Source organism: Pseudomonas sp. RHF3.3-3 (assembly GCF_048069595.1).
Taxonomy (GTDB): domain Bacteria; phylum Pseudomonadota; class Gammaproteobacteria; order Pseudomonadales; family Pseudomonadaceae; genus Aquipseudomonas; species Aquipseudomonas fuscovaginae_B.
The window spans coordinates 6,785,106-6,897,877 of record NZ_CP182250.1 but is presented as its reverse complement, the minus strand read 5'-3'; the positions used below and the strand labels follow the sequence as shown (position 1 = coordinate 6,897,877).

The 112,772-nt window shown below is 64.7% G+C and carries 97 protein-coding genes, 1 other RNA gene and 1 pseudogene (2 of these 99 cut by a window edge); 58 read left to right on the top strand and 41 right to left on the bottom strand.

The annotated features are described in order from the left end of the window. The 3 genes from rho to ACMGT0_RS30425 form a co-directional block, all read left to right on the top strand. On the top strand, positions 1-582 hold the 3' portion of the coding sequence (gene rho / locus ACMGT0_RS30435; RefSeq protein ID WP_054058497.1) for a transcription termination factor Rho. It extends 678 nt beyond the left edge of the window; the window shows 582 of its 1,260 coding nt (coding positions 679-1,260); its start codon lies beyond the left edge, outside the window; its stop codon occupies positions 580-582. Between the two features lie 151 nt (positions 583-733). Next, a complete protein-coding gene (gene ubiD, locus ACMGT0_RS30430) occupies positions 734-2,200 on the top strand; it encodes a 4-hydroxy-3-polyprenylbenzoate decarboxylase (protein ID WP_054063603.1) in 1,467 nt (488 codons plus the stop codon). Next, entirely contained in the window at positions 2,200-3,168 is a 969-nt protein-coding gene (locus ACMGT0_RS30425) for a CDP-6-deoxy-delta-3,4-glucoseen reductase (protein WP_273825860.1), read from the top strand. The genes ubiD and ACMGT0_RS30425 overlap by 1 nt, the downstream gene beginning before the upstream one ends. Before the next feature lie 131 nt (positions 3,169-3,299). On the opposite strand, the gene ACMGT0_RS30420 is transcribed toward ACMGT0_RS30425, so the two are convergent. After that, positions 3,300-3,782, bottom strand: a complete 483-nt coding sequence (locus tag ACMGT0_RS30420) for a hypothetical protein (RefSeq protein ID WP_054058500.1) — start codon at positions 3,780-3,782, stop codon at positions 3,300-3,302. A 302-nt stretch (positions 3,783-4,084) separates the two neighbouring features. Between ACMGT0_RS30420 and ACMGT0_RS30415 the strand changes: the two genes are divergently transcribed. Both ACMGT0_RS30415 and ACMGT0_RS30410 read left to right on the top strand, forming a co-directional pair. Beyond that, on the top strand, positions 4,085-6,487 hold the full coding sequence (locus ACMGT0_RS30415; RefSeq protein WP_416770940.1) for a TonB-dependent receptor plug domain-containing protein: 2,403 nt from the start codon (positions 4,085-4,087) through the stop codon (positions 6,485-6,487). Positions 6,488-6,514: 27 nt separating this feature from the next. Beyond that, complete coding sequence (locus ACMGT0_RS30410; protein ID WP_054058502.1) at positions 6,515-7,162, top strand: gamma-glutamylcyclotransferase; 648 nt, start codon at positions 6,515-6,517, stop codon at positions 7,160-7,162. A gap of 150 nt (positions 7,163-7,312) precedes the next feature. On the opposite strand, the gene glpT is transcribed toward ACMGT0_RS30410, so the two are convergent. From glpT to ACMGT0_RS30395, 3 genes are all read right to left on the bottom strand, one after another. After that, the gene (glpT, locus tag ACMGT0_RS30405) at positions 7,313-8,662 is read right to left on the bottom strand and encodes a glycerol-3-phosphate transporter (RefSeq protein WP_054063599.1); all 1,350 of its coding nucleotides are present in this window, start codon (positions 8,660-8,662) and stop codon (positions 7,313-7,315) included. 154 nt (positions 8,663-8,816) lie between these two features. Further along, positions 8,817-9,437: a flagellar basal body-associated protein FliL gene (locus ACMGT0_RS30400; RefSeq protein WP_054058504.1), complete on the bottom strand. Its 621-nt coding sequence runs from the start codon at positions 9,435-9,437 to the stop codon at positions 8,817-8,819. A 102-nt stretch (positions 9,438-9,539) separates the two neighbouring features. Beyond that, on the bottom strand, positions 9,540-10,517 hold the full coding sequence (locus tag ACMGT0_RS30395) for an NADPH:quinone oxidoreductase family protein (RefSeq protein ID WP_416770937.1): 978 nt from the start codon (positions 10,515-10,517) through the stop codon (positions 9,540-9,542). A gap of 158 nt (positions 10,518-10,675) precedes the next feature. Here ACMGT0_RS30395 and ACMGT0_RS30390 point away from each other — a divergent pair, with 158 nt between their 5' ends. Continuing rightward, a complete protein-coding gene (locus ACMGT0_RS30390) occupies positions 10,676-11,089 on the top strand; it encodes a flagellar basal body-associated protein FliL (protein WP_054058506.1) in 414 nt (137 codons plus the stop codon). Positions 11,090-11,197: 108 nt separating this feature from the next. On the opposite strand, the gene ACMGT0_RS30385 is transcribed toward ACMGT0_RS30390, so the two are convergent. Beyond that, the gene (locus tag ACMGT0_RS30385) at positions 11,198-11,647 is read right to left on the bottom strand and encodes an EVE domain-containing protein (protein WP_054058507.1); all 450 of its coding nucleotides are present in this window, start codon (positions 11,645-11,647) and stop codon (positions 11,198-11,200) included. A gap of 110 nt (positions 11,648-11,757) precedes the next feature. Here ACMGT0_RS30385 and ACMGT0_RS30380 point away from each other — a divergent pair, with 110 nt between their 5' ends. Next, the gene (locus ACMGT0_RS30380) at positions 11,758-11,988 is read left to right on the top strand and encodes a hypothetical protein (RefSeq protein WP_017902648.1); all 231 of its coding nucleotides are present in this window, start codon (positions 11,758-11,760) and stop codon (positions 11,986-11,988) included. 51 nt (positions 11,989-12,039) lie between these two features. On the opposite strand, the gene ACMGT0_RS30375 is transcribed toward ACMGT0_RS30380, so the two are convergent. The 4 genes from ACMGT0_RS30375 to ACMGT0_RS30360 form a co-directional block, all read right to left on the bottom strand. After that, the gene (locus ACMGT0_RS30375; protein ID WP_416770935.1) at positions 12,040-12,645 is read right to left on the bottom strand and encodes a 5-formyltetrahydrofolate cyclo-ligase; all 606 of its coding nucleotides are present in this window, start codon (positions 12,643-12,645) and stop codon (positions 12,040-12,042) included. A gap of 85 nt (positions 12,646-12,730) precedes the next feature. Then, a non-coding RNA gene (ssrS, locus tag ACMGT0_RS30370) (6S RNA) lies at positions 12,731-12,909 on the bottom strand. Positions 12,910-12,939: 30 nt separating this feature from the next. Next, positions 12,940-13,257: a cell division protein ZapA gene (locus ACMGT0_RS30365; protein WP_054058508.1), complete on the bottom strand. Its 318-nt coding sequence runs from the start codon at positions 13,255-13,257 to the stop codon at positions 12,940-12,942. Next, positions 13,254-13,463, bottom strand: coding sequence for a TIGR02449 family protein (locus tag ACMGT0_RS30360; RefSeq protein WP_054058509.1), 210 nt, complete (start codon positions 13,461-13,463; stop codon positions 13,254-13,256). The genes ACMGT0_RS30365 and ACMGT0_RS30360 overlap by 4 nt, the downstream gene beginning before the upstream one ends. Positions 13,464-13,687: 224 nt before the next feature. Here ACMGT0_RS30360 and ACMGT0_RS30355 point away from each other — a divergent pair, with 224 nt between their 5' ends. From ACMGT0_RS30355 to gcvH, 8 genes are all read left to right on the top strand, one after another. Then, positions 13,688-14,242, top strand: coding sequence for a YecA family protein (locus ACMGT0_RS30355; RefSeq protein ID WP_054058510.1), 555 nt, complete (start codon positions 13,688-13,690; stop codon positions 14,240-14,242). 25 nt (positions 14,243-14,267) lie between these two features. Continuing rightward, positions 14,268-15,602 (top strand): Xaa-Pro aminopeptidase, encoded by a 1,335-nt coding sequence (gene pepP, locus ACMGT0_RS30350; RefSeq protein ID WP_054058511.1) that lies wholly within the window; start codon positions 14,268-14,270, stop codon positions 15,600-15,602. Then, positions 15,599-16,786 (top strand): 2-octaprenyl-6-methoxyphenyl hydroxylase, encoded by a 1,188-nt coding sequence (gene ubiH / locus ACMGT0_RS30345; RefSeq protein ID WP_416770931.1) that lies wholly within the window; start codon positions 15,599-15,601, stop codon positions 16,784-16,786. The genes pepP and ubiH overlap by 4 nt, the downstream gene beginning before the upstream one ends. A 134-nt stretch (positions 16,787-16,920) precedes the next feature. Then, positions 16,921-18,141, top strand: a complete 1,221-nt coding sequence (locus ACMGT0_RS30340) for a 2-octaprenyl-3-methyl-6-methoxy-1,4-benzoquinol hydroxylase (RefSeq protein WP_416773583.1) — start codon at positions 16,921-16,923, stop codon at positions 18,139-18,141. A 230-nt stretch (positions 18,142-18,371) separates the two neighbouring features. Continuing rightward, positions 18,372-19,379, top strand: coding sequence for an extracellular solute-binding protein (locus ACMGT0_RS30335; RefSeq protein ID WP_416770929.1), 1,008 nt, complete (start codon positions 18,372-18,374; stop codon positions 19,377-19,379). A gap of 143 nt (positions 19,380-19,522) precedes the next feature. Continuing rightward, entirely contained in the window at positions 19,523-21,139 is a 1,617-nt protein-coding gene (locus tag ACMGT0_RS30330; RefSeq protein ID WP_416770928.1) for an ABC transporter permease, read from the top strand. A gap of 156 nt (positions 21,140-21,295) precedes the next feature. After that, positions 21,296-22,378 carry a glycine cleavage system aminomethyltransferase GcvT gene (gene gcvT / locus ACMGT0_RS30325; protein ID WP_054061164.1) on the top strand — a complete coding sequence of 361 codons (1,083 nt, stop codon included), beginning with the start codon at positions 21,296-21,298 and terminating at the stop codon, positions 22,376-22,378. A gap of 59 nt (positions 22,379-22,437) precedes the next feature. Continuing rightward, complete coding sequence (gene gcvH / locus ACMGT0_RS30320) at positions 22,438-22,821, top strand: glycine cleavage system protein GcvH (protein ID WP_054061165.1); 384 nt, start codon at positions 22,438-22,440, stop codon at positions 22,819-22,821. Positions 22,822-22,955: 134 nt separating this feature from the next. Here the strand turns inward: gcvH and ACMGT0_RS30315 are convergent, their stop codons facing one another. Further along, a complete protein-coding gene (locus tag ACMGT0_RS30315; protein ID WP_054061166.1) occupies positions 22,956-24,095 on the bottom strand; it encodes a DegT/DnrJ/EryC1/StrS family aminotransferase in 1,140 nt (379 codons plus the stop codon). A 244-nt stretch (positions 24,096-24,339) separates the two neighbouring features. On the opposite strand from ACMGT0_RS30315, the gene gcvP reads away from it, so the two are divergent. Next, on the top strand, positions 24,340-27,213 hold the full coding sequence (gene gcvP / locus ACMGT0_RS30310) for an aminomethyl-transferring glycine dehydrogenase (protein WP_416770925.1): 2,874 nt from the start codon (positions 24,340-24,342) through the stop codon (positions 27,211-27,213). A gap of 71 nt (positions 27,214-27,284) precedes the next feature. Here gcvP and ACMGT0_RS30305 read toward each other — a convergent pair whose 3' ends face one another. The 3 genes from ACMGT0_RS30305 to ACMGT0_RS30295 all read right to left on the bottom strand — a co-directional run bounded on the left by ACMGT0_RS30305 (position 27,285) and on the right by ACMGT0_RS30295 (position 29,051). Continuing rightward, complete coding sequence (locus tag ACMGT0_RS30305) at positions 27,285-27,602, bottom strand: DUF2388 domain-containing protein (RefSeq protein ID WP_054061175.1); 318 nt, start codon at positions 27,600-27,602, stop codon at positions 27,285-27,287. 68 nt (positions 27,603-27,670) lie between these two features. Beyond that, the gene (locus ACMGT0_RS30300; RefSeq protein WP_054061168.1) at positions 27,671-28,120 is read right to left on the bottom strand and encodes an NfeD family protein; all 450 of its coding nucleotides are present in this window, start codon (positions 28,118-28,120) and stop codon (positions 27,671-27,673) included. Between the two features lie 10 nt (positions 28,121-28,130). Next, positions 28,131-29,051, bottom strand: coding sequence for an SPFH domain-containing protein (locus ACMGT0_RS30295; protein WP_054061169.1), 921 nt, complete (start codon positions 29,049-29,051; stop codon positions 28,131-28,133). A 156-nt stretch (positions 29,052-29,207) separates the two neighbouring features. Between ACMGT0_RS30295 and ACMGT0_RS30290 the strand changes: the two genes are divergently transcribed. Continuing rightward, positions 29,208-30,236 carry a hypothetical protein gene (locus tag ACMGT0_RS30290; protein ID WP_416770922.1) on the top strand — a complete coding sequence of 343 codons (1,029 nt, stop codon included), beginning with the start codon at positions 29,208-29,210 and terminating at the stop codon, positions 30,234-30,236. Positions 30,237-30,248: 12 nt separating this feature from the next. On the opposite strand, the gene ACMGT0_RS30285 is transcribed toward ACMGT0_RS30290, so the two are convergent. Both ACMGT0_RS30285 and ACMGT0_RS30280 read right to left on the bottom strand, forming a co-directional pair. Further along, entirely contained in the window at positions 30,249-32,030 is a 1,782-nt protein-coding gene (locus ACMGT0_RS30285) for a GspE/PulE family protein (protein WP_054061171.1), read from the bottom strand. Between the two features lie 122 nt (positions 32,031-32,152). Beyond that, on the bottom strand, positions 32,153-32,485 hold the full coding sequence (locus tag ACMGT0_RS30280) for a hypothetical protein (RefSeq protein ID WP_416770920.1): 333 nt from the start codon (positions 32,483-32,485) through the stop codon (positions 32,153-32,155). 127 nt (positions 32,486-32,612) lie between these two features. Between ACMGT0_RS30280 and ACMGT0_RS30275 the strand changes: the two genes are divergently transcribed. Next, positions 32,613-33,086 (top strand): Lrp/AsnC family transcriptional regulator, encoded by a 474-nt coding sequence (locus ACMGT0_RS30275; protein WP_054061173.1) that lies wholly within the window; start codon positions 32,613-32,615, stop codon positions 33,084-33,086. A gap of 4 nt (positions 33,087-33,090) precedes the next feature. Here ACMGT0_RS30275 and ACMGT0_RS30270 read toward each other — a convergent pair whose 3' ends face one another. From ACMGT0_RS30270 to ACMGT0_RS30245, 6 genes and pseudogenes are all read right to left on the bottom strand, one after another. Next, a complete protein-coding gene (locus ACMGT0_RS30270; RefSeq protein ID WP_054061174.1) occupies positions 33,091-33,744 on the bottom strand; it encodes an SGNH/GDSL hydrolase family protein in 654 nt (217 codons plus the stop codon). Positions 33,745-33,762: 18 nt separating this feature from the next. Beyond that, complete coding sequence (locus ACMGT0_RS30265) at positions 33,763-37,668, bottom strand: cellulose synthase subunit BcsC-related outer membrane protein (RefSeq protein ID WP_416770917.1); 3,906 nt, start codon at positions 37,666-37,668, stop codon at positions 33,763-33,765. Next, a pseudogene (bcsB, locus tag ACMGT0_RS30260) lies at positions 37,665-39,953 on the bottom strand (cellulose biosynthesis cyclic di-GMP-binding regulatory protein BcsB). The gene ACMGT0_RS30265 and the pseudogene bcsB overlap by 4 nt, the downstream one beginning before the upstream one ends. After that, the gene (bcsA, locus tag ACMGT0_RS30255) at positions 39,950-42,145 is read right to left on the bottom strand and encodes a UDP-forming cellulose synthase catalytic subunit (protein WP_416770915.1); all 2,196 of its coding nucleotides are present in this window, start codon (positions 42,143-42,145) and stop codon (positions 39,950-39,952) included. The pseudogene bcsB and the gene bcsA overlap by 4 nt, the downstream one beginning before the upstream one ends. Continuing rightward, complete coding sequence (bcsQ, locus tag ACMGT0_RS30250; RefSeq protein ID WP_416770913.1) at positions 42,142-43,197, bottom strand: cellulose biosynthesis protein BcsQ; 1,056 nt, start codon at positions 43,195-43,197, stop codon at positions 42,142-42,144. The genes bcsA and bcsQ overlap by 4 nt, the downstream gene beginning before the upstream one ends. Positions 43,198-43,514: 317 nt before the next feature. Next, on the bottom strand, positions 43,515-44,882 hold the full coding sequence (locus tag ACMGT0_RS30245; RefSeq protein WP_054058621.1) for an inorganic triphosphatase: 1,368 nt from the start codon (positions 44,880-44,882) through the stop codon (positions 43,515-43,517). 160 nt (positions 44,883-45,042) lie between these two features. Between ACMGT0_RS30245 and argE the strand changes: the two genes are divergently transcribed. Together argE and argA are read left to right on the top strand one after the other, a co-directional pair. Beyond that, positions 45,043-46,203, top strand: a complete 1,161-nt coding sequence (argE, locus tag ACMGT0_RS30240; protein WP_416770911.1) for an acetylornithine deacetylase — start codon at positions 45,043-45,045, stop codon at positions 46,201-46,203. A gap of 139 nt (positions 46,204-46,342) precedes the next feature. Further along, on the top strand, positions 46,343-47,641 hold the full coding sequence (argA, locus tag ACMGT0_RS30235) for an amino-acid N-acetyltransferase (protein ID WP_054058623.1): 1,299 nt from the start codon (positions 46,343-46,345) through the stop codon (positions 47,639-47,641). A 79-nt stretch (positions 47,642-47,720) separates the two neighbouring features. Here the strand turns inward: argA and gshA are convergent, their stop codons facing one another. From gshA to ACMGT0_RS30220, 3 genes are all read right to left on the bottom strand, one after another. Further along, positions 47,721-49,304, bottom strand: coding sequence for a glutamate--cysteine ligase (gshA, locus tag ACMGT0_RS30230; RefSeq protein WP_416770908.1), 1,584 nt, complete (start codon positions 49,302-49,304; stop codon positions 47,721-47,723). Positions 49,305-49,504: 200 nt separating this feature from the next. Then, on the bottom strand, positions 49,505-49,888 hold the full coding sequence (locus tag ACMGT0_RS30225) for a PaaI family thioesterase (protein ID WP_054058625.1): 384 nt from the start codon (positions 49,886-49,888) through the stop codon (positions 49,505-49,507). Beyond that, positions 49,888-52,206 carry a Tex family protein gene (locus tag ACMGT0_RS30220; protein ID WP_416770906.1) on the bottom strand — a complete coding sequence of 773 codons (2,319 nt, stop codon included), beginning with the start codon at positions 52,204-52,206 and terminating at the stop codon, positions 49,888-49,890. Before ACMGT0_RS30220 ends, ACMGT0_RS30225 begins: the two co-directional genes overlap by 1 nt. A 336-nt stretch (positions 52,207-52,542) precedes the next feature. Here ACMGT0_RS30220 and ompR point away from each other — a divergent pair, with 336 nt between their 5' ends. Together ompR and ACMGT0_RS30210 are read left to right on the top strand one after the other, a co-directional pair. Continuing rightward, positions 52,543-53,283: a two-component system response regulator OmpR gene (ompR, locus tag ACMGT0_RS30215; RefSeq protein ID WP_054058627.1), complete on the top strand. Its 741-nt coding sequence runs from the start codon at positions 52,543-52,545 to the stop codon at positions 53,281-53,283. 116 nt (positions 53,284-53,399) lie between these two features. After that, positions 53,400-54,713, top strand: coding sequence for an ATP-binding protein (locus ACMGT0_RS30210; protein ID WP_054058628.1), 1,314 nt, complete (start codon positions 53,400-53,402; stop codon positions 54,711-54,713). Positions 54,714-54,738: 25 nt separating this feature from the next. Here ACMGT0_RS30210 and rimK read toward each other — a convergent pair whose 3' ends face one another. Continuing rightward, entirely contained in the window at positions 54,739-55,644 is a 906-nt protein-coding gene (gene rimK, locus ACMGT0_RS30205) for a 30S ribosomal protein S6--L-glutamate ligase (RefSeq protein ID WP_017903280.1), read from the bottom strand. Continuing rightward, the gene (locus tag ACMGT0_RS30200) at positions 55,641-56,123 is read right to left on the bottom strand and encodes an ATP-dependent zinc protease (protein WP_054058629.1); all 483 of its coding nucleotides are present in this window, start codon (positions 56,121-56,123) and stop codon (positions 55,641-55,643) included. The genes rimK and ACMGT0_RS30200 overlap by 4 nt, the downstream gene beginning before the upstream one ends. A 216-nt stretch (positions 56,124-56,339) precedes the next feature. Between ACMGT0_RS30200 and ACMGT0_RS30195 the strand changes: the two genes are divergently transcribed. The 4 genes from ACMGT0_RS30195 to ACMGT0_RS30180 all read left to right on the top strand — a co-directional run bounded on the left by ACMGT0_RS30195 (position 56,340) and on the right by ACMGT0_RS30180 (position 61,004). Next, a complete protein-coding gene (locus tag ACMGT0_RS30195; protein ID WP_054058630.1) occupies positions 56,340-56,744 on the top strand; it encodes an RNA-binding S4 domain-containing protein in 405 nt (134 codons plus the stop codon). Between the two features lie 125 nt (positions 56,745-56,869). Continuing rightward, the gene (hslO, locus tag ACMGT0_RS30190; protein ID WP_054058631.1) at positions 56,870-57,772 is read left to right on the top strand and encodes an Hsp33 family molecular chaperone HslO; all 903 of its coding nucleotides are present in this window, start codon (positions 56,870-56,872) and stop codon (positions 57,770-57,772) included. Between the two features lie 179 nt (positions 57,773-57,951). After that, entirely contained in the window at positions 57,952-59,499 is a 1,548-nt protein-coding gene (locus ACMGT0_RS30185) for a phosphoenolpyruvate carboxykinase (protein ID WP_054058632.1), read from the top strand. 329 nt (positions 59,500-59,828) lie between these two features. Continuing rightward, a complete protein-coding gene (locus ACMGT0_RS30180; protein ID WP_416770901.1) occupies positions 59,829-61,004 on the top strand; it encodes a tetratricopeptide repeat protein in 1,176 nt (391 codons plus the stop codon). 108 nt (positions 61,005-61,112) lie between these two features. Here ACMGT0_RS30180 and ACMGT0_RS30175 read toward each other — a convergent pair whose 3' ends face one another. Together ACMGT0_RS30175 and ACMGT0_RS30170 are read right to left on the bottom strand one after the other, a co-directional pair. Next, complete coding sequence (locus tag ACMGT0_RS30175; RefSeq protein ID WP_273823290.1) at positions 61,113-61,607, bottom strand: GNAT family N-acetyltransferase; 495 nt, start codon at positions 61,605-61,607, stop codon at positions 61,113-61,115. A gap of 102 nt (positions 61,608-61,709) precedes the next feature. After that, the gene (locus tag ACMGT0_RS30170; protein ID WP_054058635.1) at positions 61,710-62,468 is read right to left on the bottom strand and encodes a DUF2059 domain-containing protein; all 759 of its coding nucleotides are present in this window, start codon (positions 62,466-62,468) and stop codon (positions 61,710-61,712) included. Positions 62,469-62,576: 108 nt separating this feature from the next. On the opposite strand from ACMGT0_RS30170, the gene ACMGT0_RS30165 reads away from it, so the two are divergent. Together ACMGT0_RS30165 and ACMGT0_RS30160 are read left to right on the top strand one after the other, a co-directional pair. Next, on the top strand, positions 62,577-63,209 hold the full coding sequence (locus ACMGT0_RS30165) for a 2OG-Fe(II) oxygenase (protein ID WP_054063577.1): 633 nt from the start codon (positions 62,577-62,579) through the stop codon (positions 63,207-63,209). Continuing rightward, complete coding sequence (locus ACMGT0_RS30160; protein ID WP_054058637.1) at positions 63,209-63,703, top strand: DUF523 domain-containing protein; 495 nt, start codon at positions 63,209-63,211, stop codon at positions 63,701-63,703. The genes ACMGT0_RS30165 and ACMGT0_RS30160 overlap by 1 nt, the downstream gene beginning before the upstream one ends. A gap of 9 nt (positions 63,704-63,712) precedes the next feature. Here the strand turns inward: ACMGT0_RS30160 and ACMGT0_RS30155 are convergent, their stop codons facing one another. Further along, positions 63,713-64,486, bottom strand: a complete 774-nt coding sequence (locus ACMGT0_RS30155; RefSeq protein WP_054058638.1) for a transporter substrate-binding domain-containing protein — start codon at positions 64,484-64,486, stop codon at positions 63,713-63,715. Between the two features lie 139 nt (positions 64,487-64,625). Here ACMGT0_RS30155 and ACMGT0_RS30150 point away from each other — a divergent pair, with 139 nt between their 5' ends. Further along, positions 64,626-65,066 carry a DUF4399 domain-containing protein gene (locus ACMGT0_RS30150; protein ID WP_054063574.1) on the top strand — a complete coding sequence of 147 codons (441 nt, stop codon included), beginning with the start codon at positions 64,626-64,628 and terminating at the stop codon, positions 65,064-65,066. A 64-nt stretch (positions 65,067-65,130) separates the two neighbouring features. Here ACMGT0_RS30150 and serA read toward each other — a convergent pair whose 3' ends face one another. Further along, positions 65,131-66,360: a phosphoglycerate dehydrogenase gene (gene serA, locus ACMGT0_RS30145; protein WP_017903268.1), complete on the bottom strand. Its 1,230-nt coding sequence runs from the start codon at positions 66,358-66,360 to the stop codon at positions 65,131-65,133. Between the two features lie 202 nt (positions 66,361-66,562). Between serA and ACMGT0_RS30140 the strand changes: the two genes are divergently transcribed. From ACMGT0_RS30140 to ACMGT0_RS30125, 4 genes are all read left to right on the top strand, one after another. Next, positions 66,563-67,957, top strand: a complete 1,395-nt coding sequence (locus ACMGT0_RS30140) for an FAD-binding oxidoreductase (RefSeq protein ID WP_054063573.1) — start codon at positions 66,563-66,565, stop codon at positions 67,955-67,957. A 39-nt stretch (positions 67,958-67,996) separates the two neighbouring features. After that, the gene (locus ACMGT0_RS30135) at positions 67,997-68,662 is read left to right on the top strand and encodes a fumarylacetoacetate hydrolase family protein (protein WP_054058641.1); all 666 of its coding nucleotides are present in this window, start codon (positions 67,997-67,999) and stop codon (positions 68,660-68,662) included. A gap of 188 nt (positions 68,663-68,850) precedes the next feature. Next, positions 68,851-69,777: an SdiA-regulated domain-containing protein gene (locus ACMGT0_RS30130; RefSeq protein WP_054063572.1), complete on the top strand. Its 927-nt coding sequence runs from the start codon at positions 68,851-68,853 to the stop codon at positions 69,775-69,777. Positions 69,778-69,884: 107 nt separating this feature from the next. Further along, on the top strand, positions 69,885-70,796 hold the full coding sequence (locus ACMGT0_RS30125) for an SdiA-regulated domain-containing protein (protein WP_273823297.1): 912 nt from the start codon (positions 69,885-69,887) through the stop codon (positions 70,794-70,796). Between the two features lie 64 nt (positions 70,797-70,860). Here ACMGT0_RS30125 and rpiA read toward each other — a convergent pair whose 3' ends face one another. Then, positions 70,861-71,532, bottom strand: coding sequence for a ribose-5-phosphate isomerase RpiA (rpiA, locus tag ACMGT0_RS30120; protein ID WP_416770900.1), 672 nt, complete (start codon positions 71,530-71,532; stop codon positions 70,861-70,863). A gap of 159 nt (positions 71,533-71,691) precedes the next feature. On the opposite strand from rpiA, the gene ilvA reads away from it, so the two are divergent. The 4 genes from ilvA to ACMGT0_RS30100 are packed head-to-tail and all read left to right on the top strand — an operon-like array spanning position 71,692 to position 75,426. After that, positions 71,692-73,206: a threonine ammonia-lyase, biosynthetic gene (gene ilvA / locus ACMGT0_RS30115; protein WP_054058645.1), complete on the top strand. Its 1,515-nt coding sequence runs from the start codon at positions 71,692-71,694 to the stop codon at positions 73,204-73,206. A gap of 54 nt (positions 73,207-73,260) precedes the next feature. Then, a complete protein-coding gene (locus tag ACMGT0_RS30110; protein WP_054058646.1) occupies positions 73,261-73,689 on the top strand; it encodes a DUF2269 family protein in 429 nt (142 codons plus the stop codon). A 16-nt stretch (positions 73,690-73,705) separates the two neighbouring features. Then, positions 73,706-74,962 carry an SDR family oxidoreductase gene (locus ACMGT0_RS30105; protein WP_416770899.1) on the top strand — a complete coding sequence of 419 codons (1,257 nt, stop codon included), beginning with the start codon at positions 73,706-73,708 and terminating at the stop codon, positions 74,960-74,962. Further along, the gene (locus tag ACMGT0_RS30100; RefSeq protein ID WP_416770898.1) at positions 74,959-75,426 is read left to right on the top strand and encodes a DUF2269 family protein; all 468 of its coding nucleotides are present in this window, start codon (positions 74,959-74,961) and stop codon (positions 75,424-75,426) included. The genes ACMGT0_RS30105 and ACMGT0_RS30100 overlap by 4 nt, the downstream gene beginning before the upstream one ends. 148 nt (positions 75,427-75,574) lie before the next feature. On the opposite strand, the gene ACMGT0_RS30095 is transcribed toward ACMGT0_RS30100, so the two are convergent. Further along, positions 75,575-76,231, bottom strand: a complete 657-nt coding sequence (locus ACMGT0_RS30095; RefSeq protein ID WP_054058648.1) for an HAD family hydrolase — start codon at positions 76,229-76,231, stop codon at positions 75,575-75,577. A 143-nt stretch (positions 76,232-76,374) separates the two neighbouring features. Between ACMGT0_RS30095 and ACMGT0_RS30090 the strand changes: the two genes are divergently transcribed. Both ACMGT0_RS30090 and ptsP read left to right on the top strand, forming a co-directional pair. Further along, positions 76,375-76,854 (top strand): RNA pyrophosphohydrolase, encoded by a 480-nt coding sequence (locus tag ACMGT0_RS30090; protein ID WP_026145062.1) that lies wholly within the window; start codon positions 76,375-76,377, stop codon positions 76,852-76,854. A 21-nt stretch (positions 76,855-76,875) separates the two neighbouring features. Further along, positions 76,876-79,149, top strand: coding sequence for a phosphoenolpyruvate--protein phosphotransferase (gene ptsP / locus ACMGT0_RS30085; RefSeq protein WP_054058649.1), 2,274 nt, complete (start codon positions 76,876-76,878; stop codon positions 79,147-79,149). 163 nt (positions 79,150-79,312) lie between these two features. Here ptsP and ACMGT0_RS30080 read toward each other — a convergent pair whose 3' ends face one another. Then, positions 79,313-80,059: an NRDE family protein gene (locus tag ACMGT0_RS30080; protein ID WP_416770895.1), complete on the bottom strand. Its 747-nt coding sequence runs from the start codon at positions 80,057-80,059 to the stop codon at positions 79,313-79,315. Positions 80,060-80,168: 109 nt separating this feature from the next. On the opposite strand from ACMGT0_RS30080, the gene ACMGT0_RS30075 reads away from it, so the two are divergent. The 3 genes from ACMGT0_RS30075 (at position 80,169) to ACMGT0_RS30065 (ending at position 82,920) form a co-directional block, all read left to right on the top strand. After that, a complete protein-coding gene (locus tag ACMGT0_RS30075) occupies positions 80,169-80,951 on the top strand; it encodes a sulfite exporter TauE/SafE family protein (RefSeq protein WP_054058651.1) in 783 nt (260 codons plus the stop codon). A 127-nt stretch (positions 80,952-81,078) separates the two neighbouring features. After that, a complete protein-coding gene (gene lgt / locus ACMGT0_RS30070; protein WP_054058652.1) occupies positions 81,079-81,900 on the top strand; it encodes a prolipoprotein diacylglyceryl transferase in 822 nt (273 codons plus the stop codon). A gap of 48 nt (positions 81,901-81,948) precedes the next feature. Then, positions 81,949-82,920, top strand: coding sequence for a thymidylate synthase (locus tag ACMGT0_RS30065; RefSeq protein ID WP_416770893.1), 972 nt, complete (start codon positions 81,949-81,951; stop codon positions 82,918-82,920). 125 nt (positions 82,921-83,045) lie between these two features. On the opposite strand, the gene cadR is transcribed toward ACMGT0_RS30065, so the two are convergent. Then, on the bottom strand, positions 83,046-83,495 hold the full coding sequence (gene cadR / locus ACMGT0_RS30060; protein WP_054058654.1) for a Cd(II)/Pb(II)-responsive transcriptional regulator: 450 nt from the start codon (positions 83,493-83,495) through the stop codon (positions 83,046-83,048). Positions 83,496-83,580: 85 nt separating this feature from the next. Here cadR and ACMGT0_RS30055 point away from each other — a divergent pair, with 85 nt between their 5' ends. The 12 genes from ACMGT0_RS30055 (at position 83,581) to ACMGT0_RS30000 (ending at position 99,308) form a co-directional block, all read left to right on the top strand. Next, positions 83,581-85,971, top strand: a complete 2,391-nt coding sequence (locus tag ACMGT0_RS30055; protein WP_416770890.1) for a heavy metal translocating P-type ATPase — start codon at positions 83,581-83,583, stop codon at positions 85,969-85,971. Positions 85,972-85,987: 16 nt separating this feature from the next. After that, the gene (locus tag ACMGT0_RS30050) at positions 85,988-86,851 is read left to right on the top strand and encodes a LysR family transcriptional regulator (RefSeq protein WP_054058655.1); all 864 of its coding nucleotides are present in this window, start codon (positions 85,988-85,990) and stop codon (positions 86,849-86,851) included. Between the two features lie 307 nt (positions 86,852-87,158). Next, positions 87,159-88,235: a putative 2-aminoethylphosphonate ABC transporter ATP-binding protein gene (locus ACMGT0_RS30045; protein ID WP_054063561.1), complete on the top strand. Its 1,077-nt coding sequence runs from the start codon at positions 87,159-87,161 to the stop codon at positions 88,233-88,235. Between the two features lies 1 nt (position 88,236). Next, positions 88,237-89,961, top strand: a complete 1,725-nt coding sequence (locus tag ACMGT0_RS30040) for a putative 2-aminoethylphosphonate ABC transporter permease subunit (RefSeq protein ID WP_416770889.1) — start codon at positions 88,237-88,239, stop codon at positions 89,959-89,961. Between the two features lie 41 nt (positions 89,962-90,002). Beyond that, entirely contained in the window at positions 90,003-91,025 is a 1,023-nt protein-coding gene (locus ACMGT0_RS30035) for a putative 2-aminoethylphosphonate ABC transporter substrate-binding protein (RefSeq protein WP_416770888.1), read from the top strand. Between the two features lie 158 nt (positions 91,026-91,183). Next, positions 91,184-92,323: a TIGR03364 family FAD-dependent oxidoreductase gene (locus tag ACMGT0_RS30030; protein WP_054063559.1), complete on the top strand. Its 1,140-nt coding sequence runs from the start codon at positions 91,184-91,186 to the stop codon at positions 92,321-92,323. Continuing rightward, on the top strand, positions 92,320-92,886 hold the full coding sequence (locus ACMGT0_RS30025) for a phosphonate degradation HD-domain oxygenase (RefSeq protein ID WP_054059378.1): 567 nt from the start codon (positions 92,320-92,322) through the stop codon (positions 92,884-92,886). The genes ACMGT0_RS30030 and ACMGT0_RS30025 overlap by 4 nt, the downstream gene beginning before the upstream one ends. Before the next feature lie 228 nt (positions 92,887-93,114). Continuing rightward, positions 93,115-93,270: a hypothetical protein gene (locus ACMGT0_RS30020; protein WP_160319861.1), complete on the top strand. Its 156-nt coding sequence runs from the start codon at positions 93,115-93,117 to the stop codon at positions 93,268-93,270. Positions 93,271-93,494: 224 nt separating this feature from the next. Continuing rightward, entirely contained in the window at positions 93,495-94,754 is a 1,260-nt protein-coding gene (locus ACMGT0_RS30015) for an HlyD family secretion protein (protein WP_273823307.1), read from the top strand. Next, complete coding sequence (locus ACMGT0_RS30010; RefSeq protein WP_416770886.1) at positions 94,751-96,916, top strand: peptidase domain-containing ABC transporter; 2,166 nt, start codon at positions 94,751-94,753, stop codon at positions 96,914-96,916. The genes ACMGT0_RS30015 and ACMGT0_RS30010 overlap by 4 nt, the downstream gene beginning before the upstream one ends. Beyond that, positions 96,913-97,914: a hypothetical protein gene (locus ACMGT0_RS30005; RefSeq protein ID WP_416770885.1), complete on the top strand. Its 1,002-nt coding sequence runs from the start codon at positions 96,913-96,915 to the stop codon at positions 97,912-97,914. Before ACMGT0_RS30010 ends, ACMGT0_RS30005 begins: the two co-directional genes overlap by 4 nt. Next, positions 97,911-99,308: an efflux transporter outer membrane subunit gene (locus ACMGT0_RS30000; RefSeq protein WP_416770883.1), complete on the top strand. Its 1,398-nt coding sequence runs from the start codon at positions 97,911-97,913 to the stop codon at positions 99,306-99,308. The genes ACMGT0_RS30005 and ACMGT0_RS30000 overlap by 4 nt, the downstream gene beginning before the upstream one ends. Before the next feature lie 7 nt (positions 99,309-99,315). On the opposite strand, the gene ACMGT0_RS29995 is transcribed toward ACMGT0_RS30000, so the two are convergent. Together ACMGT0_RS29995 and ACMGT0_RS29990 are read right to left on the bottom strand one after the other, a co-directional pair. Further along, positions 99,316-100,680, bottom strand: coding sequence for a GTPase/DUF3482 domain-containing protein (locus ACMGT0_RS29995; protein WP_416770881.1), 1,365 nt, complete (start codon positions 100,678-100,680; stop codon positions 99,316-99,318). Continuing rightward, positions 100,673-102,052, bottom strand: a complete 1,380-nt coding sequence (locus ACMGT0_RS29990; protein WP_416770879.1) for a DUF2868 domain-containing protein — start codon at positions 102,050-102,052, stop codon at positions 100,673-100,675. Before ACMGT0_RS29990 ends, ACMGT0_RS29995 begins: the two co-directional genes overlap by 8 nt. An 83-nt stretch (positions 102,053-102,135) precedes the next feature. On the opposite strand from ACMGT0_RS29990, the gene ACMGT0_RS29985 reads away from it, so the two are divergent. After that, positions 102,136-102,648 carry a dihydrofolate reductase gene (locus tag ACMGT0_RS29985; protein ID WP_416770877.1) on the top strand — a complete coding sequence of 171 codons (513 nt, stop codon included), beginning with the start codon at positions 102,136-102,138 and terminating at the stop codon, positions 102,646-102,648. An 85-nt stretch (positions 102,649-102,733) separates the two neighbouring features. On the opposite strand, the gene ACMGT0_RS29980 is transcribed toward ACMGT0_RS29985, so the two are convergent. Then, positions 102,734-104,125 carry an L-cystine transporter gene (locus tag ACMGT0_RS29980; RefSeq protein ID WP_054058390.1) on the bottom strand — a complete coding sequence of 464 codons (1,392 nt, stop codon included), beginning with the start codon at positions 104,123-104,125 and terminating at the stop codon, positions 102,734-102,736. A 243-nt stretch (positions 104,126-104,368) separates the two neighbouring features. On the opposite strand from ACMGT0_RS29980, the gene ACMGT0_RS29975 reads away from it, so the two are divergent. Further along, positions 104,369-105,424 carry a phosphorylcholine phosphatase gene (locus tag ACMGT0_RS29975; RefSeq protein ID WP_054063552.1) on the top strand — a complete coding sequence of 352 codons (1,056 nt, stop codon included), beginning with the start codon at positions 104,369-104,371 and terminating at the stop codon, positions 105,422-105,424. Positions 105,425-105,494: 70 nt separating this feature from the next. Here ACMGT0_RS29975 and ilvD read toward each other — a convergent pair whose 3' ends face one another. The 4 genes from ilvD to ACMGT0_RS29955 form a co-directional block, all read right to left on the bottom strand. After that, positions 105,495-107,342, bottom strand: coding sequence for a dihydroxy-acid dehydratase (ilvD, locus tag ACMGT0_RS29970; protein ID WP_054058392.1), 1,848 nt, complete (start codon positions 107,340-107,342; stop codon positions 105,495-105,497). 226 nt (positions 107,343-107,568) lie between these two features. Further along, positions 107,569-108,750 (bottom strand): MFS transporter, encoded by a 1,182-nt coding sequence (locus ACMGT0_RS29965; protein ID WP_416770875.1) that lies wholly within the window; start codon positions 108,748-108,750, stop codon positions 107,569-107,571. Continuing rightward, the gene (locus tag ACMGT0_RS29960) at positions 108,750-109,841 is read right to left on the bottom strand and encodes a SagB family peptide dehydrogenase (protein ID WP_054058393.1); all 1,092 of its coding nucleotides are present in this window, start codon (positions 109,839-109,841) and stop codon (positions 108,750-108,752) included. The genes ACMGT0_RS29965 and ACMGT0_RS29960 overlap by 1 nt, the downstream gene beginning before the upstream one ends. A gap of 382 nt (positions 109,842-110,223) precedes the next feature. Then, the gene (locus ACMGT0_RS29955) at positions 110,224-111,420 is read right to left on the bottom strand and encodes a class I SAM-dependent rRNA methyltransferase (RefSeq protein ID WP_054058394.1); all 1,197 of its coding nucleotides are present in this window, start codon (positions 111,418-111,420) and stop codon (positions 110,224-110,226) included. Positions 111,421-111,618: 198 nt separating this feature from the next. Between ACMGT0_RS29955 and ACMGT0_RS29950 the strand changes: the two genes are divergently transcribed. Together ACMGT0_RS29950 and mutM are read left to right on the top strand one after the other, a co-directional pair. Beyond that, positions 111,619-112,431, top strand: coding sequence for an HDOD domain-containing protein (locus ACMGT0_RS29950; protein WP_192842705.1), 813 nt, complete (start codon positions 111,619-111,621; stop codon positions 112,429-112,431). 34 nt (positions 112,432-112,465) lie between these two features. Beyond that, positions 112,466-112,772 carry the 5' portion of a bifunctional DNA-formamidopyrimidine glycosylase/DNA-(apurinic or apyrimidinic site) lyase gene (gene mutM, locus ACMGT0_RS29945; protein WP_054058396.1) on the top strand. 506 nt of this gene lie beyond the right edge of the window, so 307 of the gene's 813 nt are visible here — the first part of the coding sequence; its start codon is at positions 112,466-112,468; its stop codon lies beyond the right edge, outside the window.

The window sequence follows — 112,772 nt, the reverse complement described above, 5'->3', positions numbered from 1 at the left end:
GTGGTTGCCTCGACCTTCGACGAACCGCCGACCCGTCACGTGCAGGTTGCCGAGATGGTCATCGAGAAGGCCAAGCGCCTGGTCGAGCACAAGAAGGACGTGGTGATCCTGCTGGACTCCATCACCCGTCTGGCCCGCGCCTACAACACCGTGATCCCGAGCTCCGGCAAGGTCCTGACCGGTGGTGTCGATGCCCACGCCCTGGAAAAACCGAAGCGTTTCTTCGGTGCCGCGCGTAACATCGAGGAAGGCGGTTCGCTGACCATCATCGCCACCGCGCTGGTCGAAACCGGCTCGAAGATGGACGAAGTGATCTACGAAGAGTTCAAGGGTACCGGTAACATGGAACTGCCCCTGGACCGCAAGATCGCCGAAAAACGCGTGTTCCCGGCCATCAACATCAACCGTTCCGGTACTCGCCGCGAAGAGTTGCTGACGGCCGACGACGAGCTGCAGCGCATGTGGATCCTGCGCAAGCTGCTGCATCCGATGGATGAAGTGGCGGCCATCGAGTTCCTGGTCGACAAGCTGAAAACGACCAAGACCAACGATGAGTTCTTCCTGTCGATGAAGCGCAAGTAAGTCGAACAGAGCAGAAAAGCCGGGGAAACCCGGCTTTTTGCTATCTGGACGCGGCGCGGACCGTGCCAGGGCAAGTGTTCGCTTGCACGATATCGGGGCGAACCGGGTACACTGCCCACCCCGAACGCCACGGACCCTACGAGGCTCACGCATGCAGTATCGCGACTTGCGCGACTTTATCAGCGGCCTGGAACAGCGCGGTGAACTCAAGCGCATCCAGGTTCCGGTGTCCCCCATTCTGGAAATGACCGAGGTCTGCGACCGCACCCTGCGGGCCAAGGGCCCGGCGCTGCTGTTCGAAAAACCCAGCGGTTTCGATATCCCGGTGCTCGGCAACCTGTTCGGTACCCCGGAGCGGGTCGCCCTGGGCATGGGGGCCGACGATGTCGGCGAACTGCGGGAAATCGGCAAGCTGCTGGCCTTCCTCAAGGAGCCGGAGCCGCCCAAGGGGCTCAAGGACGCCTGGTCCAAACTGCCGATCTTCCGCAAGATCATTGCCATGGCGCCCAAGGTGGTCAAGGACGCGCCCTGCCAGGAGATCGTCCTCGAGGGTGACGACGTCGACCTCGGCAAGCTGCCGGTGCAGCACTGCTGGCCAGGCGACGTGGCGCCGCTGATCACCTGGGGCCTGACGGTCACCAAGGGGCCGAACAAGGATCGCCAGAACCTCGGCATCTACCGCCAGCAGGTGATCGCCCGCAACAAGGTGATCATGCGCTGGCTCAGCCACCGTGGCGGGGCGCTGGATTATCGCGAATGGTGCGAGAAGCATCCGGGCCAGCCGTTCCCGGTCTCGGTGGCGCTCGGGGCGGACCCGGCGACCATTCTCGGCGCGGTCACGCCGGTGCCGGACAGCCTGTCCGAGTACGCCTTCGCCGGCCTGCTGCGGGGCAACCGCACCGAACTGGTGAAGTGCCGGGGCAATGATCTGCAGGTCCCGGCCACCGCGGAAATCGTTCTCGAAGGCGTGATCCACCCGGGCGAAATGGCCCCGGAAGGCCCGTATGGCGACCACACCGGCTACTACAACGAGGTCGACGACTTCCCGGTGTTCACCGTCGAGCGCATCACCCACCGGATCAAGCCGATCTACCACAGCACCTACACCGGGCGACCACCGGATGAGCCGGCGATCCTCGGAGTGGCACTGAACGAAGTGTTCGTGCCGATCCTGCAGAAGCAGTTCCCGGAAATCACCGACTTCTACCTGCCGCCCGAGGGCTGCTCGTACCGCATGGCGGTAGTGACCATGAAGAAGTCCTACCCTGGCCATGCCAAGCGCGTGATGCTGGGTGTCTGGTCGTTTTTGCGACAGTTCATGTACACCAAGTTCGTTATCGTCACCGACGACGATATCAATGCCCGGGACTGGAACGATGTGATCTGGGCCATCACCACGCGCATGGACCCCAAGCGCGACACGGTGATGATCGACAACACTCCGATCGACTACCTCGACTTCGCCTCGCCGGTTTCCGGCCTGGGTTCGAAGATGGGGCTGGATGCCACCCACAAGTGGCCCGGCGAAACCACGCGCGAGTGGGGCCGGGTGATCGTCAAGGATGAAGCCGTGACCCGGCGGATCGATGCCATCTGGAATCAGTTAGGAATAGATTGATGCGTGTGACCTTGCAGCCCTCCGGAGCCGTGCTGGAGATACGACCCGGCGAGCGGATTCTCGATGGTGCCCGGCGGCTGGGCTATGACTGCCCGCAGAGTTGCCGCAATGGCAATTGTCACGTCTGCGCGGCGTTGCTGGTGGAAGGCCGGGTCGCGCAGGCGGGCGCTGTCCGTGACCATGGCGAGTTCTACACTTGTATCGCCGAGCCCCTGGAAGATTGCGTGGTGCTTTGGGATGGTGTCCTGGCCCTGGGAGAGTTGCCGGTGCGTAGCCTGGCGTGTCAGTTGACCGAATGCGTCGAGATCGGCGGCGATGTCTGGCGGGTTCGCCTGCGGGCGCCGGCGGGCAAGCCGCCGCGTTATCACGCCGGGCAGTACCTGATGATCGAGCGTGACAATGGCGAGAAATCGGCGTTTTCCCTGGCCTCGGCGCCACACTCCGGGCGTGACCTGGAACTGCATGTGCTGGTGCGCGAAGCCAGTGCGCGCCGGTTGATCGAGCAGTTGCAGCGCAACGGCATGGCGCGGGTCGAACTGCCGTTCGGCGATACCCACCTGGCCGAACTGCCGGATGCGCCGCTGGTGCTGATCGCCGCCGGGACCGGCATGGCGCAGATGCACAGCCTGATCGAGCACTGCCGTTCACGCGGGTTCGAACACCCGGTGCACCTGTACTGGGGGGTGCGGCGGCCCGAGGACTTCTATGAGCTGGAACACTGGGACGAGTGGCAGAAGCTGCCGAACCTGTTCCTGCACAAGGTGGTCAGCGACCTGTGCGGCTGGGAAGGGCGCTGCGGCATGCTGCACGAGGCGGTCTGCGAGGACATTGCCGACCTGTCGAGCGTGCGGGTCTATGCCAGCGGCTCGCCGGCGATGATCTACGCAACGCTGGATGCGCTGGTCGAGGCGGGGATGGATGCGCACCAGATGCGGGCGGATGTCTTCGCCTACGCGCCGAGGTCCTGATTGGCGATGGCCTGTTCGCGGATAAATCCTGCTCCCACCAGCGCTCGCGCCGTGCATGACTCCTGCGAGCGACGCTGACACTGTGAGAGCCGGATTCATCTGCGAACAGGGCCAGCACTCTCCACCCATGATCAGAACCTGACCCCCGTGGTGATCATCGCCGCATTGAACCCCAGCAGCACCAGTTCGGCCGCCACCGGCCCGTAGTAGGTGCCCACCGACGGAATCAGCACCGGCGCCACGCCCAGGCGGTTCAGCGGAATCTTGTCGCGGTACTCGCCGCGATAGCCCTGCAGCAACCCACCCGTCACCTTCGCGTACAACGGATAACGTGCGCTGTCGAAGCGCTGCCCGACATAGCCGTAGTACGAGCGCTGGCTGAACGAGTTGCGAAAAGTCGCGGCGCCGTACAGCCATCCCGACCCGTCATGACGTTCCAGGCCAAGCAGGTCCTGATGATTGTTGTGTTCGGGAGCGGGTGAATAGTGCCGGGAGTACAGACTGGTCTGGGCATACCAGAAGCCCTTCTCTGCGGTGGACTCCTGGGCGGCGAGCACGGCGCTGGCCGTCCCCAGCGAGAGGACAAGCACTGCGGCGAACATCGATCGATTCATGGGGCTGACCTCTCTGGGACGCGGTTATTCGAGAAGTTGGCCGTTATACGGAGCCTGACCCTGGCTCGTCAGCTCTTGCTATCTGAAAGGTCTGTAGGGTTTTTTACTAATGCAGTGTTTAGCTTATCCATATTCGATTCTGATATTTAATTTATTTATTACATATCATTAGGCTATATGTCATCGGACTACCGGCCTGTATCAGCCAATCATCAACACAATGACCGACACCGTTCGCCACACGGACCGATCGTGCGAACTCGGGGCATGAAGCCCCGACTTTGGATTCCAAGGGGAGCGGTATGGGGAGTAACACGCAACACCGGCTGTACTCGGCGATTTTGTCCGCTCATTTGCTGACCGCCGCAGGCGCGATGACTTTCACCCAGGCGGCCGCCGCCGATTCGAATGACACCACGGCCGATGCGCCGAAACTCGATACCGTCATTGTCACCGGTACCCGCGCCCAGGAGCGCACGGCCAGCGGTTCGCTGTCGCCGATCGACGTGATCAGCGGCGACAGCCTGCGCAGCAGCGGCTCGGATGAGCTGGGCACGGTGCTGGCGCGGCTGATTCCCTCCATCAACTTCCCGCGCCCGTCGCTGGTGGATGGCGCCGAGCTGGTGCGCCCGGCGCAACTGCGCGGGCTGTCGCCGGACCAGGTACTGGTGCTGGTCAACGGCAAGCGTCGGCACACCAGTGCCTTCGTCAATCTCGGTGGTGCGGTGGGGCGTGGCTCGGCACCGGCCGACCTGAATGCGATTCCGATTTCGGCGGTCGACCATATCGAGGTGCTGCGTGACGGCGCCTCGGCCCGCTACGGCTCCGATGCGATTGCCGGGGTGATCAACGTGATCCTCAAGAGCGCCGACCACGGCGGCTCTGTTTCCAGCAAGTTCGGCGAGTACAAGAAGGGCGACGGCATTCACCGTCAGCTCGACGGCAACAGCGGCTTCACCCTGGGCGACAATGGCTTCTTCAACCTTTCCGGTGAGGGTTCCGACAACGACTACACCAACCGTGCCGGCAAGGACTACCGCCCGGCCAGCGTCGGTTCGACGACTTATGGCCAGCAGGTGTTCCGCCAGGGCGAGCCGGCTACCAACGAGGGCAAGGTGCAGTTCAACTCCGCCTACAGCTTAAACGAGGCCGCCGAGTTCTACGGCTTTGGCGGCTACAGCAAGCGTCGGGGCGAAACCGCGGCGTTCTACCGGGCGAGCAACGCCTCGAACAACATTCCGGCGATCTTCCCCAACGGTTACCTGCCGCTGATCCACGGCAATCTCGAGGACACCTCGCTGGTGCTTGGCCTGCGCGGCCTGCTGGCGGACGACTGGCACTACGACCTGTCGGTCAACTACGGCAAGAACGAGTACGAACTGCGCACGGAAACCATCAACACCTCGCTGGGCCTGAACACGCCGCGCAAGTTCGACAACGGCACCCTGAGCAACGACCAGCGCCAGCTGAACTTCGACCTGTCGCGAGAGTTCAACCTCGGCTGGCTGCCCTATCCGGTGTCGCTGGCGCTGGGCGCCGAATACCTGCGCCAGGGCTACCAGATCAGCGCCGGCCAGCCCGAGTCCTACTACCAGAGCGGCAGTTCCGGCCTGGGTGGTTTCCGCGCCGCGGATGCCGGCAGTTACTCGCGGCACAACTTCGCCCAGTACCTGGACCTGGAGACCCACTTCACCGAGAAGCTCAGCGCCTCGGCGGCGGTGCGCCATGAGGACTACAGCGATTTCGGCTCGAACGTCAGTGGCTCGCTGTCGGCGCGCTACGATTTCACCCCGCAGGTGGCGGTCCGCGGCAGTATTTCCAACGGCTTCCGGGCGCCGTCCCTGGCCCAGCAGAACTTCACCTACACCTCGTCGCAGCTGATCGGGTCGACCGTCCAGGAAGCCGGCACCTTCGCCGCCAACAGCCAGGTGGCGCGCCTGCTCGGGGCCGAGGACCTGAAGGCGGAGAAATCGCGCAACTACAGCCTCGGCCTGGTACTGGAGCCGGCGGACAACCTGACGGTGACGGCCGACTTCTACCGGATCGACATCCGTGACCGCATCAGCCTCTCGTCCAACCTGGTGCTGAACAACGCCGCGATCAACTACCTGCAGGCCAACGGTGTCGGCAACATCAACTACACCAGCGCGCGTTACTTCACCAACGCCACCAATACCAGCACCAACGGCATCGACCTGGTGGCCAACTATCGTTACCTGCTGGATAACGGTGCGCGCTGGAACAGCACCCTGGGCTACAACTACAACCGGACCAAGGTCACCGATGTGAAGGACAACCCGGCGATCCTCAATCAGTTGGGGGTCAACCTGGTGCGGGTGGATCGTCGCGAACGGCTCGGCCTGCTCGGCGACACCACGCCACGGCACAAGCTGACCTTCGGCAACGACCTGAGCTTCGGCAACTGGGTGCTGCACAGCAACCTGACCCGCTATGGCTCGTTCACCAGCTACCAGGCCGACGCGATCAACGACCAGACCTTCAAGGCGGCCTGGCTGCTGGACCTGGCGGCGGACTACAAGCTCAAGCAGTGGACCTTCACCCTGGGCGGCGACAACGTCACCGACAAGTACCCGGAAAGGCTCAGTGCCTTCGCCAACAGTGGCGGCAACCTGGCCTATAGCACTTATTCGCCGTACGGTTACAGCGGCGCGTTTTATTACGGTAAAGTGACTTACAACTGGTAACTATCGAGGAGCCCCACGCGATTCGTCATGGCTGCTACAGATCCTGTTTTGCCGGGTTTGGCTTATCCGCCGCGCCTTGAGCTGGGGGCGCAACTGACCCACGAACAATTGCTCAGCTCGATGCAGGCCACCATGGCCCGGCACAAGGGCGGACCGGTCTGGTTGTTCGCCTACGGCTCGCTGATCTGGCGGCCGGAGTGTTCGGCGGTGGAGCGGGTGCGCGGGCGGGTCCACGGTTATCACCGTGGCCTGTACCTGTGGTCCCATGAACATCGTGGTACGCCGGAACTGCCGGGGCTGGTGTTCGGCCTGGATCGCGGGGGTTCCTGCAGCGGCTTTGCCTATCGGTTGCCGGAGGACCAGCTGGAGGCGTCGCTCTACGCCCTGTGGCAGCGGGAGATGCCGGTGCCGTCCTATCGACCGCACTGGCTCAACTGTCGCCTGGAAACCGGGCAGACGGTGCAGGCCCTGGGGTTCGTCCTGGAGCGGCACCTGCCCAGCTATGCCGGCAACCTGCCCGACAGCATCCTGACCCAGGTGTTGCAGAGTGCCTGCGGGCGTTACGGTACCACCCGTGACTATGTCGAGCAGACCGCCAGCGCCTTGCGCAGCCACGCGATGCCGGATCGTAACCTGGAGGCGCGGCTCAAGCGCTGCCGTTCAGGCTCACACTGAGTTCCAGGAGTCCGCGAGTGAGGTGTCTTGCGCTGGACCCTGGTGGGGAGCCAGCTTGCTGGCGATAGCGGTGCTGCTATCGCCGCAGGCCGTGTCGAATGGGGCCTTTGCCAGATCGCCAGCAAGCCGGCTCCCACAGGATGAGGTGGGTCAGGCGATCGCGCTACGGCTCGTGCTGGCCGCCCGGGTGTGCCATAGGGTCGGTGCCAGGAACGCCATGGACAGCAGGCAGGCCACCACCAGCAGGACGAAACCGCCATCCCAGCCGAAGTGGTCGACGGTGTAGCCCATCGCCGCGCTCGCTGCGACCGAACCGCCCAGGTAACCGAACAGGCCGGTGAAGCCGGCAGCGGTACCTGCGGCTTTCTTCGGTGCCAGTTCCAGCGCCTGCAGGCCGATCAGCATCACCGGGCCGTAGATCAGGAAGCCGATGGAAAACAGCGCGATCATGTCGATGGTCGGGTTGCCGGCCGGATTGAGCCAGTACACCAGCGTCGCCACGGTCACCAGGCCCATGAACACCATGCCGGTCAGGCCCCGGTTGCCACGGAAGATCTTGTCCGACATCCAGCCGCACAGCAGCGTGCCCGGAATCCCTGCCCACTCGTAGAAGAAGTAGGCCCAGGAGGTCTTGTCGACGTCGAAGTGCTTGGCTTCCTTGAGGTAGGTCGGTGCCCAGTCCAGCACGCCGTAGCGCAGCAGGTAGACGAAGACGTTGGCCATGGCGATGTACCAGAGCATCTTGTTGCGCAGCACGTACTTGACGAAGATTTCCTTGGCGCTGAACTCGCTTTCGTGGCTGGCGTTGTAGCCTTCGGGGTAGTCGTCCTTGTACTGCTCGATCGGCGGCAGGCCGACCGACTGCGGGGTGTCGCGCATGGTGATGAAGGCAAAGGCCGCAACGGCCAGGGCCACGCTCGCCGGGACGTAGAACGCCGCATGCCAGTCGTTGAACCAGCCCATGCCGAGCAGGAACAGCGGGCCGATCAGGCCACCGCCGACGTTGTGCGCCACGTTCCACACCGAGACCACGCCGCCGCGTTCCTTCTGCGACCACCAGTGCACCATGGTCCGTCCGCTGGGCGGCCAGCCCATGCCCTGGGCCCAGCCATTGATGAACAGCAGGATGAACATCATGGTCACGCTGGAGGTTGCCCAGGGCGCGAAACCGAAAATGAACATGATCGCGGCCGAGATCAACAGGCCGAAGGTCAGGAAGTAGCGAGGGTTGGAGCGGTCGGACACCAGCCCCATGAGGAACTTCGACAGGCCGTAGGCGATGGCGATCGCCGACATCGCCACGCCCAGGTCACCCCGGCTGTAGCCCTCGTCGATCAGGTACGGCATGGCCAGGGAGAAGTTCTTGCGCAGCAGGTAGTAGCCGGCATAACCGAAGAAGATCCCGGCAAAGATCTGCCAGCGCAGGCGTCGGTAGGTGCTGTCGATTTTTTCCTCGGGCAGCGGTGCCCGGTGTGCGGCAGGTCGAAAGAAGGCAAACATTCAAGGGCTCCAGGTTTCTTGTTTTGACTGCGGATGCGAATGTTACATTTTCGTTACCGAAAATAGCAGGCTTTCTCATCCGCAAATGTAGGAAATGGAGTGTTCTTGATGTTGTTTTATGAACATGTCGCGAAGGAATAAATGAAGGACGCTTTCAGGGCGTGCCACCATCGTCTGGCAGCAGGTGCTCCTGGATCTTCTCGCTGCGGGACTGGATCAACTGCCCATGGTCGTCGAAGCGCAGCACGAGCAGCCAGTCATAGACATCCTCCGGCCAATGTTTCTGGCCGATGATCTTTTTCACATCCGCGCCGAAGGCCCCGATCAGGTTGTCGATCTGGCCGTGATGCCAGGCAATCAGCAGCACCGCTGCCCGGTTGGTCTTGCCCAGCGACTTGACCAGCTTGTCCACGTCCTTGTCGGCGTAGGGCTGTTCGATTGGCAGTTGCAGGCGTTGCGACAGTGGGGTGAGGGTCAGGCGCGGGCGGTCGCTTTGCTTGCTGTCGCTGGTGGCGATCAGCCGTTGGGGCACGAGGCCCTGGCCTTCGAGTTGCAAGGGGTCGAAGTAGTGGGCGTAGGCCTGGGCGCGTTGTTCGCCTTTGGGGCTGAGGCCACGGCCCTGGTCGGGCTTCTCCGCGTGCCGGACGATCAGCACCGTGGCATTGCTCAGGCCCGGCGTTGTCTTGTCGTCCTGGTGGGCCTGGGCGGTGAAGGGCAGCACCAGGGCCGATAGCAGCAGGGCGCCGGGCAGCAGCTTTTGCAGCAGTGGAATCATCGAATTGCCTCCATGGGGTAGAAAAAGCGCCCGTGATGGGCGCTTTCTGTCCATGGGGCTGAATATAGCCCTGTTCGCTGCCGGCGCCTCGTGAAACCCGCTTCAGCGTACCTGCACCACCACCTTGCCCACCGCCTTGCGCTGGCCCAGGTCGTCGATGGCTCTGGCCGCTTCAGCCAGCGGATAGGTCTGCGACACCAGCGGCTTGAGCTTGCCCTCGGCGAACCAGGCGAACAATTGCTGGAAGTTTGCCGCGTTGTCCTGGGGCTGGCGCTGGGCGAATGAGCCCCAAAACACCCCGACCACCGCGGCGCCCTTGAGCAGCGCCAGATTCACCGGCAGTTCGGGGATGCGCCCGCTGGCGAAGCCCACCACCAGCAGCCGGCCATTCCAGGCAATGGCGCGTACGGCCTGGTCGAACAGGTCGCCGCCCACCGGGTCGTAGATCACGTCGGCACCGTTGCCATCGGTCAGGCGCTTGATCTCGTCCTTGAGGCTGGTTTCGCTGTAGTTGATCAGTTCGTCGGCACCGGCGGCCTGGGCCACCGCGAGTTTTTCGGCGCTGCTGGCCGCGGCGATCACCCGTGCACCCATGGCCTTGCCGATCTCCACCGCCGCCAGGCCGACACCGCCGGAGGCGCCGAGCACCAGCAGGGTCTCCCCCGGTTGCAACCGGGCGCGCTGCTTGAGCGCGTGCATCGAGGTGCCGTAGGTCATGCTGAAGGCTGCGGCGCTGGTGAAATCCATCGTGGCCGGAATCGGCAGCACGTTGTAGCCCGGTACCGCCACTTCCTCGGCAAAGCTGCCCCAGCCGGTCAGGGCCATGACCCGGTCACCGACCTTGAGGTGGCTGATCTTTTCTCCCACGGCCGTGACCACCCCGGCCGCTTCGCCACCGGGCGAGAACGGGAAGGGCGGCTTGAACTGGTACTTGCCCTCGATGATCAGCGTATCCGGGAAGTTCACCCCGGCAGCATGCACCTGCAGCAGGATTTCGTTCTTTTTCGGCGTCGGACTCGCGATTTCCTCCAGCACCAGCGTTTCGGCAGTGCCGAAGGCTTTGCACAGTACGGCTTTCATCGGGCTATTCCTTTGGGAGTGGTGGCCGATAAGTGTAGGAGCGTGAGTCGAAGGGTCAACGAGCATGCCCTGGCCTGATAGTCGCCTATAAGCTTTGTGCTTGGGCTCGACGGCAGGGCTCGCTATGCTAGACCGCAACCAGGATTGAGGAGCGAATCGTGAAAGCGTGGATCATGTTGATGGTGGCCTTGTCGCTGCCGATGGCGGCAATGGCGGAAGAGGCCAAGGAAGGCGAGGGCGCGGCGCCCAAGGTCAGCTATATCAGCCTGACCCCGCCGTTCGTGGGCAACTATGGCCTGGACGGCAGCCCCAAGCTCAAGGTCTACAAGGCCGACGTGGCGGTGCGTGTGACCGGTGACGCGGCGGCCCAGGCGGTCAAGGCCAACGAGCCGTTGATCCGCAACCAGTTGGTGGCGCTGTTCGCCCAGCAGACCGTGGACTCGATGAGCAACGTCGAAGCCAAGGAAAAGATGCGTCAGGAAGCCCTCAAGCAGGTCCAGCAGGTGCTGACCGACGAGACCGGCAAGCCGCAGGTGGAAGACCTGCTCTTCAACAACCTGATCGTACAGTGAGCCGGCATTTGTCGTGTCGGCCCGGGTGTTTTCGCGGGCAAGCCGCGCTTCTACCGTCTTGAGTCGTATTGGTAGGCGCGCGGCTTGCCCGCGCATGGGCCGCCGCCGTCAACGCAAGGCCAGAACCGCTGCCCACTGCTCTGCCGTCACCGGCATCACCGACAGGCGGCTGCCTTTGTGCACCAGTGGCATTTGCGCCAGTGCGGCCTGCTGTTTCAGGTAGCCGAGCCCGAGCACCTTGGCGAAGGTCTCGACATGCCCGACCTGCAGGGCGCTCCAGGGATTCTTCTCGGGCGTGGCCTTGGGGTCGTGGTAGTGGCTTTGCGGGTCCAGCGCCGTCGGGTCCGGGTAGGCCGCCGCGACGATCCTGCCGATTCCGGCAATCCCCGGCTCCGGGCAACTGGAGTGATAGAAGAAGAACTCGTCGCCAACCGCCATGGCCCGCAGGAAGTTGCGCGCCTGGTAGTTGCGGACACCGTCCCAGCGGGTTTCGCCCAGCTTGGCCAGGCCTTCGATCGAGAGCTCGTCCGGCTCGGATTTCATCAGCCAGTAGGCCATGGTGGTGCTCCTTGGGCAGTTTGTCGGGCAATTTCACACAAACCGACGGTCGGTTGACGCCAGCGTTTGCGTAGTGGTTCACGTTATCGCAAAATGCCGGAATTTTAAGCTTGACGCTGCTGCACGGCCTAATCATCAAACCGCTGCTGTCATCGTATGTGATTTGCCTAGGGGGGCAATCGATGAAACGCAAACCGGATTTACTATGGACTTTGGTTATTTTGTTCGGTTTGGGTGTGGTGACAACGGGTTATGCCCAGGGCCTGTGGTCGGGCAAGAAGGACGCTCCCGTCGAGATCGCCCAGCAGCAGCCCCAGCAGTCGACCCTGTTCAAGCGTTGATCCCGCCAGAAAGGCGTCGCCATTCGCGTTGACGCCCTTGTTCCACTCGCTTCAGCCTGCGATATACCACGCACTGCCTGTGACCGTTCCGCGCAGCGGCACATCCCAACTGGCCTGATCCAGTCTCGCCACTTTCTGGCATTCATGGGCCAGCCCCAGCAGCGTCGGCTTGCGCCAGCTCTTGCGGCGCGACTGATAGGCCAGGCTGCGATCGTAGAAGCCGCCGCCCATGCCCAGGCGTCCGCCGAGCGGGTCGAAACCGACCAGCGGCAGCAGCACCAGGTCGAGCGCCCAGACCTTGCGCTGGGCGGCCGGGTTGATTCGTGGTTCGAGAATGCGGAAGCGGTTGGGCCGCAGCTTTTCCCCGGGGCGAATCCGCTGGAACACCATCTTGGTCCGCGGCCAGGCGCTCAGCACCGGCAGATAGGTGTGCTTGCCACGACGCTGGGCCTCGCGCAGCAGCAGGCGCGGATCGATTTCGCCGTCGGTCGGCAGGTACAGGGAAACATGGCGGGCACGGCGGAACAGCGGGTGTTGCGCCAGTTGCCGATACAGGCCGCGTGCGGCCTGGCGTTGCTCGCCGGGCGTGAGGGCGCGGCGCGCCTTGCGCAGCAGTCGTCGAAGTTGCGGGCGGGAAAGCGGCGCAGGTTCGGTCATGGATTCGTGCTGCAGGCAGTGGAGCGGCCAGGACGGCGGCCCGTGAAGACCCCTGTCGGCATTCACCGACATGGGCCTGGAAATCAGGCTCCCCGGATGAACCGCTGTCGACTTAGCCCTTGAACCCGAGAGTTCAAGGTGGAAGGTGCAGTAGGCGTTAAGGCTTTCCGTCTAGCGGACATGCACACCGGCCCAACGTGCAAATTCCAGGGTAGTGCAAATCGGCTCAGGGACATCGTCAACTGGCAAGCACCCCAGGGAGTGATGCCAGTATAACCGAAAGGGCTGTGGGAATCAGCCTTTGCTGGTGTCCGAATCGGAAGACAGCACCAGGTCGACCCGCTCAAGCAGGTCACGCACCTGTTCGCGTGTCGAACTGCTGGCCTGCACATCCGGGCGCTCCTGTTTGTGCAGCAGGTCGTGGGTGATGTTCAGCGCGGCCATCACGGCGATGCGGTCGGCACCGATCACCTTGCCGCTGCTGCGGATCTCGCGCATCTTGCCATCCAGGTAGCGCGCGGCGCTGATCAGGTTGCTGCGTTCTTCCTGGGGACAGATGATCGAATACTCTTTATCGAGTATCTGCACGGTAACGTTATTGCTTGAACTCATGAGTCTTGCTCCAGGGCCTTGAGGCGCGTAATCATCGATTCAACCTTGCGCCGGGCGATTTCGTTCTTTTCAATAAGGTGTGCGCGCTCCTCGCGCCAGGTCTTTTCCTGAGCTAATAGGAGTCTGTTTTGGCTTTTTAGTTGCTCGACCCGGGTAATCAACAGTTCGAGTCTGGCCATCAGCGCGTGCAGGTCGTTGTCTTCCATTCATTATCTACTTTGATGTCGACTGAATATGACTGATGAGCGGTCGTGACTGGAGCGTTTGGGCTCTGTCCGAAATGTATCGGCGCTCGCCCAGGCCGCGCTGAAAACATTTCGTCCAGACCCTGGCAAACGAGTTGTCCGCCTCGATGGTCTTGGCGGGCCCTCGAATGCTAGGATACAAGGCCTTCATTCTAGACATTGCGCCGTTCGGCGCCTAGCCGCCCATGCCTATTCAGAATTCCCCCTATAACGCTTTTGCCACCCTGCTGAGCAGCAACGGCCATCCGGTCTCGCCGGCCGAACTGCACGGCCTGTTGCTCGGTCGCAGCTGCGCCGGTGCCGGCTTCGAAGCCGACAGCTGGCTGGTGGATGCCGCCGAACTGCTCGAAGGCGAGCCGCAGGACAACGTGCGCAACGCCCTGATCGGCCTGCAGGAGATGGTCAAGGGCGAACTGACCAGCGACGACATGACCGTGGTCCTGCTGCTGCCGAGCGACGACGCGCCGCTGACCGAGCGTGCCGCCGCGCTGGGCCAGTGGTGCCAGGGCTTTCTCGCCGGTTTCGGCCTGACCTACCGTGCCAATGCCCTGAGCATCGAGGCCACCGAGGTGCTGCAGGACCTGGCCGCCATCGCCCAGGTCCAGGACGCCCTGGAAGAGTCCGACGACGGCGAGAACGACTACATGGAGGTCATGGAATACCTGCGTGTCGCGCCGCTGCTGCTGTTCACCGAGGTCAACAAGCCGGCCGAGCCGGCTGCCAAGCCTTCGCTGCACTGAGTTCGAAAGGGAGTTCCGTCTGCCCATGATCCATATCCCGAAAGCGGAATACGCCCGGCGGCGCAAGGCGCTGATGGCGCAGATGGAACCCAACAGCATCGCGATCCTGCCGGCGGCTGCGGTGATGATCCGCAACCGCGATGTCGAGCATGTCTATCGCCAGGACAGCGACTTCCAGTACCTCAGCGGTTTCCCCGAGCCCCAGGCGGTGATCGTGCTGATCCCCGGCCGGGCCCACGGCGAATACGTGCTGTTCTGTCGCGAACGCAACGCCGAGCGCGAACTCTGGGACGGCCTGCGTGCCGGCCAGGAGGGCGCGATCCGTGACTACGGGGCGGACGACGCATTTCCCATCAATGATATCGACGACATCCTGCCGGGCCTGATCGAAGGGCGCGACCGGGTGTATTCGGCGATGGGCAGCAACCCGGAATTCGATCGGCACGTGATGGACTGGATCAACGTGATCCGTTCCAAGGCCCACCTCGGCGCGCAGCCGCCGAACGAATTCGTTGCCCTGGATCATCTGCTGCACGACATGCGCCTGTATAAATCGGCGGCAGAAGTGAAGGTCATGCGCGAGGCCGCGGCGATTTCCGCCCGCGCCCATGTGCGGGCCATGCAGGCGGCGCGGGCCGGCCTGCATGAGTTCAGCCTGGAAGCCGAGCTGGACTACGAGTTCCGCAAGGGTGGGGCGAAGATGCCGGCCTACGGTTCGATCGTTGCCGCCGGACGCAACAGTTGCATCCTGCACTACCAGCAGAATGACGCGGTGCTCAAGGAGGGTGACCTGGTGCTGATCGACGCTGGCTGCGAAATCGACTGCTATGCCAGTGATATCACCCGTACCTGGCCGGTCAGCGGCAAGTTTTCGCCCGAGCAGAAGGCGATCTACGAACTGGTGCTGGCTGCCCAGGAAGCGGCGTTCGCCGAGATCGCCCCGGACAAGCACTGGAACCAGGCGCACGAGGCGACGGTGCGGGTGATTACCCGCGGCCTGGTGGAACTGGGGCTGCTGGAAGGCGACGTTGACGAACTGATCGAAACCGAGGCCTATCGGGCCTTCTACATGCATCGCGCCGGCCACTGGCTGGGGATGGATGTGCATGATGTCGGCGACTACAAGGTCGGCGACCAATGGCGCGTGCTGGAGGTCGGCATGGCGCTGACAGTGGAGCCGGGGATCTACATTTCCCCCGACAACCAGAACGTGGCGAAGAAATGGCGCGGCATTGGCGTGCGCATCGAGGACGACGTGGTGGTGACCAGGCAAGGTTGTGAAATTCTGACCGGCGGTGTGCCCAAGACCGTGGCCGAGATCGAGGCCCTGATGGCCGCTGCGCGGGTGTCTGCAGCATGAGCCGGGCCAATCTGGCGATCATCGGCGGTGGCCTGGTCGGCGCCAGCCTGGCCCTGGCGTTGCAGGCCGGGGCCAAGGCACGTGGCTGGAAGATCGTGCTGATCGAACCCTTCGCCCCCGGCGACAGCTACCAGCCGAGCTATGACGCGCGTTCGTCGGCGCTGTCCTTCGGCTCCCGGCAGATCTACGAACGTCTGGGGCTGTGGCAGCCGATTGCCCAGCGCGCCGAGCCGATCAGGCAGATTCATGTGTCCGACCGCGGCCGTTTTTCCACGGCACGGCTGTCGGCCATGGAAGAGGGCGTGCCGGCCCTGGGCTATGTGGTGGAGAACGCCTGGCTCGGCCAATGCCTCTGGCAGGGGCTGGACCAGGAGGTGGTCAGTTGGCGCTGCCCGGCCGAGGTGACCCGCCTGCAGCCACTGGAAGGCGGCTATCGCCTGAGCCTCAACGATGACACCGTGCTCGACTGCGAGCTGGCCGTGCTGGCCGACGGTGGCCGTTCCGGCCTGCGCGAGCAACTGGGGATCGGCGTGCGCAAGCGGCCGTACAACCAGAGCGCGCTGATCGCCAATATTTCACCGGGCGAAGCCCATCACGGCATGGCCTTCGAGCGGTTCACCGACGAAGGGCCGATGGCCCTGCTGCCGTTGCCGGACAACCGTTGTGCACTGGTCTGGACCCGGCTCGGGATGGACGCTCAACGGCTCGCGCAACTGGACGAGCGCAGCTTCCTCAGCGAGTTGCAGGGTGTGTTCGGTTATCGCCTCGGCACCCTGAAGCAGGTCGGCGCTCGACACCTGTACCCGTTGACCCTGGTGGAGGCCGAGGAACAGGTCCGTCCGCACCTGGCGGTGCTGGGCAACGCGGCCCATAGCCTGCATCCGATTGCCGGACAGGGCTTCAACCTGTCCCTGCGCGATGCCCAGGCCCTGGCTGAAGCCTTGCTGACCAGCGAGGCGCCACTGGGCGACTTTGCGACCCTGCGCGGCTACCAGGAACGCCAGCGCCTGGACCAGACACTGACCGTCGGTTTCTCCGATCGGGTCACCCGGCTGTTCGGCAGCGGCCAGCCGCTGGTCGCCCTGGGGCGCAACCTTGGCCTGCTGGGCCTGGACCTGCTGCCGCCGGCCAAGCGCTGGTTCGCCCGCCAGGCCATGGGGCTGGGTACGCGTGCCGATGTCTAGAGTCTTGTGGTGTCTCTGGCCACCACGAATCCTGTAGGAGCCGGGCTTGCCCGCGAAGGGGCCATCAAGGCCGCCAAAAAGCTTCGCGGGCAAGCCCGGCTCCTACATCACTTGCTAAGGTTTGAAGCATGGAAATGCGCGCAGATGTGCTGATTGTCGGGGCCGGGATGGTGGGCAGTGCCCTGGCCCTGGCGTTGAAAGACAGTGGCCTGCAGGTGCTGCTGCTCGACGGCGGGCCGATGAGCGTCAAACCGTTCGATCCGCTGGCGCCGTTCGAAGCTCGGGTGAGTGCCCTGTCGGCCGCCAGCCAGCGCATTCTCGAGCGCCTGGGTGTATGGCCCGGCATTGCCGGGCGGCGCGCCAGTCCCTACCGCGACATGCAGGTCTGGGACGGCAGCGGTACCGGGCAGATTCACTTCTCGGCGGCCAGTGTGCATGCCGAGGTGCTCGGGCATATCGTCGAGAACCGGGTGGTCCAGGACGCCTTGCTCGATCGCCTGCACGACTGCGACATGGGCCTTCTGGCCAATGCGCGGCTGGAGCAGATGCGCCGCTCCGGCGATGACTGGCTGCTGACCCTGGCCGACGGTCGCAAGCTGCGTGCGCCGCTGGTGGTGGCCGCCGACGGCGCCAATTCGGCGGTGCGGCGCCTGGCCGGTTGTGCAACGCGGGAGTGGGATTACATGCATCATGCCATCGTGACCAGCGTGCGCAGCAGCCAGCCGCACCGGATGACCGCCTGGCAGCGTTTTACCGACGACGGTCCGCTGGCGTTCCTGCCGCTGGAGCGTGACGGCCAACAGGACTGGTGTTCGATCGTCTGGTCGACCACCCCGGGTGAGGCGGAGCGCCTGATGGCACTGGATGAAGCCAGCTTCCGCCATGAGCTGGAGCGCGCCTTCGAAGGGCGCCTCGGCGAGGTGCTTGCCGTTGACCCGCGTGTCTGCGTGCCCCTGCGCCAGCGTCACGCCAAGCGTTATGTCGCCGAGGGGCTGGCGCTGATCGGTGACGCGGCGCATACCATCCACCCGCTGGCGGGGCAGGGCGTGAACCTGGGTTTCCTCGATGCCGCGGTGCTGGCCGAAGTGCTGCTGCGGGCGGTCGAGCGTGGCGAGCGGCTGGCCAGTGTGAAGGTGCTCAGCCGCTTCGAGCGTCGGCGCATGCCGCACAACCTGGGGTTGATGGCGGCGATGGAGGGTTTCGAGCGGCTGTTCCAGGCCGACCCGCTGCCGTTGCGCTGGCTGCGCAATACCGGCTTGAGGGTGGTCGACCAGATGCCCGAGGCCAAGGCGCTGTTCGTGCGCCAGGCACTGGGCCTGACGGGGGATCTGCCGGAGCTGGCCAGGGCCTTGTAGGTGCCGGTTCCGGTGTGTCCGCGAAAGTGTTCTGGAGAGCGCTGAACGCTTCGCGGGCAAGCCCGGCTCCTACAGAAGCATGAGTCCTGAGGCGCCTTGATAGGGCAGGTGGGAAACCCGTGGTGAATCTGTGCAACATCTGGTAACGCCTCCGTGCCGACTTCGGTTGAGGGCGCAAATGTGAGTCACTATCATTTCGCGCTTACTTGCGCACTTGAGGGAACGCTCCCATGCCGGCACCGAAGCGTCTACTGACAGCCCTGGCCCTGGCCCTGACCCTGATGGCGGGCGCCGCCCACGCTGCCGATGAGGTGGTGGTCTACTCCTCGCGAATCGACGAACTGATCAAGCCGGTGTTCGATGCCTATACCCGGAAGACCGGGGTCAAGGTGAAATTCATTACCGACAAGGAAGCGCCGCTGATGCAGCGGATCAAGGCCGAAGGCGAGAATGCCACCGCCGACCTGCTGCTGACCGTCGATGCCGGCAACCTCTGGCAGGCCGAACAGATGGGTATCCTGCAGCCCTTCACCTCGAAGACGATCGACAGCAACATCCCGCTGCAGTACCGCTCCTCGGCCCATCAGTGGACCGGCTTGAGCCTGCGCGCGCGAACCCTGGCGTATTCCACCGAGCGGGTGAAACCGGCGGACCTGACCACCTACGAGGCACTGGCCGACAAGCAGTGGGAAGGCCGCCTGTGCCTGCGTACGGCGAAAAAGGTCTACAACCAGTCGCTGACCGCCACCCTGATCGAGGTGCATGGCGCCGAGAAGACCGAGCAGATTCTCAAGGGCTGGGTGAACAACCTGTCCACCGACGTGTTCTCCGATGACATCGCGGTGCTCGAGGCGATCAACGCCGGGCAGTGCGACGTCGGTATCGTCAACACCTACTACTACGGGCGCCTGCACAAGCAGAACCCGAACCTGGCGGTGAAACTGTTCTGGCCGAACCAGGGTGATCGTGGCGTGCACGTGAACCTGTCGGGGATCGGCCTGACCAAACATGCCCCGCACCCGGAAGCGGCCAAGGCGCTGGTGGAGTGGATGACCACGCCCGAGGCCCAGCGGATCTTCGCCGATGTGAACCAGGAGTTCCCGGCCAACCCGGCGGTGCCGCCGTCGGCGGAAGTGGCGAGCTGGGGCAAGTTCGTCCCCGACGCCCTGCCGGTGGAAATTGCCGGCAAGCGCCAGGCCGAGGCGATCCGCCTGATGGACCGCGCCGGCTGGAACTGACAACACCATCCTATCTCTTGTAGGAGCGCGGCTTGCCCGCGAATGAGGCGATGCGGTGTTCCAGTGGCACTGCGTCATCGTTCTTCGCGGGCAAGCCACGCTCCTACAAGGGCGCTCACACACAACCCCAACCGAGAAGTTTCTTGGCCCATCCCATCCAACGCCGCTGGTACCCCCTGGTCTTCGCCGTCGCGGCCCTGGTGCTGTTGCCGCTGAGCGTATTGTTGCTGTCCTGGCAGTCGATCGACGCGCAGATCTGGACCCACCTCTGGGATACCCAGCTGCCACGCCTGCTGGGCAACACCCTGACCCTGGTGGCTGGCGTCGGGGTCGGTGTGACCCTGCTGGGTGTCAGCCTGGCCTGGCTCACCAGCCTCTGCGAATTCCCCGGCCGGCGCTGGCTCGACTGGGCGTTGATGCTGCCCTTCGCCATTCCGGCCTATGTGCTGGCCTTCGTTTTCGTCGGTCTGCTGGATTTCTCCGGCCCGGTGCAGACCCTGCTGCGCGAAGTCTTTGGCAGCGGCCTGCGGCTGCCGCGGGTGCGCTCCACCGGTGGGGTGATCCTGGTGCTGGTGCTGGTGTTCTACCCCTATGTCTATCTGCTGGCGCGCAGCGCGTTCCTGGCCCAGGGCAAAGGCCTGATGGAAGCGGCGCGGGTGCTCGGCCAGTCGCCCTGGCAGGCGTTCTGGCGGGTGGCCCTGCCGATGGCGCGGCCGGCCATCGGTGCCGGGGTCGCGCTGGCGCTGATGGAGACCCTGGCGGATTTCGGCGCGGTGTCGGTGTTCAACTTCGACACCTTCACCACCGCGATCTACAAGACCTGGTACGGCTTCTTCAGCCTGTCCAGTGCCGCCCAGCTGGCCAGCCTGCTGCTGCTCGCGGTGATGCTGGTGCTCTATGGCGAGCGGCGGGCCCGCGGTGCCAGCCGGGCCGGCAACGAGCGGCCCCGGGGCAGTGCGCTGTACCGCCTGCATGGCCTGAAGGCCTGGGCGGCCAGCGGCTGGTGCCTGCTGGTGTTCGCCTGCGCTTTCGTCGTGCCATTGCTGCAACTGCTGGCCTGGTTCTGGCGGCGCGGGCGCCTCGACCTGGATGAGCGCTACACCGGGCTGATCCTGCATACCCTGTACCTGGGCGGCATGGCTGCGCTGGTGACCGTGGCGGTGGCGATGCTGCTGGCCTTCGCCCGTCGCCAGGCGCCGACCCGGGCGATCCGCAGTGGCGTCAGCCTGGCCAACCTCGGTTATGCGTTGCCCGGCTCGGTGCTGGCGGTGTCGATCATGCTCGCCTTCAGTTACCTGGACCGCGAACTGGTGATCCCGCTGTCGAGCTGGTTCGGCGGGGCCGGCAAGCCCCTGCTGCTGGGCAGTCTCTCGGCCCTGCTGCTGGCGTACCTGGTGCGTTTCATCGCGGTGGCCTACGGGCCCTTGGAAAACAGCCTGGAGCGCATTCGCCCGTCGTTGCCGGAGGCCGCTCGCAGCCTGGGGGTGGGCGGGCCGCGACTGTTTTTCAAAGTGTATCTGCCGCTGCTGTTGCCCGGTACCCTGAGTGCGGCATTGCTGGTGTTCGTCGATGTGCTCAAGGAAATGCCGGCGACCCTGCTGATGCGCCCGTTCGGCTGGGACACGCTGGCGGTGCGGGTCTTCGAGATGACCAGCGAGGGCGAATGGGCGCGGGCCTCGTTGCCGGCCCTGACCCTGGTGCTGGTCGGCCTGTTGCCGGTGATCGGCCTGATCCGGCGTTCGGCAAGGCAAATCGGTTAGGTGCCAGGTCGGTTCCTTGCGGCTACAATGCGCGGCATTCGGTGTGGTCCGTCTGACAGACCGGGTTCCGGAATACGGCTCAAGGCCCCATTCATAAAGGGCTGAAGCCAGTCCGGCGCCTGTCCGCACCTTCGCCACGCCCGGAAGGAGAAACCCATGGGACAGCGCACGCCTCTGTATGACCTGCACCTCGCCCTCGGTGCGAAGATGGTCGATTTTGGCGGTTGGGATATGCCTCTGCACTACGGCTCGCAAGTCGAGGAGCACCACCAGGTGCGTCGCGACTGCGGGGTTTTCGATGTCTCGCACATGACGGTGATCGACGTCGCCGGCAGCCAGGCCAAGGCCTGGTTGCAGCACCTGCTGGCCAATGATGTCGAGCGACTCGACAGCCCGGGCCGCGCGCTCTACAGCGCCATGCTCACCGAGCAGGGCGGGGTGGTCGATGACATGATCGTCTACCGCACGGATGCCGGTTACCGGCTGGTGGTCAACGCGGCCACCCGCGACCAGGACCTGGCGTGGATGAACGCCAGGCTCACCGGCTTCGATGTCCAATTGCTGGAGCGTCCCGAGCTGGCGATGCTGGCGATCCAGGGCCCGCAGGCCCGGCACCGGATCAGCGAACTGGTGAGCCAGTCCCGCAGCCAACTGATCCAGCAACTCAAGCCCTTCGAAGGCCGCAGTGACGGCGACTGGTTCATTGCCCGCACCGGCTACACCGGCGAGGATGGCCTGGAAATCGTGCTGCCGGCGCAGCAGGCCCCGGCGTTCTTCAACGACCTGGTCGGGGCCGGTATCTCGCCGATCGGCCTCGGTGCCCGCGATACCCTGCGCCTTGAGGCCGGGATGAACCTCTACGGCCAGGACATCGACCTGAATGTCTCGCCGTTGGCCTCCAACATGGCCTGGACCATCGCCTGGGAACCGGCGGGGCGCGACTTCATCGGCCGCGCTGCCCTCGAGGCCGAAAAGGCGGCCGGGCCAAGCCTCAAACTGGTCGGTCTGGTGCTGGAGGAGCGCGGTGTCTTGCGTGCGCACCAGGTGGTTCGTATCGCCGACGTTGGCGAAGGAGAGATCACCAGTGGTAGTTTCTCTCCTACGCTTAGCAAGTCGATTGCTCTGGCGCGTGTTCCCGCAGCTACGGCCGACCGCGCTGAAGTTGAAATTCGCGGCAAATGGTACCCGGTTCGCGTGGTAAAGCCGACGTTCGTGCGTCATGGCAAAACCCTGGTCTGATCTTATCCGGCGAGCCTGTGCCGCAGGCCGCTGACACTTTTTCTCGAGGACTCTTGAATATGAGCGTTATCCCTAGCGATCTGCGTTATGCCCAAAGCCACGAATGGGCCCGCCTGGAAGCCGATGGTACGGTGACCGTCGGTATCAGCGACCACGCTCAGGAGGCGTTGGGGGATGTGGTGTTCGTCGAGTTGACCGAAGTCGGCAAGACCTTCGCGGCAGGTGATGCGGCGGGTGTGGTGGAGTCGGTGAAGGCCGCTTCCGATATCTATGCACCGGTGTCCGGTGAAGTGATCGCGGTGAACGAGGAACTGGCCGATTCGCCGGAGCTGCTCAACGAAGAACCCTACGAGTCGTGGATCTTCAAGCTCAAGCCGAGCGACAAGTCCGAGCTGGACAAGCTGCTGGATGCCGCTGGCTACAAGGCCTCCATCGGCGAGTAAATCGGGCGCAAGGCCCTGGGGCCCTATTCGCGGGCAAGCCACGCTCCTACAGTTTTGAGTCGTCCGTAACTTTGTGTACGACCGACAACCTGTAGGAGCGTGGCTTGCCCGCGAATAGGGCAGGCGCCTCGGTCTCAGCGCGACAGCGCCGCCTTGACCGCAGTCACTGCGCGCTCGACATCGGCCTGGGTGATCACGTTGAACATCGGCAACGAAACGATCAGGCGACCGACCCGCTCGGCGATCGGGAACATGCCTTCCTTGAAGCCGCGGGCGCGGTACAGGCTCAGCAGGTGGATCGCCGGGTAGTGGTAGCCGATGCCGATGCCCTGCTGCTTCATGTCCTCCATGAAGGTATCCCGTGCCGGACGACCGTCCTGGCGCTCAGGCAGCACCAGCTGGAACATGTGCCAGTTGCTGTGGGTGAAGTCCTTCACCGGCAGTTGTGCGCCGTACTTCTCCTCGAAATCGCTGCCGAAGCACTCGAAGTAGTACTCGGCCATCGCCCGGCGATGGGCGGTGATGGCGTCGACCTGGGCGAACTGCCCCAGACCGATGGCCGCGGCGACGTCGGTCATGTTGAACTTGCCACCGAGCACGTCCACGTCCAGCCCGTCATGACCGCTGCGGGTCACGCCCTGCAGGCGATATTTCTCCGCCAGGCGTGCTTCCTCGGCATTGTTCAGCACCAGGCAACCGCCCTCGGAGGAGGTGATGTTCTTGTTCGCCTGGAAGCTGAACGAGACGAAGTCGCCGAGGGCGCCGATCTTCTGGCCTTTCCACTCCGAACCCAGGGCCTGGGCGGCGTCTTCGACGATGCGCAGGTTGTGCTTCTTCGCGATGGCGTAGAGGCGGTCCATGTCCACCGGCAGGCCGGACAGGTACACCGGGATGATCGCCCGGGTGCGTGGGGTGATGGCGGCCTCGAGCTTGTCCAGGTCGATGTTGCGGGTCACCGGGTCGATGTCGGCGAACACCGGGGTGGCACCGACCTCGATGATCACGTTGGCGGTGGCGACCCAGGAAATCGGCGTGGTGATGACTTCGTCACCCGGGCCGATGCCGGCGATCCGCAGGGCGATTTCCATGGTGCAGGTGCCGGAGTTGAAGGTCCGCACCGGACGCCCGCCGAAGTATTCCGACAACTGGGCTTCGAAGGCCGCCACCTTGGGACCGCTGGTGATCCAGCCGGAACGCAGGACGTCGGCGACCGAGGCAATGGTCGCTTCGTCGATGGTGGGTTTGGCGAAAGGCAGGAAAGGAAGTTGGCTCATGGGGTGGTGACGTCCGATGTTTAGAGGCCGGGAAATGTTCCACAGGCGGTAAAGAGTAGACAGCAATGCCGCGATGCCATCGATCATACTGATTTGATGTGAAATTTCGGTGCTTTTTGCTGTCCTGACGCTGAACGGATGCTTCGCGGCGGTCGGGGTGACGGGCTGCTATGCTGCTTGCACAGTGTTCGAAACGCGGTGCTTGCCCGTGTTGCCCAGCGCGCGCCGCCAGGAGAGAGCCCTAATGTCCCAGTTGCCGTCCCTGCGCCAGTTGCGAGACTCCCAGGCCTTTTTGCGCCGTCACCTGGGGCCCGATGCCAGCGAGCAGCAGGCGATGCTCGCCGCCCTCGGAGTGGCGAGCCGTGTCGAGCTGATCGAGCAGACGGTACCGCCGGCGATCCGCCTGAACCGCGAGCTGGAGCTGCCGGCGGCCCTCGACGAGCAGGCGGCGTTGAGCCGGCTGCGTGGCTACGCCGAGCAGAACCAGCTCTGGACCAGCCTGATCGGCATGGGCTACCACGGCACCCTGACGCCGACGGTGATCCTGCGCAACGTGCTGGAAAATCCCGGCTGGTACACCGCCTACACCCCCTATCAACCGGAAATCGCCCAGGGGCGGCTGGAAGCCCTGCTCAACTTCCAGCAGATGACCATCGACCTGACCGGCCTGGAGCTGGCCAACGCCTCGCTGCTCGACGAGGCCACTGCGGCAGCCGAGGCCATGGCCCTGGCACGGCGGGTGGCGAAGTCGAAAAGTAACCTGTTCTTCGTCGACGAGCACTGTCATCCACAGACCCTTTCCGTGGTGCGCACCCGTGCCGAGGGCTTCGGTTTCGAATTGCTCGTCGGCCCTGTGGATAACTTGAGCCAACACAAGGTGTTCGGCGCATTGCTGCAGTACCCGGATACCCATGGCAAGGTTCGCGACCTGCGGCCGTTGATCGAGCAACTGCATGCCCAGCAGGCGCTGGCCTGCGTGGCCGCCGACCTGTTGAGCCTGCTGCTGCTGACGCCCCCCGGCGAACTGGGTGCCGACGTGGTGTTCGGCTCGTCCCAGCGCTTCGGTGTGCCGATGGGCTATGGCGGGCCGCATGCGGCGTATTTCGCCACCCGCGACGAATACAAGCGGGCGATTCCCGGGCGCATCATCGGCGTCTCCCGGGATGCCCGCGGCAACCTGGCTCTGCGCATGGCGCTGCAAACCCGCGAGCAGCATATCCGCCGGGAGAAGGCCAATTCGAACATCTGCACGGCCCAGGTGCTGCTGGCCAACATCGCCGGTTTCTACGCGGTCTACCATGGCCCCGAGGGCCTGCGGCGCATCGCCCAGCGGGTTCATCGACTGACCTGCATCCTCGCCAGCGGCCTTGAGCGCAAGGGCATTGCTCGGCTCAACCGGCACTTCTTCGACACCCTGACTCTCGATGTCGGCGGCAGCCAGACGGCGATTCTCGAAAGCGCCCGGGCGGCGCGGATCAACCTGCGGATTCTCGGGCGCGGCCAGTTGGGCCTGAGCCTCGACGAAACCTCTGACGAAACCACGGTGGCGCGGCTGCTGGATATCTTCCTCGGGGTCGATCACGGGCTGGACGTCGCCGAACTGGACGCCGAGAGCCTCGATGCCGGTATCCCGGCGGAACTGCAGCGGACTTCCACGTACCTGACGCACCCGGTGTTCAACAGCCATCACAGCGAAACCGAGATGCTGCGCTACCTCAAGCAGCTGGAGAACAAGGACCTGGCCCTCAACCAGTCGATGATCCCGCTGGGCTCCTGCACCATGAAGCTCAATGCCAGCAGCGAGATGATCCCCATCACCTGGCCGGAATTCGCCAACCTGCACCCGTTCGCCCCCCGTGAACAGGCGGCGGGCTATACCGCGATGATCGCCGAGCTGGAGCGTTGGCTTTGCGCGATCACCGGCTTCGATGCGATCTGCATGCAGCCCAATTCCGGGGCCCAGGGCGAATACGCCGGGTTGCTGGCGATCCGCAAGTACCATGAAAGCCGCAAGCAGGGCGCGCGCGACATCTGCCTGATTCCGGCCTCGGCCCACGGCACCAACCCGGCCTCGGCGCAGATGGCCGGCATGCAGGTGGTGATCGTCGAATGCGACGATGCGGGCAACGTCGAGCTGGAAGACCTCAAGGCCAAGGCCCGGGAAGCCGGCGACAGGCTGTCCTGCCTGATGGCGACCTATCCCTCGACCCATGGCGTCTACGAGGAGGGTATCCGCGATATCTGTGAAGTTATCCACAACCATGGCGGCCAGGTGTACATGGACGGCGCCAACCTCAATGCCCAGGTCGGCCTGGCGCGTCCGGCGGATATCGGCGCCGACGTGTCGCACATGAACCTGCACAAGACCTTCTGCATCCCCCACGGCGGCGGTGGCCCGGGCATGGGGCCGATCGGCGTGCGTGCGCACCTGGCGCCGTTCGTCGCCAACCATCCGGTGGTGCCCATCGACGGCCCGCTGCCGCAGAACGGCGCGGTCAGCGCCGCGCCCTGGGGCAGTGCGAGCATCCTGCCGATCAGCTGGATGTACATCGCGATGATGGGGCCACAACTGGCCGACGCCAGCGAGGTGGCGATCCTGGCCGCGAACTACCTGGCGCAACAGCTCGGTGGGGCGTTCCCGGTGCTCTACAGCGGGCGCAATGGCCGGGTCGCCCACGAGTGCATCCTCGATCTGCGTCCCCTCAAGGCACAGACCGGCATCAGCGAGGAGGACGTGGCCAAGCGGTTGATGGACTACGGCTTCCACGCGCCGACCATGTCGTTCCCGGTGCCGGGGACGCTGATGGTCGAGCCGACCGAGAGCGAGTCGAAAGCCGAGCTGGACCGCTTCGTCGAAGCCATGCTGAGCATTCGCGCGGAAATTGCCGAGGTGCAGAGCGGCAACTGGTCCGCCGAGGACAACCCGCTCAAGCGGGCGCCGCACACCCTGGCGGATATCACCGAGGGCTGGGAACGTCCCTACAGCATCGCCCAGGCGGTCGTGCCGACGGCGCACACCCGGGCCCACAAGTACTGGCCGACGGTGAACCGGGTGGACAACGTCTACGGCGACCGCAACCTGTTCTGCGCCTGTGTACCGCTGGACGACTATCGCTGAGCGCATCGCATGATGAAAAACGCCGACTGATCATCGGCGTTTTTCATCGATTCAAGCTGCAAACCTGGCGATCACTCTTCGGCCAGGGCGTTCTTGGCCAGGATCGCATTGGCCAGCTCCATGTCGCTGGCCTTCAGGTCCGGGTTATCGGCCCGCACTTTCTGCATGGCGGCTTCCAGGTAGGGTCCACGGATCGCGCCATCGCTGGCGACGAAGCTGCCGGCGTCATCCTGTGCGGCGACGATCAGCTTGTGGTCCTTGAAGGTCAGGTAGGTCGAGCCGGTGGTTGCGCCGGACGAAATGACGTTGCGCCAGAAGCCGTCGGCCATGGCCGAACCAATCGGGAGGGACAGCAACGCCAGGGTGGCGACAGCATATTTGAGACGCATGATGGTGACTCCGCTTGGGGTGATATGCAGCATTGGATTGTGCTCACCGAGACGGAGTTCCATTGCCCTCATTCAACTGTTTCGACCTGCAGGACGGTGCCGTGCTGCGCGATCACCCGGACCCGTGCGCCCACCTCGGCATCCGGGCCGGTGACCAGCCACACACCGTCGCCGACCTTGATCTTGCCGCGCCCGCCGCTGATCGGCGAATGCACCACGAAGACCCGGCCGATCAGCTCATGGCCGCGTTCGTTGAGCCCCGGCTGGTCGCTGACGATGTTGGCGGCGCGCTGGCGCTTCCACCAGAACACCGCGGTCAACACCGACAGCAGGCCGAACAGCAGGAACTGCAGGGTCCATGGCAGGCCGGGGATGACGAAGGTCAGCACACCGACCACCGCGGCGGCGATGCCGACCCACAGCAGGTAGCCGCCGGTGCCGAACACCTCGAGGATCAGCAGCAGGGTGCCGAGGGCCAGCCAGTCCCAGAAGGACAGATGTTGCAGGAATTCCCACATGGCCGTTGCCTCAGGTCTTCTTGCCGTCGAAGGTGGCCTTGACGATTTCGCCGATGCCGCCGACCGCGCCGATGACCTGGCTGGCCTCCAGTGGCATGAGGATCACCTTGCTGTTGTTGGCCGAGGCCAGCCGGCCCAGGGTTTCGACGTACTTTTGCGCGACGAAGTAGTTCACCGCCTGGACGTTGCCGTTGGCGATCGCCTCGGACACCACCTGGGTGGCGCGGGCTTCCGCCTCGGCCTGCCGCTCGCGGGCCTCGGATTCGAGGAAGGCGGCCTGGCGGTTACCCTCGGCCTCGAGGATCTGCGCCTGCTTCTTGCCCTCGGCGGTGAGGATCGCCGAGGCGCGCAGGCCTTCGGCTTCGAGGATCTGCGCACGCTTGACCCGCTCGGCCTTCATCTGCCCGGACATCGCCGCCATCAGGTCGGCGGGCGGGCTGATGTCCTTGATCTCGATCCGGGTGATCTTGATGCCCCACGGCGCGGTGGCTTCATCGACGGTGCGCAGCAGGCGCTCGTTGATGGTGTCGCGCTGGCCGAGCATGGCATCGAGCTCCATGGAGCCGAGCACGGTGCGGATGTTGGTCTGCAACAGGTTGCGGATGGCATGTTCGAGGTTGTTCACCTCGTACGCGGCTTGGGCGGTGTTGACCACCTGGAAGAAGCACACGGCGTCGATCTGCACCGTGGCGTTGTCGGAGGTGATGACTTCCTGCGGCGGGATGTCCAGCACGCTTTCCATCACGTTGATCTTGCGCCCGATGCGGTCCATGACCGGGACGATGATGTTCAGGCCCGGCTTGAGGGTGGTGGTGTAGCGGCCGAAGCGCTCCACCGTCCATTGGTAGCCCTGGGGTACGACCTTGAAGCCCATGAAGACGATGGCGATGGCCAGGCCGACGAAGAGCAGAAGTACGCTGCCGATTTGCATGACGATTCCCTGTTCAAGTGATTACCGAGATACCGATAATGAGCTGATTGTAGCGACTCTGGCCCAGGAATAAGTGTGTCATTTGTGTTCAAGCCTGTAGGACGCAGCCCGTGCTAAGGTGCGGGTCATCGACTCTGCCGCGAGCACCCGATTGCGATGATCTTCGGTCCCGATCCGTCCGCCATCCTGTTCATTTTCCTGCTGGCCGCGCTGGCCGTGGTCAGCACGATCGGACTGCTGTGGGTGCTGGTGGCCCTGCTGTTCGCGCGTACGCGCCGTCACCTGCGGCGCAATTCCTGGCGCTACGGCTGCCTGATCGTGCCGGGCCTGATCTTCGCCGGGCTGGGCGGGGCGATGTTGCGGGAGTTCCAGCGCCTGGACGCGGCGTCCGAGGCCGAGCGCCAGGCGCTGAATCCGCGGTTGCAGGCCGAGCTGCGCCTGGGCGAGCTGAGCTTCCCGGCGGGCAGCCAGGCGCATCTGGGCACCCTCGACCCCGAGGACTGGCAGGGGAAACCGCAGGCGCACGGTCTGGACAGCCTGAAGTCGATCGAACTGGCAGCGCCCATCGAGATCCGGGGGATGCCGGTGTCGGCGATCGACTTCTCGCCGGGCTACAGCGATTCCAGCGTGCGCCTGGAACACGACCAGGTCATACAGGATTGGCCCTGTGCCGCAGGCACCTGGGCGAGTTTCCGGCGCGAGGCGCAGGACACGTACCGGCCGAGCCGCTGGCGTTTCAAGGAGTGCGCCCTGGTCCCCGGCGTGGGCGTGGCCGGCGTGACCTGGCCAGCTGGCACTGTGCTGCATGGCGACCGGGAGGGCTGGATGCTGCGCGCCGAAGACGCCGACAACCTCGACATCGCCCTCGATGGCCTGCACCTGTCCTCGCTGCGCATGTACCTCGACAGTCAACGGCGCACCGAGAGGTGGGATGGGCAACTGGCCCGTTCCACCACCCTGGGCGAGTGGCTTTATCCACAGGGCACGCGGGTGCGCGGCGACGAACGCGGCGCCTGGCTGTTCAGCCCGACCGGCGAGCAGGACGCGATCAACCGGCGCACCGGCGAGCAGATCGCCGAAGGACATTCGATTCTCCAGCGGCGCGGCGATGCCGCCCCGGTGAGCATCAAGCCCAACAGCGAGGTCGGGGTGATCGACTGGTTCGTCCTCACCCCGGCGAAATGAAGTGTTGCCCGCTCAACGTTGCTCGCTCTGGGGAGTGACCCGCAGCACCTCCTCGATGGTGGTCAGCCCCGCCGCGACCTTCTGTGCGCCGGACAGGCGCAGGCTGCGCATGCCTTCCTTGAACGCCTGGCGGCGCACCGCCAGCAGGTCGGTGTCGGCATGGATCAGCGCCTTGACGCTGTCGCTGAGCAGCATGATCTCGTAGACCCCGGCGCGGCCGCGGTAGCCGGTGTCGCGACATTCCAGGCAGCCGACCGCCTGTTGCGCGCCGCTGGGCAGGGGCGCCTGCCAGGGGCGGGTGAGGGTCTGCCAATCCTCCTCCGACAGCTCGTGCGGCGCCTTGCAGTGCGGACACAGGGTGCGTACCAGGCGCTGGGCCATGACCCCGAGCACGGTAGCCTTGATCAGGTAGTGCGGTACGCCCAGTTCGAGCAGGCGACTGATGGCGCTCGGCGCATCGTTGGTGTGCAGGGTCGACAGCACCAGGTGGCCGGTCAGGGCGGCCTGGATCGCCATCTCGGCGGTTTCCAGGTCGCGGATCTCGCCGATCATGATGATGTCGGGGTCCTGGCGCATCAGCGCGCGCACGCCGCTGGCGAAGGTCAGGTCGATATTGTGCTGGACCTGCATCTGGTTGAAGGCCGGCTCGACCATCTCGATCGGGTCCTCGATGGTGCAGAGGTTGACCTCCGAGGTCGCCAGTTTCTTCAGGGTGGTGTACAGCGTGGTGGTCTTGCCCGAGCCGGTGGGGCCGGTGACCAGGATGATGCCGTTGGGCTGGCGGGTCATGTCCTGCCAGCGGCGCAGGTCATCGGCGCAGAAGCCGAGCTGGTCGAAGTCCTTGAGCAATACCTCCGGGTCGAAGATCCGCATCACCATCTTCTCGCCGAACGCGGTCGGCAGGGTCGACAGGCGCAGCTCGACCTCGCCGCCGTCGGGGGTCTTGGTCTTGACCCGGCCGTCCTGTGGCTTGCGCTTTTCCGCGACGTTCATCCGGCCCAGGCTCTTGAGCCGGCTGACGATCGCCATGGTCACCTGGGGCGGGAACTGGTAGACGTTGTGCAGCACGCCGTCGATGCGAAAGCGCACGGTGCCCTGCTCGCGGCGCGGCTCGATGTGGATATCGCTGGCGCGCTGCTGGAAGGCGTACTGGAACAGCCAGTCGACGATGTTGACGATGTGCGCGTCGTTGGCGTCCGGCTCCTGGTCGCTGGCGCCGAGGTTCAGCAGCTGTTCGAAGTTGCCCAGGTTGTGGCCTTTCTGGTCGACCGTGCTGGCGCCGCTGACCGACTTGGCCAGGCGGAAGAACTCCACGGTATAGCGCTGGATATCCACCGGGTTGGCCACCACCCGCCGGATCGGCAGCTTGAGCACATGGCTCAGGTCGGCTTCCCAGCTGCGCACATGGGGCTGGGCGCTGGCCACGGTCACGCCGTCGTGATCGACCGCCACGGCCAGGATCTTATGGCGCTGGGCGAACGCATAGGACATCAGCGGCATGATCGCGGCGACGTCGATCTTCAGCGGGTCGATGCGCAGGTAGGGTTGGCCGGCCTGTTGGGCCAGCCACAGGGTCAGGTTTTCCAGGTCCAGCGGCTTGCCGGGGCGGCTCAGGTCGGGCAGGTGCTGGCTGGCGATGAACTCCAGGGGATGCAACTGGCTGTTCTGCGAGTTGCGCCGGGTGGTCATGGCGTGTTCGGCCGAGTCCTGGCTGATGAATCCCTGGCTGACCAGGTCGCGTAGCAGTTCGTTGAGGTCCAGCCAGTGATCCTGGTTGAGAGAGGCGACGGGCATGCGGGCTCCTGTTCGGGCGGTCAGTAGTCCCTGTCTGACCGTGAGAAAGCAAGAATAGTCGCGAGGTTGCCCGAAGTCTGTGCCGAGACCGGAACGAGGCGTGCGATTTTTTCTCCGTCGGCTCAGCCCGCCGCCTGCAGCCGCGTTGGCTGGGCCTGTGCCGCCGGCTGCAGGTGCACGGCAAACACGCTGATGAGGTTGCGCATCTTTTCGCCGATCACTTCGGCACGGTGCCAGCTCAGGCCATCCAGCTCCAGCTCGATCAGAAACACGCCATCGTCCTGGCGGGCCTGCACCTGCAGGGGCGTGAGCAACTGCAGGGCGAACAGGTTGAGCAGGCGGCAGAGCAGGTCCGGTTCGACCTCGGCCCGGACCTGGTACTGCACCCGGCAGTGCTCGTTGTGCGGGGACCAGGTATCGGGGCGTGAAGGCGTCAGGGGGTCGCGGCTGTACATGGTCTATTTCCTCGATCGGCTGGAGAAAGTTTTACATGTCGAGCCGGGTATTTCTTATCTATCATGGGCGAATTTCGCACCATGGCGACTTGTATTATTCACTGATAAGGCGATTCGAGGTTTTTCTATGCAGAGTGAGCTTGATGCGTACGATCGGCGGATCCTGGCGTTGCTGCAGGAGGATGCCTCGCTGTCCAGCGCGCAGATCGCCGAGCAGGTGGGCTTGTCCCAGTCGCCCTGCTGGCGGCGGATCCAGCGGCTCAAGGATGAAGGGGTGATCCGCAGCCAGGTGGCCCTGCTCGATCGGAAAAAGATCGGCCTCAACACGCAGATTTTCGCCGAGGTGAAACTCAATGCCCACGGTCGCTCCAACTTCGCCGAATTCACCGAGGCGATCCGCGGTTTTCCCGAAGTGCTGGAGTGCTACGTGCTGATGGGCGCGGTGGACTTCCTGCTGCGCATCGTCACGGCCGATATCGAGGCCTACGAGCGGTTCTTCTTCGAGAAGCTGTCGCTGGTCCCGGGTATCCAGGAGGTCAACTCCATCGTCGCGCTGTCCGAGATCAAGTCCACCACCAGCCTGCCGGTGTTGCGTCCCTGAGGGCTCACCGGCCCGCGGGCCGCGGCATCTGCAACAACGCCTTGACGATGGCCTCGCTCCAGGCCCGGTAGCCGGTGAGGGTCAGGTGCTGGCCGTCGATGGTCGCCCACTGGCCCTTGCCGGAGAACTGCAGCGAGTCGATGTAGCGGCAGGGCGCGACGCTCTTGCCGAGGAAATCCGACATCGTCCGCACCCGTTCATAGGTCTTGCCGTATTTGCCGCCCTCGCTGCCCCAGCTCGGTCCGACCCAGACACAGGGGCTGTGGTGGTCGGCTAGGGCTTTCACCAGGCTGTTGGTCTGTTGCCAGATCCAGGCCTTGGGAAAGCTCGGCTTGTCGTAGCTGGCCATGGTGTCGCCCATGACGATCACGGTGATATCGGGCTTGTCGCTGTCGAGCAGTTGGCCGATCGGCCGGGTCGTCGCATTGTCCAGCACCGTGGCCTCGGCGCTGCCCCGGCGTTCGGCGCCGCCGCAGGGGCTGGGGGTCGCCTTGAGCCAGTCGCCGGCGCTGGCACCGCAGATGCCGATGGAGTGGACCTGGGCACCCTGGCGGCTGAGGGCCTCGTGCAGCGGGTTGAGCAGGAAATCGGGGGTCGCCAGGTGGCTGTCGCCGATGATCAGGACGGTCAGGCCCGCCAGGACCGATGAAGTGGCCATGTTGCACGCTCCCGCAGTTCAATTGGAGTAGGGCGAACGGTACGGGCTGACCGGCAGGGCCATCGGCCCGCTGATCTTCTCGAACAGGTAGCGCAGGTACAGCCCGGCGGTGACCTGGCGGTAATCCTGGGCGTTGTCCACACCCAGCTCGCCGCCCAGCAGCAGGTTCGAACCGAGCCGATATTCGCCCGCCGCGTTCAGGTTGTAGCCGACCCCGGTACTGCTCTTGCCGGGGTACTTGAGGTCGTTGGCAGCCTGTTCGGCGCGGTGTCCGGGAAAGTAGTCGGCGCCTTTCTGGTTGATGTACTGCACCCCCAGCGCGCCGTTGAGCCGATAGCTGAAGCGCTCGGAGCGCTGCGACCAATTGACCGGCACCGCCACGGAGAAGAACGTCTGCGGGCTGAAGTAGCCGCCGTGGCCGTAGGTGAAGAAGCCCTGGTTGTTTTCATAGGACAGCACCATGGTGCTCAGGCCCACGGTCAGCTTCTCGTCGGGCTGGTTGTCCAGGTACCAGTAGAGGCCGCCGCCCAGTTCGGCGCGGGTGTTGTCCTCGACGTTGTGGCCGACCAGCTTGTGCAGGGCGCCATAGCCATACAGGCCGACTTCCTGATCGTCGTAGCCGAGCAGCGCGCGCCCGCCGTTGGCCGTCACGCCACCCCAGCTGATGCCGGTGCGGCGGTCCTTCGCGCCGGCGAAGGAGGTCAGGCTGTCGGTGACCGGCCGCCGCGACAGGGCGATGCTGTAGTGCATGTTCGGGCTGGAGACCAGCGGCTGTTCCAGGCTGATGCCGCCGATCACGGTGTTGTAGGTGAAGCCCACGGGACTGACGCCGATGTCCGCCTTGATCCCGTGGGGCGGGCTGTCCACGGCGACCGCCAGCCCGACGCCATTGGCCTGCTGCGAGCCGGGGGAGCCGCTGGGCAGGCCGCTGCCGAAGCGGCCGAGGCTGTAGTCGTGGGCGCTGCCGGCGTGCAGCGAGACCGGGGTCACCCGCAACGCGACCCGATTGTCACCGGCCGGCAGGTTGGCTTCGAACGGTGCCTCGACATCGGTCAGCTTGCTCAGGCCCGACTCGTTATTGTTGCTGCGCACGCTCAGGCCCTGGGCGACATAGGCGCTGCGTTCCTGGAGAATTTCGTTCAGCGCCAACTGCGCCGGGCTCAGATCCTGCTGCGCGGCTTCGCCTGCACGGCGGCCGGCGGCGAAGGGATTGCCGACCGGTGCCGGATCGTCGTCCAGAAGACTATCGGCGCTTTCATAGCGTGAGGGTGCCAGGGACGGATCGGGCGGCATGCTCTCGGCCGACTCATTGTCGGAACGCAACGGGTCCTCACTGCGGACCGCGACTCGGCGGGGTTGTCCCGGCAGGTCGAGGAAGGGGTTGTCGCCGTCGCTGTCCGCCCTGTCGAGCGCCGGGTTGGCGCGCCGCTGGCTGCCCTCGATGGCCACGGCCTGGCGCAGCAGGTCGGCGGCCTCGGAACTCTTGCCCATGGCGCGATAGGTGGCGGCGGCGCTGGTCAGCACCTTGGGCACGCCCGGCTTGAGAACCAGGGCGCTCTTGAGGGCCTTTTCCGCCCGCGCGTTGTCGTGGGCCTGGGCGGCCAGGCTGGCGACGCTCAGTTGCAGGTCGGCATTGCGCGGATCGTTTTCCAGCAGCGGCTTGTACAGCGCCATGGCCTTGGCGTTGTTGCCGCTGGCGCTGTACAGCCGCGCCAGGGCCGCGTTCGCCTGGGGATCGCGCGGTGACTGGCGCAGGATCGGCTTGAGCAGGTCGTAGGCGGCCACCAGGTTGCCTTTCTCGCGCAACTGGTCGGCCTGCCGGATGCGGTACAGCTTCACCAGGGAGGCGTAATGCCGGCGATCGCTGTCGCTCAGGCGTGTCCCCTGCAGGTTGCGCAGGATGTCGGCGGCGTCGTTGTCCTGGTCGGCCTTGAACAGGATGTCGGCGTAGAGCAGTTGCAGCTTGCTGGCGGGGTTGGGTGAGCGCTCCACCAGGTCGCGCATCAGCGCCACGCCCTGTTGTGGCTGGCCGGCATCGAGGTAGGCCGCAGCCAGGATCGCCACGCGCTCGGGCCTGCCCTCGGTCAGGGCCTGGCTGCGGGCGAGCAGGGCCTGGGCCTCGTGCTGCTGGCCACGCCGGAGGTTGGCGACGGCGGCGTCGGTCTGCACGTGCAGGGCGATTTCCTTGCCCAGCTCGTCCATTTCGCGGCTGCGCCGCGCCGCAGGGATACGCGCGAGGCTGGCCTGGGCGTCCTGCCACTCGCCCAGTTGCGCCGCCAGCAGGGTGCGGGTGTAGAGCGCGTCGGGCTGATCGGGGTGGCGCTTGAGCAGGTCATTGATCTGCTCCCGGGCAGCCTGGGTGCGGCCCTGGCCGAGGTAGATCCGCGCCAGGGCGAAGCGTGTCCAGGCATTGCCGGGGTCATCCGCGAGTGCCTGCCGGTAGGCCTGTTCGGCGGCCCTCAGGTCGCCGCGTTGTTCGGCTACCCGGGCCACCTGGGTGGCGCGCAGCGAACGGACCGACACCTCGGCGTTCAGTCGCGCCTGGGCCGTCGCTGACAGCGAGTCGATCAGCTTGAGCGCCTCATCGGCCTTGCCCTGCTGCGCCAGTACCGCGATCAGGCCGTTGAGGGCCTGGGGGTCGTCGCGGTGGCTGGCGAGGATTCGCCGGTAGGCGGCCTCGGCCTTCGCCAGTTGGCCGTCCTGCGCCTGCAGGTTGGCCAGCGCCACCTGGCTGGACGATTGCCCGGGGTTCTGGCGGGCAGCCCGCTCGATCATCTGGCGCGCCTGGTCCTGGCGCCCGGCTTTCTGGGCCGCGCTCGCGCCGGCCATCAACCGCCAGTAGCGCACGTTGTCCAGCGCCTGTCGCCAGGGCTGCCCGCCGGGCTGGCGGGTGGCCCGGACCAGCAGGTCCTCGGCTTCGTCCAGGCGCTCCTGTTTCTGCCGCACGATGCCCAGGCCGCCGAGTGCGTCGGGGTCGTCGGGTTTTTCCTGGAGGCGCGCCTGAAACGCCTGCTCAGCGGCGGCCAGGTCGCCGGCCTCGAGGGCCTGCAGGCCGCGGGCGTCCTGTGGGTCGCGGCGCCAGGCCGCAGCTTTCGCGGTGCTGGTGTTGCTGCGGGTGAGGGCCTTGCCCTTGTTCATCAACTCGCGGATTTCCCGGTCGTCCGGGTGGGTGGCGAGGAACTGCTCGAACAGCGGCACCTGCGCCGGTGCCGGCGGGCCGATCCAGGTCAGGGCGAAGCGCCAGGTCTCATTGGCGTCGCTACCGACATCCTTGTCCCTGGCCAGTACGGCCAGGCGACGGATGCCTTCGGCGCGGGTGTCGAGGTTGCGCACCATGTGCTTGGCCAGGAACAGTGCCGCGGCACGGTCGTCGGGGTGTTCGCGCAGCAGCCGTTCGAGCCCGTTGCGGGCTTCCTGTTCGCCGCCACGGGTGTAGCCCAGCAGGAAGTAGAACTCGCGGGCCAGGTCGCCCTGCGGCTGGCGGCCATTGAACAGTTGCCGGTAGACCTTCACCGCGTCGTCGTACTGGTTGCCGTCGACCAGTTTTCGCGCGCGGGCCAGCAACTGCGCCTGTTCGTCGTTGCCCAGGGCGATGTCCTGCTCCAGTTGTTGCGCCTGGCGTGGCGGCGGTACCAGCGCCTGCAGGCGGGCGAGGTACTGGCGGGCCTCGTCCGGACGCTTGAGCTGCACGTTGCCCAGGCCCAGGCCATAGAGGGCCTCGGGCTGGTCCGGGGCGAGCAGCAGCAGTTTGTTCCAGGCATCCATGGCCCGGTCGGGATTGTGCTGGGCCTGCCAGTAGCGGCCCTGCTCGATCAGTTGGGCCTGTGGGTCATCGGCGGCTCGTGCCGCCGTGCCGGCCAGGGCGAGCAGCAGCGCCAGCGGCAGGCTGCGGCGCAGGTGCGTGCGCCTCGCCAGCCGGCTCATGACAACCGCCGCTTGGCCTGGGCCCGCAGGCCGAGGAAGATCAGCGCGCAGAGCAGGACAAAGCCGAGCAGGACGCTGAACAGCAGCCAGCCGACATGCCGCGACAACAGCAGCTGCAGATGCCGGAACCAGCCCAGGTGGCCGACGTAGTACGGCTAGTCGGCGGTCAGGCTGGTGACCTGTTTGTCCTGGACCACCGCCAGGCGGCCCTGGATCTGATCCTTGTAGTCGTCGCCGCCGATCATCGCCGCTGTCACCTCTTGCAGCCGGGCCGGCTCGCTGCTGGCGATCACCACCACGCTGCGCCCGCCCTTGAGTGGCGATTCGAAACCGGCCAGGTAGGGCGTGCCGCTGCCCGACCAGGCCAGGGCGGTGCGGGTCCTGCGGATCGCCGCCTCGCTGTCGGGGCTGAACCAGTCGTGGATGCGCAGGGCCAGGTCGCTCAGGTCGAAGAAGTGATGGCTGCTTTCGCTGCGCGCCGGCAGTGCCTCGGCCCAGCGCTTGAGCAGCGGCTGGTCACCGCCGGCGGCCAGGACCAGCATGTCCTTCTCGCTGACCGTGTCGATGTTGCGGGCCTGGATCACCTGGACGCCGGTGGTCGGGTAGCCGGTGGAGTCGCCGAAGCGGCCGAACACGGTGAGGTAGGCGCTCAGCACTTCCGGGCCCGGGTTGTCGGGCATGACCACGGCGGTTTCCGCGAGATCGGCGAGGCGGGTGAAGGGGAAGCCGCTGTCGCGGAACTTGGCCAGGTCGGGCATCGGCGTGTAGTGATCCAGGCCGCTGAGGTCGAGGGTCGAGTCCGGCTCGATCTGGCCGCGCATGTCCTCGACGATGACGTCGCGGCATTCGCCCTGCTTGACGTAGTCGTACATGTAGCGCAGTTGCAACTGGGCCTTGAAGGTGGAGATGTCCAGCGGCAGGAACATGCTCGCTTCGCGGGGCAGGCTGTCGTCGGTCTTCAGCCATTCCAGCCACTGGGGTTCGCCGTTCAGGTTGGCGATCGACGGCAGTTGCATGGAACGGATCAGGTGGTCGTTGAGGTGCACCAGCAGCGCCGAATTGGTCGAGAACTGCTGCGGGGTGTAGCGATACTTGAGCTGCAGCGGCACGCCGCGGTTACGCCACTCGAACAGGTCCGGCGGCAGGCGCAGCGGCACGATGATTTCCCGCGGGTTGTAGCCGGAGACATGCAACTGCTGAGCGTCCACCAGCTCGCCGAGCTTCACCGGCCGGTCGGCCGGCAGCCAGTTGGGCGCATCGTAGGGCCGCCGGGCCGGTACCGGGTCCAGGCGATCGATCAGCGCGGTCGCGCCGGACAGGGCCTTGCTGCCCAGGGCGACGGCGAGGGCGGCGGTCTTGAGTTCGGCGTCGTTGCGACCGCTGATCACCAGCAGCTTGCCGTAGGGGTCGTTGGGGTTGGTCATCATGGTGACGCTGGGGCCGGTGGCCGGGTTGCCCGACAGTTCGCCCAGGGGCAGCGCCTCGCGCCGGGTCGCCAGCACGATGGCACTGCCTTTGGCCGGCAATTGGCCGACGCTGGCGGGGAAGGTCGCGGTGCGGTAGCTGGCCAGCGCGCCGAACTTCGATGACAGCGCGGCGGCCGCTTCCAGTTTGGCGAGGCCCGGGGCCGTGTCGAAGACGAACGGCAGCGTCAGCGGCCGGGCATCGTGGCGATCGAAGAACGGCGCCGGCAGCAGGGCCAGGTCGTTCTTCAGGGCGATCGGCGAGTACTGGATGTTCAGTTGGCTGTCATTGCTGACCCTGGCCCACAGGCTCGAATGCAGCGGGTCTTCGCACTGCATGGTGTAGTGGCCGATCAGTTGCAGGTCGATCCGGTTGAAGTCGGTGATCAGCCGTGCCGGAATCTCGACCACCTTCTCCAGGTCCTTGCCGGCCTCTTCCCTGGGCAGCGGCAGGCTGGCGGCGACCTTGTCGTTGACCAGCACGTTGAGCTGCGACAGGTCGGGCAGCATGGAGGGCGAATAGCTGAAGCGCAGCACCAGTTGCACGCCGGTGACGACCTGGTCGGCGCGGATGCCGAAGTCGGCGCTGTCGGTGGACTCGACCCCCTTGAGGTACATCGGGTCGCGACGTCCCAGCTGCTTGAACGTCAGGCTGTAGCTGTTGCCCGGGTTCGTCTGGGGCTGAGCGGCCGCCGTGTTGCCATGGACCTCGGCTTGCGAGAGCGCCCTGCCGGTGTCGGGGAGCAGGCTGCAGCAGGCCAGCAGAGCCAGGGCATAACGGGTGCAGCGTCCCGCGCTGCCAACGGAGGAGGTCGTGGTCATGGCGTGTCCAGGGCGGCGGTGGAGGAGGAGTGGCGGCGGGCGATGGGCAGCGTGGGCAACAGGCGTACGCTGGCCTTGAGCAGTTCGGCAATGCCGTGCAGGCCGATGGTGCTGACTTCTCGCAGGGCCGCGAGGGGCGAGTCCGGTTTGCCGCTGCCCCAGTTCATGGCCCAGGTATCGGCGCGGGCGAAGGTCAGGTGGACCAGGTCGCTTTGCTGACGCAGGGTCATCGGGTCGAACTGGATACCGATGGTGCTGCCCTGGCTGGAAACCACGGTGCCGTCGAAGTCGTAGTGTTGGGCATGGCGGAACAGCGAGACCCGCAGGCGTTCGCCGCGCGGGATCGATTGTCCCTGCGCGAGCCGGAGCCCCAGGCCATGTTGCGAGAAATCCTCGGTGGTGCTCTGCCACTGCCTGCCGTCGGCCAGTTGCAGGCTGACCGGCAGTTGCGCCTCGACCCGCGGCTCGCTGCGGATCTGCCGGCTCTCGCTGGCGACCGCCAGGGCTGCGCTGGTCACCATGACGTTGTACAGCGCCCAGACCTGGTTGAGCAGGACGGTGATGTCGGTGGTGTCGTCGGCACCGATGTAGTCGTAGAGGCCGAACAGCACCCCGGCGATGTTCAGGAGCAGCAGCACGATGTAGGGGCGGGCCATCTTCCAGTCGAAAAACTCCGGATGCAGGTCGCCGCCCTTGTCGGTGACGTTGAAGTGCCCGGAGCGTGGCCGGATCATCGCCATCAGCACCGGTGGCAGGATGTACCAGGCCAGCACCGTCTCGTAGACCTCGTTCCAGTACGAATGGCGGAACCGGCCCTGGATGCGCGAGTTGGTCAGGTTGGCCAGCAGCAGGTGCGGGAACGCGTAGGCGGCGACCATCAGCGGTGCGGCGTGGAAGATCTGCGCGCCGAAAATCAGGTAGGCCAGGGGCGCGGTGAGGAACACCATGCGCGGGAAGCCGTAGAAGAAGTGCAGCATGGCGTTGGTGTAGCAGACGCGCTGGCCGAGGGTCAGCCCGCGGCCGAGCATGGGGTTGTCGGTGCGGAAGATCTGGGTCATGCCGCGGGCCCAGCGGATGCGCTGGTTGATATGTCGCGACAGGTTCTCGGTGGCCATGCCGGCCGCCTGTGGCAGGGCCAGGTAGGCGGTGTTGTAGCCGGCACGGTTGAGCTTGAGCGAGGTGTGGGCGTCTTCGGTCAGGGTGGTTTCGTCCATGCCACCGACGGCCTCCAGCGGTGCCCGCCGCATCAGCGCACAGGAGCCGCAGAACATCGCCGCGTTCCACAGGTCGTTGCCGTCCTGCACCAGGCCGTAGAACAGCTCGCCCTCGTTGGGCACCGAGTGCCAGGTGTCGAGATTTTTCTCGAACGGGTCGGGCGAGAAGAAACAGTGCGGGGTCTGCAGCATCGCCAGCCGGGGGTCCTTGAGGAACCAGCCCATGGCGATCTGCAGGAAGGAGCGCGACGGCACGTGGTCGGCGTCGAAGGCGGCGATGTACTCGCCGTGGGTCACCCGCAGCGCGGCGTTGAAGTTGCCGGCCTTGGCATGCAGGTTGTTGTCGCGGGTCAGGTAGTGGGCACCGACGCTTTCGCAGAACTCGCGAAACTCCTCGCGGTGGCCGTCGTCCAGCACATGGACCCTGAGCTTGTCCTCGGGCCAGTCCAGCCCCTGGGCGGCGAACACCGTGACCTTGACGATCTCCAGCGACTCGTTGACCGTGGTGATGAACACGTCGACGCTGGGCCATTGCTCGGGGGCCTGGTCGAGCAGGATCGGCCGGCGCCGCAGCGGCCAGGCGGTCTGCACGTAGCCGAACACCAGCACCACCAAGGCGTAGAGTTCGGCCACCACCAGGGTGTAGCCGAACAGGGTGTCGTGGAAGTTTTCCAGCTGCAGGGTTTCGCTCAGGCGCCAGTACATGTAGCGCAGCGAGGCGATCAACGACAGGCTGATCATCGCGATGATCGGCAGGCGCCCCTCGAAGCGCCGCAGCAGCAGCGCCGCAATCACCAGCAGCAGGCCGAGCAGGGCCTGCTGGGACAGGCTGGCCGGCGCGCTGATGACGCCGGCAAGCACCACCGCGCAGAGCAGCGCAGCGATCCACAGGAGTACCCGGCGCAGGCGCTCGGGCCATTGCCGGGCGCGCCTGAAGCTGGTGCCGAGCAGACGTTCGACGCGGCGTTCGAGGGTCATGGCAGGCGTGGCTCCAGTTGGTCGTAGAGTTTGTCGGCGATGGCCAGGATGTCCTGGCAGCCGCGGGCGTCGGCGCTCTGTTCGAACGGATTGCATTCGTAGGCCAGGGCCTCGGAGATGGCGTCGTCCCAGGCGACGGTGCCGAGCAGCTGGGGCTTGAGCTGGTTTTCGAGGATCTGCGCGATGTCCACGGACAGCGCATGGGAACTGTCCACGCCGTTGATCACGAACCGGCAGCTGGCGGGCCGCTCGCCGCCCAGGTGCGGGGCGAGGGTGTTGACCAGGTGTTCCAGTGCGGCATGGGAGGCGGCATCGGGTCGGACTACGGCGACGATCAGGTCGGCCATGTGCAGGGCCTGTTCCTGGAACACGCTGCTGCCGGCCGGGGTATCGATGATCAGCGTGTCGTGCCGGCCCAGGTGCAGGGGCGCCAGGTGCCGGGCGAGCCAGAGCGGGTCGTCCTCGAGTTGGCGTTCGAGGCCATGCAATTGCTGCGGTTCGCTTTCGCCGAAGGGCAGCAGCCGGGTGCTGGCGTAGCCGGTCTGGGCCAGCTCCTGCCAACTGCGCTGCTCCAGGCTGGCGCGGCAGATCCCGGCGGCCTGGGGAAGGATGCCCAGGTGCCGATGCTGGGGGTTCTGCGGGTCGAGTTCGAGGACCACGGCCTGGCGGTCGGCGCTGTTGAGCAGGATCGCCAGCAGGCTGGCCAGGGTGCTGCGGCCCACGCCGCCACGAGTCGAGACCACCGCGACAATCCGTGCCGCGACGTGGGGCATGACCGGCGTCTGCCGGTGTTGCTCGGCCTGGGCCTGGCGCTGCCGGGCGAGATCGGTGAGCAGCGTGCGCAGGGAGGGCGACGAGGCCGGCTCGGCGACTGCGGGAGGCACCGCCAGGCTTGGCGTTTCGGCGGGTGTTGGCGCTGGAGGCGGTGGGCTGGGCGCGGGGAGAGGCTTTTCGGTGAAGGCCCGGGCCACCTCGATTTCCCGATAGCGGTCGGTGCTGGCCCCGAACTTGCGCATCAGGTTTCTGACATCATCGTCGTCTGAAGGCTGCATGACAGTATCCGTACCATTCCAGAAGAACTTGAAAGGGGACAGATACGGCTAATCACACAATGCCGTCGTACTGCGTGCCGTTTGGCAAACGATGGTGTTCTTAAAGGTGTCGCCTGTGTGTCTTGTCGATAGAACCTGAGGGACTTGGCAATGTTCCTGAAGGTTTTATCGCGCTGGTCAGGTTCAAATGTAGACCAGATTTTCCGCTGCAAGGAATTTTTGCTGGAAAGCGCAGGTGTCGAGCCTGCTCGCGAGATATAGGCGACCTTGATGGTCTCTTCGCGGGCAAGCCCTGCTCCTGCACGATGACGCTGCTGTTACAGGCGCGACAGGGCTTTCCAGGCACGGCCCTGGGACACGGTCAGCGCCTGCTGGACCCGTGCTTCCAGTACTTCATCGCTGATATCCAGCTCTGCCAGTTGCGCCAGCTTGTTCAGCTCGCCGAACAGGCGATCCAGCTCCGGCAGTTCCAACACGCCACGGGCCAGGTGCAGCCAGGCCTGGATACGCTCGATGCGTGGCAGTTGCTCGGCCAGGTCTTCCGGCTGTTGCTGGTAGCGGCCCAGTTGCAGCGCCACGGCTTCGTCGGCCAGCAGGCGGGGCAACCAGCTCTGCAACTGCGCGGCACCCTGGCGGTTGCCGCGGTTGGCGCGCTCGACCGTCCAGCTGCGGGCCAGCAGCCAGCGCGAGGTGTTCAGGGAGAACTGGCCCCAGCGCACATCCTCCAGCTCCTCGAGGAACTGCTCCGGGGCAGCCTTGCGCACGTCCTCGTCTTCGATGCCGGCGTTGACCAGCGGGCGCCAGTCTTCCAGCAACGCGTCCAGGGCCTTGCGCAGTTCGCTGGTCGATTGCCGTGGTGCCACCTGACCGAGGCTGCCGGCCAGCGCCCGCAGTTCGATCAACTGTTGCAGCCAGTCCTGCAGCAGGCGCCAGTGGCCGTTGAAGCGGTACTGCTCGGCCAGCCGCTGGCTGCTGCCGAGCAGGTGCCAGGCCAGCGCGGTGAAGGCGTCGTCCACCGAGGTCTCGGCGGTCAGTTGCGGCGTCGGCAGGCTCAGCGAGTAGCTGTTGGCGTCGAACAGCCGGTAGCCGCGTTCGGCCTTGCTGATATCGCAGGGCATCAGCGCCAGCTTCTCGGCCAGTTCGGCGGCCAGTTCCAGCAGCGCCTCGGGCTCGCCTTCGCGCAGTTCCAGTTCCAGCTCGCAGATTTCCTCCTTCTGCTTGCCGGCGATGACGGAACCGAGGTCCAGCGCCGCCTCGATCACCACTTTCGATTTGCCACGACCCCAGGCGATCTCGGCGCGCTCGCGAACGAAATCGGTGGTGAAGATCGGCTTGAGGGTTTTCTTGTCCAGCTCGGCCAGTTGCGCCGGCCAGCATTCGCCATCGAGCTTTTTCAGGTCCAGCCTGGCCTTGGCCAGGTGCCAGTCGTACTCGTTGCGCTCGGACAGGCCGGCGATGCTCTGGCCGCGGGTCTTGAGGGTCTGGATCACTTCGTCGCCGTCACGGCGCAGGCGCAGGGCGACCTTGGCCTTGGCCAGGTCGCGTTCGGGGGTGTCGAAATACTGGTTCATCAGTTCACGACGTTCCCAGCCGCTCTTGTTGCGCTTCTTCAACAGCGGGTGCTCGCGCAGGGCGGCGAGGGTTTCGCGGCTGACGCGGAGTTTGATTTCGGTTTCTTTCTGCATGGCCGGAAAATCCAGGATCGGGAGTGCGGCCGGGGAGAAGAGTGGCCGCCTTGGGGGATGCAGTGTACAGGACAAGCGGGTCGCACGCGTCGTGGCGGTTTATTCCGGCCGCCGGATGGCTCTATGATGGGCTTCGCCTTGGAGTCCGGGAGTCAGCGCAATGCCTTTGCCGTCGATGAAAGATCAGTTCGCTGCGCTGATTGCAGTTCCTTCCGTCAGTTGTACCCAGCCGAGCCTGGACCTGAGCAACCGTCCGGTGATCGACCTGCTGGCCGGCTGGTTGAGCGACCTGGGCTTCAACTGCGATATCCAGCCGGTCAGCCCCGGCAAGTTCAACCTGCTCGCCAGCTTCGGCATCGGTCCCGGCGGCCTGGTGCTGGCCGGGCACAGCGACACCGTGCCGTTCGACGAAGCGCTGTGGCAGACCGACCCGCTCAAGCTCAGCGAGGTCGACGGCCGTTGGGTCGGCCTGGGCAGTTGCGACATGAAGGGGTTCTTCGCCCTGATCATCGAGGCGGTGCGGCCGCTGCTCGAGCAGCCGTTCAAGCAGCCGCTGCTGATTCTGGCGACCTGCGACGAGGAAAGCTCGATGTCCGGCGCCCGTGCCCTGGCCGAGGCCGGGCGGCCGCTGGGCCGTGCGGCGGTGATCGGCGAGCCGACCGGGCTCAAGCCCATTCGCCTGCACAAGGGCGTGATGATGGAGCGCATCGACATCCTCGGCCGCAGCGGCCACTCGTCGGACCCGAGCCTGGGCCACAGCGCCCTCGAAGCCATGCACGATGTGATCGGCGAGCTGCGTGGCCTGCGCGGGCAGTGGCAGCGCGAGTACAACAACCCGCAATTCACCGTGCCACAGCCGACCCTGAACCTGGGCTGCATTCACGGTGGCGACAACCCCAACCGCATCTGCGGCCAGTGTGCCCTGGAATTCGACCTGCGACCGCTGCCGGGCATGGACCCGGGCGTACTGCGCGCGGCGATCCGTGCCAAGCTTGAGCCGCTGGCTGCGCGGCACCAGGTGAAGATCGACTATGCGCCGCTGTTCCCCGAGGTGCCGCCCTTCGAGCAGGTGGCCGATGCCGAACTGGTACGCATCGCCGAAAAACTCACCGGTCACCGCGCGCAAGCGGTGGCGTTCGGTACCGAAGCGCCTTATCTTCAGCGCCTTGGCTGCGAGACCCTGATATTGGGCCCCGGCGATATCGATTGTGCGCACCAGCCGGGAGAATTCCTCGAAATGTCACGTTTGCAGCCTACCGTACAGCTGTTGCGCGAACTGATTGAACATTATTGCTTGAGCCCGGCCCCGAGCTTGCGTTAAATGCCAGGCCAAACCATTCATTACCGAGTAAGGAGAGCCCGCGTGTCGCCAAGCCTGTTCCGACGATAACCAACAGCCCGTTGTGCGTTTTCACGTTGCACCCCTTTTTCATTGGCTGTTTTTTATACAGGTTCAGGTCATGCCCGAATACGTTAACTGGCTTCGCCACGCCTCTCCCTATATCAATGCCCACCGCGATTGCACCTTTGTCGTCATGCTGCCCGGCGACGGTGTCGAGCACCCCAACTTCGGCAATATCGTCCACGACCTGGTGCTGCTGCACAGCCTCGGGGTGCGCCTGGTGCTGGTCCACGGCTCGCGCCCGCAGATCGAAAGCCGCCTGGCCGCACGCGGCCTGACCCCGCACTACCATCGCGGCCTGCGTATCACCGACGCGGCCACCCTGGAGTGCGTGATCGACGCGGTCGGCCAGTTGCGTATCGCTATCGAGGCGCGTCTGTCCATGGACATGGCGGCCTCGCCGATGCAGGGCTCGCGGTTGCGTGTGGCCAGCGGCAACCTGGTGACGGCGCGACCGATCGGCGTGCTGGAAGGCGTCGACTATCACCACACCGGCGAAGTGCGCCGGGTCGACCGCAAGGGCATCAACCGCCTGCTCGACGAGCGCTCCATCGTGCTGCTGTCGCCGCTGGGCTACTCGCCCACCGGGGAAATCTTCAACCTGGCCTGCGAAGACGTCGCGACCCGCGCGGCGATCGACCTGGGGGCGGAAAAACTGCTGTTGTTCGGTGCCGATCATGGCCTGATCGATGAAGATGGCCACCTGGTCCGCGAATTGCGCCCGCAACAGGTTCCGGCGCATCTGCAACGCCTGGGCAGTGATTACCAGGCCGAACTGCTCGATGCGGCGGCCGAGGCCTGCCGTGGCGGCGTGGCCCGCAGCCATATCGTCAGCTACGCCGAAGATGGCGCGCTGCTGACCGAACTGTTCACCCGTGACGGCGGCGGTACGCTGGTGGCCCAGGAGCAGTTCGAGCGGGTTCGCGAAGCGGCGATCGAGGATGTTGGCGGTTTGCTCGACCTGATCAGCCCGCTGGAAGAGCAGGGCATCCTGGTGCGGCGCTCGCGCGAGGTGCTGGAGCGCGAGATCGAGCAGTTCAGCGTGGTCGAGCGTGAAGGGATGATCATCGCCTGTGCGGCGCTGTACCCGATTGCCGATTCGGAGGCGGGTGAGCTGGCGTGCCTGGCGGTGAATCCGGAGTACCGCCATGGCGGGCGTGGCGACGAGCTGCTCGAGCGTATCGAGACCCGGGCGCGGGCGCTGGGGCTCAAGACCCTGTTCGTCCTCACCACCCGGACGGCGCACTGGTTCCGCGAGCGCGGGTTCGCCCCGAGCAGCGTCGAGCGCCTGCCGAGCGCGCGGGCGTCGTTGTACAACTATCAGCGTAACTCGAAGATCTTCGAGAAGGCGCTCTGACCCTCCGAGCCCTTGGGTAGCGCTTGAGGGCCTATTCGCGGGGCTTGCCCGCGAAAGCGTCAGGCCTGTCGGCGCCGGCTCAGTTGCTGATCGCCAGGATGCTCGCCTGGTAGGAGCCGACGAACACATCGAAATCGCCGACCTCGTTCTGCTCCAGCTCCAGTTGCTGTACCAGCGACTGGCGGGCGCTTTCCTCGAACGCGGTCTGCTCCTGCTTGGTCAACGGCTGGCTGCGGAAGGACTCGGCATGGGCCAGGCTCTGGCGCATGGCGAACTGGGCAAAGCTTTCCTTGTGTTCGGTCATGCTCGCCAGTACCCGGGCCGATGGAGTCAGGGACGAATCCCTGATCTTCGCCCGCTGCTCGTCCAGCGCCTTGGCGTGATCATCGCCACCCTGGCTCTGGTCCAGCAACGCCGCCAGCGGCGCGATCCGCTCCAGCAGCTCGGCGGCCCATTCCTTCATGTCCACCGCCTGGCCATCACGTTGCAGTTGCAGGCCCGGACGGCGGCCTTCCTTGACCACGCTGAGGAAATTCGCGGTGGCATTGCCGCACTCGCCGTTTTCGAGCTGCGGGCTGTCGTTCAGTGCGCAGTACAGCAGGAACGCGTTGAGGAAGCGCGCCTCGTTCAGATCGATGCCGGTCGGCAGGAACGGGTTGATATCCAGGCAGCGCACCTCGACGTACTGCACGCCACGGGCCATCAGCGCCTGGATCGGCCGTTCGCCGGTGTAGGTCACGCGTTTGGGGCGGATGTTGGAGTAGTACTCGTTCTCGATCTGCAGGATGTTGGTGTTGAGCTGGACCCACTCGCCATCCTTGTGGGTACCGATCTCGACATAGGGCGCGTAGGGTGTCGCCACCGCCTTGCGCAGGCTGTCGGTGTAGCTGTTGAGATCGTTGTAGCACGGCGTCAGGCCGGCCTGGGCGTTGCTCTGGTAACCCAGGTCGCTCATGCGCAGGCTGGTGGCGTAGGGCAGGTACAGCGTCTCGGCGTCGAACTGTTCCAGCGAATGCGCGCGGCCGCGCAGGAAGCCGGCATCCAGCGCTGGCGAGGCACCGAACAGGTACATCAGCAGCCAGCTGTAGCGACGGAAATTGCGGATCAGCGCGATATAGGCCAGCGACTGGTAGTCACGGTCCGAGCCGGTGAAACCTTCGGCCTGCTTGAGCAGGGGCCAGAGCTTTTCCGGCAGCGAGAAATTGTAGTGAATCCCGGCGATGCACTGCATCGTCTTGCCGTAGCGCAGGGCCAGGCCCTGGCGGTACACGTACTTGAGCCTGCCGATATTCGAGGTGCCGTAATAGGCGATCGGAATGTCTTCCTCGGCCGGCAGCGGGCAAGGCATCGACGGGCTCCACAGGTACTCGTTGCCGAGCTTGCTGTAGGCGAAGCGATGAATCCTGTCCAGGCTGCCCAGGGTGTCGGCCGGGTCGGTCAGGGCCGGAGTGATGAACTCCAGCAGCGACTCGGAATAGTCCGTGGTGATCTGCTCGTTGGTCAGCGCCGAGCCGAGTTCTTCCGGGTGCGGTGTCTGCGCCAGTCGACCTTCGGGGGTGACGCGCAGGCATTCGCGCTCGATGCCGTGCAGGCACTGCTCGAGCAGGGAGAGGTGGTCGCGCTCGCCGAGCAGAGCCAGGCGGCGGTTGAGAAGTTCGCTCAAGTTGGATTCCTTCACGCGTCGGTCGCCCCAATATGGGGGTGGGCAAGACGGTCTACAAGGGTGAAGTTGAGAACTGGCGTTGTCGCCTGGTAAATGTCAGAAAACGCCGATACTTCGTCCCTGAGTCGGGCGCGGCGCCGGAGGAAAATTCCGACACTGCGCTTGCAGTGTCGAAATTAACCCAAATCGAGACGTAACAGCTAGAGAACAGCGAACGTGCCTTGTGCTTTCGCGACAAGTTTGTCGCCCTGGTGCACCTCGGCCTCGACCACCAGGGTACGGCGGCCGGGGTGGATGACCCGGGCGGTGCACAACACGTCGCCTTCGGCCACCGCCCGCATGTAGTTGATCTTGCACTCGATGGTCGCGCTGCGCTGGTCGAAGCCATGGGTGGCCGAGCAGGCCAGGCCCATGGTGATGTCCACCAGGCTGAACAGCGCGCCGCCATGCAGCACGTTGCCGCGGTTGCGCAGCTGCGGCGTCAGCGACAGGGCCACCTCGGCAACGCCGGTGTCCAGGCGTTGCAGGCGGCAGCCGAGCAGTTCGCTGAAGGCGCTCTGGGTCAGGCCGTCAGGGATTTCCATCAGCGCTTCTTCAACTGCTTGGCGTTGGCGAACAGCGAGGCCATGGCATTGTTGGCCGGGGCTGCGGTGTCCTTGCGCGGGGCGTTGTTCTGCGACGGCCGTGGGGCCGAGCCCGGGCGCGAACCACGGGCGCCGTCGATCTTCTCGCCGGGGGTGTCGCTCATGCGCATCGACAGGCCGACGCGCTTGCGCGGGATGTCGACTTCCATGACCTTCACCTTGACCACGTCGCCGGCCTTCACCGCTTCACGCGGGTCCTTGACGAACTTCTCGGACAGCGCCGAGATGTGCACCAGGCCGTCCTGGTGGACGCCGATGTCGACGAAGGCGCCGAAGTTGGTCACGTTGGTCACCACGCCTTCGAGAATCATCCCCAGTTCGAGGTCCTTGAGGTCCTCGACACCTTCCTGGAACGCCGCGGTCTTGAACTCGGGGCGTGGGTCGCGGCCCGGCTTGTCGAGTTCCTGGAGGATGTCGGTGACGGTCGGCAGGCCGAAGGTTTCGTCGGTGAACTTCTTCGGGTCCAGGCGCTTGAGAAACGCGCTGTCGCCGATCAGCGAGCGGATGTCGCGGTCGGTTTCGGCGGCGATGCGCTGTACCAGCGGGTAGGCTTCCGGGTGCACCGCGGAGGCGTCCAGCGGGTTGTCACCGTTCATCACGCGCAGAAAGCCGGCGGCCTGTTCGAAGGTCTTTTCGCCCAGGCGCGGGACTTTCTTCAGCGCGGCGCGGGTCTTGAACGCACCGTTCTCGTCGCGGTGGCTGACGATGTTCTGCGCCAGGGTGGTGTTGAGGCCGGAGATCCGCGCCAGCAGGGCCACCGAGGCGGTATTCACGTCGACGCCCACGGCGTTCACGCAGTCCTCGACCACCGCGTCGAGGCCGCGGGCCAGTTTCAGTTGCGAGACGTCGTGCTGGTACTGGCCGACACCGATGGATTTCGGGTCGATTTTCACCAGCTCGGCCAGCGGGTCCTGCAGGCGGCGGGCGATGGAGACCGCGCCACGGATCGATACGTCGAGGTCCGGGAATTCCCGGGCGGCCAGTTCCGAGGCCGAGTACACCGAAGCGCCGGCTTCGGAAACCATGACCTTGGTCAGGCGCATGGCCGGGTACTTCTTGATCAGGTCGGCGGCCAGCTTGTCGGTCTCGCGGCTGGCGGTACCGTTGCCGATGGCGATCAGGTCCACCGAGTGCTTGGCGCACAGCGCGGCGAGGATGGCCAGGGTCTGGTCCCACTTGTTATGCGGCACGTGCGGGTAGACGGTGGTGTGGTCCAGCAGCTTGCCGGTGGCGTCCACCACGGCCACCTTGCAGCCGGTGCGCAGGCCGGGGTCCAGGCCGAGGGTCGCGCGCGGGCCGGCCGGCGCGGCCAGCAGCAGGTCGTGCAGGTTGTGGGCGAAGACGTTGATCGCCTCGGTTTCCGCGCTATCGCGCAGTTCGCCGAGCAGGTCTGTTTCCAGGTGGGTGTAGAGCTTGACCTTCCAGGTCCAGCGCACCACTTCGCCCAGCCACTTGTCGGCGGGGCGGTTCTGGTTCTGGATGCCGACATGCTGGCCGATCATGCCTTCGCATGGGTGCAGGGTGCCCGGCAACTCGTCGCCGACTTTGAGCGAGGCCGCGAGAATGCCTTCGTTGCGGCCACGGAAGATCGCCAGGGCGCGGTGCGACGGCATGCTCTTGAGCGGCTCGTCGTGTTCGAAATAGTCGCGGAACTTGGCGCCTTCCTCTTCCTTGCCGGCCACCACGCGGGCACTGATGATCGCTTCCTGCTTGAGGAAGTTGCGCAGCTTGTCCAGCAGGCTGGCGTCTTCGGCGAAGCGCTCCATCAGGATGTACTTGGCGCCTTCGAGGGCGGCCTTGGTGTCGGCGAAGCCCTTTTCGGCATCGACGAAGCGCGCGGCTTCGGTTTCCGGTGTCAGCGACGGGTCGTTGAAAAGGCTGTCGGCCAGCTCGCCGAGGCCGGCTTCCAGGGCGATCTGGCCCTTGGTGCGGCGCTTCTGCTTGTACGGCAGGTACAGGTCTTCGAGGCGGGTCTTGGTGTCGGCGAGCTGGATGTCACGCGCCAGGGCTGGGGTGAGCTTGCCTTGTTCCTCGATGCTGGCGAGGATGCTGGCGCGCCGCTCGTCGAGTTCCCGCAGGTAGCGCAGGCGTTCTTCCAGATGCCGCAGTTGGGTGTCATCCAGGCTGCCGGTGACTTCTTTCCGGTAGCGGGCGATGAAAGGCACGGTAGAGCCTTCATCCAATAGGGCGACGGCCGCTTCGACCTGTTGTGGGCGTACGCCGAGTTCTTCGGCGATGCGGCTGTTGATGCTGTCCATAAAACCACCTGACAAAGTGTGAAATCAGGCGCGCCGGGCCTTTGGGCCTGTCGGGCGAGCCTGGTTTGGGATCAAAAAGGCGCACCTTGTGACCCGGGAAATCAGCACATTGCTGTGAGCCTTTGCAAAAAAGATGGCTTCGAACAGCAATGATCAGACGTTGCCTGACGCAGAAAGCGGGGCATTATAACCAGCGTTCCGGGCTTGGGGGGATTGTGCGCGTGTAGGCATAAAGCGCTGTTTGCTGGTAGTCGAGGAAAAATCTGCTAACAATGCACAGGATACGCATGGGGGCCGCTGGCCCCATAATGCGCGCCGAGATCAAAGGAGCAACCCATGAGCAGCACTGCACAAACTGCTGAAGGCGAAAAAATCCTCATCGTGGACGACGATCCGGGGCTGAGCAGCCTGCTGGAGCGTTTTTTCACCAGCAAGGGCTATCGCGCCCGCGCGGTGGCCAACACCGAGCAAATGGATCGTCTGCTGGCCCGTGAAGTGTTCAATCTGGTGGTCCTCGACCTGATGCTGCCGGGTGAAGACGGCCTGACGGCCTGCCGTCGCCTGCGTGCGGCGAACAACCAGGTGCCGATCATCATGCTCACCGCCAAGGGCGACGAACTGAGCCGGATCAAGGGCCTGGAACTGGGGGCCGACGACTACCTGGCCAAGCCGTTCAACCCCGATGAGCTGATGGCGCGGGTCAAGGCCGTGCTGCGCCGCCAGGCCGCGCCGGTTCCGGGCGCCCCGGGCAGCGAGGACGAAAGCGTCACCTTCGGCGACTACGAGCTGTCCCTCGCCACCCGCGAACTCAAGCGCGGTGACGAGGTGCACATGCTTACCACCGGCGAATTCGCCGTGCTCAAGGCACTGGTGATGCATGCCCGCGAACCGCTGACCCGCGACAAGCTGATGAACCTCGCCCGTGGCCGCGAGTGGGATGCACTGGAGCGTTCCATCGACGTACAGATTTCCCGCCTGCGTCGCATGATCGAGCCGGATCCGTCCAAACCGCGCTATATCCAGACCGTCTGGGGTGTGGGCTACGTGTTCGTGCCGGACGGCACCGCGACCAAGTGACCGGTGATTTGTAGGAGCGAAGTGCCCGGGCGTGCGCAAGCCGCCCGGGCAAGTCGCGATCCGCAATTGTGCGAGCCCGCCTGCTCGCTCCTGCAAAGTATGTAGCGGCTGTATTTATGAAGACCCCTCTCTGGTTCCCCCAAAGCTTCTTCTCGCGCACCCTCTGGCTGGTGCTCATCGTGGTGCTGTTTTCCAAGGCGCTGACCCTGGTCTACCTGCTGATGAACGAGGACGTGCTGGTCGATCGCCAATACAGCCACGGCGTGGCGTTGACCCTGCGTGCCTACTGGGCGGCCGACGAGGACGATCGCGACAAGATCGCCGATGCGGCGGGGCTGATCCGCGTGGTCAGCGGTGGGGTGCCGGAGGGCGAGCAGCACTGGCCGTACAGCGAGATCTACCAGCGCCAGATGCAGGCCGAGCTGGGGGCCGACACCGAGGTTCGCCTGCGCATGCATGCGCCGCCGGCCTTGTGGGTACGGGCGCCGAGCCTGGGCGCGGGTTGGCTGAAGGTGCCGCTGTATCCGCATCCGTTGCGCGGGCAGAAGATCTGGAGCGTGCTGGGCTGGTTCCTGGCCATCGGGCTGTTGTCGACGGCGTCGGCCTGGATCTTCGTCAGCCAGCTCAACCAGCCGCTGAAGCGCCTGGTTTTCGCCGCACGGCAACTGGGCCAGGGACGCAGCGTACGCCTGCCGATCAGCGACACACCCAGCGAAATGACCGAGGTCTACAGCGCCTTCAACCAGATGGCCGAGGATGTCGAGCAGGCCGGTCGCGAGCGTGAACTGATGCTGGCGGGAGTTTCCCATGACCTGCGCACGCCGTTGACCCGCTTGCGCCTGTCCCTGGAACTGATGGGCGACCACAGTGAACTCAGCGAGGACATGGTGCGGGATATCGAGGACATGGACGCGATTCTCGACCAGTTCCTCGCCTTCATCCGTGACGGCCGCGACGAGTCGGTGGAGGAGGTGGACCTCAGTGACCTGGTGCGCGAGGTGGTGGCGCCCTACAACCAGAACGAACAGCGGGTGCAGATGCGCCTGCAGCCGATCCGGCCGTTTCCCTTGCGGCGGGTGTCGATGAAACGCCTGCTGAACAACCTGATCGGCAACGCCCTCAACCATGCCGGGGAAGCGGTGGAAGTCGCTGCCTACGTGTCTGGCGATACCAACGCACCCTATGTGGTGCTGAGCGTGATGGACCGGGGTGCGGGTATCGACCCGGCGGAGCTGGAGGGTATCTTCAACCCGTTCACCCGCGGCGACAAGGCCCGGGGCGGCAAGGGCACCGGCCTGGGCCTGGCGATCGTCAAGCGGATCGCCTCGATGCACGGCGGCAATGTCGAATTGCGCAACCGGTCCGGTGGCGGTCTGGAGGCGCGGGTTCGGTTGCCGTTGGGGCTGATGCTTCCGCGCGACGCGGTCTAGCCCGCGTCGGTTTGCCGGGCGGGTTTCAGCCCTTGCCCTTGGTTCGGGTCATGTTCGGCCCGCCGTTCTTCTCGATATGCTGGATGATCATGCCCGCCACGTCCTTGCCGGTGGTGGTCTCGATCCCTTCCAGGCCCGGCGACGAGTTGACCTCCATCACCAGCGGTCCGTGATTGGAGCGCAGGATATCCACGCCGGCCACGCTGAGGCCCATCACCTTGGCTGCGCTGAGTGCGGTCATGCGTTCTTCCGGTGTGATCTTGATCAGGCTGGCACTGCCGCCGCGATGCAGGTTGGAGCGGAATTCGCCAGGGCGGGCCTGGCGCTTCATGGCCGCGATCACCTTGTCGCCGACTACGAAGCAGCGGATATCGGCACCGCCGGCTTCCTTGATGTATTCCTGGACCATGATGTCCTGCTTGAGGCCCATGAAGGCCTCGATCACCGATTCCGCCGCGGTCGCCGTCTCGCACAGCACCACGCCGATGCCCTGGGTGCCTTCGAGGACCTTGATCACCAGCGGGGCGCCGTTGACCATCTCGATCAGGTCGGGGATATCGTCCGGCGAGTGGGCGAAGCCGGTGACCGGAAGGCCGATCCCGCGGCGCGACAGCAGTTGCAGCGAGCGCAGCTTGTCCCGGGAGCGGGCGATCGCCACCGATTCGTTGAGCGGAAAGACGCCCATCATCTCGAACTGGCGCAATACCGCGCAGCCATAGAAAGTCACCGAAGCGCCGATTCGCGGAATGACCGCGTCGAAGCCTTCCAGCGGTTTGCCGCGGTAGTGGATCTGCGGCTTGTGGCTGGCGATGTTCATATAGGCGCGCAGGGTGTCGACCACTACCATTTCATGGCCACGCTGGACGCCGGCCTCGACCAGGCGACGAGTGGAATACAGACGCGGATTACGCGACAGCACAGCGATTTTCATGCAACACCTGTGGCAGAGGTAGTAGTAACCGGGAACACCGGCTTTTCCTGAACGTATTTGCTGCCTGGATTGACCACCAGTTGGCCGTCGACCAGGGCCTTGGAACCGAGCAGCAGGCGATAGCGCATGGACTTGCGGCAGGCGAGGGTGAACTGCACCTGCCAGACCCGGTCGCCCAGGGCCAGGGTGGTGGCGATCACATAACGGGCCTGGGCATGGCCGTTGGAACTCTTGATGGTCTTCATCGCCAGCAACGGCGCTTCGCAGCGCCGATGGCGCAACTGCACCACGGTGCCCAGGTGGGCGGTGAAACGTACCCACTTCGCCCCGTCGCGCTCGAACGGCTCGATATCGGTGGCGTGCAGGCTGGAGGTACTGGCGCCGGTGTCGATCTTCGCCCGCAGGCCCGCGACTCCCAGATCCGGGAGCGCGACCCACTCGCGCAGACCCACAACGGTCAAATGGTCAAATGTCTTCAAAGTGCTCAACCGGTGAGAAACCTGCTCGGACCGCCAGGCAGCGGCCATGGCGGTATTCACGCAGAATAATGGGTAAATGGCGATAGATATCTGTGCGACTTTTTAAAGGTCGTGAACATATCCCTGGCTCATCCGGCATTCTAGACCGGGAGGGGAAATTCAGCTTCGACGGCAACGGTAGTACAGTTGAGCAATATTTCAGTTTGAGGAATCCCCGTGGCACAGAAATCGGAAGAGGACGACAAGGTTCGACTCGACAAATGGTTGTGGGCAGCCCGCTTCTACAAGACCCGCGCCCTGGCCAAGGCGGCGATCGAGAGCGGCAAGGTGCATTGCCGTGGCGAGCGCTGCAAGCCTTCGAAAGAGCCGCGGGTCGGCGACGAACTGCTGATTCGCACCGGCTTCGATGAGCGTACCGTGGTGGTCCAGGCGCTGTCGGTGGTGCGCCGTGGCGCCCCTGAGGCACAGGCGCTGTATGCCGAGACCGCCGCCAGTGTCGCCAGGCGCGAGGCCGAGGCGGCCCAGCGCAAGGCCGGTGCCCTGGGGTTGACCACCGACGGCAAACCGACCAAGAAGCAGCGCCGCGACCTGTTCAAGTTCCGTGGGGCGGGTGGCGAATAATCCCGTGGATCCTTGACTGACAGGCATTCGCCCCCATGTTGCGTGGTCAGAACCCCGATTTGTTCATAAAATGCTCAGAATCTCTGAGTCGAACACCTTTATTCCTACTTCCAGAATCGAAACCTATGTCAGATCTACCAGACACCGATTACACCCAACGCTTCATCTTCGATGACAGCGACACGCGTGGCGAACTGGTGTCGCTGGAACGCAGCTACGCTGAAGTCCTGGCCAAGCACCCCTATCCGCAGCCGGTGGCCCAACTGCTCGGCGAACTGATGGCCGCCGCCGCGCTGCTGGTCGGCACCTTGAAGTTCGACGGCCTGCTGATTCTTCAGGCACGCTCCGAAGGCGCGGTGCCGTTGCTGATGGTCGAGTGTTCCAGCGAGCGCGAGATTCGCGGGCTGGCCCGCTACGAGGCGGATCGGATCGCGCCGGGCGCAAGCCTGGCCGAACTGATGCCCAACGGTGTCCTGGCGCTGACCGTCGACCCGGTCAAGGGTCAGCGTTACCAGGGCATCGTCGACCTTGACGGCGCGACCCTGTCGGACTGCTTCACCAACTACTTCGTTATGTCCCAGCAGGTCGGTACCCGCTTCTGGCTCAATGCCGATGGCCAACGTGCCCGCGGCCTGCTGCTGCAGCAACTGCCTGCAGACCGGATCAAGGATGAAGAGGAGCGTGCCGCCAGCTGGCAGCACATCACCGCCCTGGCCAGCACCCTGACCGCCGAGGAACTGCTCGGCCTGGACAACGAAACCGTGCTGCATCGCCTCTATCATGAGGAAGCGGTGCGCCTGTTCGACAACCAGCCGCTACGCTTCCATTGCAGCTGCTCGCGCGAGCGCTCGGGTAACGCCCTGGTCAGCCTGGGCCTGGAAGATGCCCAGCAACTGGTGGCCGAGCGGGGCGGTGCAATCGAGATCGATTGCCAATTCTGCAACCAGCGTTACCTGTTCGATGCGGCTGATATTGCGCAGTTGTTTGCCGGCGCAGGGGTCGAGACCCCGTCAGATACTCGTCACTAAAACGCTTCAGCGCAGGTAAATCTCCTGTCAAACGCCGGAAAATAGGCGTTCTGACAGGAGGGCCCTACTTTTTTTGGGCGTTTCTGGCATAATCCGGCGCACTTTTTTCACGGTAGTAGTGCGCGACTTTCTACTACAAAACGTTTGGAGCACTCGGCCAGCGGCCGACGGGGAATTTCATGACGCAAGCAAACAATGCCGTGTACACCGATCTGAGTGTCGATGATCTGGTCAAGGAAGCCCTGGCTCGTGGTGAAGGTGAGCTCGCCGATACCGGCGCGCTGGTGGTGCGTACCGGCCATCGTACCGGTCGTTCGCCGGTAGACCGTTTCATCGTCGAAGAGCCTTCCACCCAGGACGAAATCGCCTGGGGCCCGATCAACCGCAAGTTCCCGGCCGACAAGTTCGATGCCCTGTGGAACCGCGTCGAAGCCTTCGTCGGCGAGCGCGAGCGTTTTGTTTCCCACGTGCATGTAGGTTCCGACCCTGCACACTACCTGCCGGTCAAGATGACCACCGGCACTGCCTGGCACAACCTGTTCGGCCGTTGCCTGTTCATCAACCCGGAAGCCGGCCAGTACAACGCCGGTGGCAAGGCCGAGTGGCAGATCCTGAACGTGCCGGACTTCGAGTGCGTGCCCGAGCGCGATGGCACCAACTCCGATGGCACCGTGATCATCAACTTCGCGGCCAGGAAAGTCCTGATCGCCGGCATGCGCTACGCCGGTGAAATGAAGAAAGCCATGTTCTCGGTGCAGAACTTCCTGCTGCCGGCGGTCGACGTGCTGCCGATGCACTGCGCGGCCAACATGGGCGAAGCGGGCGACGTGACCCTGTTCTTCGGCCTGTCGGGCACCGGCAAGACCACCCTGTCGGCTGACGAAAGCCGCTACCTGATCGGTGACGACGAGCACGGTTGGGGCGAGGGCGTGGTGTTCAACATCGAAGGCGGTTGCTATGCCAAGTGCATCGACCTGTCCGAGAAGAACGAGCCGGTCATCTGGAAAGCCATCCAGCACGGCGCCGTGCTGGAAAACGTCGTGCTCGATGCCAACAAGAAGGCCGACTACGCCGACAGCAGCCTGACCCAGAACAGCCGTGCGGCCTACCCGCGTGAACTGATCGAAAAACGCGCACCGAAGAACCTCGGTGGCGAGCCGAACGCTGTCATCTTCCTGACCTGCGACCTGACAGGCGTACTGCCTCCAGTGTCGATCCTCAGCGAAGAGCAGGCGGCCTACCACTTCCTGTCCGGTTACACCGCGCTGGTCGGTTCGACCGAAATGGGTTCGGGCGGCGGCATCAAGTCGACCTTCTCCACCTGCTTCGGCGCGCCGTTCTTCCCGCGTCCGGCTGGCGTATACGCGGAGCTGCTGATCAAGCGCATCCGTGGTTTCGGCTCCAAGGTCTACCTGGTCAACACCGGCTGGACCGGCGGTGGCTACGGCGTGGGCAAGCGCTTCAACATCCCGACCACCCGTGGCGTTATCGCGGCGATCCAGAGCGGCGCTCTGGTCGGTGCCGAGACCGAGCACCTGGACACCATCAACCTGGACGTGCCACTGGCCGTCCCAGGCGTCGAAACCGGCCTGCTCAACCCACGCAACACCTGGGCTGACAAGGCTGCCTACGACGAAGCGGCGAAAGCCCTGGCTGGCCTGTTCATCGAGAACTTCAAGAAGTTCGACGTGAGCGACGCGATCAAGGCGGCTGGTCCGCAGTTGTAATCGGCCCTGCCATCGGCTTGAAAAAACCGCCCTTCGGGGCGGTTTTTATTGTCAGCTAAAAACTCTACGCCGCCGTCTTCAGGGTTTTCTTGCATGATCAGCCGCTACCTTCCTTGGCGAGTCTGCGACTTGTCGGCGCTTTCCCATGGGCTTTGAGTGGGGTTGCGGATCAGATTGGCAAGGTGGCCTTTTGCCTCCAGTGACTGGTCCACAAAAGCAAAATTTTCCACCTGAACATTAGACGTTTCGTACAAAAAGTCGGTATGTTCCGCTGCAAATTTTCCGGGGGTCATTCGACACCCGCGTCTTGAGCTTAAAGGGAGTTGAGTATGCATTTGCTTCGCATGGCTTCGGTATTTTCGTTGTGTGCCCTGGCCTGGTCGGTCCAGGCCGAGTCGCTGCCGGTCGAAGTGCTCAGCGCCGTGGTCAAGGACCAGAAGATCGCCGACGCCGACGTGCTGTTGCAGCGCAACGGCGAGCAGAATGTGGTCGGCAAGACCAACGCCCAGGGCCAGGTTACCCTCCAGAGCAGTTTCGCCGACGATGCCGGCAGCCTGCTGATCATCAAGAAGGCCGGTTACTCCAACCTGGTGGTCAAGTGCCCGTGCAAGGACATGACCTATGCCATCAGCCCGGTGATGCAGAACCTCGATGGCCTGCGCGTGGTGCTGACCTGGGGCAAGACCCCGGCGGACCTCGACTCGCACATGATCTTCCCCGGCAACAACATCTACTTCGAGCAGAAGCAGGGTGACGACGCCGACCTGGACGTGGATGACACCGACAGCTATGGCCCGGAAACCATCACCCTGCAGAAGAAGCACTACGGCGAGAGCTACGTCTATGCCGTACATGACTTCACCAACAGCGAAAATCCAGGCTCGCGCCAGCTGTCCAACAGCCAGGCCAAAGTGTTCGTCTACATGGGCCAGTCCCTGGTGCGCACCTACTACGTGCCGACCAACCGCAGCGGCAACCTGTGGACCGTATTCCGCATGACCGGTAATGGCGACTTCCAGGACATCAACACCTTCAGCGGTGTGAAGGTGGAACCGGCGAATGTGCTGAACGAAGTCTCGCCGCTGCTCGACGACAAGGTGGCGATTGCCGAAGTGGCGGTAAGCTCCACGGCCCAGGCCGATGCGCGAGCGTTGAACGTGAAGGGCGAGGCGGCCTACAAGGCCGGTGACCTGGAACAGTCGATCGCGCTGTTCCGCCAGGCTATCGACCTGAACAACAGCTTCGGCCAGGCCTACAGCAACCTCGGTCTGGCGTATCAGAAGGCCGGCAATACCGCCGAAGCCATCTGGGCCAACCGCAAGGCCATCGCGCTGGCATCCGGCAATTCAGCCAATACCGTGCGGGCCAGCTCCTACTACAACATTGCCCGTATCTATGAAAATGCCGGGCAGTTCTCCGACGCGCTGCGTCACTACGAACTGGCCAAGGAACAGAAGGCCAATCCGGTGTATGACACGGCGATCGAGCGGGTGAAAAATCGCTGAGTCTTCAGCCGGTCCAGTCTCGACAGCGCGCCATCTCCGGCGCGTTGTTCGTTTCCGGTTGCCGAATGCAACGAATGGGCTTGGAGCATCTGGCGTGCTTTGGGAGTGTCAGCGTGAGCTGTCGCTGAGCACTGCGTACTCATCACCGTCCAGCGTGAAGCCGGCGACTTCGTGCATGCCCAGGCGCGCATGGGCGCGTCGTGAGGCTTCGTTGTCCCGCCGAATGAAGAGAATCGCCTCGCGCCCCCGGTAATGGCGTTGGAGTTGCGCATAGAGCTGCGCCAGCAGGCCCTGGCCGCGTTCCGTGGCGGCGATGCAGGCCGGGCCATAGACGTAGGCGTCGGGGCTGCCGGGCCAGGCCGCCAGCATGGCCTGGATCGAGGGTGGCGCCGGTTGGGTGTCTTTTGCCGCGCTGAACAGTACGCCAACGACCTGGTCGTCGCGGCAGGCGACCACTACCGGAGCGTTGCCGAGGGCCATTTGCCTGACTTTTTCGAGCGGAAACTCTCCGGTCAGTGATCCACCCCGGGAAGGTGAATTGGCCTGGAGCAGTTGGGTGATGCCTTCGATATCGGCGGCGGTAGCGAGGTTGATCCTGTACATGAGTAGTCTCCTGAAGGGAGGCGAACTTACTGCATGGATGGCGCCAGGGCTTTCAGGTTACGCCCGGTGGTCGATTTTCGTACAGGTCACCGGGGTCGATCTTCAGTTCCCTGGCTGTGCCGGCGCCAGATCCTGCCCCACCGCCAGGCTGGCGCGGATCGCTGCCAGGGCGGCCTTGTAGTAGGTCCGGCCCTCGGGCGACTCGGCAAAGTTCGAGAACTCTTCCAGTTCCGGATCGGACAGGTCGCGATAGACGTAGAGCAGGGTGTTTTCCAGGTCGTTGCCGATCTGCTGCATCAGGCGCTCGCGTTGGCCGTTGAGCAGGCCCTGGGCGGTACCGGCACCGAGCAGGCCGGGGATCATCGAACTGAGGCTGTCGGCGGCGACACCGGCGATGGCCAGGCTGACCTCGGCACCGGCTTCGCGGGCCGGCAGGGCGTTGGCCAGGTGGTTGATCAGCAGTCGGCGCGTCGCGCTGGCTTCGATATGCGGCAGGCCCTGGGCGTTCTTCGCCAGTTGGTCGCGGCGGGTGGCGAGCAGTTCGGCGGCGACGATCTTGCGCCCCAGCGGTGACTGGAAGAACTTCAGCGCCGGGGCCGGGTTGGCCAGGTTTTGGCGCAATTGGGCTTCGGCCCGCTGGTCCATGGCCTGGGGGGCGAAGCGCTGGTTGCTGTTATTGACCAGGGCCTGGTAGACCGCCGGTGGCAGGCTGTTGCGGTATTTCTGCTGGGCGGCGCCCAGGGCATCGCTGAAATGCGCGCGCTGTTCTGGCCAACCGGCGACCTTGTACAACTGGTCGTGGCTGTCTGCCCAGGCGGGCATGGTGCAGAACATCAATAGCGAAAAAAGCAAACGGCGCATAGGGACTCCTGTCTACAGCCGACTATTCTCCCGGCGAGCGCCGGACTTGTCGAGAATTCGTATTGTCATGTCCGGCGGCTCTGTCGGATTCCTGGACGTACGGATACTATGCGCGCCATGCAAATACCTTCTGATCATCCGTTGCTGTTATCCATTGTCGACGACCTGGCCGAGCGCGGCTGGTCGCAACAGGAACTGTTCCTGCCTGCCGATCTGACTCGCGAGCTGGCTACCGAGTGCCGTAAACGTGCGGCAGACGGGGAACTGGCGCCGGCGGGTGTGGGGCGGGGTGCGGCGCAGCAGGTGCGCGAGGGCATCCGTGGCGACCACATCCAGTGGCTCGAACCGGGCCAGGCCGAGTCCTGCGACCGCTACCTGGAACTGATGAACAGCCTGCGCGAGGCGCTGAACCGTGGCTTGTACCTCGGGCTCGAGGATTTCGAGTGCCATTTCGCGTTGTACCCGGCCGGTGCCTTCTACCGCCGGCACCTGGACCGTTTTCGTGACGATGACCGGCGTTCGGTGTCGGCGGTGCTCTACCTGAACGACGAGTGGCAGCCGCAAGAGGGCGGCCAGTTGCGCATGTACCTGGCCGATGAGGTGGAGCGTGACGTACTGCCGACCGCTGGTTGCCTGATCGTGTTCCTCTCCGGCGATGTCCCCCACGAAGTGCTGCCGGCGACCCGCGAGCGCCTGTCGCTGACCGGCTGGTTCCGCCGACGCGGCGACGAGCCGTTCTGATGCCGCATAAGATCCTGGTCAGTCGCTGCCTGCTCGGGCATCGGGTGCGTTATGACGGCGGTGCCAGCGGCCCCTACGCGCAACTGGCCGCCTGGCAGGACGAAGGCCGGGTGGTGGCGCTGTGCCCGGAAGTGGCCGGCGGCCTGCCGACCCCACGGGCAGCGGCGGAGATTCCCGGCGGCCAGGGTGGGCAAGTGCTGGAGGGGATTGTCCGGGTCGTGACCCATGACGGCGCGGATGTCAGCCAGGCGTTCATTGACGGGGCCCGACAGGCGCTTGAACTGGTGCGGCGCCACGCCATACGGATTGCCGTGCTCAAGGCCAACAGCCCGTCCTGCGGCAATCTGCAGACCTACGACGGCACCTTCAGTGGCGTGAAGGTCGCCGGCGAGGGCGTGACTGCGGCCTTGCTCAGGCAGGCCGGCGTCCAGGTGTTCAGCGAACTGGAACTTCCCGAAGCCGCTGCCGCCCTGGCGCTGCTGGGCGCCTGCTGAGCCTGGCCCTCAAGGCTTGGGCGGCTCGCTCGCATCCATGCCGAACCATTTCTCCGACAACGCCATCAGCCTTCCGTCGGCTTTGATCCGCTGCAGGGCCAGGTTCAGGCTCGCCTGAAACGCCGGGTTGCCCTTCTGGAACGGGATGGCCAGGGTCACGGTCGGCCCCACGGGCGCGCCTTCCTTGACCGGCAGATGGCTGTCACGAATGGCGAAGGGGATCAGCAGACGATCGCTGATGGCGGCGTCGATCTGCTTGTCGGCCACATCCTTGAGCGGCTGCTGGGCATTCGGATAACTGCGCAGGTCGACGCCTTCGACCGTACGCGCCTGGTCGACGAACTGGCTACCTTGAGCTACACCCAAAGCACCCCCTCTGAGCGCTTCCAGAGTGCTGAGCGGTCGTTGCTCTTCCTTGCGCACGATCAACTGGGCGCTGGTGTAGCTGTAGGGTTCGCTGAAGTCGAAACGTTCCTTGAGTTCCGGGGTCAGTGCTATGTGATTGATGGCAATGTCGTACTTGCCGCTTTCCACGCCCTGCAGCAGATCGGCGGAGTCGGTGGTGATGAAGGACGGATTGACCTCGAGTTCCCGGGCCAGCAGCTCGCCCAGTTCGACTTCGAAGCCGGTCAGGTGCCCGTCATCCTTGAAGCCGAAGGGGCGCATGTCGCCCTCCAGGGCAATGCGCAGTTCGCCCCGGTCATTGACGTCGTCGATCAGTTCGGCCTGGGCGAAGGGGCTTGCGAGGGGCAGTAACAGCAACAGGCCAGGCAGCAAACGCATGGTCACTCCTAAGATGAAATCGAGCGGGCGATGCGCAACCGCCACCCGCTTTGCTTTATGTTTGTGGGCAAGTTTGGACAACGATTTGTCGTGAAGTTGTCATCACCCGCCACATTTTGTGGAAAAACCGGAGAAGTTAATGAAAACCTTAGTGTCTCGTGTAGCTTTAGCCACTGCCTTGCTGGGTTCCAGCTTCCTCGCCGTCGCCGCGGATGGCATTCCGCGCACGCCAGCGCCCAAGGGCGCCGAGGTGGAGATCGTCTCGCCGAAGGACGGCGCCACGGTCGACAAGACCTTCACCGTCAAGTTTGGCATGAAGGGCCTGGAGCTCAAGCCGGCCGGTGATGCCACCCCGAACTCCGGCCACCATCACCTGCTGGTCGACCAGAAGGAGCTGCCTGACCCGAGCCTGCCGATTCCGGCGACCGAGCAGGTGATCCACTACGGCAAGGCCCAGACCGAAACCCAGCTGACCCTGGCCCCGGGCAAGCACACCCTGCAACTGGTAGCGGGCGACAAGATCCACATGCAGTTCGAGCCGACGGTGGCCTCGAAGGTCATCACCGTCAATGTGAAATAGGCGGTCGCGCAAATGAAAAAGGGAGGCCTGCGAAGGCCTCCCTTTTTCGTTCAGCGCCGGGAGCTTAGAACAGTACGCGGGAACGGATGGTGCCGTTGACGTGCTGCAGCTTCTCTTGAGCCAGGTCCGAGTACTCGGCGTCGACGTCGATCACCACGTAGCCGACCTTCTCGTTGGTCTGCAGGAACTGACCGGAAATGTTGATGCCGTTTTCGGCGAAGACCTTGTTGATCTCGCTCATCACGCCCGGAATGTTCTGGTGGATGTGCAGCAGGCGGTGTTTGCCCGGGTGAGCCGGCAGGGCCACTTCCGGGAAGTTGACCGACGACACCGAGGTACCGTTGTCGCTGTACTTGACCAGCTTCTCCGCCACTTCCAGGCCGATGTTGGCCTGGGCTTCGGCGGTGGAACCACCGATGTGCGGGGTCAGGATCACGTTGTCCAGGCCACGCAGCGGGCTTTCGAAGATGTCGTCGTTGGAGCGTGGCTCCACCGGGAACACGTCGATGGCCGCGCCGATCAGGTGCTGGTCCTTGATCGCGTCCGCCAGGGCGTCCAGCTCGACCACGGTACCGCGGGCGGCGTTGATCAGGATGCCGCCCTTCTTGATCGCACGGATTTCCTTCTCGCCGATCATCCACTGGGTCTCGGCGGTTTCCGGAACGTGCAGGGTGACGATGTCGGACATGCCCAGCAGTTCGTGCAGGCTGGACACCTGGGTCGCATTGCCCAGTGGCAGCTTGGTCAGGGTGTCGTAGAAGAACACCTGCATGCCCAGGCCTTCGGCCAGGACCGACAACTGCGTACCGATCGAGCCGTAGCCGATGATCCCCAGTTTCTTGCCGCGGATCTCGAAGGAGTTGGCCGCGCTCTTGATCCAGCCACCCCGGTGGCAGGAAGCGTTCTTCTCGGGAATGCCGCGCAGCAGCAGGATCGCTTCGGCCAGCACCAGCTCGGCAACGGAGCGGGTGTTGGAGTACGGGGCGTTGAATACGGCGATGCCGCGCTCGCGAGCCGCGTCGAGGTCGACCTGGTTGGTACCGATACAGAAGCAGCCCACGGCGACGAGTTTCTTCGCGTGATCGAAGATTTCCTCAGTCAGTTGGGTGCGCGAGCGGATGCCGATGAAGTGGGCATCGGCGATCTTTTCCTTCAGTTCGGCGTCCGGCAGGGATTTGGTGTGGTACTCGATGTTGACGTACCCGGCGGCCTTGAGGACGTCGACTGCGGATTGGTGGACGCCTTCGAGAAGAAGGAACTTGATCTTGCTCTTATCGAGAGAAGTCTTGCTCATCTGCGTAAACCTGTGTCCCGGAGAAAAATGGCAGGAAAATGGACAGCTGGAGCTGACCTCACGGCGTATTCGCCGGCTCCGCAGGTCGGCCTCATAGCACGCTTCTGCGGGGGGCGTATGCTAGCATATGCGACCCGCAAACACTCATTCTGCGACGTGAAGCGTTCTCAGGGTGACCATGAAATGTTTGAGAGTTCTGTCGATGACCGATGCCGTCCTGATTGATGAACTGAAAACCCTGGTTGAACCCGGCAAGGTCCTGACCGACGCCGACTCCCTGAATGCCTACGGGAAGGACTGGACCAAACATTTCGCCCCTGCGCCCAGCGCTGTCGTGTTTCCCAGGACCATCGAGCAGGTCCAGGCCATCGTGCGCTGGGCCAACCGCCACCAGGTCGCACTGGTGCCATCCGGTGGCCGTACCGGCCTGTCCGCCGCCGCCGTCGCGGCCAATGGCGAGGTGGTGGTGTCGTTCGACTACATGAACCGGATTCTCGACATCAACCTCACCGACCGCACCGCCGTGTGCGAGCCGGGGGTGGTCACCGAGCAGTTGCAGAACCGCGCCGAGGAACATGGGTTGTACTACCCGGTGGATTTCGCCTCGGCGGGTTCCAGCCAGATTGGCGGCAATATCGGCACCAATGCTGGCGGAATCAAGGTGATTCGCTACGGCATGACCCGCAACTGGGTAGCCGGCCTGAAGGTCGTCACCGGCAAGGGCGACCTGCTGGAGCTGAACAAGGATCTGATCAAGAACGCCACCGGCTATGATCTGCGCCAACTGTTCATCGGTGCCGAGGGCACCCTGGGCTTCGTGGTCGAGGCCACCATGCGCCTGGACCGTGCGCCGAAGAACCTGACCTGCATGGTGCTCGGCACGCCCGATTTCGACTCGATCATGCCGGTATTGCACGCGTTCCAGGGCAAACTGGACCTGACCGCCTTCGAATTCTTCTCCGACAAGGCGTTGGCCAGGATCCTCGGCCGTGGCGACGTGCCGGCGCCGTTCGAAACCGAGTGTCCGTTCTACGCGCTGCTGGAGTTCGAGGCGACCACCGAGGAGGTGGCCAACCTCGCCCTGGAGACCTTCGAGCATTGCGTCGGGCAGGGCTGGGTGCTCGATGGTGTGATGAGCCAGAGCGAAACCCAGTTGCAGAACCTGTGGAAACTGCGCGAATACATCTCCGAGACCATTTCCCACTGGACGCCGTACAAGAACGACATTTCGGTCACGGTGTCGAAAGTTCCGGCGTTCCTCCAGGAAATCGACACGATCGTCCGTGAACACTACCCGGATTTCGAAGTCGTCTGGTACGGCCACATCGGCGATGGCAACCTGCACCTGAACATCCTCAAGCCGGACAGCCTGAGCAAGGACGAGTTCTTCGCCAAGTGCGCCACGGTCAACAAGTGGGTGTTCGAGATCGTCGAGAAGTACAACGGCTCGATTTCCGCCGAACACGGCGTGGGCATGACCAAGCGTGACTATCTCGCCTACAGCCGCTCCCCGGCCGAAATCGAATACATGAAGGCGATCAAGGCGGTGTTCGACCCGAACGGGATCATGAACCCGGGCAAGATCTTCGCGGTTTGAACCCCGCGTCACGATGACAAGCAGACCAGGAGACGCTCAATGAGCTATCAGCACCAGTATGTCGACGGTACCCCCATTCACTTCCCGCTGGGCAAGGTGGTCTGCATCGGCCGCAACTACGCCGAACACGCCAAGGAACTGGATAACCCGGTGCCTACCGAACCTTTGCTGTTCATCAAGCCGGGCAGTTGCGTGGTGTCGATCGAGAACGGTTTCAAGATTCCGGTCGACCGGGGTTCGGTGCATTACGAAGCGGAAATCGCCGTATTGATCGGCAAGCCGTTGTCGACCAAGCCGAGCCGGGAAGAGGTGCTCGATGCGATTTCCGGCTTCGCCCCGGCGCTGGACCTGACCCTGCGCGACAAGCAGGCGGAACTCAAAGCCAAGGGCCTGCCCTGGGAAATCGCCAAGTCGTTCGACGGCGCGGCGGTGCTCGCTCCATTCGTGGTCGGCAGCACTTTCCCCGACCTGACCCGTATCGGCATTCGCCTGACCATCAATGGCGAGGTCCGCCAGGACGGGATCAGCAGCGACATGCTCAACCCCATCGTGCCGATGATCCAGCACATGGCCGCGTGTTTCTCGCTGCAGGCCGGCGACGTGATTCTGACCGGTACGCCGGTAGGCGTGGGACCGCTGAACGTCGGTGACGAACTGGTGCTGGAATTGCCGGGCGTCAGCCGGTTCGAAAGCTGCGTTCGCTGAGACCTGGCCGTAGCCCTCTTCGCGTCAGGTTGCTGCGAAGAGGGCATCTTCCCCCCTGTTTCCATCTGCGTGACTTCCCGGCTTTTGCCGTTTTTTTCACATTCCGTCTGGATAATTTCCCGATCTGGCGCTGGGCCTTGCCTAGAGTGTTTGTCTGAATGCCATAAAGATCAGGAAAGTGCCTTCGCATGAGTGGTCAAACCTTTTCCTCTCCGTCTACCGCTGTTCGCTCCCGTTTCGCCCGACGCTGGTATTACTGGCTGCTGCTGGCGGCGCTGGTGATCGGGGTAGGGTTGTCCAGGTTCATGCACTGGGACGATCGCGGCCTGCTGTGGCTCAAGGAGCGTTTCGAAACCCCTGCCGAGCGCCAGCAGAGCGTCTGGCTGCCCGGCTACCGGGCGGTGATCGACGCCAAGCCCCTGGCGGGCATGGAGAAGGACGAGGCCTCTGACGTCAGCTACAGCCCGCGGACCAAAACCCTGTTCGCGGTGATGGGCAAGAACCCGTTCCTCGCCGAGCTGACCCTGCAGGGCGACGTGTTGCGCAAGATTCCCCTGGTCGGCTGGAACAATCCCGAGGCCGTCACGGTGCTGGAAGGCGACAGGATGGCGATCGTCGATGAGCGCATGCATCTCCTGACCATCGTCACTGTGGATGCGAATACCCGTGAGCTGAATATCAAGGACTTTCCGCAGTACGACCTCGGTCCCTCGAAGGATCAGAACAAGGCGTTCGAGGCGGTGGTCTGGGATGCCCGCAACCAGCAGATCCTGCTCGGCGAAGAGCGCCCACCGGCGCTGTTCGGCCTGCAAAGCGACGGTACCCGGTTCCTGGGCGAGAAGCGCAGATTGGCTGGCGACCAGCTGGATGTGCGCAATCTTTCAGCGTTGGCGATCGACCCGCGCACCCAGCATACGCTGGTGTTGTCGGCGGAGTCGCATCTGGTGCTGGAGTTGGATGAGAAGGGCAACCAGGTCAGTTTCATGACCCTGCTCGGTGGTTTCAACGGTTTGAAACACACCATTCCGCGTGCCGAGGGCGTGACCATTGACGAGGAAGGGGTCGTGTACGTGGTCAGCGAGCCGAACCTGTTCTACCGTTTCGAGAAGCAGTAGGTCTCAGCGCAGCAAGCGCCTGGGGCAAGCGTGGTGTCGCAGGATTAAGCTTGAATTCATGCCGTCGTGGTTAATTCGTCACCGGTCCTGTCTTCGAGCTTGCACACATGTATCAGACTTTGCGCCTGAACTCCCTGATCCCGTGGGTTGGTCTCTGTGCTCTGCTATTGATGGGATTCGTCGGCCAGCATTATCGGCTGTTCGAACGGGCCTGGTTCAACTGGCATGCCTGGTGGCAACCGAGCGAGGCAAGCATTGGCCTGGCGGATTACCGTGTGGTCATCGAGGCGCAGGCGATCGACGGGTTGGAGGACGATGTTTCTGCCCTGACCTTCGACCCCGTCAGAAAAAGCCTGTTCACCGTGACCAACAAGAATGCCGAATTGATCGAGCTGTCGCTCGATGGGCGTATCCTGCGGCGTATTCCGTTGCGTGGCTTCGGTGATCCCGAGGCCATCGAATTCATCAGCGCCGATACCTACGTCATCACCGATGAGCGCGGCCAGCGGCTGATCAAGGTTCGCCTGGGTGACGGCACGCGGTTTCTCGATGCGGCCGACGCCGAGCAACTGACCCTCGGTGTGAATCTGCCGGGGAACAAGGGCTTCGAGGGGCTGGCCTACGACTCGGTCGGCAGGCGACTGTTCGTGGCCAAGGAGCGCGATCCCCTGCTGATCTACGAGATCCATGGTTTTCCCTACCCTGAACCTGCGCAATCATCCGCCGTGCATGTGGCCAGCAATCCTCGCCGCGACGCCCGACTTTTCGTGCGTGATCTTTCCAGCCTGCAGTTCGACGAGCGCAGCGGGCATCTGCTGGCGCTCTCCGATGAGTCGCGGCTGGTATTGGAGCTCGATGTCGATGGGCGTCCAGTCGGCAGCCTGTCGTTGCTCAAGGGCCAGCAGGGGCTCGGCGCCAGCGTGCCTCAGGCCGAAGGCATTGCCATGGATGATGAGGGGACGCTGTACCTGATCAGCGAGCCGAATCTGTTCTACGTCTTCAAGCGCACTACAGAGTAAACCCCGGGCTTGCTGGTGATGAACGATGACGCGCAGCCCGGGCTGCGCGTCTGCTCCTGCCAACTCAGGCCTTGAGCGTCTTCACGCCTTCATGGGTGCCCAGCAGCAGCAGGTCCGCCGGGCGCGCCGCGAACAGGCCGTTGGTGACCACGCCGACGATCGCGTTGATCTGCGTTTCCAGCTCCACCGGGTTGGTGATCTGCAGGTTGTGCACATCGAGGATGATGTTGCCGTTATCGGTCACCACACCTTCGCGATACACCGGGTCGCCGCCGAGTTTCACCAACTGGCGCGCCACATGGCTGCGGGCCATCGGGATCACTTCCACCGGCAGCGGGAACGCGCCGAGCACCGGCACCAGCTTGCTGCCGTCGGCGATGCAGATGAAGGTCTTGGCCACGGCCGCGACGATCTTCTCGCGGGTCAGGGCCGCGCCGCCGCCCTTGATCAGGTTCAGGTGCGCGTCGCTTTCATCGGCGCCGTCGATGTAGAACTCCAGCTCGCTGACGGTATTGAGTTCGTACACCGGAATGCCATGGCCCTTGAGTCGCGCCGCAGTGGCCTCGGAGCTGGCGACCGCGCCATCGAAGGCGCTCTTGTGCCTGGCCAGGGCGTCGATGAAGCAGTTGGCGGTGGAGCCGGTGCCCACGCCGACGATGCTTTTCTCATCGAGCTTGGGAAGGATGAAGTCGACAGCGGCCTGGGCCACCGCCTGTTTGAGTTGATCCTGGGTCATGCGGGCTCCGGAAGCGGGCAAGGTGTGAGCGAAAGGCCGGCATTATAAGCGTCGGGCCGGCAAAAGGGGCGATCAAAACCTCAGGAACCCTGTGGTCGTTGCCGCGAGCGCTGGGTTAGACTCCTCGGTCCCTGCCCAACCCGCCAGTGATGCTTTCCGATGCTCGAACAGTACGTCAAGAAGATCCTCACCTCGCGCGTCTACGACGTCGCCGTGGAAACCCCGTTGCAGAGCGCCCGCCAGCTTTCCGAGCGGCTGGGCAACCAGGTCCTGCTCAAGCGCGAGGACCTGCAGCCGGTGTTTTCCTTCAAGATTCGCGGCGCCTACAACAAGCTGACCCAGCTCAGCGATGCCGAGCGCGCCCGTGGCGTGGTCACCGCGTCAGCGGGCAACCATGCCCAGGGTCTGGCCCTGGCGGCCAAGGTGCTGGGGGTCAAGGCGACGATCGTGATGCCCAAGACCACGCCGGAAATCAAGGTCGAGGGCGTGCGTTCCCGTGGCGGCAAGGTGGTGTTGCATGGCGACTCCTTCCCGGAAGCACTGGCCTACTCGTTGAAACTGGTCGAGGAAAAGGGCTACGTCTACATTCACCCCTACGACGATCCCCACACCATTGCCGGGCAGGGCACCGTGGCAATGGAAATCCTGCGCCAGCACCCCGGGCAGTTGGACGCGATCTTCGTGCCGGTCGGTGGTGGCGGGCTGATCGCCGGGATCGCGGCCTACGTGAAGTACCTGCGCCCGGAGATCAAGGTGATCGGTGTCGAACCGGACGACTCCAACTGCCTGCAACAGGCCATGGCCGCCGGTGAACGGGTGGTGCTGCCTTCGGTGGGGATCTTCGCCGATGGCGTCGCCGTGGCCCAGATCGGCCAGCACACCTTCGATATCTGCAAGGACCATGTCGATGAGGTGATCACCGTCAGCACCGACGAGATCTGTGCGGCGATCAAGGACATCTACGATGATACCCGTTCGATCACCGAGCCGGCCGGCGCGCTGGGCGCCGCCGGGATCAAGAAGTACGTCGAGCAGCGCAAGGTCAGCGGGCAGACCCTGGTGGCCATCGACTCCGGCGCCAACGTCAACTTCGACCGCCTGCGCCATGTCGCCGAGCGCGCCGAGCTGGGTGAAGGCCGCGAGGCGATCATCGCCGTGACCATTCCCGAGCAGCCGGGCAGCTTCAAGGCGTTCTGCGAGGCCATCGGCAAGCGCCAGATCACCGAATTCAACTATCGCTACCACACCGGCAGCGAAGCGCACATCTTCGTCGGCGTGCAGACTCACCCCGACAGCGACCCGCGCAATGTGCTGATCGAAAGCCTGACCAGCCAGGGTTTCCCGGTGCTGGACATGACCGACAACGAACTGGCCAAGCTGCATATCCGCCACATGGTGGGCGGCCATGCGGCACGGGTCAGCGACGAAATGGTGTTGCGCTTCGAGTTCCCGGAGCGTCCGGGGGCGCTGTTCAACTTCCTCAACAAGCTCGGCGGGCGCTGGAACATCTCGATGTTCCACTATCGCAACCATGGCGCGGCCGATGGACGGGTGGTTGCCGGCCTGCAGGTGCCGAGCGAGGAGCGGCACCTGGTTCCCGCCGCGTTGGCGGAAATCGGCTACCCGTACTGGGATGAAAGCGACAACCCGGCCTATCGCCTGTTTCTGGGCTGAAACGGGGCGGATGACTGCTACGCTGATGGGCAACCACCAAGGAAAAAGAGCGAGATGGAAACCTTCACCGCCCTGAAAGTGCTGCACAGCACGGTTACGGTGCTGCTTCTGGGCAGCATGCTGGCCGTGGCCCTCTGGTTCTGGCGCGGGCGCCGGGCCGGCGACCTGGCAATCCCGGGGCGGGTCCTGAAGATGCCCTGGGTACTGGCCTGGTGGCTGATGGCCCTGTGCCTGGTGGTGCAGCCGGTCAGCGGCTGGTGGCTGGTGCACCTGGGTGGTTTCCCGCTGGGCCAGACCTGGCTGCTCGGCTCCAGCGTGCTCTACACTTTCGGTTGCCTGGCCTGGGCCTGGCTCGTGGTGCGGCTCAATCGCCTGCGCCGGGGCGAGGCGGGCGGCCGTTGGAAATTCACGCTGACGCTGGCAATCTTCAGTACGCTGTGTTTCGTCGGGATCGCTGCCCTGATGGGCGCCAAACCGGTTTAGTCCGCCAGGGATCGTCATGAAAGTTCTTCTGGTGGGGGCCACGGGTTTCGTGGGTCGCCACCTGCTTGCCGCGCTGACCGCCAACGGTCATGAGGTGATCGCTACCAGCCGGCGTCGCCATTCCCGGGATTTGTCCGAAGTCGAGTGGCAGGTTCTCGATCTGGATCTGCTGGCCAGCGATCCCCAGCACTTCGTGATCCCCCCGGGCGTCGATCTGCTGATCAACGCGGCGGGCCTGATGAGTGTCGATCGCCAAGCCTTGCAGCGCACCCAGGATCGCGGCACGCGGGCGCTGTTCGACCTGGCGGCGGCGCGGGGGCTGCGGGTCCTGCATATTTCCGCGTTGGGCGCCGGCGAGCAGCCGGACGTGCCTTTCCTGGCCAGCAAGGCGGCAGCCGATGCCCACCTGATGGAACTGGGCGTATCCGCTGTGGTGTTGCGGCCGTCGTTGCTGGTGGGCGCGGGCGGGACGAGCAGTGGCTGGTTGACGCGCCTGTCGCCCTGGCCGCTGATTCCCCTGCTCGATCTTGAGGCCCGCTTGCAGCCGGTGCATATCGATGACTTGTCCGGTGCGGTGCTGGCGTTGTTGCGGCACTGGCCGTCTTCCTCGCGGGTGCTGCCGTTGGTCGGGCCGCAAGCCTTGACCGTGGCGCAACTGCTTGATCACCTGCGCGCGGCCCAGGGCTGGGCGCCGGCACGTTACCTGAGAATCCCCTCATGGCTGGCGACGGCAGGTGCCTGGTGTGGCGAGCGCCTGGGTTGGCTGGCGTGGAATCGCCAGTGCCTGCGCATGGCCCGGCGCGACAATGTCGCCGATCCCGAATTGCTGGGGGCGCTGTGCGGCTACCGGGCGGCGCCGTTGGCGACCCATCTGGTCGACTGGCCGAACGCCGCGCAAAGCGTCCAGGCGGCCCTGCGCCCACTGATGCTGGCGGTGATGCTGCTGATCTGGTTCGGCACGGCCGCGGTCTGTCTGGGGCCGGGTTACGACTGGAGCCTGCGGATCATGGCCGAATCCGGCGTGACGGGCGAGGCTGCGCGTTTCGCCGTGTGGCTCGGTTCGTTGTGCGATGCCCTGCTCGGGTTGGGCATGCTGCTGCGGCGCTGGCGCCGCCGGGCGTTGCAGGCCCAGTTGCTGCTGATGGCCGGCTACACCCTGATCATCACCCTGGTGCTGCCGCACTACTGGTTTGACCCCTACGCTGCCGTCGCCAAGAACCTGGTGCTGATGGTCGCGACTCTTTGGCTGTTATGGACTGAACCGCGTCGATGAGCGCCTACCTGATACTCAAGACCCTGCATATCCTGTCTTCCACCATTCTCTTCGGCCTCGGCGCCGGCTCCGCCTATTACGCCTTGCGTGCCTGGCGTACCGGCAGGGTCGAGGTGATCGCCGTAACGTTCCGCCATCTGGTGTTCGCCGATTGGGCCTTCACCACCACCACGGCGGTGTTCCAGCCGTTGAGCGGCCTGGGGCTGGCGCACCTGGCGGGCTGGCCGCTGACCCAGGGCTGGCTGCTGTGGAGCATGGGCTTGTTCGTGCTGGCGGGGATCTGCTGGTTGCCGGTGGTGTGGCTGCAGATCCGCGTGCACAGGATGGCCGATCAGGCACTGCGAGAGGGGGCGCCAATGCCGCTGAAGGCGCAGACATACATGCGCTGGTGGTTTGCGCTGGGTTGGCCGGCGTTCCTGGCGTTCATGGCGATTTTCTACCTGATGGTGGCCAAGCCGGTCTGAGCGTCTTGTGGTGCTCTTGCGGGCCTCTTCGCGGGCAAGCCCTGCTCCTACAGATTCGAGGCGTACTGGGCTCTTGTGTACGACACGGTCCTGTAGGAGCAGGGCTTGCCCGCGAAGAGGCCGCCAGGTCTTGCCTGGCTCCAGGGGGTCAGCCGCGCAGGCTGATCACTGGCCAGCCACGCCGCTCGGCCTCGGCCCGCAGGTTCGGGTCCGGGTCCACCGCCACCGGATTGCTCACCTGCTCCAGCAATGGCAGATCGTTCATCGAATCGCTGTAGAAGTAGCTGTCCTGCAGGCTGTGCCCGGTCTCTTCCAGCCAGCGGTTCAGGCGCGTCACCTTGCCTTCGCGAAAGCACGGCACGTCGGTGCTGCGCCCGGTGTAGCGGCCGTCGATCATTTCACACTCGGTGGCGATCAGGGTCTCGACGCCCAGGCGTGCGGCAATCGGTCCGGTCACGAAACGGTTGGTCGCGGTGATGATGACCAGCTTGTCGCCGGCATCGCGATGCCGGGCCAGCAGTTCCAGGGCCTTGGGCAGGACGATCGGCTCGATGCAGTCGCGCATGTAGTCGCGGTGCCATTCATCCAGTTGCGCCCTCTCGGTGCGACCGAGAATTTCCAGGCAGAAGTTCAGGTACTCGGCGTTGTCCAGCTTGCCGGCCAGGTAGTCCTGATAGAACTCGTCGTTGCGGGTTTTGTAGGCCACCGGGTCGAGAATACCCCGTTCGCACAGGTAATCGCCCCAGGCGTGGTCGCTGTCGCCGCCCAAAAGTGTGTTGTCCAAGTCGAATAAAGCCAGACGCATTGCAGTTACTCGCTGAAAAGCCTGTAAAAAGGCGATCAGAATACGGTCTTTTCACAAGAGTGCACATAAGGTATGGCGGTGCGTTGCTGCTTTCACAACCTTTGTGGAACAATGCGATGACATGCGTTTACGAGGTGGTTGCCGTGATCGACCCCGATGGTTTCCGTCCTAATGTCGGGATAATTCTGACGAATGATGCTGGTCAGGTCTTATGGGCCCGGCGCATCAATCAAGATGCATGGCAGTTTCCGCAAGGTGGGATCAATCCTGACGAGACGCCTGAAGAGGCCTTGTACCGCGAATTGAACGAAGAAGTCGGCCTGGAACGAGAGGATGTGCAAATTCTGGCCTGTACCCGGGGCTGGTTGCGCTATCGTTTGCCGCAACGTCTGGTGCGTACCCACAGCCAACCGCTGTGCATCGGCCAGAAGCAGAAATGGTTTCTCCTGCGCCTGCTGTCCAACGAGCAGCGGGTGCGGATGGATCTGACCGGTAAACCGGAGTTCGATGGCTGGCGCTGGGTCAGCTATTGGTACCCGTTGGGCCAGGTGGTGACATTCAAGCGCGAGGTTTATCGTCGCGCGCTCAAAGAGCTTGCCCCGCGCCTTTTAACGCGCGACTGACACGGAGTTCGACCCCGAGCCATGCTCAATACGCTGCGCAAGATCGTCCAGGAAGTTAACTCCGCCAAGGATCTCAAGACGGCGTTGGGGATTATTGTCTTGCGCGTCAAAGAGGCCATGGGCAGCCAGGTCTGCTCGGTCTACTTGCTCGACCCCGAGACCAATCGCTTCGTACTGATGGCCACCGAAGGCCTGAACAAACGCTCCATCGGCAAGGTCAGCATGGCGCCGAACGAGGGCCTGGTCGGCCTGGTCGGCACGCGCGAGGAACCGCTGAACCTCGAAAATGCCGCCGATCACCCACGCTATCGCTACTTCGCCGAGACCGGCGAGGAGCGTTACGCGTCATTCCTCGGCGCGCCCATCATCCACCACCGTCGCGTCGTCGGCGTGTTGGTCATCCAGCAGAAGGAACGTCGCCAGTTCGACGAGGGCGAAGAAGCCTTCCTGGTGACCATGAGCGCCCAGCTGGCCGGGGTTATCGCCCATGCCGAGGCGACCGGCTCCATCCGTGGCCTGGGCCGTGAAGGTAAGGGCATCCAGGAAACCAAGTTCGTCGGCGTGCCGGGCTCGCCGGGCGCGGCGGTCGGTACCGCGGTGGTCATGTTGCCGCCAGCTGACCTGGACGTGGTGCCGGACAAGGCCATCACCGATATCGACGCCGAGCTGGCGCTGTTCAAGACGGCCATCGAGGGCGTGCGCAACGACATGCGCACCCTGTCGGCCAAGCTGGCCACCCAGTTGCGGCCGGAAGAACGGGCGTTGTTCGACGTCTACCTGATGATGCTCGACGATGCCTCGCTGGGCAGCGAAGTCACCAACGTCATCAAGACCGGTCAGTGGGCCCAGGGCGCCTTGCGCCAGGTGGTCACCGATCACGTCAACCGCTTCGAACTGATGGATGACGACTACCTGCGCGAGCGCGCCTCGGACGTCAAGGACCTGGGTCGCCGCCTGCTGGCCTACCTGCAGTCCGAGCGCCAGCAGAACATGGTCTACCCGAAGAACACCATCCTGGTCAGTGAGGAACTGACCGCGACCATGCTCGGCGAGGTGCCGGAAGGCAACCTGGTCGGCCTGGTGTCGGTGCTCGGTTCGGGTAACTCCCACGTCGCGATCCTGGCCCGGGCCATGGGCATCCCGACGGTGATGGGCCTGGTCGACCTGCCGTATTCCAAGGTCGATGGCATCGAGCTGATCGTCGACGGCGCCCGCGGCGAAGTCTTCACCAACCCCGGCGAGTTGCTGCGCAAGCAGTACGTCAGCGTGGTGGAGGAGGAGCGCCAGCTGTCCCAGGGCCTCGATGCCCTGCGCGAACTGCCTTGCGTGACCACCGATGGCCACCGCATGCCGCTGTGGGTCAACACCGGCCTGCTCGCCGACGTCGCCCGCGCGCAACAGCGTGGCGCGGAAGGCGTGGGCCTGTACCGCACCGAAGTGCCGTTCATGATCAACCAGCGCTTCCCGAGCGAGAAGGAACAGCTGGCGATCTACCGCGAGCAGCTTTCGGCGTTCCATCCGCAGCCGGTGACCATGCGCAGCCTGGACGTCGGTGGTGACAAGTCGCTGTCGTACTTCCCGATCGTCGAGGACAACCCGTTCCTCGGCTGGCGCGGCATTCGCGTGACACTCGACCACCCGGAAATCTTCCTGGTGCAGACCCGGGCCATGCTCAAGGCCAGTGAAGGCCTGAACAACCTGCGTATCCTGCTGCCGATGATCTCCGGCACCCACGAGGTGGAAGAAGCACTGCATCTTATCCACAGGGCCTGGGGCGAAGTGCGCGACGAAGGCACTGACGTGCCGATGCCGCCGGTGGGGGTGATGGTCGAGATTCCGGCGGCGGTGTACCAGACCCGCGAACTGGCGCGTCAGGTGGATTTCCTCTCGGTCGGCTCCAACGACCTGACCCAGTACCTGCTGGCCGTCGACCGCAACAACCCACGGGTCGCCGACCTGTACGATTACCTGCACCCGGCGGTGCTGCAGGCCCTGCAGAACGTGGTGCGCGATGCCCATGCCGAAGGCAAGCCGGTGAGCATCTGCGGCGAGATGGCGGGCGATCCGGCGGCGGCGGTGCTGTTGATGGCGATGGGCTTCGACAGCCTGTCGATGAACGCCACCAACCTGCCGAAGGTGAAATGGATGCTGCGCCAGATCAGCCTGAGCAAGTCGCAGGAATTGCTGGCCCAGGTGATGACCATCGACAACCCGCAAGTTATCCACAGCACCCTGCAATTGGCCCTGAAGAACCTCGGGCTGGGGCGGATGGCCAATCCGGTGGTCAAGCACTGATCATCGGTAGGTGTGACGCGGAGCGTCACTGGCGGCATTCCCGCGCGGAGCGTGGGAACGATCAGTCTTCGCAACCCATCTCGATCATCCCCGCACTCCGTGGCCCGCTCCGATCCTGCCCACGCTCCGCGTGGGCAGGCATCCCGGGATACTCCGCGTCCCCTCAGACCGTCAACTCCACCTCGCCCAGATGCCCGCCATGGGGGCCGAAGCTGCGTTCGACCAGATGCCGCGTGCCATCAGCCCCGACGATCAGCGCCGTGCTCGCCCGCGTGCCGTAGCTGGGGCTGGCGATGAATATGCTCGACAACAGGCTCTCGGTCGCCAGGCCCACGCCGGTATCCGGCAGTTCGACGAATGGCGCGATGGTCGGATCGGCCAGCAGGGCCAGCAGATTTTCCGGCGAGGGCCGTTCCAGTGCCTGCTCCAGTGCCGCCCTGGCCTTCAGCAGTTTCGGCCATGGCGTGTCGAGTCCGGCATTCGACAAGCCGTAGATCCCCTCCGGCAGTCGACGTGGCTGCCCTTCATGGGAATTGAAGTGCCAGAGTTCCTCGGCATCGCCCAGCAGCAGGTTGAAACCGGCGTACTCCGGTGATCGTGCGACGATATCCTGGAGATAATCGGCAATCGGGGTGTTTGCGCCGAGAAATCGCGCCACCAGCTCGCCTCGTGAGCGGCGTGCCGGCGGCTGATGCGGATTACGGATATTGGTCAGCGCGGCGAAGCGCCGCCGGGCGCCGACGCCCAGCCAGGTCCCGCCGGCTTCCAGGTCGCGTCCGGCGTAGACTTGCGGGTTTTCCGGCCACTGCCCCAGCGGCAGGCTCGGCCGGGCGTAGAACTCGTCGCGGTTGGCCGCAACGATCAGCGGCTGGGCATGGCCCGGGCGCCAGGCGAAGACAATCAGGCACATCAGGTGATCCCTCTGTGGTTTCCCACACTTTACGCAGGGTGCCGTTCGTCATCCAGTAGAGACGAGCGGCATGCATCCGTTACCATGCCGGACTTGTTTCGGGGGTTGCATGGAATTTCTGCTCTATTTGCTGCTGGGTGCCTGTGCGGGCGTACTGGCCGGGCTGTTCGGCGTCGGTGGCGGGATCATCATCGTCCCGGTGCTGGTGTTCAGCTTCACCCTGCAGGGGTTCGACAGTTCGATCCTGACGCACCTGGCGGTCGGCACTTCCCTGGCCACCATCATTTTCACGTCGATCAACACCATTCGCGGTCATCATCGGCGGGGCGCGGTACGCTGGCCGATCTTCGCCTGGATGGCCGTGGGTATCCTGCTCGGCTCGGGACTCGGGGCACTGACGGCCAAGGCGATTGCCGGGCCGAACCTGCAGAAGATCATCGGCGTTTTCGCCCTGATCGTCTCCGTGCAGATGGCGCTGGACCTCAAGCCCAAGAGTCGTCGGGAGATTCCCGGCAAGGCCGGCCTGGGCCTGGCGGGTGTGGTGATCGGCTGGGCTTCGGCGATTTTCGGCATCGGTGGCGGTTCGCTGACCGTGCCGTTCCTGACCTGGCGCAGCCTGCCGATGCAGCAGGCGGTGGCGACCTCGTCGGCCTGTGGCCTGCCGATCGCCGTGGCCAGCGCTATCAGCTTCATGCTGCTGGGCTGGCATGACCCCTTGCTGCCGGAGCACAGCCTGGGCTTCATCTATCTGCCGGCCTTGCTCGGCATTGCCCTGACCAGTATGTTTTTTGCCCGCTTCGGTGTGCAACTGGCGCACAGGCTTTCGCCGTTGCTGCTCAAGCGACTGTTTGCCGGGCTATTGTTCTGTGTCGGGATGAAGTTCCTGATCTGAACCTCAGGCCCGGTTCAGCGGACCGGGCGCAATATTGGCTTAATCGCGGGTCTTCATCATGACCCGCTGGCCCGCTTACCGCCTGGGTGAACGGGCCCCGAATTTTCTACTCTACCAAGGAGTCGCAATGCTGCCTTACCCGCAGATCGACCCGGTGGCCGTCGCCATCGGCCCGCTGAAAATCCACTGGTACGGCCTGATGTACCTGGTCGGCATTGGCGGTGCGTGGCTGCTGGCCTCCCGGCGCCTGAACCGTTTCGACCCGACCTGGACCAAGGAGAAACTCTCCGACATGGTGTTCTGGCTGGCCATGGGCGTGATCGTCGGCGGGCGCCTGGGTTACGTGCTGTTCTACGATCTGCCGGCCTACATTGCCAATCCGATGCTGATCTTCGAGGTCTGGAAGGGCGGCATGGCCTTCCATGGCGGCTTCATCGGCGTGATGCTGGCGGCCTGGTGGTTCGGCCGGCGTAACGGCAAGTCGTTCTTCGAACTGATGGACTTCGTCGCACCGATGGTCCCGATCGGCCTGGGCGCCGGGCGGATCGGCAACTTCATCAACGCCGAACTGTGGGGCAAGCCGAGCGACGTGCCGTGGGCGATGGTGTTCCCGCCGTTCAGCGACCCGGCGCAGTTGCCACGCCATCCGTCGCAGTTGTACCAGTTCGCCCTCGAGGGTGTGGCACTGTTCATCATCCTCTGGCTGTTCTCACGCAAGCCGCGGCCGACCATGGCGGTTTCCGGCATGTTCGCGTTGTTCTACGGGATCTTCCGTTTTATCGTCGAGTTCGTCCGGGTGCCGGATGCGCAGCTTGGCTATCTGGCATTCGGCTGGGTGACCATGGGGCAGATTCTCAGCCTGCCGATGATCATCGGTGGCCTGGCACTGTTGTGGTTCGCCTATCGCCGCAACCCGACCACTCCGGCAACGAAAGACGCCGCGCTTTAAATTCGAATCGGGGCCCGCGGGCCCCGTATTCAAGGATGCAGGTAACTCATGAAGCAATATCTCGATCTGGTCGCCCATGTCATCAAGAACGGCACCAAGCAGGCCAACCGTACCGGTGTGAACACCATCAGCTTTCCCGGCGCGATGCTGCGTTACGACCTCAAGGAAGGTTTCCCGGCGATCACCACCCGCAAGCTGGCCTTCAAGTCCGCCATCGGCGAGATGTGCGGCTTTCTGCGCGGGGTGAACAACGCCGCCGAGTTCCGTGCGTTGGGTTGCAAGGTCTGGGACCAGAACGCCAACGAGAACGCCCAGTGGCTGGCCAACCCGTTCCGCCAGGGCGATGACGACCTCGGTGAGATCTACGGCGTGCAGTGGCGCAAGTGGCCGGCCTACAAGCAGATTCCGACGAGCAATCGCGCGGCCATCGACCAGACCCTGGCCCAGGGCTACCGGCAGATCGCCCAGGGCGAGGAGGACGGCCAGTCCTATGTGGTGCTGTACAAGGCGATCGACCAGGTACGCCAGTGCGTCGACACCATCATCAAGGACCCGGGCAGCCGGCGCATCCTGTTCCACGGCTGGAACTGCGCGCAACTGGATGAAATGGCCCTGCCGCCGTGCCACCTGCTGTACCAGTTCCACCCGAATGTCGAGACGAAGGAAATCTCCCTGACCCTCTATATCCGCTCCAATGACCTGGGCCTGGGTACGCCGTTCAACCTGACCGAGGGCGCGGCCCTGCTGAGCCTGATCGGCCGCCTGACCGGCTACACGCCGCGCTGGTTCACCTATTTCATCGGCGATGCCCATGTGTATGAAAACCACCTGGACATGCTCAACGAACAGCTCGCCCGCGAGCCGTTCCCGATGCCGAAGCTGGTGATTGCCGAGCGGGTGCCGGAGTTCGTCAGGACCGGCAAGTACGAGCCGGAATGGCTGGAGAGGGTCGAACCGAGCGACTTCAGCCTGGAAGGCTATCAGCACCATGCGCCCCTGACGGCGCCGATGGCGGTCTAAGCAGCGCCTGGCTTTGCGGCTGGCGCTCCCTGTTGTTCCTACGATGATCGTGCTTCAGGCAGATCCTGGGTGCGCCACGACACGGTGGGAACAGGATGTATCCGCGAAAGCGCCGGTGTGGGTGGTCAGTGCCCGTGACTCCTGCCCACATGTGAGTGCTCCACTTCGGTCGGCACCACGCTGCCGCTGACCTCCAGCCGCTGCAGGATCGCGCACTGCTCCGCCTCCGGCCCGCCGCCACAGCGCTGGCGCAGGTCCAGCAACTGGGCCTGCAACGCCAGCAGTCCGTCGATCCGCGCCTTGACGTGGTGGATGTGCTCGTCGATCAGCGCGTTCACGCTCTCGCACTGGTCCTGCGGACTGTCGCGCAGGCTCAGCAGGCTGCGGATCTCCTCCAGGGTCATGTCCAGGCTGCGGCAGTTGCGGATGAAGGTCAGGCGCTCGACATGAGCCTGGGTGTACAGGCGGTAGTTGCCTTCGCTGCGCGCCGGTTCCGGCAGCAGGTTTTCCTTCTCGTAGTAACGGATGGTTTCCACCTGGCAGTCGGTGAGTTTCGCCAGTTCGCCAATCTTCATCGCCGGATCTCCCAAAAGGGTGCTTGACCCTATAGTGGCTACAGGGTGTTCACTTGGCAACAGGCACCTTTCAGGGACGTATCCCATGAGCGACTCCATCCACACCCCGCGCCAGCCTGGCAACGACCACCCGCACACGCACGAGCACGGCGGCTCCTGCTGTTCGCGCACCTTCGAGCCCACCTCCGGCACTGGCCATCAGCATGCTGGTCACGATCACGGCCATGCCGATAAACCGGCTCAGGGCGCCTGCAAGCCGCTGCAGCCAGTGAAAGCCGGCCATGCCCACGATCACGGCGGGCATTCCCACAGCTGCTGTTCGGCCGCCGAAGCCCCGGCCCTGGTCACGCTCGGCAATGGCCCCCGTGTCGATAGCCGCCTGAGCCGCTTCCGCATCGAAGCCATGGATTGCCCGACCGAACAGACGCTGATCCAGAACAAGCTGGGCAAGCTGGCGGGCATCCAGCAGTTGGAGTTCAACCTGATCAACCGGATTCTCGGCGTGACCCATGACCTGCCGTCGACCACCCCGATCGTCGAGGCGATCAAGTCTTTGGGCATGCAGGCCGAGCCACTGGAAGAGGGTGCGCACGAGCAGGCCGCCAGCCAGCCTCCGGCAAGGAAACCCTGGTGGCCGCTGGTGGTTTCCGGGGTGGGCGCCCTCGCTGCCGAAGTCATCCACTTCACCAACGCCGCGCCCACCTGGGTGGTGGCCATCGTCGCACTGGTCTCGATCTTCAGCGGCGGCCTGGGCACTTACAAGAAGGGCTGGATCGCCCTGAAGAACCGCAACCTGAACATCAATGCGCTGATGAGCATCGCCGTGACCGGCGCCGTACTGATCGGACAGTGGCCGGAAGCGGCGATGGTGATGTTCCTGTTCACCATTGCCGAGCTGATCGAGGCGCGTTCGCTGGACCGCGCGCGCAACGCCATCGGCGGCCTGATGCAGATGGCCCCGGAAACGGCCACGGTGCGCCAGGCGGAGGGCAACTGGGTGGAGGTCGAGGTCAAGCGCGTCGAACCCGGGGCTCTGGTGCGGGTCCGGCCCGGTGAGCGCATCGGCCTGGACGGTGAGGTGGTCTATGGGACTTCCAGTGTCGATCAGGCGCCGATCACCGGCGAAAGCCTGCCGGTCGAGAAGAATCCTGGCGACAAGGTGTTCGCCGGCACCATCAACCAGGCCGGTTCCCTGGACTATCGGGTAACGGCGGCAGCGGGCAATTCGACCCTGGCGCGGATCATCCATGCGGTGGAGCAGGCCCAGGGCGCGCGGGCACCGACCCAGCGTTTCGTCGACAGCTTCTCGAAGGTCTACACCCCGGCGGTATTCGCCCTGGCCCTGGCCGTGGCGGTGATTCCACCGCTGTTCATGGCGGGTGCCTGGTTCGACTGGATCTACCGGGCCTTGGTTCTGCTGGTGGTGGCCTGTCCTTGCGCCCTGGTGATCTCGACGCCGGTGAGCATCGTCAGCGGCCTCGCAGCGGCAGCGCGCAAGGGCATCCTGGTCAAGGGCGGAGTCTATCTGGAAAGCGGCCATCAACTCGACTATCTGGCGCTGGACAAGACCGGCACCATCACCCACGGCAAGCCGGTACTGACAGACTTCCTGCCGCTGCAAGCGCCGCACCGCGAGACGGCCCCGGCGATCGCCGCCAGCCTGGCGGCGCGCTCCGACCACCCGGTGTCCCTGGCGATCGCCCGCGATGCCCGGGACCGGCAGCTCGAACTGCGTGAGGTCGAGGCCTTCGAAGCCCTGGCCGGGCGTGGCGTCCGTGGCGACATTGGCGGCCAGCGCTATCACCTGGGCAACCATCGGCTGGTGGAAGAGCTGGGCCTGTGCTCACCGGCACTGGAGGAAAAACTCTTCGCCCTGGAAGAGCAGGGCAAGACGGTCGTGCTGTTGCTCGACCGCTCCGGCCCGCTGGCGCTGTTCGCCGTGGCCGACACGGTCAAGGACAGCAGCCGCGAAGCCATTCGTCAGTTGCACGAGCTGGGTATCAAGACCCTCATGCTCACGGGTGACAACCCGCACACGGCCAAGGCGATCGCCGCCCAGGTGGGCATCGACGAGGCCCGCGGCGACCTGTTGCCGACCGACAAGCTGCAGGCCATCGAGGCCTTGTACGCCAAGGGGCATCGGGTCGGCATGGTCGGTGACGGCATCAACGACGCGCCGGCGCTGGCCCGCGCCGAGATTGGTTTCGCCATGGCGGCGGCCGGCACCGATACCGCCATCGAAACCGCCGATGTCGCCCTGATGGACGACGATCTGCGCAAGATTCCTGCCTTCATTCGCCTGTCACGGCAGACTGCGGGTATCCTCAAGCAGAACATCGCCCTGGCGCTGGTCATCAAGGCGGTCTTTCTTGCGGTAACCTTCTTCGGTATGGCGACCATGTGGATGGCGGTGTTCGCCGACATGGGCGTCAGCCTGTTGGTGGTATTCAATGGCTTGCGCCTGTTGCGCAAATAGATGGTGAGAGAGTGATGTGCTGAGTGCGGAGCTGAAGGCGTTTTACATGGTCGCCCGCCTGGGCAGCATCACCCTGGCGGCGAAGAAACTCGGCCTCAGCCAGCCCACGGTCACCACTCAGATCCGTCACCTGGAGAGCCAGTACTCGGTCGAGCTGTTCTATCGCGGCGGCCGCCGACTGAGTGTCAGCGAGGACGGCGCGCGGCTGCTGCCGATGGTCAAGGCGCTGCTGCAGCAGGAGGCCGATATCGAGTTCTTCCTGCGCAACAGCGGCCAGGTGCAGGGCGCCTTGCGCATCGCCGCGACCGCGCCGTACTACATCCTCGATCTGGTGAAGGCGTTTCGCGAGCGCCTGCCCCAGGTCGAGGTGTCGATGGAGATCGGCAATTCCCAGCAGGTCCTGGAGGCGCTGGAGGAATACCGGGTCGATGTCGCCGCCTCGTCGCAACTGCTCGAGGACCCGCGGCTGATCCGCCGGGTGTTGGGCAGCGACCCGCTGGTGCTGGCGGTGCATCGCAATCATCCGCTGGCGATTCATGACCATGTGCCTTTGAGCGCGCTGGCCGGGTACTGCCTGCTGATGCGAGAGGCGGGTTCGACCACCCGGCAACTGACCGAAGAGCTGTTGCGCGAGGCACGGGTCAGTCATGGGCCGCTGCTGGAAATCGGCAGTCGCGAGTCGATCCGCGAGGCGGTGTTGCGCAACATCGGCATCAGCATCATTGCCCGCCAGGAGGTGCCCCATGACCCACAGTTGCGGGTGCTGACCATCGAGAACGCGCCGCAGATCCCGGAGTACCTGTATTGCCTCAAGGAGCGCAAGTCGGCGCGCCTGCCGGCGGCCTTCCTGGGCCTGGCGCAGGAGATGGCGCCGCTCTGACTGAGGGGCGCCGGAAACTGAGGGAGTCGGATTTATCCTCGAAAGGGCCAGCCCAGACACCCCATCACTATCCCATCGTTCCCTCGGTCCCCGTGGGCACACCTGCGAGGACGCTCGGCGTCCGCTCTTGTGACGCGGAGCGCCACGGGCTGCATACCCACGCAGAGCGTGGGAACGATCAAGATCTGCGTAGTCCTTATCCTACCCAAATCCACCAATACCACTATCGGCAGCTTTTGCCTTATTGCCACATGACGTACGCATTGGCTGCCTAGCATGACCTTCATCTGCTTGATGAGGTCTGTCCATGAACCACCCGATTGCCCACGCCCCGGTCAACCCCGGCGCCGCGCTGAAAGTCCGTGGTGTGCAGAAGCGCTTCGGCGCCTTTGCCGCACTGGAGAACGTCTCCCTCGACGTCGCCGCCGGCGAGCTGGTATGCCTGCTGGGGCCGTCGGGTTGCGGCAAGACCACTCTGCTGCGCTGCATCGCCGGCCTCGAGCGCCAGGACGATGGCGAGTTGTTCCTCGGCGAGCGCAATGTTTCCGAACTGCCGCCTCAGGCCCGTGACTACGGCATCCTGTTCCAGTCCTACGCGCTGTTCCCCAACCTGACCGTGGAGGCCAACATCGCCTACGGCCTGAGCGGCAGTAGCCGTGACCAAGTGCGTCAGCGTGTTGCGCAGATGCTCGAACTGGTCGGCCTGGCCGGCAGCGAGAAGAAGTATCCCGGCCAGCTCTCCGGCGGTCAGCAGCAGCGCGTGGCGCTGGCCCGCGCCCTGGCGCCGGCACCGTCGCTGCTGTTGCTCGACGAGCCGATGTCGGCCCTCGACGCCCGGGTGCGCGAGCACCTGTGCAGCGAGTTGCGCCAGCTGCAGCGCAGCCTCGGCGTGACCACGCTGATGGTCACCCACAATCAGGATGAGGCCATGCTGATGGCCGACCGCATCGCCGTGATGAACAACGGCAAGGTCGAGCAGTACGCCACGCCCCAGGACATCTACGACAGGCCGGCCACCCCGTTCGTCGCCGAGTTCGTCGGCCAGGGCAACTGGCTGCCGTTCCAGCAGCGCAGCACCCGGCATGCCCAGGTCGGCACCCTGCAATTGCGCCTGGCCGACGGGGCTCCGCGGGCCGGCTCCGGTCGGCTGTTCTGCCGCCCCGAGTCGATCAGCGTCAACCCGCCGGTGCATGAGGAAAACCTGTTCGCCGCGCGGGTGCGGGAAATCACCTTCCTCGGTAATCGCTGCCGCATGAGCTTCGAACTCAACGAACTGCCCGGCCATCCACTGCTGGCCGAAGTCGGTCCGCAGGACATGCCGCGCCTGGGCTCGCCGGATATCTGGGTCGCGCTGCCCCCGCGCAGCCTCCAGGTGTTCGCCTGAGATGGCCGCGCCAATCGGCCTGGCGCTGCCGCGCCAATCGACCCCGGCGGCCAGGCGCGGCGACCTCGGGGATCGACTGTTCGTGGTCGGCGGCAAACTGCTCTGGCTCGGCCTGCTGGCTGTCTCGGTGCTGTTGCCGCTGCTGGCGATCTTCTGGCGCGGCTTCAGCAACGAGGCCGGGCAGGGCGGTGGCTGGCTCGCCGCGCGGGAGTTGCTGGGCAGCGACAACTTCCATTGGCTGCTGGGCAACAGCCTCAAGGTTTCCTTCAGCGTCGCGGCGATCGTCGTACCGCTGGCCTACCTGTTCGCCTATGCCCTGCAACGCACGCTGATTCCCGGCAAGACCCTCTGGCGCGGCCTGTCGCTGCTGCCGCTGATGGCGCCCTCGATGCTGCCGGGGATCGCCCTGGTCTACCTGTTCGGCAACCAGGGCCTGCTACGCGGCCTGTTGGCGGACAACATCTACGGTTTCTGGGGCATCGTCCTCGGTGAAGTCATCTACACCTTTCCCCATGCGCTGATGATCCTGCTGTCGGCGCTGTCACTGGCCGATGCGCGGCTGTTCGACGCCGCTTCGAGCATGGGGGCCAGCCCATGGAAGGCCTACCGCAGCATCACCTGGCCGGCGACCCGGCAGGCGGTGTTTGCCGCCCTGTGCCTGGTGTTCACCCTGACCATCACCGACTTTGGCGTGCCGGTGGTGGTGGGTGGCGATTACCAGGTGCTGGCGCTGGAAGCCTACAAGGCGGTGGTCGGCCAGCAGCAGTTCGGGCGTGGCGCGCTGATCGGCATGATCCTGCTGTTGCCGGCGCTGCTGAGCTTTGCCGTCGATAGCTGGCTGCGACGGCGCCAGGGCGATGCCATGAGCGGTCGGGCCCAGGTGTTCCAGCCGCTGCGCAGCCCGGTGCGGGATTCGTGTTACCTGGTGATCGTGCTGTTGATCTGCGCCGCGCTGCTGCTGGTGTTCGGCATGGCGGTGTATTCGTCGCTGGTGAAATTCTGGCCGTACAACCTGTCGTTGTCCCTTAGCCACTACCGCTTTGACGAGACGGCGGGTGGTGGCTGGCTGGCCTATCGCAACAGCCTGACCCTGGCCCTGTGCACCGCGCTGATCGGTAGCGCGCTGATCTTCAGCGGTGCCTACCTGATGGAAAAGACCCGCGGCCAGCGCGGCCTGAACGTGGCCTTGCGCCTGCTCAGCTTCGTGCCGATGGCGGTGCCGGGCCTGGTCCTGGGGTTGGGCTACGTGTTCTTCTTCAACCTCGTCGGCAACCCGCTGCATGTCTTCTACGGGACCATGATCCTGCTGGTGGTATGCACCATCGCCCACTACCTGACCACCGCGCAGATGACCGCGACCACCGCCCTGCGCCAGCTCGACGGCGAGTTCGAGGCCGCCGCGCTGTCGCTCGGGACGCCGCTGTACCGGCACTACCTGCGGGTCACGCTGCCGATCTGCCTGCCGGCCGTGCTGGACATCATCCGCTACCTGTTCGTCTCGGCGATGACCACGGTGTCGGCGGCGATCTTCCTCTACAGCCCCGACACCATCCTCGCCGCGGTCGCCGTGCTGAACATGGACGACGCCGGCAACGTCGGCGGCGCGGCGGCCATGTCGACCCTGATCCTGTTCACCTCGGCGGGCGTGTCCCTGCTGCTGGCCTGGGCCTCGCGCGGCTTGCTGCGCCGTACCCAGGCCTGGCGGCAGAGCGTGCCCGGCCATTGATCCGTCCACCAGCCCAGCCCTACACCTCAAGGAACCGCATCATGTTCAAGCCATTGACTCTTGCCGCTGCCGTCCTCTCGCTGTTCAGTCTCAACGCCTTCGCGGCGAAGACCGAACTGACCGTCTATACCGCCCTCGAAGCCGAGCAGCTCAAGAGCTACAAGGACGCGTTCGAGAAGGCCAACCCGGATATCGGCATCAAGTGGGTGCGTGATTCCACCGGCATCATCACCGCCAAGCTGCTGGCCGAGAAGGCCCGGCCACAGGCCGATGCGGTGTGGGGCCTGGCCGCGTCGAGCCTGGCGATCCTCGACCAGCAGGGCATGCTGCAGAGCTATGCACCGAAGGACCTGGGCAAGATCGGTGACCACTACCGCGATCCGGCCAACCCGCCGGCCTGGGTCGGCATGGACGTCTGGGCCGCGACTATCTGCTTCAACACCGTCGAGGCGCAGAAGCAGCACCTGAACAAGCCGGTGAGCTGGCAGGACCTGACCAAACCCGAGTACAAGGGCAAGATCGTCATGCCCAACCCGGCCTCGTCCGGCACCGGTTTTCTCGATGTCAGCGCCTGGTTGCAGACCTTCGGCGAGAAGCAGGGCTGGCAGTACATGGATGACCTGCACCAGAACATCGGCCAGTACGTCCACTCCGGTTCCAAGCCCTGCAAACTGGCGGCGGCGGGTGAGTTCCCGATCGGCATTTCCTTCGAATACTCGGCCATTCAGCTCAAGCGCCAGGGGGCGCCGCTGGACATCGTCCTGCCGAAGGAAGGCCTGGGTTGGGAGATCGAAGCGACGGCGGTGATCAAGGGCACTCCCCATGAAGAGGCCGCGAAGAAACTGGCCGACTTCTCCGCCAGCCCGGCGGCCATGGCGCTGTACAAGGAAAACTTCGCCGTGCTGGCCCAGCCGGGGATCGCCAGGCCACAGACCGAGTTGCCGGCCGACTACGAACAGCGCCTGATCAGGAACAACTTCGCCTGGGCCTCGAAGCACCGCGACGAGATCCTGGCCGAATGGCGCAAGCGCTATGACGGCAAGTCGGAGAAGGTTGCCCAGTAAGTCCCTGGCCGAGCCCGAACCTTCGATCGTTCCCGCGCTCCGCGTGGGAACGCCTCTCTGGACGCTCGGCGTCCGCTCTTGTGACGCAAAGCGTCACGGGCTGCATTCCCACGCGGAGCGTGGGAGCGATCAACCTGGCCATTGCTTCAGGACCCTTCATGACCTATCACAGCGACATCCTCATCGTCGGCGCCGGTATCCTCGGCCTGTCCCACGCCTATGCCGCCGCCCGCCGCGGCCTCAAGGTCCGGGTCTTCGAGCGCAGCGCCACGCCCCTGGGCGCGTCGATCCGCAATTTCGGCCAGGCGTTGGTCACCGGCCAGCCGCCAGGCGTCATGCTCGACCTGGCCCGCGCCAGCCGCGAGATCTGGGGCCACTGGTCGCAGCACGCCGGTTTCGAACTCAAGCGCAACGGCAGCTACCTGTTCGCCCGCAGCGAAGCCGAGGAACACCTGCTGGAAGCCTTCTGCGCCGGCCGGGCCCGCGAGCACGGCTACCGGGTGAAACTGTTGCAGGGGCGGGCCCTGGCCGACCTGCACGGCGGCCAGTTCAGCCATCATCGCGCCGCCCTGCACGGCCTGGATGACCAGCAACTGTATTCCCGCGAGGCGATCCCGACGCTGATCGACTACCTGCGTCGCGAGCTGGGCGTCGAATTCCACTTCTCGACCCTGATCCGCGAGGTCGAGTCCGGCCAGTTGCACAGCACCGCGGGAACCTTCCGCGGCACGCAGATCGTGGTCTGTTCGGGCCACGACTACCAGACCCTGCTGGCCGAGTCGCTGGCGACCCTGCAGCCGAGCATCTGCCGCCTGCAGATGCTCCGCGCCCGCCCGTTGCCCAGCGGTTTGGACCTGCAACACGCCGTGCTGACCGGTCTCAGTTGCGTGCACTACGGCGCCTTCGCCGATCTGCCGGAAGCGGCGGCGATCCGGGCACAGATCCAGCACGAAAGCCCGCACCTGCAGGAGCACGGCATCCACCTGCTGATCAGCCCAACACCCCATGGCGAGTTGATCATCGGCGATTCCCATCACTACGGCAGCGATCCGTCGCCGTTCAATGCCGAAAAGGTGGATAACTGGATGCTGGAACTGGCCGAGCACACCCTCGGTTGCAAGGTCCAGGTGCTCGAGCGCTGGCAGGGCGTCTACGGTGCCAAGGGGCCGGGCCCGTTCTCGTTCCTGCAGGCCGCGCCCGGCGTGCACGCGGCGCTGATGCACACCGGTGTCGGCATGAGCGTCGGCCCGGCCATGGCCGAGGCCAATATCGCCACCTTGCTGGGAGAGAGCCGATGAGCCGGGTCGAACAGGTGCTGGACGAGGTCTTCGGCCTCTACCGGCAGTTCGGCAGCGCCGACTACATCGGCGAGCCGGTTTCGCAACTGGAGCACATGTCCCAGGCCGCACAGCGGGCGATGGCCGAAGGCTGCGACGACGAAGTGGTACTGGCGGCGTTCTTCCACGACATCGGGCATATCTGCCCACGGCCGACGGCGGCGGACCGGAGCATGGGCGGCTATGGCATCGCCAGCCACGAACGCCTGGGCGCGGACTATCTGCGTCGTGCCGGGTTCAGCGAGCGGCTGGCGCGGTTGGTGGAGTATCACGTACAGGCCAAGCGTTATCTGACCCTGGTCGAGCCCGGGTACTACGAGCGTCTGAGCCAGGCCAGTCGGCGAACGCTGGAGTACCAGGGTGGGATGATGACCCTGCAGGAGGCCACCGACTTCGCGCAGGACCCCCTGTGCGACTTGAGCCTGCGCATGCGTCAGTGGGATGAACAGGCCAAGCTCGAAGGCGTGCCTGTGCTGGATCTGCAAATCCTGCGGGCCAAGGCGGCCAGTCTGCTGGGACTGTAGGGCTTTGCCTTGCTTCCTACTTGGATGGAAGATGTGTCTGTAGGTATGTGTAGGTCTTTGCTCTGTTAGATGGTTGAACCTTCGGATATCCCGCCGCAGTCGCCTCGCTGAAAATGTGCCCATGGCCTGCCAAGGTTCCAGACCCGCGGGCCTTGCGGTATTCGGGCAGGCAGGAGGCCTTTCCTGTCGCCCCATGCCGCCTCATTCTCAAACAAGTCGAGGTTACTCATGAGCAATACTCAAACTGAAGATGTCACCGTGCAGGAAATGACCCTTGAGCAGACGGAGGAGGTTCGTGGTTCGGGTCTTCTCGCGGAGCTCGGCTTGTTGATCGATGTGGCCTATGAGTCGTTCAAGGGAGTCACGGAGAAATACAGCAACTGAGCAAGCCTGTCTTGGGCATCGCCGAATGATCGAGGCTTGGCTCCTGAACGGGGCGGATGAAGATTGACTGGCCGTTCGGTCGCCAGCGATCCCTACCGCTCCTTGTGTCACCCCCTACGTCACGGCACCACGGCTTTTGGCAGTGGGCCAGGCCCGGTTCTGTACTGGGCCTTGCCGTTCTTTCTGACGCGGCCGCATGCGCCGCGATCCGCACGGGTCCTGTCATGCTTGAGTTGGGAAAGGTGGCGCCCCGGGGAGCCTTCGCGCCACTGCTGTTCGCCTGGTTGGTCGCGGTGTTCTTCATGGCCGCCATCACGTTGCTGCTGCTGGGCAACTATGCGCGCAAGGAGGATGTGCCGGGGAGGGTGCAGACCCGCGATGTGGTGCGTATCACCAGCGAACGACCGGCCCATATCCGCGAGGTGCTGGTGCAGGCCGGCGAGTCGGTGAGCAAGGATCAGCCGCTGGTGCGCATCCGCGCCCTGGAGCCGGAAAACCTCGATGAAGACGGCACCCGGCCCATGTCCCGGCAGAGTGCGGAGCGCCTGGACAACCTGCTGCGGGACGTCGCCCGCGACGAGACCCGGGCGCGCGAATCCCATCAGGCCGGCCAGCGCTCGTTGCAGTTGCAGATCGCGCAACTGCACAAGGATCTGCAACTGACGGCAACCATCAAGCGCTCGATCCAGCGGCGCGTGCGCATCGCCCTGGACAACCAGCAGCGCCACGAGCGCCTGAGTGCCGAGGGTGCGGTGTCCGCAGCGGCACTGAACGAGGCGATCGTGCGGCACGAGGCGGCGATCCAGGACCTGGCCAACAACGACCTCGCCCAGGCCAGCGCCCGTCAGCGCATATTGGAACTGGAGCAGCGTGCCCAGGAGGCCGAGCACGAGCTGACACGCCGGCTCAGCGAACTGGCCCGCCAGCGCCATGAATTCAGCGAACGCCTGGAAGCCTTGGGCAAGAGCCAGGAGTACGTACTGTTGTCCCCGGTCGACGGCGTGGTCGATGCCGTTTCGGTGTTCCCCGGCGCGCGCGCCCAGGGCGGCCAGCCGATGATGCTGCTGCGCATCGCCGGTGGGGCGCAGGAGGCCCCCCGGGTGCTGTTGTCGGTGAGCCCGGCGGCGATCGGTTTCGCTACCGCCGGCACCGAGGTCATCGTCAGGGTCGATGCCTTTCCTTATGCCCGCTATGGTGTGATCCGCGGGCATATCGTTCACAGCAGTGCCAGTACCTATCTGGAGCCCGCACCCGGTGCCGGTGGCGAGGATCGTGACCCGGGGCCGGCCTACCTGGCCGAGGTGCAACTGGACTTCAGCGACCCGCGTACCCGTATCCATCGCGAGTGGCTCAAGGACGGCATGACCCTCAGCGGCTCGTTGCGCCTGGAACGGCTCAGCCTGATGCAGTGGCTGTTCCTGCCGGTGCTGCGCGGGTTTGAAGGCAACCCGGATTACCTGCGTCAAGCGGACAAGGCGGCATGAGCCGCTTCACCCAGGTGCTGCGTGATGCCCTGGCCCGTGCGCGGCATGGCTGGCGTGGGCGGGTCCCGGTGATTTTCCAGGATGAAATATCCGAATGCGGCCTGGCCTCCATCGCCATGGTCGCCGGTTATCACGGCAAGGCCCTGAGCCTGAGGCAACTGCGTCGGGACTATCGGGTCGCCCGGGATGGCATGTCGCTGTTCCAGATGATCAGGGTCGGCGAGGCGCTGGGCTTCGCCTGTCGCCCCCTCAGGCTCCCGCTCAAGGGGCTCCGGCAGTTGCGCACGCCCTCGATCCTGTTCTGGCACAACATGCATTTCGTGGTGCTGCAGTCGGCTGGCGCCAAGGGCGTACACATCGTCGACCCGGCGGTGGGGCGGCGTTTCTACCGCTGGGAGGAGGCGTTGTCGATGTTCAGTGGCGTCGCCCTGGAGATGGTCCCCGGCCTGGCCTTCACCACGCGGATCGAGGCCCGTCCGCCGGCGGTGTTCGGTGTCGCCGGGGTGTTGTCCCGCAACCCCTGGCTGTGGCGCTACCTGCTGCCCATGGGACTGTTGTCGGTGCTCGGCTATCTGGGAGCGATCGCCGCGCCGAAGTTGTTCTCGCTGACGGTGGACGAGGTGGTGACGAAGAACGACCAGGACCTGCTGTTCCTGATCCTCTACGTGTTCGGCGGGATATTCCTGTTCAAGACGGTCGCCGCCTGGTTGCGGGCGGTGCTCGACACCCGCCTGCGCATCGCCCTGAGCCAGGACCTCTCCACCGGGGTGATCGCCTGGTTGCTGCGGCTGCCGGCCAGTTACTTCGAGCGCCGTGCGGCGGGCGATATCCTGCGGCGTACCCAGGCGACCGACAAGGTTTTCCTGACCTTCACCGCCGGCTGGATGGACATTGCCATCGACCTGGCGTTCGGCTTGGCCTTCCTGCTGCTGATGGGGCTGGTCAATGTGCAACTGGCGTTGCTGTCGCTGTTGTTGTGCCTGCTGTTCTTCATGGTACGCGGCCTGACCCTGCCGATGATGGAGCGCGACCACCAGCGCTCCATCGAAGCCGAGACGGCGCGCAACGTGACCCTGTTGGGGACCCTCGACTGCATCGAGTCGGTCAAGCTCTACAACCAGGAAGCGGTACGCCTGGCGAACTGGAGCAACCAGCACACCGACACCGAGATCGCCCGGGCCAGCGTCCAACGCCTGCAGGCGATGAACCAGGTGGTGCACGAGGGTCTTTCCCATGGGCACTCGCTGCTGGTCAGCGCCCTGGGCGCACTGGCGGTGCTCAACGGCGAGAACAGCGTCGGCGACCTGTTCGCCTTCGTGCTCTACAAGGACATGTTCATGGGCTGCGCGCTGAAGGTGGTCGACCGCTATATGGGGCTGCGCCTGGTGACGGTGGAGCTGCGGCGGATCGACGATATCGTCGACGAGGCGGCCGAACCGACCGAGTCCAGCGTCTACAGCGCAGGCCCCCTGGAGTCGGGTCAGGCCCTGCGCAGGGTTCGCCTGGACGACGCGTGCTTTCGCTACAGCTCGTTCGACCGGCCGACCTTCGAGCACCTGCATTTTCAACTGGCGGGGGCTGCCCGGCGGATCGCCATCTTCGGCCCTTCGGGCTGCGGCAAGAGCACCCTGCTCAAGGTACTGGCCGGGTTCTATCCGCTGGATGCCGGGCAACTGCGCATCAATGGCCTGAGCCTGCGCCAGTTCGGCCTGCGGCGCTATCGCCAATGTGTGGCCTATGTCACGGCCCATGACGAGATCATTGCCGGCTCGGTACTGGAGAACATCGTCATGGACAGCGACGGCAGCGACGCCGCGCACCTGAAGGCTTGCGTCGAACAGGCCGGGCTGCTCGACAGCATCCTTGGCCTGAGCAATGGCTTCAACACCCTGGTCGGGAGCATGGGGGTGCAATTGTCGTCCGGGCAGAAACAGCGCCTGCTGATTGCCCGGGCACTCTATCGGCGGCCGGAGCTGTTGCTGCTCGACGAACCCACCTCGCATCTGGACCCCGGCGCCCGGGATGTGATCATCGAGACCATCCGCCGTTTGCCGATGTTGTGCGTGATCGTGACCCATGACCGTGCGGTGGCCCTGGCCTGCGACCAGATCTGGCTGATGCGCCAGGGCAGCCTGCGGCCCCTGGGCAGGCGTCGGACATGACGCAATGGCGGTCGCGTTGGTCGATGCGCGGTTGGTTGCTGCGGCTGGGCCTGCGCAGGCGCTTGCGCGAAGCGCTGCTCAGGGGGGCTGCCCGTTGCCTGGGACGATGGGGCGTGCGCATGGGCTTGCCGGTCGTTCCGGCACTGCTGGCGCGGCTGCCAGTGGCCTGGCGGGGGCCCGCCTACCCGCGCAGCCTGCAGAACCTGGCCCTGTTCGGGCTGGAGCCGGACGAATGCCGGGAGCGGGCCTGTCGCCACAGTGCGATCAGGCTGCAATGTGCGCTGGTGGAGCACCTGTACCCGCGCCATCGGCCGGTTCGGTTGCGGGCGTGGATTCGTTCGATCGCCTGGGTCGATCCCCATGGGCTCTGGGCGCGCTCGGCTCCGTTGCTGGTGCTGGCCCATACCGGCGAATACTGGATGGCGGTGGCCTGCCTGGTGGAGCGTCACGCCGAGGCGACGCGGTTCGTCATCCCCATCTGGAATTTCAACGACGAACTCACCCGCTCATCGCTCAAGAGCCTGGAGGCCTTCGGGCACCAGGTGGATATTCTCGACAGCCGGGCCCCGGGCACGGCGCTGGCGCTGGCACGGGCGATCCGCCGCGGCGACCGGGTGATCATCTTCGCCGACCTGCCGGTGAGCATGGGAGGCCTGCGCAGCGGAGAGCCGACCGGGGGCCACCTGTTCGGGCGCGCGGCGCAGTTCGTCAAGGGGCCGATGTTCCTCGCCGCGAAGCTGGGTTGCGATGTGCTGTTGGCGGGGCATCGGGTGCAGTTGGGCGGACCGGGGCAGTTGCACCTGATCGAATGGGTTGCCAGTGCGCCGGCGGCACAGATGCAGGTGTCGTGGGCCAGGGCGATCGAGCGCTTTCTGCTGGAGTCACCGCAAGACTGGTTCTACCTGTCACGCATGGAGGCATTTTTCCAGCGGCAGCAGGGCCCGGCGCAAAGGCTGGCGAGCCTGCCCGCCGAACTGCTTCGGCGTGGCTCCCGGTGAGTGTCGGCAGAGCGTTGCTGGCGGCCTGGGTCGTGGGGCTGGCTGGCTGCTCGCTGGTCCCCGAGCAGGAGCCGCCCGTATTGCCGGTGGCCGAGCGCTGGCGGGAGTCTACGGATGACGAGGCGCAGTTGCCGCCGTGGCGGGTGATGTTCGCCGATGTCGAGTTGCAGGGGCTGATCGAGCAGGCCCTGGAGCATAACCGCGAGGTGCGTCTGGCGGTGTTGCGTGTCGATGAGGCGCGGGCGCTGCACGGTGTGGCCCGGGCCGATCAGTGGCCGGCACTGGGCATCAATGCGGGGACGCAGAGGCGTGGTGTTTCGGCGCTCGATTCGCCCAGCGGTCAGTCGCTGGTGCGCGAGCAGGGGCATTTCCGGCTTGGGCTCACGGCCTTCGAGCTGGATCTGTGGGGGCGGGTCCGGGCCCTGCGCGAGGCGGCCGGCCAGCGTCTGGCGGCGAGCCGGGAAGATGTCCTGAGTGCCCAGCTCGGCCTGGTGGGCGAGGTGGCGGCGGCGTTTTACGAATACCTGGCCCACGTCGAGTTGGGCGGACAGAGCCAGGCGTCCCTGGAGCAGGCCCGGGCCGCAGCGCGTCTGATCGGTCGTCGCCAGGCGCTGGGCCTGGCGAACGAACTGGAGCTGCGCCAGGCCGATGCGTTGGTGCTGAGCCTGGAGGCCGAGCTGGCCCAGACCCAACGGGAGCTGAGCCTGTCGCTGAACAGGCTGGAGCTTTTGGTGGGTGCGGCCGTCGATGGCGACCGGCTGGCGGGCCGGGCGGGCGGTACGTCATCGATGCTGAGTGAAGTCGCGCCGGGGCTGCCCTCGGATCTGTTGCTGCGGCGCCCCGATATTCGTGCCGCCGAGGCCCGCCTGCGGGCGTTCAATGCGCATATCGGCGCGGCCCGCGCGGCCTTTCTGCCGAGTATCAGCCTGACCGGGCTGTTCGGCCTGAGCAGTCCACAACTGGGCCAGCTGTTTTCCGGTCAGGCCCGGGAGTGGTCGTTCAGTCCGCAGCTGGATCTGCCGCTCTTCGACATGGGGCGACGCTTTTCCCAGCTTGATCTTTCCCGGGCCCAGCGCGAGATTGCCCTCGTCGAGTATCAGCGGGTGATCCAGCAGGCGTTTCGCGAGGTGGCCGACGCTCTGGGTTCGAGTCGCCCGCTGGCGGCCCGGCTCGCTGCGCAGCAGCGTCTGGTGGACAACGAGGCGCGGCGGGCCGAGCTGGCGCAACGGCTCTACGAAGGCGGGTTGAGCAGTTATCTCGAAGTACTGGACGCCCGGCGCGGCTTGAACAGCGCGCGGCAGACGCTGGTCCGCGTGCGCCTGTCGCAGACCACCAACCGCATCGCCCTGTATAAGAGCCTGGGGGGTGGCTGGCCGTCGGTGGCGCCCGAGTGAGCCGCCGTTACAGGTCTTGCTGCAGCGTCTCGATCTGCTCCTGGCGTTCGGCCTGGCTCAGCTTCGGTTGCGGGTTCAGCGATGACCACTGCGGGTGGGCCCGTGCCTTGTGCAGGGCGGGCGGCAGCTTGCCTTCGCGCCAGGTCGTGTCGGCGGGCGCTGCCAGTTGGATGCGCTCCAGCGCCGCATGCCCCCGGGCCTCCAGTGCCAGCAACAATTGCCGCTGACGTAGCGCGAGCAGGCGCAGCACGCTGTCGTCGAGCGTCAGCTCGCGCTGGCCCTTGAGCTTGCCGAGCAGGCGGTTGCCGTAGCCGCGGGCGGTCTGCAGGGCACCGCCGGCAATGGCGCCGGCCAGGGCGGCGGCCCCGAGTGTCAGGCCGCCGACCAGCAGGTCGACGCCGGCTCCCGCTGCGGCGCCGGCGGCGATCCCGCCGCCGACCTTCACGCCCAGTTGCTTGAGGGTTTCCGGGTTGAACAGGTCGTCGCCCCAGCGCCCGTCGAGCAGCGGCAGGTCGCTGGCGGTCGCGTCGTCGCTGCGAAAGGCGTAGAGCTTGAGCAGCGCCTCGACGCAACGTTGCTCGCGCTGACGCACCGCCTGGCGCAGTTCGGCGATGGCGTTGCTTTCGGCCGTGGCATCGCCGGCCACCTGGCGCCGGCAGGCGGCGCAGTCAATCAGCAACTCGGCGATCAGCCGGTTGGCGCCTTGCCGGCGTGCCTGGCGTTGCGCTTGCAGGTCATGGACCAGGCGTTCCAGCTGTGGCCGGGAACCTTCCAGCAACAGCGCGAGGCTTTCGTAGAGGCGGCGCTCGCCGTCCTCCGGTGGTGCGACGCTGTCGAAGCGCACCAGTGCGTGCAACCCCAGGCGGGCCAGGGCCTGGCGCCAGTCGTTCTCACGCTGGGTGGCACTGCTGACGAAGTTGAGCACCGGCAGCAGCGGTTTGCCGCAACTGGCGAGCACCGACAGTTCGTCGCGGTACTTGGCCAGTACCGGCTCGCGGGCATCGATCACGTACAGTCCGGCATCCGAGGCCAGCAACTGGCGCAGCACCTTGGCTTCCTGTTCGAAACGCTGCCGGGCCTCGCTGCCGTCGAGAAAACGGTTGACGCGGGCCGGGCCGTCCAGGCGCTCGCCAGGCCGGTCAAGACGTTCGAGGTAGTCGAGCAGGGCGATGGCGTCTTCCAGACCGGGGGTGTCGTACAGCTCCAGCAGCGGTTCGCCGTCCACCGACAGCCGCGCACCCTCGACGTGGCGCGTGGTGCTGGGGCGATGGGAGACTTCGCCGAAGCCGACGTCCCGGGTCAGCGTACGCAGCAGGGAGGTCTTGCCGACATTGGTGTGGCCGACTACGGCCAGTTTCAGCGGCTTAGTCATGGCCGGTCTCCAGCCACATGAGCGGAGCGCTGTCGGCGAACGGCAGCTCGAGCTGTTGCAGGGCGTTGTGCCAGTCGCCGAGGCGGTCGGCGTCCAGCGCCTGGCCGGGCGGTGCCTGCAACAGCCAGACGCGGGTGGCGGCGGCACTGCGGGCCAGTTCGGCGATCAGCGCGAGGCTGCCGCGATCCGGCGAGCGCCGTGGGTCGCAGGCGATCGCCAGGCGGGACGGCGGGAAGCGGGTCAGCTGTTCGAGCAGTTTCTGCCGGGATTCGCGGCTGTCGAGAATTCCGGCGTCGCGGACATCCTTCGGCAGGGCGGGCGGCCAGGGGCGCTGGTCGTCCAGTTCGACGGCCACCAGCAAGGCGCCGGCGCTGTCCTGGTCGGTCACTCCGGCCTCGGCATTGGGCAACTGCGCGGGCGCGGCATCGTGGATGCCCAGGCGTTCGCTGCTGGGCATCAGGCGTTCGCGCAGGTGGGCGTAGCCGGGCAGGTTCGGGTCCAGTGCCAGTGCGCGCACACCGCTGCGCCAGCGCCATAGACACAGCAGCGCCAGCAGCAGGCGGGGCAGCAGGCCATAGACCAGCAGCCCCCCGACCAGCCAGCCGGCCCAGGCCTGGCGGGCGTTTTCCAGGTTGAGGGCGGCATTGCCGCTGGCGCGGATCATGGCCTCGCCGGGTACGCTGAAACCCAGCAGCGCGGGCAGGGCGCCGAGGCCCTGGGTCAGGCCGACGAAGGTGTCGCCGCCGAGAATGGTGGTTTCCCAGACGAAGCCGTAGCGCCGGGTGGCAAGCAGCGTCAGCAGCACCACCAGCGCACAGGCCAGGGCCAGCAGCCACAGGCCGTGGACGACCACGCCGATGGCCCAGCGGTTCAGGCGTCGGCGTTGCAGCAGGAGCACCAGCGCCGGCACCAGTTGGACCGTTTGGGCATCGCGGGCGAGTTTCTCGCTGAGCCACAGCCACAATCGGCCCAGGCTGGCGCCGTGACCGCCGGCGAAGAGCAGGCCCAGGGCCCAGCTCGCCAACAGCAGCAGGTTCAGCCCGAGCAGGCTGCCCAGGGCCCAGAACACGTTGACCGGCAACTGGCCGTTGCCCAGGGCGGCGAAGGCCAGCCCGGCGCCGCTGAGGATCACCAGTACGGCGAGCAGCAGCAGGGCCAGGCGCGCACCCTGCAACCAGTGGTGCAGGGCGGTGAGCTGGCCGTCGCGCTCGGCGAGCCAGAGCGCGCGGTGCTGGATGCGGGTCGCCAGGTCGCCACCGGCTGCGCGGGCGCGACGATTGGCTTCGAGGTCTTCCAGTGGCCCGGCCTGTTCTTCGCGCAGGCGCACGGTTTCGGTCAGCCAGAGGCGTTGCAGGGGAGTCGGTTCAGTCACGCGCCATCCTGTTGCGGGGGAGTGCCAGAAGCATAACCGCTGCGGCTAGTGCCTGCACCCGCGTGTCGGGTATCCTCTTCGGCATGAAAACCAAACTTCCCCTCAGCCTGATCGCGGCCCTCGCGGAAAACCGCGTGATCGGCGTCGACAACAGCATGCCCTGGCATTTGCCGGCGGATTTCAAGTATTTCAAGGCCACCACCCTGGGCAAGCCGATCATCATGGGGCGCAAGACCTGGGACTCCCTCGGTCGGCCGTTGCCGGGGCGGTTGAACCTGGTGGTCAGCCGCCAGTCCGGGCTGCAGTTGGAAGGTGCCGAGGTGTTCCCGTCGCTGGAGGCCGCGCTGGTGCGGGCCGAGGCGTGGGCGCTGGAGCAGGGTGTCAGTGAACTGATGCTGATCGGTGGGGCGCAACTCTATGCCCAGGGGCTGGAGCAGGCCGATCGCCTGTACCTGACCCGGGTCGGCCTGAGCCCGGCGGGCGATGCCTGGTTCCCGGAATTCGACCTGAACCTGTGGCAGCGGGTTTCCGACGAGCCGCATCCGGCGGAGGGCGACAAGCCGGCGTTCAGCTTCGAGGTGTGGGAGCGGGTCTGAGTTGCTGGGCGTGGTGACGCCGAGCGTCACCGGCAGCGTTCCCACGCGGAGCGTGGGAACGATCAGTACTTCCTGCAAGGGCTGATCAGGCCTGTGCCAGCTCGGCATGCTCATCGGCATCCAGCAGGCGTTTGTCGGTCTGCTTCATCATCTGGCTGGTGAGGGTGCCGGCGGTCATCGAACCGCTCACGTTCAGCGCGGTACGGCCCATGTCGATCAACGGTTCCACCGAGATCAGCAGCGCCACCAGCGACACCGGCAGGCCCATCGCCGGCAGCACGATCAGCGCGGCGAAGGTCGCGCCACCACCGACGCCGGCCACGCCCGCCGAACTCAGGGTGACGATGGCCACCAGCGTGGCGATCCACAGTGGGTCCAGCGGGTTGATGCCGACAGTCGGTGCCACCATCACCGCCAGCATTGCCGGGTACAGGCCGGCGCAGCCGTTCTGACCGATCGTCGCACCGAACGAGGCGGCAAAGCTGGCGATCGACTGTGGAACTCCCAGGCGACGGGTCTGCGCCTCGATGTTCAGCGGGATGCTCGCGGCACTGGAGCGGCTGGTGAAGGCGAAGGTCAGCACGGGCCAGACCTTGCGGAAGAAGCGCAGCGGGTTGACCCCGGCCAGTGACAGCAGCAGGCCATGGACCACGAACATCAGCCCCAGGCCGAGGTAGGAGACCACCACGAAACTGCCGAGCTTGATGATGTCCTGCAGGTTGGAGCCGGCCACCACCTTGGTCATCAGGGCCAGCACGCCGTAGGGGGTGAGCTTCATCACCACCCTTACCAGGCGCATTACCCAGGCCTGCAGGGTGTCGATGGCGTCGATCACCTTCTGGCCCTTTTGCACGTCATCCTTGAGCAGTTGCAGGGCGGCGATGCCGAGGAAGGCGGCGAAGATCACCACGCTGATGATCGAGGTCGGCTTGGCCCGTGCCAGGTCGGCGAAGGGGTTCTGTGGAATGAACGACAGCAGCAGTTGCGGCACGTTGAGGTCGGCGACCTTGCCGGCATAGTCGCTCTGGATGGTCTGCAGGCGGGCCATCTCCTGGGTACCGGCCACCAGGCCTTCGGCGCTCAGGCCGAACAGGTTGGTCAGCAGGATGCCGATCAGCGCGGCGATGGCGGTGGTGAACAGCAGCGTGCCGATGGTCAGGAAGCTGATCCGGCCCAGGGCCGAGGCATTGTGCAGGCGGGCCACGGCGCTGAGGATCGAGGCAAACACCAGCGGGATCACGATCATCTGCAGCAACTGCACGTAGCCGTTGCCCACCAGGTCGAACCAGGCGATGGAGGCCTTGAGCACCGGGTTGCCGTCGCCGTAGACGGTATGCAGGCCAATGCCGAACGCCACGCCCAGGGCCAGGGCGAACAACACCTTGCGGGCCAGGCTCCAGGAGGTATGGCGGGTTTGTGCCAGGCCCAGCAACAGGGCGAGGAACACCAGCAGATTGAGAATCAGCGGCAGGTTCATGAAGACTCCGGAAACGATGAGTGCCAATCACTCTGGGGCGGTGATTGTGAACCGTTCAGCCTAACAGCTTGATATATATAGATTTAATATCTAAATGGAATGTCGACTGTCGCTTTTGGAATAAGCCGATGACGCTGGGGCGTATGCCGGTGGCGGGATCAGGACGCGGGCGGTCGTCCTCGGATGAGAACTGTCATACGGATTTGTTAGCGTCACAGACTTTCATCCAGGAAGATCCCGCCCATGAAATTCGCCCCCAAACTCCTCGCCGCCGCACTCTGCCTGGGCCTTGCCGGCCAGGCCTATGCCACCGAGCTCAAGCACTGGCCGCAGGATCAGGCCAAGAAACTGGAGGCGATGATCGCCGCCAATGCCAACAAGGGTAATTTCGCGGTGTTCGACATGGACAACACCAGTTACCGCTACGACCTGGAAGAGTCGCTGCTGCCGTACATGGAGAACAAGGGGCTGATCACCCGCGATACCCTGGACCCGTCGTTGAAGCTGATCCCGTTCAAGGACACCGCCGACCACAAGGAAAGCCTGTTCAGCTACTACTACCGCCTCTGCGAAATCGACGACATGGTCTGCTACCCGTGGGTGGCCCAGGTGTTCTCCGGTTTCACCCTCAAGGAGCTCAAGGGCTACGTCGACGAACTGATGGCGTCGGGCAAGCCGGTGCCGAGCACCTATTACGATGGCGATGTGGTGAAGAACATCGAGGTGCAGCCGCCGAAGGTCTTCGCCGGCCAGGTCGAGCTGTACAACAAGCTGATGGAGAACGGTATCGAGGTCTACGTGATGACCGCCGCCTCCGAGGAACTGGTGCGCATGGTCGCGGCCGATCCCAAGTATGGCTACAACGTCAAGCCGCAGAACGTGATCGGTGTGACCACCCTGCTCAAGGACCGCAAGACCGGCGAGCTGACCACCGCGCGCAAGCAGATCAGCGCCGGCAAGTATGACGAGAAGGCCAACCTCGGCCTGGAACTGACTCCGTACCTGTGGACCCCGGCGACCTGGATGGCCGGCAAGCAGGCGGCCATCCTGACCTATATCGACCAGTGGAAAAAACCGGTACTGGTCGGTGGCGACACCCCGTCCAGCGATGGCTACATGCTGTTCCACAGCGTCGACGTGGCCAAGGGTGGCGTACACCTGTGGGTCAACCGCAAGGACAAGTACATGAACCAGCTCAACGGCATGATCAAGAGCAATGCCGAAGCCCAGAAAAAGGAAGGTCTGACGGTGACGGCGGACCAGAACTGGGTGATCGTCAAGCCGGAAGAGATCCAGTAAGACCGGGTTGCTCAGAGCAGGCAGTAAAAAGCCCGGCACTTTGGCCGGGCTTTTTGTTGGACGACGGTGCTTACGGCACCAGCTTGTCGAGCATCGCCTTGTCGCGCACCGCGCCCTTGTCGGCGCTGGTGGCGAGCAGGGCGTAGGCCTTCAGCGCGCTGGTGACCTTGCGTGGACGCTGTTCGGCCGGTTTCCAGCCTTTCTTGTCCTGCTCGACACGGCGGGCCGCCAGTTCCTCGTCGCTGACCAGCAGGTTGATCGAGCGGTTCGGAATGTCGATCAGTACCTTGTCGCCATCCTGCACCAGGCCGATCGCGCCACCGGCAGCGGCTTCCGGGGAAGCGTGGCCGATGGACAGGCCCGAGGTGCCGCCGGAGAAGCGGCCGTCGGTCAGCAAGGCGCAGGCCTTGCCCAGGCCTTTGGACTTCAGGTACGAGGTCGGGTAGAGCATTTCCTGCATGCCCGGGCCGCCTTTCGGGCCTTCGTAGCGGATGATCACGATGTCGCCGGCCTTCACTTCGTCGGCCAGGATGCCGCGCACGGCGCTGTCCTGGCTTTCGAAGATCTTCGCGTTGCCTTCGAACACCAGGATCGACTCGTCGACACCGGCGGTCTTCACCACGCAACCGTCGAGGGCGATGTTGCCGTACAGCACGGCGAGGCCGCCTTCCTTCGAGTAGGCGTGCTCGACGCTGCGGATGCAGCCGTTCTCGCGGTCGTCGTCGAGGGTCTCCCAACGGGTCGCCTGGCTGAAAGCGGTCTGGGTCGGGATACCGGCCGGGCCGGCCTTGAAGAAGGTGTGCACCGCTTCATCGTCGGTCTGGGTGATGTCCCAGTGGGCGATGGCCTCGGCCAGGCTCCTGCTGTGGACGGTCGGCAGGTCGGTGTGCAGCAGGCCGCCACGGGCCAGCTCGCCGAGAATGCTGATGATGCCGCCGGCACGGTGCACGTCTTCCATATGGTACTTCTGGATGTTCGGCGCGACCTTGCACAGCTGCGGCACCTTGCGTGACAGGCGGTCGATGTCGCGCAGATCGAAGGCGACTTCGGCTTCCTGGGCGGCGGCCAGCAGGTGCAGGATGGTGTTGGTGGAACCGCCCATGGCGATGTCCAGGGTCATGGCGTTTTCGAACGCCTTGAAGTTGGCGATGCTGCGCGGCAGTACCGAGTCGTCGTTCTCGCCGTAGTAGCGCTGGCACAGCGCGACGATGTCGCGACCGGCGCGCAGGAACAGCTGTTCGCGGTCGGCGTGGGTGGCCAGGGTCGAGCCGTTGCCCGGCAGGGCCAGGCCCAGGGCTTCGGTCAGGCAGTTCATCGAGTTGGCGGTGAACATGCCGGAGCACGAACCGCAGGTCGGGCAGGCGCTGCGCTCGTACTCGGCAACCTTCTCGTCAGAAGCGTTGGAGTCGGCGGCGATGACCATCGCGTCCACCAGGTCCAGGCCGTGGGAGGCCAGTTTGGTCTTGCCGGCTTCCATCGGACCGCCGGAGACGAAGATCACCGGGATGTTCAGGCGCAGGGCGGCCATCAGCATGCCGGGGGTGATCTTGTCGCAGTTGGAGATGCAGACGATGGCGTCGGCGCAGTGGGCGTTGACCATGTACTCGACGGAGTCGGCGATGATCTCGCGGCTCGGCAGCGAATAGAGCATGCCGTCGTGGCCCATGGCGATGCCGTCATCCACGGCGATGGTGTTGAATTCCTTGGCGACGCCACCGGCGCGTTCGATTTCGCGGGCGACCAGTTGGCCCATGTCCTTGAGGTGGACGTGACCGGGTACGAACTGGGTGAAGGAGTTGGCGACGGCGATGATCGGTTTCTTGAAGTCGGCGTCTTTCATCCCCGTGGCGCGCCACAGGGCGCGGGCACCGGCCATGTTGCGGCCGTGGGTGGATGTTTTCGAGCGGTAATCAGGCATGGAGCACTCCGGGCGGCTAATCAGGTAACAAGTGGGGAGTGAGCTTCTATTGACCCTCGGGAACACCTGGAAAATGGCCGTGTGTCCGAAAGCTGCCGACAACGGCACGGGATCGCCGTGCGTCTCAGCCTGAGCTCATAAACCCGCCGGGGGATGACTGGCGATGAATAGGACGATTCTACACCGCTGGCGGCTGGAAGGAATGGGGTGGACGCGACGGCGGCGTTCAGCGCCCGAGCCTGGCGCTGCTCAGCAGGCCGAGCAGGCTGCAGATGACGAAGCCCATGCCGAGGGTCGGCAGCAGCAGGACGTCGCTCCTGGCCAGCAATGCGCTGCTGGCGGCGGCTGCCAGAAACATGAGGGTGTTGCCCGCCGACGCCGCGGTGCCGGCGTTCGCCGGGAACAGCAGCATCGCTGCGGAGATCGCCGTCGGGCGGGTGATGCTGACCGCCGCGGCGCTCAGGCACATCGGCAGCAGCAGGCTGGCGGTGGAGACCAGCCCCAGTTGCAGGGTCAGCAGCAGTGTCAGGCCGGCGGCACCCAGCAGGAGCAGGCCGATGTCGATCTGCGAACGCACGCCCAGGCGCTTCTGCAACCGGGTGGCCAGCACGCCACCCAGCAGGTAGGCAGCACCATAGATCAGCAGCACGATGGCGTATTGGTATTCGGAGAGGCGCAAGCCGTCCATGAAGATCAGCGGCGAGACGCTGGTCAGGGCGAAGTAGGGGCAGAACACCAGCGCCGCGATCTGCCAGTAACGACGGAAGTCGCCATGGCCGAGGATCTTGCGCATCGACTGGCGCGGCGCCGGACCTTGCGTGGTCCCGGTTGCGGAGCGCCGAGGCAGCGCCCGCAAGGCCAGCAGGAAGAGGCCGGCAGCGACCAGGGTAAAGGCATGGAAGCTGCTCCTCCAGCCGAAGCTGTCCAGCAGCCAGGAGCCGAGCAGGGGTGAGAGGGCGACGAACAGGCCGCTGAAGCTCATGTAGAAAATGCGAACAGGGATGCGTTCCTGCGGCTCGAACAGGTCTTCGACCAGCGCCAGGCCGAGGACGAAGAAGCCGCAACCCAGTGCCTGGACGCTGCGAAAGAACAGGAAGGCGACGAAGTCCGTGGTCAGGGTGCAGCCGATGGCACCGATGCAGGAGAGGGTGAGGCAGGCCAGCAGCACCTGCTTGCGTCCGAACCGATCGGAAAGTGGCCCCATCACCAACTGCGAGACGACAAAGACCAGGGTGAACAGGCTGACCGTCAGGGCGATGTCGGCGGTCGAGGTGGCGAATTGCTCCGCCAGGGCTGGAAACGCCGGCAACAGAACATTGAGCGGGAAAAAGCTGATCAGTGATATGCCGGTGACCAGCAGCAGTTGGGGGCGGCTCGATTGCCGGATGCTTGTGTCGGTCGACGCCATCATTGGCTTCCCGATGGGGTCTTGAGCAGTTCCTGAAGTTCGTCGCAGATCGATTCGCCATGGCTGTAGCCGGCACCGACGAACAGCAGTGGCTGTTCGCTCAGGTCCTCCAGGCGCAGTGCCTGCTCGATCTTCTGTTCGCACAGGGCGGCGGTTACCCAGGTCTTCAGGCCCAGGGCGGTGGCGGTAAGCTGGAAGGTTTGCGATATATGCCCGGCTTCCAGCAGGGCGACGCGATAACCCTGGGAATGCGGATACTTCCACCACATCTTGTCGAATCGGCAAGTAATGAATATGCCGAACGGCAAGTTTTCGATAAAGTGCTGGCCTTGCACTAAAGTGGCCAATGGCACGCCGAGGCCTCTTATAAGCGTCAGTGCATGTTTGTCCGGGTGGTAATAATAAAAACCCGGCCCGATATCGTCGACATTACGGATATAAAGATAACCTTCGCTGCAATTGAGGCCGCCGCCCGATGGGCTGCTGCGACGTGCACGAAAGTCTTCCGGTATGCAAGGGTCAGTATCCAGTTCGCGTTCCCTCAGATAACCCAGGGAAAGATAAAGAACCGTGCTGAGGTGTTCGAGGGAAATACGCCAGTCGAAAAACTTGCGGCAGGTCTTGCGTTGCAGGAGCACGCTGGTGAAGTCGACGCTGTTGCTCTCGCCATGACCCGGCAATGGCGGCGGAAGGTGGAGCATGTCCTGGTGCAGTGCGATGGCATGGCGATGGGGCGGCGGTTGCTGGCGTCGCATGACCTCCCGGCAGTGCGCGAGGTAGTCTTGCGCCCATTCCACGCTGTTGTCCGGGTTGTTCGCCTGCGGCAGGTCGCGGGTGCCGACATGGAAGATTCTCGACAGGTCGTCCCAGCCCCAGTGGTCGTTGGGAAAGGGGTTTGCGCTGATGATGCCGGTGCTCACGAAGGTCGAATCGACTGGATGGTGCGGATCGAAGCGGGAGGGCTTCTCGACCAGTTCGGTCAGCCGGTCGGCATGGTGTTTATCCATCGAGTACTGTTCATGGGACTTGTAGTTCCAGATGACAAGTGCAGGTGGCTTTATCAGGATGAACAGGTCGGGATTGATATGCATGAGTCTGTGCCCGCTTTTCGGTTTTCAGGCTGGATCGAAGATGGGGGAATCGACCCAGCCTGTCTCGGGTTTATTTCGACGTTCCGAGCATCGCGTGATGGCCTGCGGATACTTTATATTCAAGTTTTATCTTTTCCATGCTTGTGCCTCCTTTCTGTTTATATCGCCTCGATAGTGGGCGATTAATCAGATAATAGGCTCATGAAGAAAGTTGGCAATGAGCAGTTGTGTAGGTTATGTCCGAGTTATATGTCGGTCATATCCAGTTAATTGCGGTGGGCGAGCACTTTCGGGAGGGCGAGTGCCGCAGGAGTTTCAACTGGGGCGGAAAGTGGTCGGCGAGGCGCCACCCGCCCTGGATACAGGGCGGGGCGCCAGCCACTCAGCTGTTGGGCAGCAGGCGGCAGGTGATGCTCTTGATGTAGCGGGTTTCCGGGATCGCCGGATGCACCGGGTGGTCCGGGCCCTGGCCGCCGCGTTCCAGCAGCTGGATATTGCGGTCCAGGTGGCGGGCGCTGGTCAGCAGGATGTTCTGCAGGTCGTCTTCCGGCAGGTGCATCGAGCATGAGGCGCTGACCAGGATGCCGTCCTTGCTCAGCAGGCGCATGGCCTGTTCGTTCAGGCGACGGTAGGCGCCCTCACCGTTCTTCAGGTCCTTCTTGCGCTTGATGAACGCTGGCGGGTCGGCCACGATCACGTCGAAACGCTCTTCGGCGGACTTCAGCTCCTTGAGGGCTTCGAATACGTCGCCTTCGATGCAGGTCAGCTTCTCGGCGAAACCGTTCAGTGCGGCGTTGCGCTCGACGCCGTCGAGAGCGAAGCCCGAGGCGTCGACGCAGAACACTTCGCTGGCGCCGAAGGCCGCGGCCTGCACGCCCCAGCCACCGATGTAGCTGAACAGGTCGAGCACCCGCTTGCCCTTGACGTACGGTGCCAGGCGCGCGCGGTTCATGCGGTGGTCGTAGAACCAGCCGGTTTTCTGGCCTTCCATCACCGGCGCCTCGAACTTCACGCCGTTCTCTTCCAGGGCAACCCACTCCGGCACCAGGCCGAACACGGTCTCGACATAGCGCTCGAGGCCCTCGGCATCACGCGCCGCCGAGTCGTTCTTGAACAGGATGCCGCTGGGCTTGAGTACCTGGACCAGCGCGGCGATCACGTCGGCCTTGTGCTGTTCCATGGTCGCCGAGGCGAGCTGGACCACCAGGATATCGCCGAAACGGTCGACCACCAGGCCCGGCAGCAGGTCGGAATCGCCGTACACCAGGCGATAGAACGGCTTGTCGAACAGCCGTTCGCGCAGCGACAGGGCGACGTTGAGGCGGTGCACCAGCAGCGACTTGTCCAGTGGCAGGCGGGCATCGCGCGACAGCAGGCGGGCGCAGATCAGGTTGTTCGGGCTCATGGCGACGATACCGAGGGCCTTGCCGCCGGCGGCCTCGAGAATGGCCTGGTCACCGGCCTTGAAGCCGTGCAGCGGGGTTGCGGCCACGTCGATTTCGTTGCTGTAGACCCACAGGTGGCCGGCGCGCAGGCGGCGGTCGGCATTGGCTTTGAGGCGCAGGCTGGGCAGGGACATGACGTCGCTCCGGGAAAAAAGAGCGGAATTATAACGGGAGTTGGCGTTCACCGGTTCGTCAAGTTTCATGTGATTGAGTTCACATATCACCCATCCTGAACCACTTTTCCGCTAGAATCGGCGACTCGCCCGGAGTGTGTACCAATGTCCCAAGAACTTTCAGCCGAACAGATCCAGCAGGCCTTGCAAGGCATCAGCGTGCCGCCTCAACCGCAGATCATGGTGGATCTGCAGATGGAGCAGTACATGCCTGATCCGGACCTGGATGTGATCGCCCGGCTGATCAGTCAGGACCCCGGGCTCTCCGGTGCGCTGCTCAAGATCGTCAATTCGCCCTACTACGGGCTGACCAACAAGATCGCCTCGATCCAGCGGGCGGTGACGCTGCTGGGCAGCCGTTCGATCATCAACCTGATCAACGCGCAGTCGATCAAGGGCGAGATGGCCGATGAAACCATCGTGACCCTCAACCGCTTCTGGGACACCGCCCAGGACGTGGCGATGACCAGCCTGACGCTGGCCAAGCGCACCGGCTCCCAGGCCATCGACGAGGCCTATGCCCTGGGGCTGTTTCACGATTGCGGGATCCCGCTGATGCTCAAGCGCTTCCCCGACTACATGACGGTGCTGGAGCGGGCCTACGCCGATGCCGGTCCCGAGAAGCGGGTGGTGGACACCGAGAACGACGCGTTCAACACCAACCATGCGGTGGTCGGCTACTACACGGCCAAGTCCTGGCGCCTGCCGGAGCATGTGACCAACGCCATCGCCAACCACCACAACGCGTTGGCGATCTTCAGCGACGAATCGACCCGCAACAGCCAGTTGAAGAACCTGCTGGCGATCCTGAAAATGGCCGAGCATATCTGTGAGTCCCACCGGGTACTGGGCAACCAGACCGAGGACCGCGAATGGAATGCCATCGGCCACCTGGTGCTCGACTACGTCGGCCTGTCCGACTACGACTTCGAGACACTCAGGGAAAACATCCGCGAACTGGGTGCGCACTGATCGGGCGCACGCCATTTCCTGAACGGGAATCTCCATGCCTGAACTACCCGAAGTCGAAACCACCCGGCGCGGTATCGCGCCTCATCTGGAAGGGCAGCGGGTCAGTCGCGTGATCGTCCGCGACCGGCGCCTGCGCTGGCCGATCCCGGAAGACCTGGATGTGCGGCTGTCCGGGCAGCGGATCGTCCAGGTCGAGCGGCGGGCCAAGTACCTGCTGATCAATGCCGAGGTCGGCACGCTGATCAGCCACCTGGGAATGTCGGGCAACCTGCGCCTGGTCGAGGTCGGCCTGCCGGCGGCCAGGCATGAGCATGTGGATATCGAGCTGGAGTCGGGCCTGG

What these genes read in the sequence shown, in the direction of transcription:
- ACMGT0_RS30300 (WP_054061168.1), bottom strand. Translation starts at nt 28,120, where the DNA reads ATGTGGGAATTCCTGCAACATCTGTCCTTCTGGGACTGGCTGGCCCTC.
- ACMGT0_RS30125 (WP_273823297.1), top strand. Translation starts at nt 69,885, where the DNA reads ATGTATCAGACTTTGCGCCTGAACTCCCTGATCCCGTGGGTTGGTCTC.
- ACMGT0_RS29965 (WP_416770875.1), bottom strand. Translation starts at nt 108,750, where the DNA reads ATGGCGTCGACCGACACAAGCATCCGGCAATCGAGCCGCCCCCAACTG.
- ACMGT0_RS30165 (WP_054063577.1), top strand. Translation starts at nt 62,577, where the DNA reads ATGCGCGCCATGCAAATACCTTCTGATCATCCGTTGCTGTTATCCATT.
- ubiH (WP_416770931.1), top strand. Translation starts at nt 15,599, where the DNA reads ATGAGCCGGGCCAATCTGGCGATCATCGGCGGTGGCCTGGTCGGCGCC.
- cadR (WP_054058654.1), bottom strand. Translation starts at nt 83,495, where the DNA reads ATGAAGATTGGCGAACTGGCGAAACTCACCGACTGCCAGGTGGAAACC.
- ACMGT0_RS30100 (WP_416770898.1), top strand. Translation starts at nt 74,959, where the DNA reads ATGAGCGCCTACCTGATACTCAAGACCCTGCATATCCTGTCTTCCACC.
- ACMGT0_RS30415 (WP_416770940.1), top strand. Translation starts at nt 4,085, where the DNA reads ATGGGGAGTAACACGCAACACCGGCTGTACTCGGCGATTTTGTCCGCT.
- lgt (WP_054058652.1), top strand. Translation starts at nt 81,079, where the DNA reads ATGCTGCCTTACCCGCAGATCGACCCGGTGGCCGTCGCCATCGGCCCG.
- ACMGT0_RS30400 (WP_054058504.1), bottom strand. Translation starts at nt 9,437, where the DNA reads ATGATTCCACTGCTGCAAAAGCTGCTGCCCGGCGCCCTGCTGCTATCG.
- ACMGT0_RS30075 (WP_054058651.1), top strand. Translation starts at nt 80,169, where the DNA reads ATGGAATTTCTGCTCTATTTGCTGCTGGGTGCCTGTGCGGGCGTACTG.
- ACMGT0_RS30005 (WP_416770885.1), top strand. Translation starts at nt 96,913, where the DNA reads ATGACGCAATGGCGGTCGCGTTGGTCGATGCGCGGTTGGTTGCTGCGG.
- gcvT (WP_054061164.1), top strand. Translation starts at nt 21,296, where the DNA reads ATGGGACAGCGCACGCCTCTGTATGACCTGCACCTCGCCCTCGGTGCG.
- ACMGT0_RS30030 (WP_054063559.1), top strand. Translation starts at nt 91,184, where the DNA reads ATGACCTATCACAGCGACATCCTCATCGTCGGCGCCGGTATCCTCGGC.
- gcvH (WP_054061165.1), top strand. Translation starts at nt 22,438, where the DNA reads ATGAGCGTTATCCCTAGCGATCTGCGTTATGCCCAAAGCCACGAATGG.
- ACMGT0_RS30285 (WP_054061171.1), bottom strand. Translation starts at nt 32,030, where the DNA reads ATGCCCGTCGCCTCTCTCAACCAGGATCACTGGCTGGACCTCAACGAA.
- ACMGT0_RS30225 (WP_054058625.1), bottom strand. Translation starts at nt 49,888, where the DNA reads ATGGAAATCCCTGACGGCCTGACCCAGAGCGCCTTCAGCGAACTGCTC.
- ptsP (WP_054058649.1), top strand. Translation starts at nt 76,876, where the DNA reads ATGCTCAATACGCTGCGCAAGATCGTCCAGGAAGTTAACTCCGCCAAG.
- ACMGT0_RS29975 (WP_054063552.1), top strand. Translation starts at nt 104,369, where the DNA reads ATGAAATTCGCCCCCAAACTCCTCGCCGCCGCACTCTGCCTGGGCCTT.
- ACMGT0_RS30025 (WP_054059378.1), top strand. Translation starts at nt 92,320, where the DNA reads ATGAGCCGGGTCGAACAGGTGCTGGACGAGGTCTTCGGCCTCTACCGG.
- serA (WP_017903268.1), bottom strand. Translation starts at nt 66,360, where the DNA reads ATGAGCAAGACTTCTCTCGATAAGAGCAAGATCAAGTTCCTTCTTCTC.
- ACMGT0_RS30245 (WP_054058621.1), bottom strand. Translation starts at nt 44,882, where the DNA reads ATGCAGAAAGAAACCGAAATCAAACTCCGCGTCAGCCGCGAAACCCTC.
- ACMGT0_RS30140 (WP_054063573.1), top strand. Translation starts at nt 66,563, where the DNA reads ATGACCGATGCCGTCCTGATTGATGAACTGAAAACCCTGGTTGAACCC.
- ACMGT0_RS30395 (WP_416770937.1), bottom strand. Translation starts at nt 10,517, where the DNA reads ATGAAAGCCGTACTGTGCAAAGCCTTCGGCACTGCCGAAACGCTGGTG.
- ACMGT0_RS30265 (WP_416770917.1), bottom strand. Translation starts at nt 37,668, where the DNA reads ATGAGCCGGCTGGCGAGGCGCACGCACCTGCGCCGCAGCCTGCCGCTG.
- ACMGT0_RS30305 (WP_054061175.1), bottom strand. Translation starts at nt 27,602, where the DNA reads ATGCGTCTCAAATATGCTGTCGCCACCCTGGCGTTGCTGTCCCTCCCG.
- bcsA (WP_416770915.1), bottom strand. Translation starts at nt 42,145, where the DNA reads ATGACCCTCGAACGCCGCGTCGAACGTCTGCTCGGCACCAGCTTCAGG.
- ACMGT0_RS30185 (WP_054058632.1), top strand. Translation starts at nt 57,952, where the DNA reads ATGACGCAAGCAAACAATGCCGTGTACACCGATCTGAGTGTCGATGAT.
- ACMGT0_RS30135 (WP_054058641.1), top strand. Translation starts at nt 67,997, where the DNA reads ATGAGCTATCAGCACCAGTATGTCGACGGTACCCCCATTCACTTCCCG.
- ACMGT0_RS30040 (WP_416770889.1), top strand. Translation starts at nt 88,237, where the DNA reads ATGGCCGCGCCAATCGGCCTGGCGCTGCCGCGCCAATCGACCCCGGCG.
- ACMGT0_RS30315 (WP_054061166.1), bottom strand. Translation starts at nt 24,095, where the DNA reads ATGAGCCAACTTCCTTTCCTGCCTTTCGCCAAACCCACCATCGACGAA.
- ACMGT0_RS30155 (WP_054058638.1), bottom strand. Translation starts at nt 64,486, where the DNA reads ATGCGTTTGCTGCCTGGCCTGTTGCTGTTACTGCCCCTCGCAAGCCCC.
- ACMGT0_RS30130 (WP_054063572.1), top strand. Translation starts at nt 68,851, where the DNA reads ATGAGTGGTCAAACCTTTTCCTCTCCGTCTACCGCTGTTCGCTCCCGT.
- ACMGT0_RS30220 (WP_416770906.1), bottom strand. Translation starts at nt 52,206, where the DNA reads ATGGACAGCATCAACAGCCGCATCGCCGAAGAACTCGGCGTACGCCCA.
- ACMGT0_RS30360 (WP_054058509.1), bottom strand. Translation starts at nt 13,463, where the DNA reads ATGGAAGACAACGACCTGCACGCGCTGATGGCCAGACTCGAACTGTTG.
- ACMGT0_RS30210 (WP_054058628.1), top strand. Translation starts at nt 53,400, where the DNA reads ATGAAGACCCCTCTCTGGTTCCCCCAAAGCTTCTTCTCGCGCACCCTC.
- glpT (WP_054063599.1), bottom strand. Translation starts at nt 8,662, where the DNA reads ATGTTTGCCTTCTTTCGACCTGCCGCACACCGGGCACCGCTGCCCGAG.
- ilvA (WP_054058645.1), top strand. Translation starts at nt 71,692, where the DNA reads ATGCTCGAACAGTACGTCAAGAAGATCCTCACCTCGCGCGTCTACGAC.
- ACMGT0_RS30335 (WP_416770929.1), top strand. Translation starts at nt 18,372, where the DNA reads ATGCCGGCACCGAAGCGTCTACTGACAGCCCTGGCCCTGGCCCTGACC.
- ACMGT0_RS30410 (WP_054058502.1), top strand. Translation starts at nt 6,515, where the DNA reads ATGGCTGCTACAGATCCTGTTTTGCCGGGTTTGGCTTATCCGCCGCGC.
- ACMGT0_RS30110 (WP_054058646.1), top strand. Translation starts at nt 73,261, where the DNA reads ATGGAAACCTTCACCGCCCTGAAAGTGCTGCACAGCACGGTTACGGTG.
- ACMGT0_RS30280 (WP_416770920.1), bottom strand. Translation starts at nt 32,485, where the DNA reads ATGTACAGCCGCGACCCCCTGACGCCTTCACGCCCCGATACCTGGTCC.
- ACMGT0_RS30035 (WP_416770888.1), top strand. Translation starts at nt 90,003, where the DNA reads ATGTTCAAGCCATTGACTCTTGCCGCTGCCGTCCTCTCGCTGTTCAGT.
- ACMGT0_RS30105 (WP_416770899.1), top strand. Translation starts at nt 73,706, where the DNA reads ATGAAAGTTCTTCTGGTGGGGGCCACGGGTTTCGTGGGTCGCCACCTG.
- gcvP (WP_416770925.1), top strand. Translation starts at nt 24,340, where the DNA reads ATGTCCCAGTTGCCGTCCCTGCGCCAGTTGCGAGACTCCCAGGCCTTT.
- ACMGT0_RS30065 (WP_416770893.1), top strand. Translation starts at nt 81,949, where the DNA reads ATGAAGCAATATCTCGATCTGGTCGCCCATGTCATCAAGAACGGCACC.
- ACMGT0_RS30170 (WP_054058635.1), bottom strand. Translation starts at nt 62,468, where the DNA reads ATGCGCCGTTTGCTTTTTTCGCTATTGATGTTCTGCACCATGCCCGCC.
- ACMGT0_RS30355 (WP_054058510.1), top strand. Translation starts at nt 13,688, where the DNA reads ATGCCTATTCAGAATTCCCCCTATAACGCTTTTGCCACCCTGCTGAGC.
- ACMGT0_RS29955 (WP_054058394.1), bottom strand. Translation starts at nt 111,420, where the DNA reads ATGTCCCTGCCCAGCCTGCGCCTCAAAGCCAATGCCGACCGCCGCCTG.
- bcsQ (WP_416770913.1), bottom strand. Translation starts at nt 43,197, where the DNA reads ATGCAGCCTTCAGACGACGATGATGTCAGAAACCTGATGCGCAAGTTC.
- ACMGT0_RS30275 (WP_054061173.1), top strand. Translation starts at nt 32,613, where the DNA reads ATGCAGAGTGAGCTTGATGCGTACGATCGGCGGATCCTGGCGTTGCTG.
- ompR (WP_054058627.1), top strand. Translation starts at nt 52,543, where the DNA reads ATGAGCAGCACTGCACAAACTGCTGAAGGCGAAAAAATCCTCATCGTG.
- ACMGT0_RS30270 (WP_054061174.1), bottom strand. Translation starts at nt 33,744, where the DNA reads ATGGCCACTTCATCGGTCCTGGCGGGCCTGACCGTCCTGATCATCGGC.
- ACMGT0_RS30175 (WP_273823290.1), bottom strand. Translation starts at nt 61,607, where the DNA reads ATGTACAGGATCAACCTCGCTACCGCCGCCGATATCGAAGGCATCACC.
- ACMGT0_RS30420 (WP_054058500.1), bottom strand. Translation starts at nt 3,782, where the DNA reads ATGAATCGATCGATGTTCGCCGCAGTGCTTGTCCTCTCGCTGGGGACG.
- ACMGT0_RS30080 (WP_416770895.1), bottom strand. Translation starts at nt 80,059, where the DNA reads ATGTGCCTGATTGTCTTCGCCTGGCGCCCGGGCCATGCCCAGCCGCTG.
- ACMGT0_RS29985 (WP_416770877.1), top strand. Translation starts at nt 102,136, where the DNA reads ATGAAAACCAAACTTCCCCTCAGCCTGATCGCGGCCCTCGCGGAAAAC.
- ACMGT0_RS30340 (WP_416773583.1), top strand. Translation starts at nt 16,921, where the DNA reads ATGCGCGCAGATGTGCTGATTGTCGGGGCCGGGATGGTGGGCAGTGCC.
- ACMGT0_RS30180 (WP_416770901.1), top strand. Translation starts at nt 59,829, where the DNA reads ATGCATTTGCTTCGCATGGCTTCGGTATTTTCGTTGTGTGCCCTGGCC.
- ACMGT0_RS30425 (WP_273825860.1), top strand. Translation starts at nt 2,200, where the DNA reads ATGCGTGTGACCTTGCAGCCCTCCGGAGCCGTGCTGGAGATACGACCC.
- ACMGT0_RS30295 (WP_054061169.1), bottom strand. Translation starts at nt 29,051, where the DNA reads ATGCAAATCGGCAGCGTACTTCTGCTCTTCGTCGGCCTGGCCATCGCC.
- rpiA (WP_416770900.1), bottom strand. Translation starts at nt 71,532, where the DNA reads ATGACCCAGGATCAACTCAAACAGGCGGTGGCCCAGGCCGCTGTCGAC.
- ACMGT0_RS30010 (WP_416770886.1), top strand. Translation starts at nt 94,751, where the DNA reads ATGAGCCGCTTCACCCAGGTGCTGCGTGATGCCCTGGCCCGTGCGCGG.
- pepP (WP_054058511.1), top strand. Translation starts at nt 14,268, where the DNA reads ATGATCCATATCCCGAAAGCGGAATACGCCCGGCGGCGCAAGGCGCTG.
- ACMGT0_RS30045 (WP_054063561.1), top strand. Translation starts at nt 87,159, where the DNA reads ATGAACCACCCGATTGCCCACGCCCCGGTCAACCCCGGCGCCGCGCTG.
- ilvD (WP_054058392.1), bottom strand. Translation starts at nt 107,342, where the DNA reads ATGCCTGATTACCGCTCGAAAACATCCACCCACGGCCGCAACATGGCC.
- hslO (WP_054058631.1), top strand. Translation starts at nt 56,870, where the DNA reads ATGTCAGATCTACCAGACACCGATTACACCCAACGCTTCATCTTCGAT.
- ACMGT0_RS29980 (WP_054058390.1), bottom strand. Translation starts at nt 104,125, where the DNA reads ATGAACCTGCCGCTGATTCTCAATCTGCTGGTGTTCCTCGCCCTGTTG.
- ACMGT0_RS29960 (WP_054058393.1), bottom strand. Translation starts at nt 109,841, where the DNA reads ATGCATATCAATCCCGACCTGTTCATCCTGATAAAGCCACCTGCACTT.
- ubiD (WP_054063603.1), top strand. Translation starts at nt 734, where the DNA reads ATGCAGTATCGCGACTTGCGCGACTTTATCAGCGGCCTGGAACAGCGC.
- ACMGT0_RS29995 (WP_416770881.1), bottom strand. Translation starts at nt 100,680, where the DNA reads ATGACTAAGCCGCTGAAACTGGCCGTAGTCGGCCACACCAATGTCGGC.
- ACMGT0_RS30095 (WP_054058648.1), bottom strand. Translation starts at nt 76,231, where the DNA reads ATGCGTCTGGCTTTATTCGACTTGGACAACACACTTTTGGGCGGCGAC.
- argE (WP_416770911.1), top strand. Translation starts at nt 45,043, where the DNA reads ATGCCTTTGCCGTCGATGAAAGATCAGTTCGCTGCGCTGATTGCAGTT.
- ACMGT0_RS30365 (WP_054058508.1), bottom strand. Translation starts at nt 13,257, where the DNA reads ATGAGTTCAAGCAATAACGTTACCGTGCAGATACTCGATAAAGAGTAT.
- ACMGT0_RS30375 (WP_416770935.1), bottom strand. Translation starts at nt 12,645, where the DNA reads ATGACCGAACCTGCGCCGCTTTCCCGCCCGCAACTTCGACGACTGCTG.
- ACMGT0_RS30385 (WP_054058507.1), bottom strand. Translation starts at nt 11,647, where the DNA reads ATGGCCTACTGGCTGATGAAATCCGAGCCGGACGAGCTCTCGATCGAA.
- ACMGT0_RS30020 (WP_160319861.1), top strand. Translation starts at nt 93,115, where the DNA reads ATGAGCAATACTCAAACTGAAGATGTCACCGTGCAGGAAATGACCCTT.
- ACMGT0_RS30055 (WP_416770890.1), top strand. Translation starts at nt 83,581, where the DNA reads ATGAGCGACTCCATCCACACCCCGCGCCAGCCTGGCAACGACCACCCG.
- ACMGT0_RS30290 (WP_416770922.1), top strand. Translation starts at nt 29,208, where the DNA reads ATGATCTTCGGTCCCGATCCGTCCGCCATCCTGTTCATTTTCCTGCTG.
- rimK (WP_017903280.1), bottom strand. Translation starts at nt 55,644, where the DNA reads ATGAAAATCGCTGTGCTGTCGCGTAATCCGCGTCTGTATTCCACTCGT.
- ACMGT0_RS30160 (WP_054058637.1), top strand. Translation starts at nt 63,209, where the DNA reads ATGCCGCATAAGATCCTGGTCAGTCGCTGCCTGCTCGGGCATCGGGTG.
- argA (WP_054058623.1), top strand. Translation starts at nt 46,343, where the DNA reads ATGCCCGAATACGTTAACTGGCTTCGCCACGCCTCTCCCTATATCAAT.
- ACMGT0_RS30150 (WP_054063574.1), top strand. Translation starts at nt 64,626, where the DNA reads ATGAAAACCTTAGTGTCTCGTGTAGCTTTAGCCACTGCCTTGCTGGGT.
- ACMGT0_RS30015 (WP_273823307.1), top strand. Translation starts at nt 93,495, where the DNA reads ATGCTTGAGTTGGGAAAGGTGGCGCCCCGGGGAGCCTTCGCGCCACTG.